The organism is Faecalicatena orotica, assembly GCF_003149245.1.
In the GTDB taxonomy this organism is placed as follows: Bacteria; Bacillota; Clostridia; order Lachnospirales; family Lachnospiraceae; genus Faecalicatena_A; species Faecalicatena_A orotica.
The window spans coordinates 1-115,343 of record NZ_QGDL01000012.1; the positions used below are offsets into that span (position 1 = coordinate 1).

The 115,343-nt window shown below is 45.2% G+C and carries 92 protein-coding genes, 1 tRNA gene and 1 other annotated feature (1 of these 94 running past the window's edge); of the genes, 21 read left to right on the plus strand and 72 right to left on the minus strand.

Annotated elements, in window-relative coordinates:
- Positions 1 to 529 precede the first annotated feature (529 nt).
- Entirely contained in the window at positions 530 to 1,288 is a 759-nt protein-coding gene (locus A8806_RS18230) for an IclR family transcriptional regulator (RefSeq protein ID WP_109732597.1), read from the plus strand.
- Positions 1,289 to 1,321: 33 nt separating this feature from the next.
- On the opposite strand, the gene A8806_RS18235 is transcribed toward A8806_RS18230, so the two are convergent.
- From A8806_RS18235 to A8806_RS18295, 13 genes are all read right to left on the minus strand, one after another.
- Positions 1,322 to 3,418 (minus strand): RICIN domain-containing protein, encoded by a 2,097-nt coding sequence (locus tag A8806_RS18235; RefSeq protein WP_109732598.1) that lies wholly within the window; start codon positions 3,416 to 3,418, stop codon positions 1,322 to 1,324.
- A gap of 54 nt (positions 3,419 to 3,472) precedes the next feature.
- A complete protein-coding gene (locus A8806_RS18240) occupies positions 3,473 to 4,441 on the minus strand; it encodes a glycoside hydrolase family 43 protein (protein WP_109732599.1) in 969 nt (322 codons plus the stop codon).
- Between the two features lie 46 nt (positions 4,442 to 4,487).
- Positions 4,488 to 5,480, minus strand: a complete 993-nt coding sequence (locus tag A8806_RS18245) for a LacI family DNA-binding transcriptional regulator (protein ID WP_109732600.1) — start codon at positions 5,478 to 5,480, stop codon at positions 4,488 to 4,490.
- A gap of 121 nt (positions 5,481 to 5,601) precedes the next feature.
- Positions 5,602 to 7,110 carry an arabinosylfuranosidase ArfA gene (gene arfA, locus A8806_RS18250; protein WP_109732601.1) on the minus strand — a complete coding sequence of 503 codons (1,509 nt, stop codon included), beginning with the start codon at positions 7,108 to 7,110 and terminating at the stop codon, positions 5,602 to 5,604.
- A 10-nt stretch (positions 7,111 to 7,120) separates the two neighbouring features.
- Positions 7,121 to 7,966, minus strand: coding sequence for a carbohydrate ABC transporter permease (locus A8806_RS18255; RefSeq protein WP_109732602.1), 846 nt, complete (start codon positions 7,964 to 7,966; stop codon positions 7,121 to 7,123).
- A 1-nt stretch (position 7,967) separates the two neighbouring features.
- Positions 7,968 to 8,852 carry a carbohydrate ABC transporter permease gene (locus A8806_RS18260; protein ID WP_109732603.1) on the minus strand — a complete coding sequence of 295 codons (885 nt, stop codon included), beginning with the start codon at positions 8,850 to 8,852 and terminating at the stop codon, positions 7,968 to 7,970.
- Positions 8,853 to 8,942: 90 nt separating this feature from the next.
- Complete coding sequence (locus A8806_RS18265) at positions 8,943 to 10,265, minus strand: extracellular solute-binding protein (protein WP_109732604.1); 1,323 nt, start codon at positions 10,263 to 10,265, stop codon at positions 8,943 to 8,945.
- Between the two features lie 420 nt (positions 10,266 to 10,685).
- Positions 10,686 to 11,945, minus strand: coding sequence for a hypothetical protein (locus A8806_RS18270; protein ID WP_109732605.1), 1,260 nt, complete (start codon positions 11,943 to 11,945; stop codon positions 10,686 to 10,688).
- Between the two features lie 195 nt (positions 11,946 to 12,140).
- A complete protein-coding gene (locus A8806_RS18275; RefSeq protein ID WP_109732606.1) occupies positions 12,141 to 13,304 on the minus strand; it encodes an NAD(P)-dependent malic enzyme in 1,164 nt (387 codons plus the stop codon).
- 24 nt (positions 13,305 to 13,328) lie between these two features.
- Positions 13,329 to 14,777: an aspartate ammonia-lyase gene (locus tag A8806_RS18280; protein ID WP_109732607.1), complete on the minus strand. Its 1,449-nt coding sequence runs from the start codon at positions 14,775 to 14,777 to the stop codon at positions 13,329 to 13,331.
- A gap of 111 nt (positions 14,778 to 14,888) precedes the next feature.
- Positions 14,889 to 16,223, minus strand: a complete 1,335-nt coding sequence (locus tag A8806_RS18285) for an MATE family efflux transporter (RefSeq protein WP_109732608.1) — start codon at positions 16,221 to 16,223, stop codon at positions 14,889 to 14,891.
- 144 nt (positions 16,224 to 16,367) lie between these two features.
- A complete protein-coding gene (locus tag A8806_RS18290; RefSeq protein ID WP_109732609.1) occupies positions 16,368 to 18,188 on the minus strand; it encodes a CocE/NonD family hydrolase in 1,821 nt (606 codons plus the stop codon).
- Between the two features lie 192 nt (positions 18,189 to 18,380).
- Positions 18,381 to 19,769, minus strand: coding sequence for an APC family permease (locus tag A8806_RS18295; RefSeq protein WP_109732610.1), 1,389 nt, complete (start codon positions 19,767 to 19,769; stop codon positions 18,381 to 18,383).
- A 168-nt stretch (positions 19,770 to 19,937) separates the two neighbouring features.
- Between A8806_RS18295 and A8806_RS18300 the strand changes: the two genes are divergently transcribed.
- The gene (locus A8806_RS18300; RefSeq protein WP_109732611.1) at positions 19,938 to 20,663 is read left to right on the plus strand and encodes a Crp/Fnr family transcriptional regulator; all 726 of its coding nucleotides are present in this window, start codon (positions 19,938 to 19,940) and stop codon (positions 20,661 to 20,663) included.
- Between the two features lie 150 nt (positions 20,664 to 20,813).
- Positions 20,814 to 22,658, plus strand: a complete 1,845-nt coding sequence (locus A8806_RS18305; protein ID WP_109732612.1) for a CocE/NonD family hydrolase — start codon at positions 20,814 to 20,816, stop codon at positions 22,656 to 22,658.
- A gap of 88 nt (positions 22,659 to 22,746) precedes the next feature.
- Here A8806_RS18305 and A8806_RS18310 read toward each other — a convergent pair whose 3' ends face one another.
- The 3 genes from A8806_RS18310 to A8806_RS18320 form a co-directional block, all read right to left on the minus strand.
- On the minus strand, positions 22,747 to 24,861 hold the full coding sequence (locus A8806_RS18310; RefSeq protein ID WP_109732753.1) for a glutamine synthetase III family protein: 2,115 nt from the start codon (positions 24,859 to 24,861) through the stop codon (positions 22,747 to 22,749).
- 134 nt (positions 24,862 to 24,995) lie between these two features.
- Entirely contained in the window at positions 24,996 to 25,862 is an 867-nt protein-coding gene (gene fba, locus A8806_RS18315; RefSeq protein WP_109732613.1) for a class II fructose-1,6-bisphosphate aldolase, read from the minus strand.
- Between the two features lie 260 nt (positions 25,863 to 26,122).
- Positions 26,123 to 28,171 (minus strand): oxidoreductase, encoded by a 2,049-nt coding sequence (locus A8806_RS18320; RefSeq protein WP_109732614.1) that lies wholly within the window; start codon positions 28,169 to 28,171, stop codon positions 26,123 to 26,125.
- A gap of 284 nt (positions 28,172 to 28,455) precedes the next feature.
- Between A8806_RS18320 and A8806_RS18325 the strand changes: the two genes are divergently transcribed.
- Complete coding sequence (locus tag A8806_RS18325) at positions 28,456 to 29,040, plus strand: TetR/AcrR family transcriptional regulator (protein WP_181368776.1); 585 nt, start codon at positions 28,456 to 28,458, stop codon at positions 29,038 to 29,040.
- Positions 29,041 to 29,426: 386 nt separating this feature from the next.
- Here A8806_RS18325 and A8806_RS18330 read toward each other — a convergent pair whose 3' ends face one another.
- From A8806_RS18330 to murB, 7 genes are all read right to left on the minus strand, one after another.
- Entirely contained in the window at positions 29,427 to 29,633 is a 207-nt protein-coding gene (locus tag A8806_RS18330; protein WP_109732616.1) for a helix-turn-helix domain-containing protein, read from the minus strand.
- Between the two features lie 264 nt (positions 29,634 to 29,897).
- A tRNA-Glu gene (locus tag A8806_RS18335) sits at positions 29,898 to 29,969 on the minus strand.
- A 178-nt stretch (positions 29,970 to 30,147) separates the two neighbouring features.
- Positions 30,148 to 31,104, minus strand: a complete 957-nt coding sequence (locus A8806_RS18340) for a diacylglycerol/lipid kinase family protein (protein ID WP_109732617.1) — start codon at positions 31,102 to 31,104, stop codon at positions 30,148 to 30,150.
- 118 nt (positions 31,105 to 31,222) lie between these two features.
- Positions 31,223 to 31,483 (minus strand): HPr family phosphocarrier protein, encoded by a 261-nt coding sequence (locus tag A8806_RS18345; RefSeq protein WP_109732618.1) that lies wholly within the window; start codon positions 31,481 to 31,483, stop codon positions 31,223 to 31,225.
- On the minus strand, positions 31,476 to 32,438 hold the full coding sequence (gene whiA / locus A8806_RS18350; protein WP_109732619.1) for a DNA-binding protein WhiA: 963 nt from the start codon (positions 32,436 to 32,438) through the stop codon (positions 31,476 to 31,478). Before whiA ends, A8806_RS18345 begins: the two co-directional genes overlap by 8 nt.
- A 14-nt stretch (positions 32,439 to 32,452) precedes the next feature.
- Positions 32,453 to 33,331 (minus strand): RNase adapter RapZ, encoded by an 879-nt coding sequence (rapZ, locus tag A8806_RS18355; RefSeq protein WP_109732620.1) that lies wholly within the window; start codon positions 33,329 to 33,331, stop codon positions 32,453 to 32,455.
- Position 33,332: 1 nt separating this feature from the next.
- Positions 33,333 to 34,238, minus strand: coding sequence for a UDP-N-acetylmuramate dehydrogenase (gene murB / locus A8806_RS18360; RefSeq protein ID WP_109732621.1), 906 nt, complete (start codon positions 34,236 to 34,238; stop codon positions 33,333 to 33,335).
- Positions 34,239 to 34,498: 260 nt separating this feature from the next.
- Here murB and A8806_RS18365 point away from each other — a divergent pair, with 260 nt between their 5' ends.
- From A8806_RS18365 to A8806_RS18375, 3 genes are all read left to right on the plus strand, one after another.
- Positions 34,499 to 35,824 carry an HlyC/CorC family transporter gene (locus tag A8806_RS18365; protein WP_109732622.1) on the plus strand — a complete coding sequence of 442 codons (1,326 nt, stop codon included), beginning with the start codon at positions 34,499 to 34,501 and terminating at the stop codon, positions 35,822 to 35,824.
- Between the two features lie 138 nt (positions 35,825 to 35,962).
- A complete protein-coding gene (locus A8806_RS18370; RefSeq protein WP_109732623.1) occupies positions 35,963 to 36,727 on the plus strand; it encodes an N-acetylmuramoyl-L-alanine amidase in 765 nt (254 codons plus the stop codon).
- Between the two features lie 191 nt (positions 36,728 to 36,918).
- Positions 36,919 to 39,501 (plus strand): PEP/pyruvate-binding domain-containing protein, encoded by a 2,583-nt coding sequence (locus A8806_RS18375; protein ID WP_109732624.1) that lies wholly within the window; start codon positions 36,919 to 36,921, stop codon positions 39,499 to 39,501.
- A gap of 136 nt (positions 39,502 to 39,637) precedes the next feature.
- Here A8806_RS18375 and glmM read toward each other — a convergent pair whose 3' ends face one another.
- Together glmM and A8806_RS18385 are read right to left on the minus strand one after the other, a co-directional pair.
- Positions 39,638 to 40,984 carry a phosphoglucosamine mutase gene (glmM, locus tag A8806_RS18380; RefSeq protein WP_109732625.1) on the minus strand — a complete coding sequence of 449 codons (1,347 nt, stop codon included), beginning with the start codon at positions 40,982 to 40,984 and terminating at the stop codon, positions 39,638 to 39,640.
- Between the two features lie 185 nt (positions 40,985 to 41,169).
- Entirely contained in the window at positions 41,170 to 42,570 is a 1,401-nt protein-coding gene (locus A8806_RS18385) for an NAD(P)/FAD-dependent oxidoreductase (RefSeq protein ID WP_109732626.1), read from the minus strand.
- Between the two features lie 216 nt (positions 42,571 to 42,786).
- Between A8806_RS18385 and A8806_RS18390 the strand changes: the two genes are divergently transcribed.
- On the plus strand, positions 42,787 to 43,581 hold the full coding sequence (locus A8806_RS18390; RefSeq protein ID WP_109732627.1) for an HAD family hydrolase: 795 nt from the start codon (positions 42,787 to 42,789) through the stop codon (positions 43,579 to 43,581).
- Positions 43,582 to 43,661: 80 nt separating this feature from the next.
- Here A8806_RS18390 and A8806_RS18395 read toward each other — a convergent pair whose 3' ends face one another.
- The gene (locus A8806_RS18395; protein ID WP_109732628.1) at positions 43,662 to 43,880 is read right to left on the minus strand and encodes a CopG family transcriptional regulator; all 219 of its coding nucleotides are present in this window, start codon (positions 43,878 to 43,880) and stop codon (positions 43,662 to 43,664) included.
- A gap of 203 nt (positions 43,881 to 44,083) precedes the next feature.
- On the opposite strand from A8806_RS18395, the gene A8806_RS18400 reads away from it, so the two are divergent.
- A complete protein-coding gene (locus A8806_RS18400; RefSeq protein WP_109732629.1) occupies positions 44,084 to 44,470 on the plus strand; it encodes a hypothetical protein in 387 nt (128 codons plus the stop codon).
- Between the two features lie 89 nt (positions 44,471 to 44,559).
- Here A8806_RS18400 and A8806_RS18405 read toward each other — a convergent pair whose 3' ends face one another.
- The 34 genes from A8806_RS18405 to A8806_RS18570 form a co-directional block, all read right to left on the minus strand.
- On the minus strand, positions 44,560 to 45,435 hold the full coding sequence (locus A8806_RS18405) for an SMP-30/gluconolactonase/LRE family protein (protein ID WP_109732630.1): 876 nt from the start codon (positions 45,433 to 45,435) through the stop codon (positions 44,560 to 44,562).
- A gap of 12 nt (positions 45,436 to 45,447) precedes the next feature.
- Positions 45,448 to 46,491, minus strand: a complete 1,044-nt coding sequence (locus A8806_RS18410; protein WP_109732631.1) for an aldose epimerase family protein — start codon at positions 46,489 to 46,491, stop codon at positions 45,448 to 45,450.
- A gap of 25 nt (positions 46,492 to 46,516) precedes the next feature.
- Positions 46,517 to 47,479, minus strand: coding sequence for an ABC transporter permease (locus A8806_RS18415; protein WP_109732632.1), 963 nt, complete (start codon positions 47,477 to 47,479; stop codon positions 46,517 to 46,519).
- A 33-nt stretch (positions 47,480 to 47,512) separates the two neighbouring features.
- Positions 47,513 to 48,994, minus strand: a complete 1,482-nt coding sequence (locus A8806_RS18420) for a sugar ABC transporter ATP-binding protein (protein ID WP_109732633.1) — start codon at positions 48,992 to 48,994, stop codon at positions 47,513 to 47,515.
- Between the two features lie 198 nt (positions 48,995 to 49,192).
- Positions 49,193 to 50,212: a sugar ABC transporter substrate-binding protein gene (locus A8806_RS18425; RefSeq protein ID WP_181368777.1), complete on the minus strand. Its 1,020-nt coding sequence runs from the start codon at positions 50,210 to 50,212 to the stop codon at positions 49,193 to 49,195.
- 124 nt (positions 50,213 to 50,336) lie between these two features.
- Entirely contained in the window at positions 50,337 to 51,179 is an 843-nt protein-coding gene (locus A8806_RS18430) for a 3-hydroxyacyl-CoA dehydrogenase family protein (protein WP_109732635.1), read from the minus strand.
- 60 nt (positions 51,180 to 51,239) lie between these two features.
- Positions 51,240 to 51,638: a VOC family protein gene (locus tag A8806_RS18435; RefSeq protein WP_109732636.1), complete on the minus strand. Its 399-nt coding sequence runs from the start codon at positions 51,636 to 51,638 to the stop codon at positions 51,240 to 51,242.
- The gene (locus tag A8806_RS18440; protein WP_109732637.1) at positions 51,635 to 53,215 is read right to left on the minus strand and encodes an acyl CoA:acetate/3-ketoacid CoA transferase; all 1,581 of its coding nucleotides are present in this window, start codon (positions 53,213 to 53,215) and stop codon (positions 51,635 to 51,637) included. The genes A8806_RS18435 and A8806_RS18440 overlap by 4 nt, the downstream gene beginning before the upstream one ends.
- Positions 53,212 to 54,717: a class I adenylate-forming enzyme family protein gene (locus A8806_RS18445; RefSeq protein WP_109732638.1), complete on the minus strand. Its 1,506-nt coding sequence runs from the start codon at positions 54,715 to 54,717 to the stop codon at positions 53,212 to 53,214. Before A8806_RS18445 ends, A8806_RS18440 begins: the two co-directional genes overlap by 4 nt.
- Before the next feature lie 59 nt (positions 54,718 to 54,776).
- On the minus strand, positions 54,777 to 55,964 hold the full coding sequence (locus A8806_RS18450; RefSeq protein ID WP_109732639.1) for a thiolase family protein: 1,188 nt from the start codon (positions 55,962 to 55,964) through the stop codon (positions 54,777 to 54,779).
- A 44-nt stretch (positions 55,965 to 56,008) separates the two neighbouring features.
- Positions 56,009 to 56,776, minus strand: coding sequence for an SDR family NAD(P)-dependent oxidoreductase (locus A8806_RS18455; RefSeq protein ID WP_109732640.1), 768 nt, complete (start codon positions 56,774 to 56,776; stop codon positions 56,009 to 56,011).
- Positions 56,777 to 57,090: 314 nt separating this feature from the next.
- Positions 57,091 to 58,092 carry a LacI family DNA-binding transcriptional regulator gene (locus tag A8806_RS18460; protein ID WP_109732641.1) on the minus strand — a complete coding sequence of 334 codons (1,002 nt, stop codon included), beginning with the start codon at positions 58,090 to 58,092 and terminating at the stop codon, positions 57,091 to 57,093.
- Between the two features lie 168 nt (positions 58,093 to 58,260).
- On the minus strand, positions 58,261 to 59,208 hold the full coding sequence (locus A8806_RS18465; protein ID WP_242996178.1) for a hypothetical protein: 948 nt from the start codon (positions 59,206 to 59,208) through the stop codon (positions 58,261 to 58,263).
- Between the two features lie 422 nt (positions 59,209 to 59,630).
- On the minus strand, positions 59,631 to 60,392 hold the full coding sequence (locus A8806_RS18470) for a DeoR/GlpR family DNA-binding transcription regulator (RefSeq protein WP_109732642.1): 762 nt from the start codon (positions 60,390 to 60,392) through the stop codon (positions 59,631 to 59,633).
- A gap of 197 nt (positions 60,393 to 60,589) precedes the next feature.
- Positions 60,590 to 61,666: an S-methyl-5-thioribose-1-phosphate isomerase gene (mtnA, locus tag A8806_RS18475; protein ID WP_109732643.1), complete on the minus strand. Its 1,077-nt coding sequence runs from the start codon at positions 61,664 to 61,666 to the stop codon at positions 60,590 to 60,592.
- A gap of 30 nt (positions 61,667 to 61,696) precedes the next feature.
- Complete coding sequence (rpiB, locus tag A8806_RS18480; protein ID WP_109732644.1) at positions 61,697 to 62,143, minus strand: ribose 5-phosphate isomerase B; 447 nt, start codon at positions 62,141 to 62,143, stop codon at positions 61,697 to 61,699.
- Positions 62,144 to 62,186: 43 nt separating this feature from the next.
- Positions 62,187 to 63,362, minus strand: a complete 1,176-nt coding sequence (locus tag A8806_RS18485; RefSeq protein ID WP_109732645.1) for an iron-containing alcohol dehydrogenase — start codon at positions 63,360 to 63,362, stop codon at positions 62,187 to 62,189.
- Between the two features lie 117 nt (positions 63,363 to 63,479).
- Positions 63,480 to 63,941 carry a helix-turn-helix domain-containing protein gene (locus tag A8806_RS18490; RefSeq protein WP_109732646.1) on the minus strand — a complete coding sequence of 154 codons (462 nt, stop codon included), beginning with the start codon at positions 63,939 to 63,941 and terminating at the stop codon, positions 63,480 to 63,482.
- A 314-nt stretch (positions 63,942 to 64,255) separates the two neighbouring features.
- Complete coding sequence (locus A8806_RS18495; RefSeq protein ID WP_109732647.1) at positions 64,256 to 65,275, minus strand: ABC transporter permease subunit; 1,020 nt, start codon at positions 65,273 to 65,275, stop codon at positions 64,256 to 64,258.
- Positions 65,275 to 66,342, minus strand: a complete 1,068-nt coding sequence (locus A8806_RS18500) for an ABC transporter permease (RefSeq protein ID WP_109732648.1) — start codon at positions 66,340 to 66,342, stop codon at positions 65,275 to 65,277. Before A8806_RS18500 ends, A8806_RS18495 begins: the two co-directional genes overlap by 1 nt.
- Position 66,343: 1 nt before the next feature.
- A complete protein-coding gene (locus A8806_RS18505; RefSeq protein ID WP_109732649.1) occupies positions 66,344 to 67,861 on the minus strand; it encodes a sugar ABC transporter ATP-binding protein in 1,518 nt (505 codons plus the stop codon).
- 155 nt (positions 67,862 to 68,016) lie between these two features.
- Entirely contained in the window at positions 68,017 to 69,081 is a 1,065-nt protein-coding gene (locus A8806_RS18510; protein ID WP_109732650.1) for an ABC transporter substrate-binding protein, read from the minus strand.
- Between the two features lie 154 nt (positions 69,082 to 69,235).
- On the minus strand, positions 69,236 to 70,732 hold the full coding sequence (locus tag A8806_RS18515; RefSeq protein ID WP_109732651.1) for a sensor histidine kinase: 1,497 nt from the start codon (positions 70,730 to 70,732) through the stop codon (positions 69,236 to 69,238).
- Complete coding sequence (locus tag A8806_RS18520; protein ID WP_109732652.1) at positions 70,729 to 72,354, minus strand: response regulator; 1,626 nt, start codon at positions 72,352 to 72,354, stop codon at positions 70,729 to 70,731. The genes A8806_RS18515 and A8806_RS18520 overlap by 4 nt, the downstream gene beginning before the upstream one ends.
- A 250-nt stretch (positions 72,355 to 72,604) precedes the next feature.
- Positions 72,605 to 74,506: a putative bifunctional diguanylate cyclase/phosphodiesterase gene (locus A8806_RS18525; protein ID WP_109732653.1), complete on the minus strand. Its 1,902-nt coding sequence runs from the start codon at positions 74,504 to 74,506 to the stop codon at positions 72,605 to 72,607.
- 267 nt (positions 74,507 to 74,773) lie between these two features.
- Positions 74,774 to 75,967, minus strand: a complete 1,194-nt coding sequence (tuf, locus tag A8806_RS18530; protein ID WP_109732654.1) for an elongation factor Tu — start codon at positions 75,965 to 75,967, stop codon at positions 74,774 to 74,776.
- 132 nt (positions 75,968 to 76,099) lie between these two features.
- A complete protein-coding gene (gene fusA, locus A8806_RS18535) occupies positions 76,100 to 78,217 on the minus strand; it encodes an elongation factor G (RefSeq protein WP_109732655.1) in 2,118 nt (705 codons plus the stop codon).
- A gap of 16 nt (positions 78,218 to 78,233) precedes the next feature.
- Positions 78,234 to 78,704: a 30S ribosomal protein S7 gene (gene rpsG / locus A8806_RS18540; protein ID WP_207657870.1), complete on the minus strand. Its 471-nt coding sequence runs from the start codon at positions 78,702 to 78,704 to the stop codon at positions 78,234 to 78,236.
- A 237-nt stretch (positions 78,705 to 78,941) separates the two neighbouring features.
- Complete coding sequence (rpsL, locus tag A8806_RS18545) at positions 78,942 to 79,364, minus strand: 30S ribosomal protein S12 (RefSeq protein ID WP_109732657.1); 423 nt, start codon at positions 79,362 to 79,364, stop codon at positions 78,942 to 78,944.
- Between the two features lie 200 nt (positions 79,365 to 79,564).
- Positions 79,565 to 80,128, minus strand: coding sequence for an HD domain-containing protein (locus A8806_RS18550; protein WP_109732658.1), 564 nt, complete (start codon positions 80,126 to 80,128; stop codon positions 79,565 to 79,567).
- 87 nt (positions 80,129 to 80,215) lie between these two features.
- The gene (gene proS, locus A8806_RS18555; protein WP_109732659.1) at positions 80,216 to 81,658 is read right to left on the minus strand and encodes a proline--tRNA ligase; all 1,443 of its coding nucleotides are present in this window, start codon (positions 81,656 to 81,658) and stop codon (positions 80,216 to 80,218) included.
- Positions 81,659 to 81,762: 104 nt separating this feature from the next.
- Positions 81,763 to 81,970, minus strand: a binding site (T-box leader).
- Positions 81,971 to 82,018: 48 nt separating this feature from the next.
- Positions 82,019 to 83,155 (minus strand): toxic anion resistance protein, encoded by a 1,137-nt coding sequence (locus A8806_RS18560; protein ID WP_109732660.1) that lies wholly within the window; start codon positions 83,153 to 83,155, stop codon positions 82,019 to 82,021.
- Positions 83,156 to 83,185: 30 nt separating this feature from the next.
- Positions 83,186 to 84,592 (minus strand): 5-bromo-4-chloroindolyl phosphate hydrolysis family protein, encoded by a 1,407-nt coding sequence (locus tag A8806_RS18565; RefSeq protein WP_109732661.1) that lies wholly within the window; start codon positions 84,590 to 84,592, stop codon positions 83,186 to 83,188.
- A gap of 145 nt (positions 84,593 to 84,737) precedes the next feature.
- Positions 84,738 to 85,721, minus strand: a complete 984-nt coding sequence (locus A8806_RS18570) for a calcium/sodium antiporter (protein ID WP_181368778.1) — start codon at positions 85,719 to 85,721, stop codon at positions 84,738 to 84,740.
- Between the two features lie 87 nt (positions 85,722 to 85,808).
- Here A8806_RS18570 and A8806_RS18575 point away from each other — a divergent pair, with 87 nt between their 5' ends.
- Positions 85,809 to 86,489: an RluA family pseudouridine synthase gene (locus A8806_RS18575; protein ID WP_109732662.1), complete on the plus strand. Its 681-nt coding sequence runs from the start codon at positions 85,809 to 85,811 to the stop codon at positions 86,487 to 86,489.
- 99 nt (positions 86,490 to 86,588) lie between these two features.
- Here A8806_RS18575 and spoVG read toward each other — a convergent pair whose 3' ends face one another.
- The 3 genes from spoVG to A8806_RS18590 all read right to left on the minus strand — a co-directional run bounded on the left by spoVG (position 86,589) and on the right by A8806_RS18590 (position 89,335).
- Positions 86,589 to 86,876 (minus strand): septation regulator SpoVG, encoded by a 288-nt coding sequence (gene spoVG, locus A8806_RS18580; protein WP_109732663.1) that lies wholly within the window; start codon positions 86,874 to 86,876, stop codon positions 86,589 to 86,591.
- A gap of 69 nt (positions 86,877 to 86,945) precedes the next feature.
- On the minus strand, positions 86,946 to 88,064 hold the full coding sequence (gene glgD / locus A8806_RS18585; RefSeq protein ID WP_109732664.1) for a glucose-1-phosphate adenylyltransferase subunit GlgD: 1,119 nt from the start codon (positions 88,062 to 88,064) through the stop codon (positions 86,946 to 86,948).
- Positions 88,061 to 89,335 (minus strand): glucose-1-phosphate adenylyltransferase, encoded by a 1,275-nt coding sequence (locus A8806_RS18590; protein WP_109732665.1) that lies wholly within the window; start codon positions 89,333 to 89,335, stop codon positions 88,061 to 88,063. The genes glgD and A8806_RS18590 overlap by 4 nt, the downstream gene beginning before the upstream one ends.
- 213 nt (positions 89,336 to 89,548) lie before the next feature.
- Between A8806_RS18590 and murC the strand changes: the two genes are divergently transcribed.
- The 4 genes from murC to A8806_RS18610 all read left to right on the plus strand — a co-directional run bounded on the left by murC (position 89,549) and on the right by A8806_RS18610 (position 94,486).
- Entirely contained in the window at positions 89,549 to 90,925 is a 1,377-nt protein-coding gene (gene murC, locus A8806_RS18595) for a UDP-N-acetylmuramate--L-alanine ligase (RefSeq protein ID WP_109732666.1), read from the plus strand.
- Positions 90,926 to 91,073: 148 nt separating this feature from the next.
- A complete protein-coding gene (locus A8806_RS18600) occupies positions 91,074 to 92,255 on the plus strand; it encodes a DnaD domain protein (RefSeq protein ID WP_109732667.1) in 1,182 nt (393 codons plus the stop codon).
- A 48-nt stretch (positions 92,256 to 92,303) separates the two neighbouring features.
- Positions 92,304 to 93,329, plus strand: a complete 1,026-nt coding sequence (locus A8806_RS18605; protein WP_109732668.1) for an ATP-binding protein — start codon at positions 92,304 to 92,306, stop codon at positions 93,327 to 93,329.
- Positions 93,302 to 94,486 (plus strand): ribose-phosphate pyrophosphokinase, encoded by a 1,185-nt coding sequence (locus A8806_RS18610; protein WP_109732669.1) that lies wholly within the window; start codon positions 93,302 to 93,304, stop codon positions 94,484 to 94,486. The genes A8806_RS18605 and A8806_RS18610 overlap by 28 nt, the downstream gene beginning before the upstream one ends.
- Positions 94,487 to 94,644: 158 nt before the next feature.
- Here the strand turns inward: A8806_RS18610 and A8806_RS18615 are convergent, their stop codons facing one another.
- A complete protein-coding gene (locus A8806_RS18615) occupies positions 94,645 to 96,627 on the minus strand; it encodes a sodium-translocating pyrophosphatase (RefSeq protein WP_109732670.1) in 1,983 nt (660 codons plus the stop codon).
- A 381-nt stretch (positions 96,628 to 97,008) separates the two neighbouring features.
- The gene (locus tag A8806_RS18620) at positions 97,009 to 98,097 is read right to left on the minus strand and encodes a M24 family metallopeptidase (protein ID WP_109732671.1); all 1,089 of its coding nucleotides are present in this window, start codon (positions 98,095 to 98,097) and stop codon (positions 97,009 to 97,011) included.
- Positions 98,098 to 98,388: 291 nt separating this feature from the next.
- Here A8806_RS18620 and A8806_RS18625 point away from each other — a divergent pair, with 291 nt between their 5' ends.
- The 3 genes from A8806_RS18625 to A8806_RS18635 all read left to right on the plus strand — a co-directional run bounded on the left by A8806_RS18625 (position 98,389) and on the right by A8806_RS18635 (position 103,023).
- Positions 98,389 to 99,771 carry a sensor histidine kinase gene (locus A8806_RS18625; RefSeq protein ID WP_181368779.1) on the plus strand — a complete coding sequence of 461 codons (1,383 nt, stop codon included), beginning with the start codon at positions 98,389 to 98,391 and terminating at the stop codon, positions 99,769 to 99,771.
- Positions 99,772 to 99,788: 17 nt separating this feature from the next.
- Positions 99,789 to 100,463: a response regulator transcription factor gene (locus A8806_RS18630; RefSeq protein WP_278321128.1), complete on the plus strand. Its 675-nt coding sequence runs from the start codon at positions 99,789 to 99,791 to the stop codon at positions 100,461 to 100,463.
- A gap of 157 nt (positions 100,464 to 100,620) precedes the next feature.
- Positions 100,621 to 103,023 carry an InlB B-repeat-containing protein gene (locus A8806_RS18635; RefSeq protein WP_181368780.1) on the plus strand — a complete coding sequence of 801 codons (2,403 nt, stop codon included), beginning with the start codon at positions 100,621 to 100,623 and terminating at the stop codon, positions 103,021 to 103,023.
- A gap of 187 nt (positions 103,024 to 103,210) precedes the next feature.
- On the opposite strand, the gene A8806_RS18640 is transcribed toward A8806_RS18635, so the two are convergent.
- Genes A8806_RS18640 through A8806_RS18655 form a run of 4 tightly spaced genes read right to left on the minus strand, consistent with a single transcriptional unit; the run spans position 103,211 to position 107,433 of the window.
- Positions 103,211 to 103,963 (minus strand): ABC transporter ATP-binding protein, encoded by a 753-nt coding sequence (locus A8806_RS18640; protein WP_109732675.1) that lies wholly within the window; start codon positions 103,961 to 103,963, stop codon positions 103,211 to 103,213.
- A complete protein-coding gene (locus A8806_RS18645; protein ID WP_109732676.1) occupies positions 103,950 to 105,932 on the minus strand; it encodes an FtsX-like permease family protein in 1,983 nt (660 codons plus the stop codon). The genes A8806_RS18640 and A8806_RS18645 overlap by 14 nt, the downstream gene beginning before the upstream one ends.
- A 43-nt stretch (positions 105,933 to 105,975) precedes the next feature.
- The gene (locus A8806_RS18650) at positions 105,976 to 106,713 is read right to left on the minus strand and encodes an ATP-binding protein (protein WP_109732677.1); all 738 of its coding nucleotides are present in this window, start codon (positions 106,711 to 106,713) and stop codon (positions 105,976 to 105,978) included.
- A 3-nt stretch (positions 106,714 to 106,716) separates the two neighbouring features.
- Positions 106,717 to 107,433: a LytR/AlgR family response regulator transcription factor gene (locus tag A8806_RS18655; protein WP_181368781.1), complete on the minus strand. Its 717-nt coding sequence runs from the start codon at positions 107,431 to 107,433 to the stop codon at positions 106,717 to 106,719.
- Between the two features lie 558 nt (positions 107,434 to 107,991).
- On the opposite strand from A8806_RS18655, the gene A8806_RS18665 reads away from it, so the two are divergent.
- The 3 genes from A8806_RS18665 to A8806_RS26285 all read left to right on the plus strand — a co-directional run bounded on the left by A8806_RS18665 (position 107,992) and on the right by A8806_RS26285 (position 110,044).
- Entirely contained in the window at positions 107,992 to 109,065 is a 1,074-nt protein-coding gene (locus A8806_RS18665) for a sensor histidine kinase (RefSeq protein ID WP_109732680.1), read from the plus strand.
- Positions 109,055 to 109,786: a response regulator gene (locus tag A8806_RS18670; protein WP_109732681.1), complete on the plus strand. Its 732-nt coding sequence runs from the start codon at positions 109,055 to 109,057 to the stop codon at positions 109,784 to 109,786. The genes A8806_RS18665 and A8806_RS18670 overlap by 11 nt, the downstream gene beginning before the upstream one ends.
- A 105-nt stretch (positions 109,787 to 109,891) precedes the next feature.
- Positions 109,892 to 110,044, plus strand: a complete 153-nt coding sequence (locus tag A8806_RS26285; RefSeq protein WP_181368782.1) for a hypothetical protein — start codon at positions 109,892 to 109,894, stop codon at positions 110,042 to 110,044.
- Between the two features lie 157 nt (positions 110,045 to 110,201).
- Here the strand turns inward: A8806_RS26285 and A8806_RS18675 are convergent, their stop codons facing one another.
- Together A8806_RS18675 and A8806_RS18680 are read right to left on the minus strand one after the other, a co-directional pair.
- Positions 110,202 to 112,112, minus strand: coding sequence for a sensor domain-containing diguanylate cyclase (locus tag A8806_RS18675; protein ID WP_181368783.1), 1,911 nt, complete (start codon positions 112,110 to 112,112; stop codon positions 110,202 to 110,204).
- Positions 112,113 to 112,137: 25 nt separating this feature from the next.
- On the minus strand, positions 112,138 to 113,544 hold the full coding sequence (locus A8806_RS18680) for an EAL domain-containing protein (protein ID WP_109732683.1): 1,407 nt from the start codon (positions 113,542 to 113,544) through the stop codon (positions 112,138 to 112,140).
- Between the two features lie 160 nt (positions 113,545 to 113,704).
- Here A8806_RS18680 and A8806_RS18685 point away from each other — a divergent pair, with 160 nt between their 5' ends.
- The gene (locus A8806_RS18685; RefSeq protein WP_109732684.1) at positions 113,705 to 115,156 is read left to right on the plus strand and encodes a GntR family transcriptional regulator; all 1,452 of its coding nucleotides are present in this window, start codon (positions 113,705 to 113,707) and stop codon (positions 115,154 to 115,156) included.
- A gap of 48 nt (positions 115,157 to 115,204) precedes the next feature.
- On the opposite strand, the gene A8806_RS18690 is transcribed toward A8806_RS18685, so the two are convergent.
- A protein-coding gene (locus A8806_RS18690) for a tryptophan synthase subunit alpha (RefSeq protein WP_109732685.1) crosses the window boundary here: on the minus strand, positions 115,205 to 115,343 show its 3' end. It continues 575 nt past the right edge of the window; 139 of the gene's 714 nt are visible here — the last part of the coding sequence; its start codon lies off the right edge, out of view; it ends in the stop codon at positions 115,205 to 115,207.

The following is a 115,343-nucleotide window of genomic DNA, read 5'->3' on the forward strand; positions in this document are numbered from 1 at the left end:
AGAGGGGAAATCCAGTTTTCTGTTTCTGGTGAAGTCAGTTTCAGGGTGTTTTGAAAAGTTCTCGGGATGGAGCGCCATTCCTGAAATAATTTCTAAGAGATTGTTTTTAACCTGTTTTGCAAATGACATATGAGACCTCCTTGTAGTCAGACAAAAGATATAGTTCTGATTACAGGGGCCGCTCTTGTTGCTGTCACACCAGCAACGAGAGCGGCCGCACATTTTGGGCTCTGTGTCAACCTTTAGAGGTGATTTTTTTAAAATTTAGGTTAGACCCTTATTCAGGATTTAACCTCGTAACTTAACTAACTGACATTGGTTCACCCCCTACGAGCGTGCACAGTAACGGCATCTGCCCATTAAAAGTCGCCTACGGCGAGGGGTGCTATGCGCCAGTGGCGCATGTTCAGCACGGACCGCAGCGGAGCGTAGACCAGATGCACCGAAACCATAACTTTATCGGCTCCGATGCCGTGCAGCTAGGTGCACGGCACGGTGTGAACAGTAACGAAAGAAGGCATTGATTATAATGGAAAATAAAAACCCAATTCAGGTGGCCGACCGTCTTTTTCAGACTCTGGAGGTTCTGGCTGAGTCAGGCCCCACCGGTCTGATGGAACTATCTTCAAAACTGTCTCTGAACAAAAGCACCGTACACCGTATTCTCAACTCTCTGATTTATATGGGATATGTGAAACAGAATCCGGAGACTACTAAATATAGTCTCACGTTTAAGATTTGGGAACTGGCAAACCAGTTACTGACCCAAAATGACATTGTAGATATTGCAAGACCACATCTGAAAGAACTTGTCTCCAAATGCGGCGAGACAGTCCATCTCGTTCAGGTGGATGGCCGAAAAGCTGTATATATTGACAAAGTCGAGTCTTATACTAACTCGGTACGGCTGGTATCGAAAGTCGGAAAGAGTATTCCACTCTACTGCTCCGGTGTTGGAAAAGCATTACTGGCGGAAATGGACCTGGATGACGCCCGGGAAATCTGGGATAACAGTGACATTCAGGAATTGACGCCGCATACCATCACCGATTTCAGTGAGATGCAAAAGCACCTAAAACAGGTTCATACACAAGGATATGCCATCGACGATGAGGAAAATGAATTAGGCGTTCGGTGTATCGCCGCCTGCATCAAGGATTATAAAGGGAAACCTAAATACGCATTTAGTATTTCCGCACCGGTCAACCGTATGTCAGATGAACGGATTGCAGAACTTGCCAGAGATGTCTTGGATACACAAAAAAAATTAGAAGCAGAGTGGAATTAGAATCTACTCTGCTTCTAATTTAAATTTGTTCTGTTAATGGATACCTTCTTTTATCAGTGTCCATTCCTGACATCCATATTCCGTTGCACCCCATTGCCCTACTGATGCACCGTCTTCCGCAGAATTACTAAATACTTCAAGATATTTACCACTGTTTTTATTCACAATATGGCAATATCCACCTTCTGTCTCTTCCAGTAACCATATCTGTGAATCACTCTCGGCATAATCGTTTTGAATCGCTTTTGCCCCATCAGCTGCACTCTGCCCTTCAATATCCAGATAAAGGCCGCTGTTCATGTTTTTGATTCTATAACCACCATTTCCTGCTTCTTCAAAATTCCATTTCTGGCACCAATGATCTGTTATTCCCCATTGACCTGCTTCTGCACCCTCATTTGTTAATGCACTTTTAATTTCCAGATACTTGCCACTGTTTTTATTAATAACAGAAAAATCATCCGAAGTTTCACTGACCTGTATGCAGTCCAATTCCGCAAAACCTACATTTTTTGCAAATTTAACGGAATTTGTACCAGAATTTAAATAGCAGGTAAAACTACTCCACAGATAGCGGTCCCAATTAACTGTAACAGGATAATTTACTGTCCCTATCTCGGTTCCATTAACAGAAACCGTATGAGAGGCCTCTGTTCCCTCACCATTGGAATATCTGACTAAGATATTATAATTCCCTGCATTTTCAACTTTTATGTTTTGGAAATCAACCGCACTGTCTGATTCATTAATATATTGTACTTCTTGTCCATTAGATGCATCGATGGCATTGCCCGCCTGGGCATTTGTGATCACTGCCTTTTCCGCTTCGTAAATGCAGCCTTTCAAGGGAAGAGTGCCAACCCGTACATCGTTCAGATTATAGCTTACTCCATCAATTATCTTCGAGTTATTGAAGTTCTCTACGTTAGTGGCCTGATAGAGGGTCGTATTATCCGGGCTTACATCAAAACTCTGACTAAATCCTGAAAAATAACCTCCTGCCAAATCATTATAATCATAGGTCACTGCCATTGGAAGACGTTCCCATGCTCCCTGTCCCAAATTATAGTTTACATAAAAATTCTGTCCGCCACTGATATTGTCACTGCTATCCGTTCCCCACTTTGCAGATATTACAACCATCCCATTCGGCCCCCCTGCATCAATCCATTTTACATAGGGAGAAGAACCGATTCCTCTGCCATCTGCCAAAGCAACCCGGGTTCCAGGACTTCCTGCGTCCCACGTCACACCATCATCCGAAAATTTGCAGTAAACGACTGCATTATTCTTACTCAGGCTTGGTCTGTTAACCATTTCATATGTAGCCATGTATCTTCCATTTGGCAGTTCTGTCACCGTTATCATCCCCGGCCTGTCACTTGTATTATTAATAGCTGTTACATTCGTAAGTCCGCTCCAATTCACACCATCTGATGAAGTTTTAAGCGATACCGCCTGCAAAACACCATCAGATTTCTGTCTTTCATCAGAATAATAGCATACCAATTCTCCTGATGCACTCATTCCCAAAAATGGCTCCCATACAGTTGTTGTAGAAGATGTGGTACTTGGATCATATATGCAAGGTCCCCCATTATCCACTTCGCTTAGAAACGACCACGTATATCCCCCGTCTATACTCTTATACAATACAATTCTTGACTGAGTATAAGGATCATCGTCAAAAATATTTCCGGCCAACAGGATTGTCCCCGCCGGCATGTCCCCCACCTGAGTCGGCAATTCATACAGACACGGCTGGGAAGTCCTTAAAAGACCATATTCCTTATCATATACATTACTAATCAACTGCCAGTTGTCTCCGTTGTCCGTACTTTTATAAATAGGATAAACCTGTTTTGAAACACTTGTCCCGTCTTCCATCGCAATAGTTACATTTTTCAGTTGATCATATGTACACAATAAAGTTCCGTTAGCATTACCACTATTTTTTAAGCAGATAATTCTGGAATATGTAGCCCCTCCCGGATCGAATGTCGCATCTTTGTCTGAAACATAAACAACAGTACCATTATCCGTCGTTTGCGCCGACGCAGGAACAGAAAAACAAAATACCAATGTAAATACCGCTACTAGTGCAGTCAGTTTCTTATGCCATTTTCTCATCCTTCTTACCTCCTCTTTTATCAACTAAGCATTGCTTTTTCTAATTTATAAAAGCTAAAAATTATTTTCAAAAGAAAATACGGGACATCCCTCTTCATCCCACATGATTTTCATGCGATATACATGTCTGTTAGGATCATATAACGGGTCTCCGGTAATCTCGTCGTATTGCCGGGCATGGTAAATCATAATATCCGCTGCCCCATCTTCTGACTTTGTAAACGAATTATGGCCAGGCCCCAGAATTCCTTTCTTCCAATCGGTTCTTAAGACGGGAATCCTTTCCTTTTTCCACACACGCGGATTCAGGAGTTCTTCATCATCCGGAATACTCAGCATTCCCATACAATAACATGCACCCGTTGCGCTCGCCGAATAAGTCAGATATAACATCCCGGCATGGCGCAACAGTGCCGGACCTTCATTCACCCAGAAATCAACCCGCTCCCAATCATAATCAGGAGAGCTTAAAAGCACTTGGGGTGTAGAAAGCCTAACCGGACTTTCCATTTCTGCTATATATAGATTCGATATCTTCTTCCCGACACTAACCTTTTCTGCCCATACACAATACCATATCCCCCGATTCTCGAATACAGTCATGTCAAGCGAAAAATCTCTGAAGGAAAAATCGTCAGACGCCTGCATCTGCCCCAGTTCCTTCCAAGGGTCCTTCAGCGGGTCTTTGCCTGAGCATTCAAGGACATACGGACGTATCGCCCATATATCATCTTTATCACCTGCTGCATAATAAATAAACCACTTACCTTCAATATAGTGGATTTCCGGTGCCCATATATGCATGCTCATAATCCCCTGCTCATGCTTCTTCCATATGGTAACTTCATCCGCATCCTTCAGACCATCAAGCGTACTACTTTGACGGAGCACGATCCGGTCATATTCCGGTACAGATCCGGTAAACAGATAGGTTCCATCTTTATGTTTATAGACATAAGGATCTGCCCGCTGAATAATAAATGGTTCATTATAATTCGTTTTTATAAAATTGTCTCTATTCACTATTATTTCCTCACATTACTACTATCTGCCCCATACCACCTGTCTGTCACAGAGTTTCTCTGTCTAATATCTTATAGTTCAGATAAATGGCTTTCGGTGAATATTCCTCCGAATCTATCTGGGCAAGCAGTTCTGAGACTGCCGTTGCTGCAACCCCCTCAAGATTTGTTGATACTGTTGTCAACTTAGGTGTAATAAATTCCAGAATACTAATGTTATCGAATCCCATTAACCCAAAATCTTTCGGTATGGTCATTCCATTCTGCTGCCCCCAGCGCATCACATTCAGGGCATAGCTGTCGCCAGAGCATAGAAAAGCCGTCTTTTTTTCTGTTCCTTTATCAATCAGACATTTCACATCCTGCAGATAGTCAGTCTTACCAATCACCGAGGATTCAATCTCCGGATATTTGGCCATTGATGCCTGAAACCCTAAAAGACGCTGTTCGTGAACATATATATTTTCTTTTTCTTTCACAGCCAGCGGGGGGCAGATAAATATAATTTTTTGATATCCCTTAGATACGATCAAATCTACTGACTCCATAGCAGCTGCCATCTCATTAACCTGTACTGTTGTGATTGCGTCCGACACTTGGTTCCCTATACAGACAATCGGAATATGGAGCGAAAGCAGGAACTTTTCAAACTCTTTCCCTTTATTAATCGGGCTGATTAGTATCCCTTCCATCTGACGGTCAGCAAGCCCCTGAATAAGTTTCTGTTCCCAATCCAGACTTTCATCACAGACCACAATATTCGTAAAATACCCTCTCTTGTCCGCTTCCTTATTAATAATATTTAAAGATTGGACAAAATACATATTCTCAATATTTATCGTTACTACGCCCAGAGACATAGTTCTGCCATGATTCAGGCTTCTTGCCAGCAGATTCGGACGGTAATTATATTCCTTGGCAACAGACAGAATCCTTTCCCTTGTCTCCTTGCCAACACTCCCCCGGTCATTTAAAGCCCTCAGCACAGTTGTTCTCGACACACCGCATTTTTCAGCTATCTGATTTACAGTGATTGCCATCTTCCACTACCTCCGTTCATTCGTTAAGCCCCTGCATTTCTAAGCCGGGACGCATCATACCCTGCATAAAATCAGCTTAAGTATAACACCAAAACATAACTGCCGCAACGAAGACAACCCGTTATATTTCTATACGAATCATGTTAAAAGACAGCGGTTCGATTTCTGCAATACAGCTGCCTGATATAACATGTGCCCCTTCTCTTGAGCAGGGCTGAACAGCCGTATGGTCATATTGATTTGTCATCTTTTTGTCATCTGCCGTCATGCTTACAAATTCTGTGACCCTCTTTGGCTCAAAATTCTGCAGCATCACTTCCACTTTCATTGGTTCGTCTTCACTCTTGTTAACTACGAAAATAACAATTTCATTTTTTTCATCGTTCCAGACAACAACCTCATCAAGATACGGAACTTGATCAAAGTCTTCACACTGGTATGTAGGTCCTAATGAGGTGCTTCTTAAAACAATCCCCCTCGCATAATTTGCAAAATAGTAGAATGGATAATAGATTGTCTGAAGCCAGAGTCCACCGTCTTTTTCAGTCATAATGCATGCACTGACATTTGTAAGAAGGGACTGGCATGCAATCTTTATCACATCAGCGTTTCTCAGCATAACCATCTGCATTCCCGCAAAAAGCAGGGCATCCTCAAGAGTGTAAATCTGTTCGCTGATTGCAGGCGCAACCTTCCAGGGTCCTTTCGACACTTCCATATTTACAGAATCACCCGGAAGCGCCCAGACGCCCCACTCATCAACGCTGAATTTCATCTCCTTACAGGAACGTTTTTTCTTCTTTATCACCTGAGCAGCGGAACGGATGGTCTTAATATATTCCTCCATATCGAGTGTCTGGGCCAGAAACGCTTTTGTGCCTTTTTCCTGCCCGCCATAATATTGGTGCAGGGCCAAATAGTCAATCACGTCATATGTATGCTCGAGAACTTCCATATCCCATATTGGATATGTTTCCATATTCGAAAGCGAACTGCCACATGCAATCAACTCTATATTGGGATCCACCAATTTCATAGTCTTCCCTGTTTCTGCTGCCAGACGCCCATATTCACCGGCTGTCTTATGCCCGATCTGCCACTCCCCATCCATTTCATTGCCAAGGCACCACATTTTCACACCATATGGTTCTGCAATGCCATGAGCCTTCCTCATTTCACTATACTTCGTCCCTCCCGGGAAATTACAGTATTCAATATATTGAACAGCTTCCTCTATCCCTCGGGTTCCCAGATTCACGGTGAAAATCGGCTCAATATTAGCTTTCCGTGCCCAGCGGATAAATTCATCCGTCCCGAATTCATTCGTTTCTACAGCCTTCCATGCAAGCTCAAGCTTTCTCGGCCGGTCCTCCTTCGGTCCAACACCATCTTCCCAATGGTAAGCAGAAACAAAGTTTCCGCCCGGATAGCGTACTGCCGTCACCCCCATTTTCTTTACTTTTTCAATCACATCACTGCGAAAACCTTCTTCATCGGAGTTTAAGTTATCCGGTTCGTACACTCCTGTATAAATAACTCTCCCCATATGCTCCAGAAAAGAACCATACAGCCTTGGATCAATGCTGCCTATTATAAAATTTTTATCGCAAATTATTTTAGCCTCTAACATATGATTCTCCTTACCCCTTTAATCCGGCACTTGCCATACCTTCCACGAAGTATTTCTGCCCTGCCATATACAGAATGAACATCGGAAGAAGTGAAATCAGCGCACCTGCAAATGCGGCGCCATACTCGATGGTATTCTGCCCAATAAATAATGCCAGTCCGTTTGCAAGTGTACGCATCTCTGTCCTGCTCGTCACTATCATCGGCCACAGCAAATCATTCCACGAACCATTGATACTTAAAATAACCAGAGTGATCGCTGCCGGTTTTACCTGCGGCATCATGATTCTCCAGAATATTCCCATTTCGGAAAGCCCGTCAATTCTGGCAGCCTCGGCCAGTTCCTTTGGTATGCCTGAAAAGGCGGCGCGCATCATGAAAATCGAACCTGCAACTGCAACTCTTGGTATTATCAGCCCCCAGTAAGAATCGTACATACCCATCTTGAACACAACGAGGAATAGCGGGACCATAATAACCTGAAATGGTACCATCATTGTCGCCAGAGTCATTAGGAACAGCCCTGTCTTTCCTTTGAAATCATAAAAGGCGTAGGCATACCCGGCCATACTGTTTACAACAACAGCCAGCAATGTGGTTCCCCCTGCATAAATAATTGAGTTAAGCATATAACGAAGAATATTAATTCGGTCCTGTACATCAACAAAATTTTCCAGAGTCAATGATTTCGGTATAAAAGTAGGCGGCCAGGATATAATCTCCTTTTCCGGCTTAAACGCGCTTAATGTCATCCATATAACCGGCACCAGAACCAGCAATGCCAGAATGACCAAAACGATAAAGATCGGAATACTGATTGTTATATTTTTGATTTTAATCGCTTTTTTCTTTTTCATACTAATCCTCCTGATTCATTTTGCGATACATTATTACAGTAACAACCATGATTATCGCAAATAAAATCACCGACATTGCAGACGCATACCCCATACTCGAACGGGATGAAAATGCTCTGGAATAAATGTAAGTAACCGTGGATTCTGTTGTATAATTCGGTCCACCATTTGTCGTAATATAGATGATGTCAAATATCTGTAATGCCCCTGCAAACCGTGTCATTAAAATGTACCAGAAGGTCGGTCTGATGGAAGGTGCGGTGATATGCCAGAACTGCCGTATCTTCCCAGCCCCGTCCATTTCAGCCGCTTCATATAAGGACGCTGATACCTGCTGGATCGCCGTCACATAAATAATTGCAGAAATACCAAAACTCCTCCATATGGATATAAATGAAACGACGAATATTGTCAGTCCCGGTGTATTCAGGAAATTAATCTTCCCCAGCCCCATTGATTGTAACGCCGCTGTAACAAAACCAATATTGGAGTGAAGAATCATCTTCCACATAATACCGATTGCTGTCGCAGAACATATGACGGGCAGAAAATAAACCGCTCTGAAAAATTTATTCTTTATATTATTCTTTGTAATCAGCGCTGCAACTACCAATGCTCCCAGAACCTGCAGCGGCACCTCCAGCCCCGTAAAAATAGCAGTCACTTTTAAGCTGTTTATAAACCGGCTATCCCGAAATGCTTCGACAAAGTTTTCCATACCGATGAAACGTGCCGAGTCCATCGTGATGGACACATCAAACAGACTTAGTCCAAAAGCTATAATTAGCGGCACCACACTAAACAGGATTAACAAAATGACCGATGGGGCCAAAAAGAGATACGCACTTCTGGAAGGCTTATTCCAGTATTTCATCATTTTCTTCATTTAACTTCTCCTACCCGCCTGTCTCAAATTCCAAAGAAAAGGCGGCTGCACGGAACCGCCTCTCCACTTGCCAAAAGTCCCTGAAATCAGTTATTTATTATATTCCCCAACAATCTTATCTGCAGTTGTCTGGGCTTTTTCAAGTGCATCATTCACCGACATGTTTCCAAACGCTACGGAGTTAATCATCTCAGGGATGACATCATTCAGAATATCATTGATTCCCGGAAAACTTGAATCAACAATAAAGTCCGTCGGTGCATCTGGATTTGCAGAAGACATCACACTAAGTTTTTCACTTTGTTTATATTCATCTTTCTCCTGAACGGAATATGTATAAGCAGGAAAACCATTTGCCACTGACCACTCTAAAGCCGGACTTGATCCCTCTTCATTTTCTGAATTCCACCATTCAATGAATTTATATGCAGCTTCTTTCTCCTCATCGCTTGCTGTCGTTGTTACAGAAAATCCGAGTACTTCTACAGAGTTCATATCCCCTGCATCTCCCTGAGGTATCAGACCGATTCCGTAATTAACACCTGCTGTATCAAGTCCTGCCGTGACCCAGGGCCCCCCGACAGTCATACCAATCTGCCCTGCACTTACCATAGAATCCGTATCCGCTTCCAGAGGGTTATCCCCGTTTTCTGTTAAAGTCTTATACATCGTAAGGAAGTCAGCATATCCCTTATTTCCTGCAAAGTTTGCCTTCCAGCTGCCATTATCATCCGTTACTGACAACCCGCCCAGACGCTGCATCATATGTGCAATCTGGTAAGGATAATCATAGGAAATACCCGATCCATAAACATTCTTGCTCTCATCCGTAATCTTTTCAGCATATGTCTGCCATTCTTCCCATGTTGTCGGAGGAGCCTCCGGATCAAGTCCTGCCGCCTCGAATAAATCTTTATTCCAGTACATGTAATAACCTACAACCTGAAATGGTACAAAATATAATTTATCTCCCTCGGAGCAATAATCTAAATAAGATTGTATGAAATCATCCTTATCTAAATCAGTTTTGTCAAATACATCACTGATATCCTGCATATAGTCCCCATATGTAAATCGATAGGCACTTGAACTTAAAATCATGGTAGGACCTGTGCCTGCTGCAAATGCAGTGGAAAGCTGACTGTCAAAATCTGAAGAAATATCCATCTCAACAGTAATTCCATCTTCATTCTCTTTATTATATCGGTTCACCAACTCAACCAGCATATCTCCGTCTGAACCTGTAAAGCTGTTCCAGAATGAAATTGTGGTTCCTTTTGATTGATTTTTTGCATCCGTTTTTTCTGATTTAGAGTTTCCTCCTGAACCACTTCCGCAAGCTGCTGTTGAAACAATCATCATTGTCGAAATACCAAGTGCAGCCATTCTTTTCCACTTGCTCATTTTATTCATAATCCTGTCTCCCTTTCTTGAACATTCAGCAAACACACTTACCGGTTTATCGTATATCTGCTTTTTGGTTTAAATGTACACGTGTAACTAATTTTTATAAATAAAGAATATTCCCTTTGTGCATAAATGTCAATATAATTTTCCAAAACTAGCATATTGCATTAATATTGCACATATATTTTGTTGAATATCACAATTATATTTTAATATTATCTGATTTTATAATATTAATATAGTATTTATTAGAATGTTCACGAGTACTCTATTATTCCAATCATATTATTTGTTTAACCTATCATCCACAGCCTATTTTCCAAACAAAAAAAGCACTGAAAATGTCATCTCTTTTTACATTCTCAGTGCTTTTCACTTTTATAAATTTAATTAATCATTAACATCCTCGTGTACATGATCTTCCCACTACACGAATATTACCATAATACTGACAATCAGTACCGACACCGCATTTGAAATCAGCATCGTTCCAATCCCAAGAAGGGGACCAACCTGACTCTTTATGTATCCTTTTTCTGCTTCGCTTTCTCCGGCTGCTGCCGCATTATTTGTCAGCATATCATTCACAGGGAACCCCATCATACAGTTCATTGTCAGCACAATACCACGTTCTGCCCGGAATCCGCAGACCTTCGCCCCGACGATCCCGCACAGTACAAGCACAATCGTAGAGATGACAAACACAATCAGCAACGGTGGAATAAACGCTACCAGTCCCTGCCACGGGCAATTGGCAATTGTATTGGCCATCAGTCCCATCAAGCCTAATAACAGAAGCCCATATGCATCCGCTTTAAACAGAGGCGCTTTATCCATAAAGCCAAGACTGCCGAGGATTAACCCAAACAGCAGTGCCGTAATATTCGGATTAATATTCAGACCAGCCAGAACCGTCCCGTGAAGCAGATTGTTGATGACTGTCACTATCATAATAATCCCCAGAAAATACGCCGTGTTTTTATATTTTGCAGGAATTCTCTCACAGAACGGAACCTTCCCAGCCTGACCAGCCGCAGGACTCTTACCATTTCCGGGGCAGCCCGGCCCGATCATCGGCGGAATATTGCCTGCCCCCTCAGGAGCGCCCTGATTTCCACCTTGTGAATTCCTTGCTCTGAATTCCTGAGAAAGTGCCTTTCCTTCTCTCTTCAGCGCCCACGTTACAACCGGAACACTGAACAATCCCTGAAACATGAACACAAGCCAGGGAAACACAGAGATTGCCGGATTCTTGTCCAGTACCCATCTCGAAGCGATCGCACAGGAAGCGCCGCCGCCGATTACTGAGCCTGGAGCCAGAAATGCAAGTCCCTTCCCAAGTATTGGAGTAAGCCCGAATCCAACAATTACAACAAGAACCAGAGAGGCTATAATGCAAAGAAGTGATTCCTTTTTCTTCGCCTTCAGCATCTTCAGATTAATCATTGTACCGGAATGAATAACCAGCACATTAAACGCAATCGTACCTACTGCAATCATATTGGCAGAAAGCAGCATATCCTTCGGAAGAACCCCTGTCCCGAATCCAATTGCAAATATGACACCATAAATCAGCGGCATCGGAATCATCGATTTTAATTTTGCCGCTATCGCCAATGAAACAAATGCAATAGCAAGAAATACCAGAAAACTCCTGTCAAACGCCCACGTATACTCAGTCCCCATAAAAAATCACCGTCCTTACTTATGCCTCTTAGGCTTGGTCTTTTCAAGCCTTATGTGGCAAAGTACATCCTGTTGGCTTTGGCTCAGTCTTTTTGAGCCTTAGCAACATGGATGCTCCCCTTCGCCTCTTAAGCTTAGTTCTTTCAAGCCTTGTTATCTTGCTATAAGTATAAAGGAACGGTGATTTTTTTACTGTCAGAAAACTGACATATGTGTACATTTTGCTACTTCTTCCGCAACTTTTGCGGCCACACGCGGATCGAACGGGGACGGGATAATGTATTCCGGTTTTAGTTCTTCATCGGTGACAAGTGAGGCTATTGCACGGGCTGCGGCCAGCTTCATGTCATAATTGATATCCCGCGCGCCCGCATCCAACGCCCCGCGGAACAAACCGGGGAATGCAAGCACGTTATTGATCTGGTTTGGATAATCGGAACGCCCGGTTCCCATGACTTTTACCCCTGCCTCGACAGCATCCTCATAGGTGATTTCCGGGGTCGGATTCGCCATCGCGAAGACAACCGGGTCCGGTGCCATCGTACGCACCATTTCTTTAGTCAGGATGTTCCCTGCTGAAACGCCTACAAATACATCCGCACCCACGATTGCATCCTTCAAAGTCCCGGTAATCCCTTCCGGATTTGTCAGTCTGGCCAGTTCCAGTTTATGCCCCACTGCAAACGGGCATCCTTCTGCCAGAATTCCTTCCAGATCACAGATTGTCATGTGCTTCACCCCGGCATGCAGCATCATTTTTGCAATCGCGGTTCCTGCGCTCCCCGGCCCGTTCAGCACAACCTTGACATCTTCTATTTTCTTCCCCACAACTTTCAGGGCATTCATAAGTGCCGCCGTCGTCACTATCGCCGTTCCGTGCTGGTCATCATGGAATACAGGGATATCCAGTTCCTGTTCCAGCCTCTGTTCGATCTCAAAGCATTTCGGAGAACAGATATCCTCCAGATTAATGCCGCCAAAACACGGCGCTATCCGCTTCACAGTTTCAATGATTTCCTCCGTATCCTTTGTGTCTAAACAGATCGGAAATGCATCTACCCCGCCAAATTCCTTGAATAGAATTGCCTTTCCTTCCATGACCGGCATTGCAGCCTTCGGCCCGATATCACCCAGGCCCAGAACTGCAGTACCGTCCGTTACAACTGCAACCAGATTACCTTTGGCTGTATAGGAATATGCTTTTTTCTCGTCCTTATGAATCTCCATACACGGGCTGGCTACTCCCGGTGTGTATGCCGTACTCAGATCTTCCCTTGTCTTCAGCGGCACTTTACTGCACACTTCAATCTTTCCACGATATTTTTCATGCATCTTCATTGCTTCTTTTCCATAATCCATAACAGGCACCTCTTTCTTCCTTTCTTACTCCATATTCTTAAGCAGAAGTTCTTTTCCTGAAATTCCGGGTTCCGTCATATTCTTTACATCCAGTATCTCGTTTAACTCCTCCTCATTCAGAAGCCCTTCCTCCAGAATCAGCTTTCTGACAGACTCCCCTGTCTTCACTGCCGTCTTTGCCAGTGACGCCGCCTTCGCGTATCCAACATGCGGGCAGAGTGCGGTAACGATTCCGACACTGTTATCCACCAGTTCTTTACACCGCTCCCTATTTGCCGTAATTCCACTGACACAGTTATCAACAAATGTCTCAACCGCATAGGCCAGAGTATCGATGGACTGGAACAGACAGTAGAATACAATCGGCTCAAATGCATTGAGTTCCAGTTGTCCGGCTTCAGCCGCCATCGTGATTGTCACATCATTTCCTATGATGTTAAACGCTACCTGGTTGACTACTTCCGGAATCACCGGATTTACTTTTCCGGGCATGATGGATGATCCGTTCTGTTTCGCAGGAAGGTTGATTTCACCGAATCCGCATCTCGGTCCGGATGACATCAGCCGGAAATCATTCGCAATCTTTGAAAGTGTCACTGCGCAGGCCTTTACGGCACCGGAAACTGCCACAAACGGATCCAGGTTCTGTGTTGCATCGATCAGGTCATAAGCCTGCACGAGATCCATATCACTGATCCGTGCCAGATTTGGAACAATCCTTCTTAAATATGCTTCGTCTGCATTGATTCCGGTTCCGATTGCCGTCCCGCCCATATTCAGCGTCCTCATCTCTTCCTGCGCCTTTTCCATACGGTTGATATCCCGCTGGATCGCAACCGAATAAGCCTTAAATTCCTGACCAAGACGGATCGGCACCGCATCCTGCATCTGGGTTCTTCCCATTTTGATAATCGTGTCGAATTCTTCCCCTTTATCACAAAGTGCCTTATGTAACCGCTCCAGTTCTTTCTTCGCATTTTTCAGAAGTTTCAGGGAAGTCATTTTCCCGGCAGTCGGAATAACATCATTGGTAGACTGTCCGCAGTTTACATGGTCATTCGGATGTACAATGGAATAGTCGCCCTTCTGCCCGCCCAGTAATTCAATGGCACGGTTTGCAATCACCTCATTGGCATTCATATTAATCGAGGTCCCTGCCCCTCCCTGTATCGGGTCTACGATAAACTCATCATGAAGTCTGCCCTCCATGATTTCATCGCAGGCTTTCACGATTGCCTCAGCAATATGTTTATCGAGCAGCCCAATCTCACAGTTTGTAATCGCCGCTGCTTTCTTGATCTGCGCCAGACTGTTGATTACCTCCGGATGCATGGACAGCCCCGTAATTCGGAAGTTTTCCGCAGCCCTCAGGGACTGCACTCCATAGTACACGCCTTCCGGAATATCCTTGCTCCCGATCGAATCCTTTTCCGTTCTGCATTCCATTCCATCTATTTTTTTCTTCATCACCATAACAAATGACCTCCCAGATTGAATCGCCTGTTTCTTTTTACAGACATATTATAAATCCGGGAGGTTATATAATCAAAGACATATATTCGTATAGTATCCATAACCATTTATTTATACTTCTTTTTTCCATTTCCCGCCCAGATACCTTGCAAGGCACAGAATCAGACCCGTGCTCCAGGAAACCGGAAGCCCCCACCAGACAGAAGCCATCCCGAGATTCGTATACTTCAGCATAAGATAGGAAGATGCGACTCTTACAACAAGTGCAATAACCGTCGCCGTCATAGAATATAATGCATCCCCCGCGCCGCGCAGTGCACCGCTCAGATTGTTATAAAATGCATTGATCAGGTAGAACAGCGCAATCGCCCCAAGGTACCCCACACCGAATTCAATTACAACCGGGTTTACATCCCCCTTAAGGAATATGCCAATTAACTGGTATCTGAAAATGAAAATCAGAATTCCAATGCCTCCGCAGACCACCAGAGCCAGTCCGAATCCCGCATGAACGCCCTGTCTGGCCCGTTTTTCATTCCCGGCGCCTATGTTCTGGGCCACATATGTAGACAGAGCAGATCCCAGATCAAACATCGGCATCATGGCAAGCGACTCTACCTTTCCTGCCGCCGCATAACCGGCCATTGCCGCCGTTCCGAAAAGGTTGACCATCCCCTGCACACACATCACGCTGACAGAAACCGATACCTGCTGAAACATAGCTGGCAGACCCAGTCCCATAATCCTCCTGAGCATTTCACCGTCAAACACGCGCTCCTCCTTAGACATCCGCAGTATTTCAGCCTTCTTCCTAATATACAGAACACACAGAAGCGCCGATATCCCCTGAGACATGATAGTCGCAACTGCCACACCGGCAACTCCCATATGAAACACTATTACAAACAGCAGGTCCAGGATGATGTTTAATATAGATGCAATCATCAAAAAATAAAGCGGAGTCCTTGAGTCTCCAATTGATCGGAAAATTGCCGTGCATACGTTATAGGCAAACGTCAGTACAAGTCCCCCGAATACAATCCGCAGATACAGAGTACTTCCCTGCATAATTGCATCAGGAGTGCCTATCAGACGAAGCAGGGGAACTGCCAGAGCCTGGCTCACCCCTGTCAGGACCACGGCAAGCACACCCATCCCGACAATCATCGTATAAAGAGCCTTATGAAAATCCCCGATCTGTCTGGCACCGAATAACTGTGACAAAAGCACTGAAGCACCGATGGTAAGCCCGATCATAACCGCATTCAAAATAAAAGTAACAGGAAAAGACCCGCCCACGGCTGCCAGAGCGTCCGCCCCTACAAAACGGCCGACCACGACCGAATCCACAATATTGTAAAACTGCTGAAAAACATCCCCCAACAGCATCGGCAGTGCAAATCCTCCGATAATACGGGCCGGTTTTCCAACCGTCATATCCTTCATATAAAAACCTCCCTAATTCTCCCGGAAAAGAAAAAAGCAGGAAAAATACCGGCCTGCGCCTTTATTTTTCTTGCTTTTTCTTATGGGTAATCTTTGCAGACATGGGCTTTCCCCCGTACAAAGACCATTCCCTATCATTAATCATTAATCTTCTACTTCGATTTCATCCCAGTTTTCAAACGGCTGTACCCACTGTTCCGGATCGGTATACGGAATGATAGGCAGGAGCAGATATGACGGATGGTTATTGTCTCTGTATATCTTATAAGCAGTCGTAGTATTCGTAGGAATTACATTCATGTTGCCGACTTTTCCTGTCCAGCTTTCTGTATGGCACTCATTCGGGCACTGGCTTGTGATTTCCAGTTCAATCCAATGTCCTGCCGGAATAACCATAGCAGTCGGGCTCATCTCGATTACATACTCACGAACCTCTCCCGGTGTAACAGGAATAGATACGCTGTTGTCATGTACCGGTGATCCGATCGTTGATTTTTCTTCATTCAGCGGATGAGAAGCTCTCAGCGCGCCATAACGCAGCAGCGGCATTCTTGTACCATCTGGCAGTACATCAAACAGGCTGCAGACAAAGTTTGCATCCTCTGCATCAATGGAAGCCCAGAGATGTAACTCGATTGGTCCGGTAATCTCCTTAGCCTGTGCAAATCTGGATGATTTGTACACAATCTTGTTCACTTCTGTAGAAATTGAAGGCGGCAGATGTGTAAATCCATCCGGTGGAAGATCCTTATCCGGTTCTTTGTCCCAACGCAGGCGGTTGAAGGAACGTAAGTAAAGTTTCTGCCATTCCGTTCTTGCCAGCGGCCATTCGTTTTCATAGCGTGTGCCCGAGTTGATTACACAGAACTTATACGGAGGTTCATCCATGATTCCTGTGTCAACTCCCTTGAGCCAGTGATCATACCATCTTAAGCATTCTTCGTTCAATGCACGGTATGGAAGTTCCAGTCCGTCATATCCTTCAAGGACGCCAAGGCGCTTCGGAGCCTGGAGACGGTCGTCATTCATAGCAGCGAAGATCGGGGAACTCCATCTTCCAAGTGGTGACCATGCACAGTGCAGGTATACCGGTGTCTTTACCTTGTCATACATCTGGTTAGCTGAACGCTGCTGCCAGTATTCGTCATCCAGCGGATGAAGCAGGTAATCCAGATAGAACGTATGATAAGTCGGCGGCCATGTTGTCAGAATCTTTGTAAAGTATGAGTTTACCGCGATGTCAGGATCCTGCAGGCGCTCTTTCATCATTTCTTTTACTTTTTCTTCACCATACATCTTTACAGACCACGGCATCGGATTATTGGATGGGCACAGTTCCCAGTAAATGCTCATATAGGTAGACGGTACACCGCCGTAATATCCATGCTGATAGTAATCATCAACAAATGAGCAAGGCATAATACATTTCAGGTGAGGAGGCTGCTGTGCTGCTGCAAGGATCTGGCAGATTCCGAAGTAAGAATATCCAACCATACCTACATTACTGTCGCACCATTCCTGCTCTGCTGCCCATTCAATCATATCATAGATATCCAGGTGCTCCTGCGGATTATAAACGCCGTAGAATACGCCCTCGCTCTTGCCGATCCCTCTCGGGTCCGGAATGATAAATGCGTAGCCCCTCTGTACAAAATACTCAATATCGCCTGCTTCCAGACTGTGGTCAAATAAAAGGGATTCCGGCGGAATCGCTCCTCTCTTGATGCCCTGCATTTCTTTGCTGTAAGCAGACCAGCTTACCAGTGACGGGACCGGACCTGCTCCCTTCGGAAGATAAACATCTACGCAGAGGCGTACACCGTCTCTTAATGTCATCCAAACATCCTCATGCAGTTCCACTTCGTACTTAGGTCTTGACAATTTGTCCAAATTCTTTACATAGCGTTTGTCCCAGTAATTTGGCAGTACATCAATTCCAAGAACCTCTGTTATTCTTTTCTTCATAGTTTATCGTACCTCCTTTTCATGTACTAATCATAACAAAAAATGGTGTGTACAGTTGTCATGTACACACCATTTTTTAAATTTTTAGTGTCATCTCACGAGACAATCATGACACATTTTTCCGATTTTTCTGAATTCCCACTCATGATCACCTTACGGGCATTCCTTCCCGATATTATATGATCCAGAAAATTATTTTGCTGCTTTGCTGTCCAGATTAGCTTTTGCTGACTTCTCCATCTCGAACCAAGGCTCATAAGGTTCTTTCATCTTGTTGAAGATATCGTATCCCTTCTTATCCAGAACATATTTACGTCTGATAATTGTGTAAACAATTGCACAGCCATAGAATACGAGCATCGTTATCCAGTTCTTAGGCTTCATCTCAGCAATTACATAGCTTCCGAGAACTACACACATTACACCGGCAACCGTTGTAAGGATACAGTTCAGGACATGTGGTGTCTTGATATAAGCGTTCTTGTATGCATTCGGGAATTTTCTCGGCAGCATAAAGATACTCAGGAATGTAATTGGAAGCAGTAACAGTCCCGGAATTGTTGTAATCTTTACAACATCATCCAGATTGAATCCTGATAAGATTGCCACGATAGCGATCACAGAGTTAACCCAAAGGGAAACTGCCGGTGCGCCGTGTTTGTTGGACTCACAGATCTTACTCGGGAACAGTCCGTCTCTGGCTGCCGCGAAGTTGATTCTGGAGAACATCATCATTGCAGAGTTAATACTTGTTACAACAGCAAGGAGTGCACCTCCTGCCACGAAAAACATCAGCATTGCCGGTCCCATAAACTTTCCAGCAACTGTTGCAAGGTTGTCAATCTCATAGAAGTTCGGCATAACGCCTACTGTTACATATGCTACTGCTGCATAAACGATAGCTGTTACAAGTGTGCTGACAAGGTATGCGATCGGAACATTCTTGCCGGGATCCTCGATCTCTTCTGCTGAGTAGTACAGTACGTTTGCACCGATAAGACTTCCGTGCATAATTCCCATTGCTGCCCAGAGTGCTCCGAGCTGGAATGTTGTGGAAATAACTTCACTGAAGGATACCACTGTTGCTCCCCATCCGCCGAAAATATAGATGCCCAGTGCTACCAGAAGGACACCAACACAGATATTCTGTACTGTGGATGAGAACTTGATTCCAAAGCAGGAAATAATGGTAAAGATTACTACGCAGACCGCTGCTGCGATTCTGTCCGGGCATGCTGGAACCAGCATACAAAAGTATGTAGAAAACGTCAAAGCCATCGTAGCAATCTTCATGACACCTACTACCAACTCATTAAACGCATCCCATGCTCCCATAATCGGATGTACCAGCCTGGTCAGGTACATGTAGGAACCTCCGTTGGCAGGTAATGCTGATACGAGTAACATCTCAGGGATACTGCGTAAGAATACGAACAGCGCCGCACAGATGAAACCAATAACAATTCCATTACCGCCGATTATCTTGATAGCGATTGGTGTTGTAGCAAAAACACTGGCACCTATAATACTCCCGACACCCATCAAGATACAAGACAACAAACCCATTTTCTGTTTTTTCATCTACTTACCTCTTTTCTTTCTGTTATTTTTAGTTTACTATACCCAATTTCTGAATCCAAAAGTGTCAGGTATGTGACATTTAACCGATTTTGAGTTATTTCTTTTCTTTTTTTGTGCAATATGTTAAAATCTCATTAACACATAGTAAAAGAAAGGACTGTTGCTAAAATGGACAAAACTACCAGACTCCAAGACCTAAGCAAAGAAGAACAGGCTATTTTCCAGGCATTAAAGGCTACCGAACTATTAGAAAAGCTGCCTGTAAAGCAACTCATTGAACTTTCAACGCACTGCCGTCTTCTCCACAAGAAAAAAGGTGCAACAATATACAGAAAAGATGAGTCATCTAATCACTTATACATTATCAAATCCGGCTACATAATGGAATCCGTATTTTACGGAACCAGTGCTGACATTATCGTAAAAGTCAGGAGCGACGGTGAATATTTCGGGGAGATGGGCATGCTCACCAACGAACCTTACCCGAATACAGCCCTCACTCTGGAGGACTGCCAGCTTATCTCAATCCCCAAGAACTACTTTCTGGAGACTGTCTGGAGCAATACCTGTGTCTGCAAGGTTATCATTTTTGAGCTCATAGACCGTCTGCTGAACTCGGCACAGCACATGGTGAATGCCATGTATCTGGATGCCCCGGGCCGTTTAGCCTCCACAATCGTTAACCTGACAACCAACAGCAAGCAAAAGAGCATGAACATCCGGATCACGCAGAGCGCCCTCGCATTTTCTTCCGGCATGGCCCGCCAGACCGCAGCAAAGATACTGAGCGACTGGCGCAAGGAAGGAATCATCTCCACCGAGAGGGGCAAGCTTTCTGTTCTCGATTTTAACAAACTCCTTGACATCATCCTTAACAGTGAGATAGGAGATTAGTCAAAAAACTGTACTTATCTGCCGCTTCAGCAAATTTGAGGGGGCAGATTTTCCTTTTGTCAGAAATTTCACCTTGTGTCACTTTATAGACAGACAGAACTTTTTTTATTGATTATACTTAGCCTATCAAAAACGTAGGAGGTACGATTTATGAACCAAGAAGAATTTTGCGAAGTAACAGGTTTGGAGAAGGTACCGGTTTATTGGGACAGACGATATACAAAAAACCTCGACAAACTTTCAAAACCTATTTACACAGTTAAACTTGAAGAAGACGTGGAAGTTATTTTAAGAGACGGTACCAAGACTTATGTCGATGTTTACCATCCGGCAGAATTAGAGTCAGCTCCTTCCCTGATAGCTTATTCAGCTTACGGTAAGAAAATGCAGAGAATGCGCCACGGAGCACTTCCGGGAGCTTCCAACTATTTTGACCACAGCCTCGAAGCCGGAGACATTGACTTCTTCGTAGAAAGAGGGTATACGTTTATCATTCCTGACGGGCGCGGAATCGGAAGAAGTGAGGGCGAATACCTCGGAGTTTACAATCCTCAGGAGCAGGAAGATGTTTATGATTATGTAGAGTGGGCAGGAATCGACTGTCCGTGGAGCACAGAAAAAGTTGCACTGCTCGGATATTCTTATTTCGGAATCATCCAGTCACTTGTTGCCGCCCTCCAGCCGCCCCACCTTGTATGTATTATGCCTCTGAGCTATACAGACGACTATTACCAGCATGGATATTACGGTGGTGTTGCAGATACATACATGAACATGTACTGGGAACTCTGCCCGTCCAATAACCCGACCACATGGACAAGCAAAATGATGTCCGAGGACGAGATGAAAGACCTGATCGAAGAAGTACAGAAAGACCCGGATATCGGTATGAACACCTATTTCAACAAGATGTTCAATGTATGGCCGCCGAAATACCATACTTTCTATCTTGATTACCTGCTTCATCCACAGGAGGATGATTTCTGGCGTCCACGTTCCATGAAATACAAATACGACCAGATCAAAGTACCTGTATACTTCAAGTGCGGATGGGCTCCTCAGGGCCGCTGGTCAGCACCTGTGTTTAACGCAATGAATTCAAAGGAACTGAACGTTTACAAACGCTGTGGTGTTATGGAAGGCTACAACGGAATGGAACTCCCATACCGCTTCATGAACGAAGAAATGCTTCGCTGGTATGATTACTGGATGAAGGGTGTCGACACAGGTATCGTTGACGAGCCACCGATGAAGCTGAACATCTTAGGCGCTGGTTATCGTTATGAGAATGAATACCCGCTGGAAAGAACACATTGGAAGAAACTATACCTCCATACATTTGGCAACCTCCGCTGGGAGCCTGTTGTAGAAGGTAATCTGGCACCTGACAGCTTCACACACCGTCCTCCGTTCATTACAACAGAGGTTGAAAAGCTGACATACCGCACAGACCGCTTCAGCCGTCCGACCGAGTTCACAGGACCGATTGAACTGCACCTGTGGGCTTCTATCGACAGCGATAATGCAAACTTTATCACAAAAGTATGGCAGATTACAGCCGGCGGAACAAGAATGCCTGTTTCCCGTACAGGATCTTTAAAGGCCTGCTATCCTCTTGACGAAGAAAAGAGCGAAATCGGACGTCCGGTACACGATTATACAAAGAAAGTACCTGTTGTTCCGGGAGAAATCAAAGAATACGTCATTGAGATTAACCCAATCGGTATGGTATTTGCACCTGGCACCGCTATCGAACTTGAGATCAAAGCGATGGATAACTTCGAGCCTCAGAGCGGGGCTTGGCAGGCAAAGATGGACCACCTTGGACCGATCCCGAGCGTTAAGACAATCAACTATAAGATTTACAGAGATAAGGATCATCCTTCATACATCCTTATGCCTTATATTCCTTCAACACCACCGGAACTGTGGCTTCAGCCTATATGTGATGACGATATCGTTATCGGCGGAAGCGGAAAAGGCAACACACATTAATCCCTTACCTCATAATTCCTTCTTTCAAACGAAAATGCCCCCTGACTGCCATCAGGGGGTATTTTCATTTATAAAATATTATCTTTTATTAAACTTCAAAAATAAGGTCACCGTATGAAGGCATTGGCCATACGTCTTTATCCACAATCATTTCCAGTTTGTCTACTGGAGCACGTAAGCTCTCCATAGCCGGAACTACATCGGTATAATAGTAATTTGCCTGAACAGCGCCTTCTTCTTTGGCTGCCGCTTCTTCCGTCACCTGAATCAGGACATTCAGTGCATTCCTGGTCTCTACCAGAAGGGCAGAAACTTCTGCAAGCAGTTCTGACTGGACAGATGCATCGGCGCCTGCTGTTTTAACTGAGATAACTGTATCCGCCAGAGTCTTTGTATAGCCCATGATTGCAGGGATAATCTGCTTGCTCGTCATGTCGATCATGGTACGTGCCTCAATATTGATTGCTTTTGCATAAGACTCATACTGAATCTCTGCACGTGACTCCAGCTCAGCCTTTGTAAATACATTAAATCTTTCAAACAGATTAACGGCTTTTTCTGTCGTCATAGCAGGGATGGCTTCCACCATTGAGCGGATATTCGGAAGGCCTCTTCTTGCCGCTTCCTCAACCCACGCCTCTGAGTATCCGTCGCCGTTGAATACGATTCTCTGGTTTTCTATCGCATATTCCTTGATCAGGTCGTGTACCGCCTTATCAAAATCATCCGCTTTTTCCAGAATATTACATACATCTGCAAATGCTTCCGCAACAATCGTATTCAGTACAACATTCGGAGCCGCAACAGAATCACGGGAACCAACCATACGGAATTCGAATTTATTACCGGTAAATGCAAATGGTGAAGTTCTGTTTCTGTCTGTTGCATCTTTTGCCAGGTCAGGGAGTGTCTTAACACCAGTCTCAAGCGTTCCGCCCTTCAGGCTGTGTGTAGCCTCTCCTGTGCTGATTAACTGTTCCAGCACATCCTCGAGCTGTTCTCCTAAGAATACAGAAATAATCGCCGGCGGTGCTTCATTTGCCCCCAGCCTGTGGTCATTACCGGGATCTGCAGCAGACTCACGGAGCAGGTCCGCATGCTTGTTCACGGCCTTCAGGATACAAGTCAGAACGAGCAGGAACTGTGTATTCTCATGAGGTGTTTTGCCCGGCTCGAGCATGTTAATCCCATCGTCTGTTGTCAGTGACCAGTTGTTGTGCTTACCGGAACCATTCACACCTGCGAACGGTTTCTCGTGGAGAAGACACTTCATCCCATGCTGGCTTGCAACCCTTTTTAATGTCTGCATAATCAACTGATTGTGGTCGACCGCGATATTCGCCTCAGCATAGATCGGTGCCAGCTCATGCTGTGCCGGTGCCACCTCATTATGCTGCGTCTTAGAGGAAACCCCGACTTTCCACAGCTCTTCATTGACATCTTTCATGAAAGATGCGATTCTCTGGCGGATCGTTCCGAAGTAGTGGTCATCCAGCTCCTGCCCCTTTGGAGGCATTGCACCAAATAATGTACGCCCTGTATAGATCAGGTCTTTTCTTTGTTTAAACTTTTCCGCATCCACTAAAAAGTATTCCTGTTCCGGTCCTACAGACGGAGTAACCTTTTTAGAGGTTGTATTTCCAAACAGACGCAGAAGTCTCAATGACTGCGCCCCTACCGCCTCCATAGATCTCAAAAGCGGCGTCTTCTGATCAAGTGCTTCCCCCTTATATGAGCAAAAAGCTGTCGGTATACAGAGTGTGGCTCCGGCTGCGTCTTTTCTGACAAACGCCGGTGATGTACAGTCCCATGCAGTATAGCCTCTGGCCTCGAATGTAGCACGAAGACCTCCTGACGGGAATGAGGATGCATCAGGCTCCCCCTTGATCAGCTCTTTACCTGAAAAGCTCATCAGCACCTTACCGCTCGGAAGCGGGGCTGAAATGAAAGAGTCATGCTTTTCTGCTGTTACACCTGTCAGAGGCTGGAACCAGTGCGTATAATGTGTCGCGCCTTTTTCAATCGCCCACTCCTTCATCTCATGGGCTATGACATCAGCCGTCTCTAAATCCAGTTCCTTACCTTCCTCAATTGTTTTCTTCAGGTTTTTGTAGATCTTTTTCGGCAAACGTTCCTGCATCACAGTTTCATTAAACACGTTTTCCCCAAAAATATCTGCAACATTAACAAGTTCAGTATTCATACTTCCTTCCTTTCTTTTGCCTTTCATAAGACAAAAAAAGGCACTCCAAGCTGACTTGGAACGCCTTTGTTCGTTTCTACGTTTGTCAGTATACCTCAATCGTCTAAAAAAGGCAAGCAAAATTTAAAATTAATTTATTCAGCTTTTCCTACTGATCCGAATAATTCCATCTTTTCCTTAACTGTTGCAATGATTGCATCAGCGCCCGGTTTCAGTAATTTACGCGGGTCAAAGCCTTTTCCTTCCAGATCTTTTCCAGCTTCAATATATTTACGTGTAGCAGCTGCAAATGATAACTGGCATTCAGTATTAACATTGATCTTAGCAACGCCTAAATCAATTGCCTTTTTGATCATATCTTCCGGAATACCTGTACCACCGTGAAGTACTAAAGGCATGTCTCCTGTAAGCTTCTGGATTGCATCCAGAGTCTCGAAGCTTAAGCCTTCCCAGTTCTCAGGATATTTTCCGTGGATATTGCCGATTCCTGCTGCGAGGAAATCAATCCCGAGGTCTGCGATCATCTTGCACTCTGCAGGATCAGCACACTCGCCTTTGCCGATTACGCCGTCTTCCTCACCGCCGATTGATCCAACTTCTGCCTCCAGTGACATTCCGTGCTCTTTTACGATACCTACAAGCTCTTTTGTCTTGGCAACATTCTCTTCGATCGGATAGTGGGAACCGTCAAACATGATAGAAGAAAAGCCTGCTTCCACACACTTTAAGCATCCTTCATAGCTGCCGTGGTCCAGATGAAGCGCTACAGGAACAGTGATGTTCATCTCTTCCATCATACCGTTCACCATACCTACAACAGTCTTATATCCTGTCATATACTTTCCTGCACCTTCAGATACACCTAAGATGACCGGAGAGTTTAATTCCTGAGCAGCTGTTAAAACCGCTTTTGTCCACTCCAGGTTGTTGATGTTAAACTGTCCCACTGCATAATGGCCAGCCTTTGCCTTCTGAAGCATTTCCTTTGCTGATACTAACATATTCTCTTCCTCCACTTCTAACCCGGCGGATATACACCGCCCGGCATGTTTGTTATAAAATCTTATATCTGTACTGTACAGCTACAAAATCTTTTTCTTATTATAGCTTATTAACGTAAAAAAGACAATCCGCAATTGTTACAATTAATCTGGCATAATACGGCAGGAAATGAAAAACTATTCATATTTCCCACGTTTAAAAGGGTCTGTACAGCAAACACGTACAGACCCTTTCCCTGATTTCCTGTTCTTTTTTACGATTACAGATTCATGGCAGTCTCATAAGCCGCCCAGATCGCATCCATCACATTTGTAGGCTGCTGAGCGTCACCGATCAGGTGCACATGCTCCCCTTTGATCTTCTCATAGAGGGACTGGTTCGGGATATATCCGACTGATACAACAATATGGTCTGCCGGGATCTCATGTTTTACCTTCAGTCCCTGAGGTCCTACCGCAAACATGCGTTTCGCCCTGTTGGCCGCATTCGGGTAGTTCTTCTCTGTTTCGATAACCGTTGCAATACCATCCTGATAGCTCTCGACAACCGCATTTTTAATCACTTTTACTTTATAATAATCTAGAATCTCCATCAGCATATTATAGTTAGCCGCTGACAGACCGAACGCGTTCAGGATTGTCTCCGCCATCTCCACGATTGTGACTTTTTTACCTTCTCTTCCAAGCAGGTAGGCAATCTCACATCCTGTCAGGCCCCCGCCGACAATGATTACATTGTCGCCTTTGATATCTGTATTCCTCAGAGTATCAATCGCATATGTCACATTCTCTGCATCGAATCCGGGGGTATCCAGCCTTCGTTCCGCTGCACCTGTCGCCACAAAGATTTCATCATATCCTGCCGTCATTTTTTCTGTAACTTCTGCATTCATATGTACGTTGACCGGCAGGTCCGTCATTTGCTTCTTATACCATTTCAGCAGGTTCTTGTCGTCATCTTTAAAATCAGGCGTTGCAGCCGCAACGAATACTCCGCCGAGTTCCCCTGTCTTTTCATAGAGGTCCACGTCATGGCCGCGCAGTGCACAGACTCTTGCTGCTTCCATACCGCCTAAGCCTCCGCCGATGACAAGGACTTTTTTCCTGACATCCGCAGTTTTTAATTCATAACTCTTCTCACGTCCGCAGGCAGGGTTCACTGCACAGCTGATATCCTTCCCCTGGAAAATCCGTCCCAGACAGCCCTGATGGCAGGATATACACGGACGGACATCATCCAGCCTACCCTCATAGAACTTATGTCCGAGCTCTGCATCGGCAAGCAGCGGGCGTCCCATTCCGAGAATATCCATTTTCCCTTCTGCAATTGCCTCCTCGGCAAGATCCGGGTCATCAAAACGGCCCGCACAGACCACAGGAATATTCACGGCCTTCTTAACCTCTGCGACATCCTTTAAATTGCATGCTTTAGGCATATATACCGGGGGATGCGGCCAGAACCAGGAATCATAGCTTCCATTGTCACAGTTCAGCATATCATATCCGAATTCTTCAAGCTTCTTCGCAACAGTGATCCCCTCTTCCAGATCCCTGCCCTTTTCCTCGAATTCCTCCCACGGAAGTGCACCGCGGTTAAAGTCTTTTACATAGCTTCTTACGCTGTAGCGGATAGAAACCGGAAAGTCTTTTCCACACTTCTCTTTGATCGCCTCTACGATCTCCCTCGGGAATCTCAGGCGGTTCTCAAGGCATCCGCCATATTCATCGGTACGCTTATTGTAGAACCCGATTGCAAACTGATCCAGCAGATAACCTTCATGGACGGCATGAATCTCAACACCGTCGCCCCCGGCCTGCTTTACAAGGTAAGATGCCTCTGCAAAGTTTTCTACATATTTATGGATTTCTTCCTTCGTAATCCCGCGGTTCTTCACTGTCGGGTCCCATACATTCTGAATCGGGGCCGGTGCGGGAAGTATCTTCCAGTCAGTCTCACTCTCCAGATGCGCCGCGCGTCCTGTCATCGCAGTCAGCTGGACAAACATCTTAGAACCATATTTATGGACTCCGTCCATCAGATACTTCATCTCTTCTACATATTCATCCGGGAAACATACAGGCGTACGCACCGGAATCGGGATAATCGGGACTACCCCTGAAATAATCAGCCCCGTTCCGCCCTTTGCACGCTCGATGTAATAATCCGCCCCATCTTTCGTATAGGCCGCGGTCTTCTGATTCATAAGGCGCGGTGAGAAAACTCCCATCGGCATCATGGCGATACGGTTCGGCAGTTCAACACCTCCTACCTTAATCGTGGAAAATAAATGTTCATACTTTGTAGACATAGGCATCTCCTTCCATCCTCTTGGATTGCTCCGTTTTACGAGCAATTTTTGATCCGTTTATTGTTCTGTTAAAATAATAACACTTCTCCCCTATAAAATCCATTGACACAGAATACAATTCGGCGAATTTTATTTTGTGAAATATGTCCAATTCTGATTTGCTGTATTGTCAAAAACAGAATCTGCATGTTATCCTAGTGTATATAAAGCAGGTCCGCCCGTTACCGCCCCCTTGCGGGGCGTTCACAGTAACGTCCGCTTTGCCGTATATAAGGGGGAATATTATGAAACCACAGACAAACCGTCAGAAACAGGCTCTGGCAACCAAACAGAAAATCTTTTCCTGCGCCTTGTCTTTATTCGCACAGAAGTCATACGAGAGTATAACAGTTCAGGATATCTGTAATGAGGCAGAGGTATCTGTAGGTGCTTTCTATCATCATTTTCAGAGCAAGGATAACATTCTGGATGAGGGTTACCGGCTCTTTGACCAGCAGTCTGAAGAAGCCTGGAACCAGGGACACCCCGATGAACCGCTTGAAGCAATCCGGTTCCTCATAATGGAGCAGGCCCATTCAATGGAAAATATGGGTGCGATGGCAGCGCTCCAATACTTCAAGCATCAGCTTTCCAGCAATGAAAAGTATATCCTGAACCCTGACCGCTTTTTCTATCAGACCATCCTGCATGCCGTTGAAGCAGAAACAGAGACAGGAACCCTTCACGGTGATTCTACTGCGATTACAGAGGATATCCTTGGAGTTTCAAGGGGACTGATTTATGACTGGTGCCTTCATGAAGGGAGCTATACACTTTCCGAACGGTCACAGAGGATTCTGGATATGATAATTAGTTATTATAAAGAATAAATAATAACTACTACAGAGCGACACCTTGACAATAACATATTTACCCAGGGAACCGTTGGGGCGTTATGTCAGCCGCCGGACGAATGAAAGGAGGCTGGTGCTGATGGTTACATATGATGAACTATTCACATTTGTGATTATGCTTTGCGCTGTTATTACTCTTGTTGTAATGCTTACAAAACGCAAAAAATAGCGCCCCTGCTCTGGTAAAGTAAGGCGCTATCTTTATAACACTTATTTTCCGGCGGTCAGGTGTACGCTGACCAACGGTTCTCTTGTTAAGTATATTATAGCAAAGTATACAAAATTGTCAACAATAAACGAACTGCCTAAGCGTTTCTCACATTGTCCGGGCAGGTGTAATCAAACCTTGATGACACTATATATTAATTTTTATTTTTCGTTCGTCCGAGTAAGTAATCAACAGATACGTGATAATAATCTGCTAATTTTGCAAAGACTTCTACCGGAACATTTATTTTCCCTAATTCATACTTTGAATAAGTAGTTTGCGTTATATTGAGGTATTCTGCTAATTCAATCTGAGTTTTATCACTGTCTTCCCGCAAATTGCGGATATTTTCATAAACCATGAGAGTCCCCCCTTATCTTTTTATTATAAGAAAGTCTCATTGCGACTATTGAAAAATAGTCTTACCATGACTATAATGAAAGTGGACAAATTTAATCAAGTCTTTCGGGTTAGAACAAGAAGATTACTGTTTAGAGAGATTTTAAGACGTATAAAAGATTATCAGAATAGGGATGTTAGAGATACTTTCTCCTCTTCCCCTTGATATATAAGGATTCAGACAAAAAAATTATCCATAGAATATTCTATGGATAATTTTTCGTAGTGACTCCAAGGGGAATCGAACCCCTGATTCCAGCGTGAGAGGCTAGCGTCTTAACCGCTTGACCATGGAGCCATGTTTTATTTCGCTCTCACAAGCGAATTTTATTATACTATACCTTTTTTAATAATGCAAGTACTTTTTTCAACTTTTTTTCACAACTTTTTTTGATAACATTTTACGAAGGCTGCAGATTACACCCACACGGCTCTCACCACAGCCTTTTTTGTATTATAACTTCTGTGAAATCATATTACTCTTCTCCCTGAAACTCCTGGATTGCAGCTTCAATCCTGCCTTTTACGGACAATCTTTCAATTGCCTTTGGAGCTACCATAATCTTAAGCCCCTGCTTTCTGTTTTTTATCACGACTTCATCATGCTCTCCTCCGAATTCACCATCCAGCGTCCACGGGATTTCTTCCACGGATTCAAACTTGATGCTGCCTGTACGGAAGGAATACATATGTGCAGAGTCAATCTGCTTAATCACCAGAGATCCGATGATTTCGTTGAGCTCGATCGGATTCTTCGGTGTCTTAATCAGTGTCACCTCGAATTCTCCGTCATCGAATACGACATTTTTCCCGATGATTCCTTTGAAGCCTCCTACCGATCTTGAATTGGTCACCATTCCGAATACAAAATCATCCTCAAGTGTCTCCCCGTCATGGGTCACTTTTATATGATAAGATGGGATGTTGAAAATACGTTTGGTTCCTTCCAGCACATAAGCCAGATGTCCCAGTACGTTTTTCATACTCTGCTTTGTCTCGTAGGATACGTCTGTAAACAGGCCAAAAGCTGCAATATAGACAAAGAAATCGTCGTTGAAGATTCCGACATCACACGGAAAAGGGACTCCATTTGCCGCTGTGTCAGCCGCTTCCAGCATGTCTTTAGAGATATGGAGGCTGTTGGCAAAGTCATTCGTCGTTCCTGCTGGTATGTAGCCGATTGGAACCTGTTTCTCCCTTTGGGCCATTCCTGTCACAACTTCATCCAGAGTCCCGTCCCCGCCGCTGCATACGACAATATCATAATCATCCGTATAGGAAATCGTCTTGCTCAGAGCATCGTGATACCGCTGTGTGGGATAAACCGTCACTTCATAGCCGCCCTTTACGAAAATATCCAGCACCTCTGACAGCTTTGGCTTCAGCAGGCCGGTCCCTGCGTTCGGATTATAAATAAAAAGCATTTTCTTCATAGCTTACTTCCTCCGTCTAATATCACTTAAACTTCATTTTCATGTACTCATTATAAAAGAGGCTGTACAAAAGCACAACCTCTTTCTTGTTCTTTATTATATTATAAACCTGGCCGGATTATTTCGAATCTTCTGAAAAAAAAGATTTAATTCCTTCTGCAGCCTTCACTTCATCTTCGCCCTCTGTTACTACTGTGAAAGTCTCACCTTCCTTGAGTGTCAGACTCATCATTCCCATAATACTTTTTGCATTTATCTGTTTTTCGTCAATATGGATATATACTTTGCTTGCATACTGGCTTGCCTCCTGTACCAACAAAGCAATAGGTCTACCGTCAAGACCCTGTTCCTGCTTAACAACAACCGGTGTTTCAATCATAATAATCCTCCTTGTTTTGCCTAACCTTTTCTGCCATCTCACCTAACTTGCGAAGCCTGTGGTTCACTCCAGACTTACCGACCGGCGGTGATAAGAGTTCTCCTAACTCTTTCAGTGTCGCATCAGGATGAGAAAGGCGGACAAGCGCTATTTCTTCCAATCCTTCCGACAATTTTTCAAAACCTATTGTATCTCTCAGATATGTAATATCTTCTACCTGCTTAACTGCTGCAGATACGGTTTTGTTAATGTTGGCAGTTTCACAATTTACTTTACGATTTACGGTGTTGCGCATTTCTTTTAAGATACGGACATTCTCCAGTTCCATTAATGAAATGTGCGCCTCCATAATATTCAGGATATCCACTATCTGGGAACCTTCTTTTAGGTATACAACATAGGACCTCTTCCTCTGGACAATCTTGGCATCCATCGAAAATCCGCAAATCAGTTCTTGTATCTGGCGTGCCATTACCGGTGACGCACAGACAATTTCGAAATGATATGACTTGTTGGGGTCACTCATTGAACCTGCCGCTAAAAATACCCCTCTGATAAAAGAACGCCGGCAGCAGGTCTGCTGGACTACAAGCGGATTCACTATATGAACCTCTTCAAATCCTGCCTGATGTTCGTCTATCAGCTTCGTTGCCTGAAGGATACGAAGGGCGTCATTATGCCGTCTGACTACGACAGCATAGGAAACACTTTGCTTCGGAATATTCCTGCGGATAGAGATATCAGCTTCTATATTAAATGTTTTTTCGATTAATGTAAAGCACTTTCTTGCAACAGCAAGATTTTCCGAATGAATTTTTACACTGTAGCGGCCGCAGCTATTGATGACAATCGACCCGCACATGCTGATCAACGCGGCTAATTCAGCGATCTGGCAGTGCCTTGCAGTACTCCACTGTTTCGATAGTTCTTCCCTTACATTCCCTGAAAATGACATAATGCTCTCCTGTATTATTTTGCCTTTGTGATTGCATCTTTCCCGATATCCCGGTGTTCAATACGCACTCCATAACTGTCCTTCGGTTCCAGAAACTGGTGCAGGGCATTCGCAAGCGTGACTGACCGGTGCTTCCCACCAGTGCATCCGACAGCGATGACCAGCTGGTTCTTCCCCTCCAGTATATAATTGGGAATGAGGAAATCCATCATGTCTGTAAGCTTTGCAAGGAATTCCCTCGCTTTGTCATTATCCATGACATAATCCCTGACTTCCGGATCATTTCCCGTCTTCGGCTTTAAATCTTCTATATAGTAGGGATTCGGGAGAAAACGGACGTCAAATACAAGATCTGCATCCTGAGGTATTCCATATTTAAATCCAAACGACATAACTGTAATGTACAGGTTCTTGAAATCCTTCCCCTCTACGAAGATTTTCTCAAGCTCCAGCCTCAGCTCCCTTGTCAGCATCTTACTTGTATCAAGTATATACGTGGCCTGCATTTTTAAGAACGCAATCTTCTCTCTCTCTTTTGCAATCCCGCGGTCAATATGACCTTCCCCTCCCAGGGGATGCTGGCGCCTCGTTTCTTTATATCTCTTCACGAGAACGTCATCTCCGGCATCCAGAAAGAGAATCTCATAGTGTATCCCCATCTTGTCAATCAGAGCTAAGTTCTCTTCCAGTCCTCTAAATGCCTGACCGCCCCGGATGTCAATTCCCAGAGCGACATTTTCGATCTCCGTATCCGGGGTTGAAAGCATCTCTGCAAACTTCGGCATAAGCAAAATGGGCAGGTTATCCACGCAGAAATATCCCATATCCTCCAGCATCTTCAAGGCAGTTGATTTTCCAGCCCCCGACATCCCCGTAACTACTACAAATCTCATCTTAGAATTCTCCTATCCTCTTCACTTCCGGTTCCAGCCTGACTCCCGCGTTTGCTTCCACCTTGTCTGCAACCTGTTCCATCAGAGAAACAATCTCGGCCGCAGTCGCACCGCCTTTGTTGATCACAAAGCCACAGTGTTTTTCCGAAACCTGTGCATTTCCTACCTGAAATCCCCTTAAGCCTGCATCCTCAATCAGCTTCCCTGCAAAAAAGCCCTCGGGACGCTTGAATGTACTGCCCGCACTAGGGTATTCCAGTGGCTGTTTCGTTACACGCTTGTTTTTCAATTCTTCCATATATGAACGGATTTCCTCTGCCTCTCCTTTTTCAAGACGGATTACGGCCTCCAGAACTACATAGTTTTCCCGGGCAATAATACTGGTCCTGTAACCCAGTTCCAGTTCTTCCAGTGACAGGGTCTTAATCTCCCCATCCTGAGTCAGGACCACTGCACGTTCAATCACCTGTTTCATCTCGCCGCCATAGGCACCCGCATTCATCATTATGGCTCCCCCGAGTGTCCCCGGGATACCGGATGCGAATTCCAGGCCTTTCAGGCTGTGTTCCAACGCCTCTGCCGCAACCTTCGAAAGCAGCGCACCCGCCTGTGCATAAATCAGATTTCCCTCTGTCCGTATCTGATTCAGATTCTTATAGATCTGGATCACCACCCCCCTGTATCCTTTGTCTCCCACCAGAAGGTTACTTCCATTTCCTAAGATATAATAAGGAACCCCCTCCTGTCTGCAGATTGCTATCGTGTCCCTTATCTCCCCTGTACTGCGGGGAACCACAAAATAATCCGAAGGGCCCCCGACACGGAATGTAGTATGCCTGCTCATAGGCTCATCTTTCAGAACCTGTTCTGCTCCAAGTAAGTCACATAACTTTTCATATAAAACCATAAATGTTCTCCAATTCTCTAATTTCCTAAACTTTGTATTGCAGCTATGCCGCGCTTCTTTACCCAAATCATACAACAAACCTTACCGTATTTCAACCTGTGACCTAAGAAAAGAGTTTCACCTGACATTCCATTTTTCGCCCCGGCCAGCCATGATAAAGCGCCTAATGCTTGCAAAATCTTCCTAAATGATGTATATTAATTTCGTGTACATGCTTTTGGCAACAGAGCAATTAAAGAAATAAAGGAGTGAACAGATAATTGGACTCGAGTGATGCCATACAATTTGTTATATTAATCGTATTATTACTACTGTCTGCATTTTTTTCATCAGCGGAGACAGCGCTGACTACCGTAAGCAAGATACGAATGCGTTCTCTTGCGGAGGACGGCAACAAGCGTGCAAAGGTTGTTTTAGATGTTACGGAGAATCATTCCCGTAAGATGCTGAGCGCCATCCTGATCGGCAACAACATTGTCAATATTTCCGCGTCTTCACTGGCCGCTACGCTGGCATACAGCTTCGGCGGATATATGGTGAGTATCGCAACTGCAGCACTTACAGTTGCAATCCTTGTATTTGGAGAGATTACCCCGAAGAGTATAGCGACGCTGCATTCAGATAAGCTTTCTCTATCTTATATACGCGTGATACGGCCATTTATGACCATTATGACGCCTTTTATATTTATTATTAATCTATTCTCCCGTGGTATCCTGTTTTTATTCCGCATTGACCCCAATGCAAAGAATAACGCAATGACGGAGGATGAGCTCCGGACGATTGTGGATGTAAGCCACGAGGACGGTATCATCGAATCGGAAGAAAAAGAAATGATCTACAACGTGTTCGACTTAGGCGATGCACGCGCAAAGGATGTCATGGTGCCCCGTGTGCATGTGACATTCGCAGATGTGAACAGCACTTATAAAGAGCTGATCGACATTTTCAAGGAGGACAAGTTTACGCGTCTTCCTGTTTACGAAGATACAACAGATAATGTCATCGGTACCATTAACATGAAGGACCTGCTTCTGTTCGATAATAAGGAGCATTTCTGTGTACGTGACATTCTCAGGGAAGCCTATTTTACCTATGAATATAAGAACATTTCCGAGCTCCTTGTGGAGATGAGGGATGCTTCCTTCAATATTGCAATCGTTCTGGACGAGTACGGTGAGACAGCCGGCCTGATCACACTGGAAGATATTCTGGAAGAGATCGTGGGCGAGATTCACGACGAATATGACGAGAACGAGGAAGAATTTGTAAAGCAGTTAAATGAATATGAATATATTATTGAAGGCTCCATGAGCCTGGACGATGTAAACGACCGTCTTGACTTAGAACTGGAGTCTGAGGATTATGATTCCCTCGGCGGATTTATTATCGAACATCTTGACCGTCTTCCTGAAGTTGGTGACGAAGTTACAAGTGAACATGGTATACGGCTCGTTGTAGAAACGCTGGATAAGAACCGTGTTGAAAGTGTACACGTCTATCTGCCTGAGAAGACAGAATCCGATGATGAAGAATTCGATGGTGAAAATATGGAATCAGAACCAGGAGTTTCCACAGAAGCTTAAAAAATATAACAGTTCTCCCTGCATTTCCTTAATGGAATGCAGGGATTTTTTTATTTTCCAAAACATTCCGGTGGCGGGGTAACTTCTTTTGGATTCCATCATATTATAAAATAGAACAATGTGAAAGGAATTATACTTATGCCTTATTCAATCATGTTAGATGCCGGCCACGGGGGGCGTGATCCCGGTGCTGTATACAACGGGCGTCAGGAAAAGGATGATACGCTCCGCCTTGTACTGGCTATAGGGGAAATTCTTCAGAATAATGGAATCGACGTGCAGTACACCCGGACAACGGACGTATACCAGTCTCCATATGAAAAAGCAATGGAGGCCAATAATGCCGGTGTCGACTTTTTTATTTCCATACACCGCAATTCCTTCCCCACGGATAATGTCGTATCCGGGGTAGAGTCGCTTGTATATGACAAATCGGGAATTAAACTCGAAATGGCAGAAAACATCAATGAGCAGCTGGAATCTGTTGGTTTTGTAAATCTCGGCGTAAAAGCCCGTCCTAATCTGGTCGTACTCCGGCGCACCCGTATGCCAGCCGTGCTGGTAGAAGTCGGTTTTATCAATTCCAATACCGATAACCAGCTTTTTGATGACAATTTTAATGACATCGCCCAGGCTATCGCGGACGGAATCCTCGACACCCTGGAGATGGATCATGAGCTCGACCCGCCCGGATACAGAGTACAGGTCGGTGCCTTCCGCAACCCTACTTACGCCAACAGACTGCTGAACGAACTATTGGAACAGGACTTCCCTGCTTCGATTATAGATTCAGACGGATTCTTCCGGGTGCAGGTTGGTAATTATGATACACTCGATGACGCAACCAAAATGGAACAGCGGCTGAAACGGGCGGGGTATCCGACTGTGATTGTCAGCAGGTAAGAAGGTTTGGCGTCATGGACAGAATTAAAAATCCGGAGTTCAATATCAATTTCGAACTCCGGATTTTTTTATTCCTTAAATTCGCAACGGCATTTTGTTTTTTTCTCTTTTTGTGGTAAACTGGTTATAATTATGATTGTTCTTCTGATATACCTTTATGAATCCTGTATATCAGGGAATGGAGGAAAGCTATGGAAAGTATGGAGCAGATAAGTACAGGCCTTAAGGGTGCTGATGAAGTCATTGATACCCTCCGCCCCGGAGATAATATCATCTGGCAGGTGGATTCTTTTGAAGCCTACTCATTTGTGGTGGAGCGTTTTGTGCAGCAGGCCGCTGCTGATCACAGACGTCTTGTTTATATTCATTTCGGCTGCCACGCGCCGCTGATAGATAAGGAAGCACTCCTTGAAAAGGGTGCTGATTTTGAAATGTTTACATTGGATGCCGGTATGGGATTTGAATCTTTTACAAGCAGTGTCTACCAGATTATCACTGCCGAAGGGAAGAACGCATTCTATGTATTCGATTGTCTGAGCGAATTGCAGGAATTCTGGTGCTCCGACCTCATGACGGGAAATTTCTTTCAGGTTACATGCCCTTACTTATTTGAGCGGGATGCTGTCACATATTTTGCACTTTACAGGAATGCCCATACGCAGGACACGATTGCCCGTATCCGGGAGGTCACACAGCTTCTTTTAAACTTATACTATATTGACAGCCGCTACTATCTGCATCCACTGAAGGTATGGAAACGTTATTCTCCTGTTATGTTTCTCCCTCATCTTCTGACAGAGGGCGGTTCGGAATGTATCACGGACAGTGCAAGCTCCGCGGAACTATTTTCCAGACTCCAGATCCATACTAAGAAGCTTGATTACTGGGATTTAAGTTTCGAGGAAGCGAAGCCATACTTAAGCGCATCTCTTGCTGAGCAGGCTTATGTAAAAGAAAACCTGCAGAATCTCCTGATCGGCAAGCGGTCACGCATAGCAGCACTGAGCAGGGAATTCTTTACGCTGGAAGATTTGATCCAGATCGGGGGCCGGGAGATCGGGACAGGTTATATCGGCGGAAAATCTGTCGGCATGCTTCTGGCCCGCAAGATACTGGAAACGAAGAATCCAGATTTCTATAAGGAACATATGGAACGGCATGATTCCTATTATATAGGTTCTGACGTCTTTTATACTTATATCGTCCAGAATGGCGGCTGGAGGCTCCGCATGCAGCAAAAAACCGGTGAAGGATACTTTACTGCGGCAGCAGAGCTTCGGGAAATCCTGCTGAGCGGGCATTTCCCAACTACCATTAAAGAGCAGATCATGGTAATGCTGGAGTATTTCGGGCAGTCTCCTATTATCGTGCGGTCCAGTTCTCTTTTGGAAGATAATTTCGGGAATGCGTTTGCAGGAAAGTATGACAGCTTTTTCTGTCCGAACCAGGGAACCCCGGAGGAAAGGTACGATGCTTTTCTGGATGCCGTACGAAAGGTTTACGCCAGCACAATGAGCCGTGAAGCGCTGGAGTATCGTCAAAACCGAGGTCTGGCAGATAAGGATGAGCAGATGGCATTGCTCGTGCAGAGAGTTTCCGGTGATTACCACGGAAAGTATTTTTTCCCGCACTGTGCAGGTGTCGGAAATTCTTCCAACCTCTTTGTCTGGGATAAGAACACAGATCCGTCCAAGGGAATGCTGCGCCTTGTGTTCGGAATGGGAACACGGGCCGTGGACAGGGTCAATTCCGACTATCCGCGCATCGTTGCGCTGGACAAGCCGGAACGCCCGCCCCTGCTGGCCTACGGGGATGAAAGAAAGTTCTCACAGCATTATGTGGATGTAATTAATCTGGAGGAAAATGAATTTCAGACTATTCCGATTGAGTCGGTCAGGGGGCTTCCGTTAAAGACGAATGTCAGGCTCTTTATGGAACCAGATTTTGAGCTTGCAAGACATTTTAGAGAAACGGGGCACCGGAACCGGAATGTCCCGGATATCGTCAGTTTTACACGGCTGCTGAGGCATACAGATTTTCCGAAAGCACTGGAAAATATTCTGGCAATTTTGTCTCACACCTATGATTACCCAGTGGACATTGAGTTTACCTGTAACTTCAATAAAGAGGAACACTACCGCATCAATCTTCTTCAATGCCGCCCGCTCCAGACGAAGGGGCTGGGCAGGAAGATTGACTTTCCTGAGAACGTAGACCGGGAACAGGCTTACTTTTCTTCAAAAGGAAACTTTATGGGCGGAAATGTCCGGCTTCCGGTGCATTATTTCATCTTTGTAAGGATCAAGCCATACCTAAAGCTGACCGAGCCACAGAAGTACGCTATAGCGAACCAGATCGGAACACTGAATCATATATTAAAGGACAGACATGCCGTGCTCATCGGCCCTGGCCGCTGGGGTACAACAACGCCTGCCCTAGGAGTTCCTGTCCGGTTTACAGATCTCTGTAACATGAACGCCATTTGTGAGGTTTCCTATGAAAAACTCGGGCTCATGCCAGACCTCTCCTACGGAAGCCATTTCTTCCAGGATATCGTAGAGTCCAATATCTTCTATATTGCTTTGTTCCAGAATGAACGGGATGTATACTTTAATGAAGAGAAAATATTGAGACAGCCTAACCATCTGGAGACGCTGCTTGCCGGCAGTTCAGAAGAAGAGCTCTATCCTGATGTCATACACGTAACAGATATGAGGGATGAAAATATTGAAATCTATTCCGACATTGTAACACAGAGGCTGATATGCACCTGATTTAGAAGAGGCTTAAAAAAGAGACTGTATCACGCCATCAAAGGCGCAGATACAGTCTCCTCTTTATATGTTACTGTTCACAGGCACGCCTGTAAACAGTAACCTTTATATAGCTTTCCCAGACTTTGCCGTCCTCCTATTTGATAACAAGATTCTCAGCTTTCATCACGTCAATCACCTGATCTACATATTTTTCACAAATTTCATCGGTTGAAGCCTCTACCATGACACGGATCACAGGCTCTGTACCGCTTTCTCTTACAAGGATCCGGCCGTCAGTTCCAAGTGCCGCCGTCACATCCTCTACTGCTTTCTGTACAGCCGGATTCTCCCATGCTGTCTTTTTGTCTGTTACGCGGACATTTTTCAAAAGCTGCGGGTAAATCTTTACTTCTTCGCATAATTTTGCCAGTGACTGTTTTTTCTCCATGATAACTTCCATGATCATGAGAGATGTCAGGATGCCGTCACCGGTCCTTGCATGTTTGCTGAATATGATGTGCCCGGACTGCTCGCCGCCCAGCACATAGCCGTTCTGAAGCATATTTTCATATACATACTTGTCGCCCACGGCTGTCTGTTCGTAATTCATGCCTATCTTGTCGCAGGCTTTGTATAATCCTAAATTAGACATGATTGTCGTTACGATTGTATTTCCCGCAAGACGCCCCTGCTCCATCAGGTACTTTCCGCATACATAAAGGATCAGGTCACCATCTACGATATGTCCATTGCCGTCTACTGCAATACATCTGTCGGCATCGCCGTCGAATGCGAATCCTACATCCAGTTTTTTATCCTTTACATACTGCTGAAGTACTTCGATATGTGTCGATCCGCAGTTTGTGTTGATGTTTGTTCCATCAGGCTCGTTATTGATGACATAGGTCTTCGCTCCCAGCGCATCATATACACTCTTTGCGATCGTGAAAGCACTTCCGTTCGAACAGTCAAGGCCAATTCTCATGTCTTTGAAAGAACGTGTAGCAAGTGAGATCAGATGACCAATATAGCGGTTTCTTCCTGCTGCATAGTCGATTGTGCGTCCGATGTCTTCCTTCGTTGCAAGCGGGAGTTCTTCAATCTCACCGTCAATATACGCCTCGATCTTCTCTTCTACCTCTGCCTCCATCTTATGTCCCTGACCGTTGATGACCTTGATGCCGTTATCATAGAATGGATTATGGCTCGCTGATATCATGATGCCGCAGTCAAAGTCTTCTGTCCGGACAACATAGGAAACACTCGGTGTTGTCGTCACATGAAGCAGGTATGCATCTGCTCCTGATGCCGTCAGCCCAGAAGCCAGTGCATATTCGAACATGTAGCTGCTTCTTCTTGTGTCCTTTCCGATTACGATTCTTGCCTTATGTTCACGTCCAAAATACCATCCCAGGTAACGGCCGACTTTAAAGGCATGCTCGACAGTCAGAACTACATTTGCTTCTCCTCTAAATCCATCTGTTCCAAAATATTTACCCATATGTCTTCATCCTCTTATCATCTAGTTTCTGGTTGCCATGCTGCTTAGGGCATACTTTCTATACCCCGGGATGCAACATTCATTAACATTATATTCTGATATGGCTCAAGTTACAACATTTTTTTATGGGCAGTCGCGTTACTGTTTACAGACTTGCCTGTGAACAGTATTCAGGAGGCGGTATACTAACTCTCCATTTTATTTATGATGGCACGCGCTACACACAGTCCATTCGCTGATGCCTGCTGCAGTCCTCTCGTGATGGATGCGCCATCCCCCATCGCACGCAGTCCTTTCACATTCGTCTCGAAGTTCTTATCAACCAGTACTTTATTAGAATAAAATTTAACCTCTACACCATATAAAAGTGTCTCGTCGCTGGCAATCCCCGGCGTTACCTTATCCAGCGCCTTGATCATTTCGTCAATGGCAACCATAATCCGGTGCGGGAATACCAGTGACAAGTCACCCGGTACCGCATCCTTCAGCGTCGGGGTAATATTGTTACGGAGCAGGCGCTCTTCCGTGGTCCTGCGGCCTCTTCGGAAATCCCCATAGCGCTGGAGCAGAATCCTCCCGCCGCACAGCATATTACCCAGCTGGGCTATATGTTTACCGTACTCAATCGGGGATTTAAACGGCTCCGTAAAGTTCTTGGATACAAGAAGGGCGAAATTCGTATTGTTCGTCTTCATATCCTTTGATTTATACGCGTGCCCGTTTACAACCGCAAGGCCGTTTTCATAATATTCCGTCGCAACTTCTCCGGACGGATTTGTGCAGAATACACGGACTTTATCATCAAATGTAGGCGTATAATACACCAGCTTTGCCTCGTAGAGCTTTTCATTGAGCTCTTTCATGATCTCGTCACGGACTTCCACTCGGACTCCGACATCAACCGTTCCGTTTCTGGTTTCGATATCATGCCCCTTGCAGATATGTGAAAACCATTCCGAACCCTCCCGGCCTACCCCGGAGACAATCTCCGGTGCATAATAGCTCTCACCTTTATCAGTCGTGACTCCTTTTGCGGCTCCGTCTTCTATAATAATATCTTCTACCATTGTCTTAAACAGAATCTCCACGCCCGCATCCAGCAGATGATGCTGAAGCCGGGTATAAATCTTGTACCCTTCTTCTGTTCCCAGATGCCGGATCGGACATTCAATCAGCTTTAAATTAGCACGGATTGCCTTGGATCGTATGTCAGTGATCGCCTGCTGGTCTTCAATACCATACACTTTCTTATCGGCTCCAAACTGTAGATAGATGCTGTCTGCCTCATTGATTAATTCTGTCGCCTTTTCATAGCCTAGAATCTCAGGGAGCGTTCCCCCGACATCCGGTGACAGTGAAAGCTTACCGTCTGAAAATGCCCCGGCACCCGCGAAACCTGTTGTAATCGAACATGGCTGGCAGCCGACACATACCTTTGTCTTTCGTTTCGGACACCGCCGGTCTTCAATGCAGCGTCCCTTCTCAACCATTAAAATCTTCATATCCGGCTTCTGGCGTTTCAACTCATATGCGCAGAATATACCAGACGGGCCGGCACCAATAATAATAACATCATACTGTTTCATCTTATCCCTCGGCTTTCCTACAAATACAGAATTGCAAAGGGGTCAGACCCCTGCGCAATTTCCGCACAATTCCTACAATATCAATACTAGCACACATTTTTTCACAGAACAAGGCTATACAATCCGCCTGATTTAAGGTAATATATAAGAAGTGCAACTAACTGTTCACAGTCCTGAACAGTTACACTTAATATATAACAGGCTATGGAGGGCTTTATGATTAAATTAGTAGCAAGTGATCTCGACGGCACTCTTCTGCAGGGCGGAGCCCAGAAACTTACACCACGTGCCATTGAACTGATCCATCAGCTAATAGAAACAGGCGTACGATTTGTATCTGCCAGCGGAAGACAATATGACAACCAGCGCAGGGTGTTCGAACAGATTAAGGACGAAATATCCTATATTGCCGAGAACGGCTCCATCTGTGTTCATCAGGGCAAAGTAATTGCCCGTGCCACGATTGATGACGGCCTGTGTGCCAGAATCATCGAGGAGATCAAGCGTGAGAAGCATTTTGAGATTGTGGTATCCAGAGAGGACTCCTGCTTTATCGAAAACAATGATCCGGCTTTTGTAGACCACATTGTTAATATTATGAAAAATACGACCCAGATTGTAGATGATGTTGCGGCAGTAGAGGGACCTATTTTAAAAATTGCAATCTGTAATATGAAGGACGGCCCCCACATTATCGATAAATATCTGAAGCATCTGCAGGATATGTTCGGCAGCGAAATCAAGGTCGTTACATCCGGCAACATCTGGATCGATTTTATTGCCCCCGGGGCTAATAAAGGGACTGCACTGCAGACACTACTTGATCAGCTTCATATCAGCCCGGAGGAATGTATGGCTTTCGGCGACCAGTACAATGATGTAGAGATGCTCCAGCTTGTAGGAACCAGTTATGCCATGTCCAATGCCGCACCCGGCATCTCCTATTACTCAACTTATGTCACCGATTCTGTGGAAGACGTACTTGAAGACCTGATTGGAGAAATCAATTAACCCAAAAGAAGCCGGGCGCTAATGTTGAATCATCCATTAGCGCCCAGCCTCTTTTTTCAGTGTTCTGACACCTTTTTCTGTCAATTGTCTTCCTCGTCAATGATTTCAATATTCTCCATTGCATAAGCCAGTGCCATACACATAAGTTCATTTCTGGAACGATTTGTTTTCTCTGCCCATAAATCATACTTTTGCTGTAGCCCCTTATCTATTCGCAACGTCATGTTCACGGTCTTTTCTTCTTTATATATCGGTTTTCTCGCAACTCTGAACTTCACCGGCTGCTTCTTCTCTTCCATAGACCCACCTCCAACTGTCTGGTAACTGTCTACATTATATTATGCAACAGACCCTAATAATATATTGCAAATTTGCAATGTATCATGTATTATTAGTTATATTGCAACATATGGAATATATTAACCAGGTAGGAGAAAAATGAGTAAAGAAACTTAATTTCCAGCATTTGCGAAATATAAAACAACTCATCAGGAGAGACACCATGTATGATGATAATTTTACCACAGACCCGGAAGAATTCCAAAAGATAAAAGAATTACAAATAGAAAAAGAAAAGATACTGTTTTTGGCCTTATGCTCGGAATCCGATTCGAAACTGATACTGAATGAAGAGAAGATGACAGTGAGGGACTTTGAAAGGATCACATATCTCCTGCAGCAGCTTGGCCTTCACAATTACTGCGTTGCGTTTGGAATCCGGCATTCTGACCTGCTGAAAGAACTCGGTAAACAGATTGAATATGACGTCCTGAATGATACCGCTGATGCCGATACAGAAATGTTTTTAAGAAAGCACTGGGATGATGCATTCCTTTCCCAGCTCCCGAAAGGAAAGATCCGGACATATCTGAAAAAGTTATTCGAATAATAAGACAATAAGACCTGCCGTTATTTATCCGGCAGGTCCCTTTGTTCCTTTAACCTTTTTATTTTAGTGTACCACCTGTAATGTTTCCGTCACCCCTGGTAACGATACGATGGTGTTCCTGTTATATCCAGTTTGATTTTGAACAGGCCGCCGGCATGAGGATACTGTTCCTCATCCGTATCCATTTTTGCTGTAGTGATGTAAAGTTCATTCATATCGGGGCCTCCAAATGTGCATGCTGTCACATTCTTCGCCGGAACTTCTATCTTGCACAGCAGTTCGCCGGTCTTTGGGTTCCACCTGCTTACACATCCGCCTCCCCACAGTGCGATCCAGAGCATGCCGTCGTCATCTACAGTCATGCCGTCGGGCAGCCCCATCTCCTTTGGTACCTCCACTGCTATTCTGCCATTTGAAATACTACCCTTTTCAAGATCAAAATCAAATTCCTGTACCGTATAAGTCTGGGAATCAATAAAATACATTTTCTTACTGTCCTTCGTCCAGCCAAGCCCGTTTCCCTGTATTACATCTGACAGCTTTTGTTCCGCCTTTCCATCCGTATCCAGACAATACAGACCACAGTCCGGTATTGCCTCTCCATATCCGGTATCCAGATTTTTACTCATGGTACCTGCCCAAAACCGCCCCTTTGCATCACATTTACCATCGTTGAACCGATGATCCGGATATTCCGCCTCAGGATCAGCAATCTTTTCCAATCCGCCTCCCGGAAAATCAACGAAATAATAGCCATGCTGCATTGCTGCGGCAAGTCCGCCTTTCTCCCTTACTACTGCTGCCCCCAGATTCTGGTCAAAGCTCACGTGATGTTCGATTTTCCCATCAAATGAATAAATACGGTTTCCCAGCAAATCCACAAAATAAATCGTTTTTGTAGGCTCATCCCAGCATGGGCCTTCTCCGATCAGACATTTCGCATTTAGTACTAATTCTACATTCATTCTGACACCTCTCTATCTTTCTGCCGAAAAATGATAACAAATATTTCTTTCCATCTGCTCTCCTGCTTTCAGTCCGATTTCACCAAAATGTGCATAACCGCTGGCGAAGGGAAGCCGCTGCGCTTCCAGACATACAGATTCGTGCCGGTTATATACCCTGTCCTCCAGTCCCGGTTCATCTTTCAGAAAATTGCCTGTATAAAGGTGGATTGCAGGGTAATCTGTGAAGACCTCCAGGCATCTCCCTGACTTTTTGTCTTTTAGAACCGCGGCTCTGGTAAATCCACGTTCCGCTTTTAGGAATGTTACATCATATCCTCCATTGTTGGTGAGCATTGGTATCTCTGAATGAATATCCAGCCCAAGCTCTTTTTCCTGAGTAAAATCAAAGGGCGTTCCCCCCACACGCAATATCTGTCCGGTTGGTATCAGTTCTGCGTCACTTTCCAGATAAAAACCTCCGTTTATCTGAAGTCTCTGGTCATATATCTTACCGGAAGCATGTCCTCCCAGATTAAAGTACGTATGGTTTGTAAGATTGATAATCGTGTCTTCCGTACTTTCGGCATGATGCCGGATATGCAGCCTCCCTTCCCCGTCCAGCCGGTAACTCACCGTTACCGTCACACTGCCCGGGTATCCTTCTTCTTTGTCCGGACTTGTATAAGTAAATTCTACTGCATTATTCCTTATTTTTCCATTCCATATTTTCTTATCAAACCCAGAAAATCCGCCATGAGCGTGGTTTTTTCCTTCATTCAGTGACAACTGGTACTCCTTGCAGCCTACCGTAATTCTGCCCTGTTTTATACGATTTGCCACTCTTCCTACCGTAGCCCCGAAAAATGCTTTGTTGTCCATGAATGTTTCCGGGGAAGGACTGGACAAGGCAATGTCATCGACTCTTCCGTCACGGTCAGGTGTAAGTATCCGGTAAACAGCCGCCCCATAATTTGTCAGAGTAACCTGAATTCCTGTTTGGTTTTTCAGAGTATAAAACTGAACCCGTGATCCCATACTTTCTATTTGAATGTTTGCATTTCCCGATTCCCGCATAGTTTCCTCCTGTTTGGCATCTTCGTTACTCTACCTGTTTCGCCTTCTTATTTTGCATATAACGGTCAAATGCCACTGCCAGCAGAAGTGCGATACCTTTTACTACCTGTTGTGTATAATCCTGTATATTCAGCATGACCATACCATTGGAAAGCACTCCCATGAAAAGGACTCCGATAATAACAAACGGCATGCTTCCTTCTCCTCCTGAGATGCTGACACCACCTAATACGACTGCCGTAATAACATCCATCTCATATCCGTCCCCTGCCTTTGGCTGGCCACTGTTTACTCTGGCCAGAAGTACGATGCCTGCCAGTCCCGCCAGTGTGGCAGACGCCATATAGACCAGATATTTAATCTTCTTAACATTGATTCCTGAGAGCCTCGTAGCCTCCTCATTTCCTCCTACACCGTAGATATATACCCCATATCTCGTCTTATCCATAAACAAAATACCAATCACAAAAATTACCGCCATAATGATAACCGGTACCGGAATCCCTGCTACAGAACCTTTTCCAAGGAAGAGAATATCCTTAGGAAATCCAAAGACCGGAAGGCCGCCTGTCAGAAGGTAGGCCGTGCCCCTTAATGCAGTCATCATCCCCAGCGTGGTGATTAGAGGAGGAATACTCAATGCATTTATACAGAAACCATTGATTCCGCCCAATGCGCAGCTCACAATCAATACAAGCAGTACGGCTGCCGCCCACGGAAGACCTTTATTCATCAAAAGTGCCGTTGATACACAGGCTACCCCCGCCACGGATCCTACCGACAGATCGATGCCGCCCGTAATCAGGACCATCGTCATGCCTACCGACATAATCCCGACAACTGCAACCTGCCTTAAAATATTGATAATATTACTTACAGCAAGGAATTGCTTACTCGTCACAGAAAAGAACACAATCAGGACTATCAGGACTACGACAATTCCATATTTTCCAAGAAAACTTACCAGATTTACTTTTTTCTTCTGCATATTCTAACCTCCGTTTTTATTCCCCGTTCAGCTCTACAGCCCTGATGCGATTGCAAGCATTCTCTCCTGGTCAAACTCTTCTTTGCTCAATTCGCCTTTTATACAGCCTTCATGCATGACAATAACCCGGTCTGCCATTCCGAACAGTTCCGGCATTTCAGACGAGATCATAATGATGCTTTTCCCCTGTGCAGTCAGCTGGTTCATGAGATGGTATATCTCCTGCTTTGCCCCGACGTCGATTCCTCTTGTCGGCTCATCAAATATCAGGACGTCACAGTCCGTTGCCATCCATTTTGCCAATACTACCTTCTGTTGGTTTCCTCCTGACAGAAATTTGCTAATTTGGCCAAGTGAGGGTGTTTTTATCCGCAGATCATCTTTCAGATCTGAACATTTTTTATGTATGTCCTTCTTATCCAGAAAAATTCTTTTTGTTTCCTGTTTCAAGATGGAATAGACGATATTATCCTTCACACTCATCCCGAGCACAAGCCCCTGATCCTTTCTGTCCTCTGGCAGCAGGCCAATTCCTGCTTTGATTGCATCCTTTGGGGAATGAATCTTTACCACTTCCCCATTTTTCATGATAGTCCCTGACAGTAGTTCATCCGCACCGAATAACGCCCGTGCGGTTTCTGTCCGGCCTGCACCAACCAGACCGCCAAAACCAAGGATCTCCCCCTTTTTCAGGCTGAACGATATATGGTGTATCTTATCCGTACACAAATCTTTTGCTTCCATAATAATGTCGTCTGAAGCTCCAGCACCACCCGCATACATTTCATTCAGTTCCCGTCCTACCATGTCTGCAATTAATTCATGTCTTGTGACATCCCTGATTTCCTTTGTACAAATATATTTTCCATCCCTCATGATTGTGACACGGTCACAGATTTCGAACAGTTCCTCCAGCCGGTGTGAAATATAAATAATTGTGATACCTTTTTCCTTCAGCCGCTTTACGATCTGAAACATTGCGTCTATTTCACGGGTTGTCAGAGGAGCAGAGGGTTCATCCATAATCAGTATGTTCGTATCCTCAGATATTGCTTTTATGATCTCTACAATCTGCATATAAGCAACTCCCAGATCTTTAACTTTTGTTTTCGGGTTGATTTCTACCCCCATTTCTCTGGCAAGTTCCGTTGTTTTCTTTTCCATCCCCGCCATATCCAGAAATATTCCCTTTTTCAACTCCTGCCCTAAAAATACGTTCTGTGCCGCAGAAATGTATGGTACCAGGTTAAATTCCTGATAAATCGCAGTTATCCCCAGTTCTTTTGCCTGCTTAGGCTCAAATTTTTCATAGGTTTTTCCGTTATATTCTATCGTACCTTCTGTAGGTTCATATGCCCCTGTCAATATCTTGATCAATGTCGATTTCCCGGCTCCATTTTCACCTAAAAGTGCATGAACCTCACCTTTCTTCAGCTCAAATGACACATGGTCCAGAGCAACCACGCCCGGGAACTTTTTTCCAATATTATTCAGCTTCAGTATCGTCTCGCCCATATCTGTTCCTCCTGATTTCCGGGACCGTCTGAAAAAAGCTGAAAAGGCTTTCTGCTCTATCGAATATCTTTTCAAATTTTTATTCGAACAGAAAGCCTCTCATCACCGCTTTATTCCTGAATTACTCACACTTTGTCCTGGTATATGCGTACCTTTTTAATTACTGCCTCATCCTCAGCCATTTATACTTTGCTTTTCTTATTCATTTTCCAAATCTTTATATGCTTCCTGCCAGTGTGGCTGAAGTGTCAGCAATGTCTCCGTCCCTTTCTCTCCATTCACAACCATGTCATACATTCTCTGTGCACATTCCTGTGCAGACTGGTATGGCTGGATGTCTGTAGTCTGGCGGATCGCACATTTCGGGTCTTTCATTGCTTCGATTGCTTCATCTGTATAATCCCCTCCGCCAATATAGAAATCGTCGGTGTTAAGTCCCAGATTCTGTACTGCCTGCCATGCACCGAGGGCATGCTGGTCGTTGACACATGCGATTACTTTGATATCCGGATTGGCCTGAAGTGCTGTTTCAGCTACATTCATTGCTTCTTCCATCGTTTCTGCTTTCTGCCGGTATACGATTTCGGCATTCGGACACTTTTCTTTGATTGTATCTTCCATACCGTCACCGCGGAGTTTTACCTGTTCCACATGATCCAGTGTGATCAGGCAGACTTTCACTTTTGCCTCATCCTTTAAATAAGTATTGATCCATTTTGCTGCCTGCTCTCCGTTGTTAACGCCGTAAGCATAATCATCAAGTATATTATTCGCGTCTGCATTGGAAACGCCTTGTGCAATTCCCATTACCTTACCGCCGGCTTCATGCACCTGATCCACCGCATCTTCAAGGCTGACCGCATCGACCGGGCATACAAGGATTGCCTGTGCACCTGCTGAAACATAATTTTCAAATTGTGAGAACTGCTGGGCTGAATCATAATCAGATCCATTCACAATTGTCTTAACCCCAAGTTCTTTACACTTATCTTCAAAACCCTGCTGAACCTGTACGAAATATGGATTATCCAGTGTAGGCACTGCAAGTGCAAATGTCAGATCATCCGTATTGCCTTCCTTTGTATCTTCTGTCTTTGTTTCCTCTTTTTTTGTCTCTCCTTTATCTTCTTCCGTACCGGATGAACATGCTGTGAAAGATAATACAAGTGCTCCTGCCAGCAAACATGGCAATACCTTCTTCATCATACTATTTTTCATACCTCTTTCCCCTTTCTTGAAATCCCTGCATCCAGATTTTCTGGCCTGTATTGTTTTAATACCATAGTGTTTTTCCTGCATCGGCTGCACCGAGGCAACTGCATATACCTGAAATTGTGAGTTTCTAATAGTTATAAAATCCTGTTTTGCTCTTTCTTCCCAGAAGCCCCGCGTTCACCATTTTCTTAAGCAGCGGACACGGACGGTACTTCGGTTCCCCCAGGTCAGTATACATCTGGGTCATTACTGCCAGCACAGTATCCAGTCCGGCAAAATCTGCCAGTTCCAGCGGCCCCATCGGAAGATTTCCGCCTAACTTCATAGCCGTGTCAATGTCCTTTGGTTCATTGCCTTCCATAACGAGGAACATCGCCTCGTTCCACATAGGGACAAGAAGCCGGTTCACAAGAAATGCGGAGGAATCAGGCGCCTTCACAGGTGTTTTCCCGAAAGCCTCTGCTGTTTCCATCGCTGTCTTCTCTGTCTCTTCGCTTGTCAACAGTCCCGGTATCACTTCAATCAGTTTCATGACCGGAGGCGGAACAAAGAAGTGCATGCCCACTACCTGTTCGGGTCTCTGCGTAGCGCCGGCAAGCAGTGTAATAGAAATCGTCGATGTATTTGAGGCAAGTATCGTTTCCGGCCTGCACAGTTCATCAAGTTTCTGGAAAATTTCTTTTTTAATCTCTACATCCTCGGTCACCGCTTCGATCACCAGATCGGCATCTGCGCCTTCTTCTATTGAAGCCGCCCTCAGCAGGGCCATTGCCTTCTCCTTCTCATTTTCCTCCATGCGTCCTTTTTCAATTTTACGCTGTAAAAAATGTTCGATCTTAGCAGCCCCAGCTTTTGCATACTCCGGTGATATGTCCGCCAGAACCGTCTCAAAACCATGTTCAATGCAGACCTGTGCTATGCCGCTGCCCATGATGCCTGCTCCAACCACCATTACTTTTTTTACATCCATTCTTCTTCCCCTTTCATTCATATTCTGTAACTGGTCACGGTCCGTAACAGTTATCCTGCCTTATATTCTCTGGACAAACTCTACCAAAACGCCCAGTCCATATCTTGGTCTTAAAAAATTGACGAGAATCCCTCCTGCGCCCTTCACAGGCACTTTTTCCAGCATCTCCATCCCTTTTCCTTCGAATTCTGCCCTTGCCGCTTCCACATCATCCACCTCTAAAGCAATGTGATGGATTCCGCCTTTTCCCCTGTTATATTCCTTTAAAACACCTTCTGTCGGTATAATCAGTTCTATAGGACTTTCCTGTTCCGTGTATTTCGTAAACAGACAATCTGCATGGTATTCTTCCACGTATTCCATATAATCTGTCTCCAGTCCAAACTGTTCCAGAAACAAATCAGCCCTTTCCTTAGAATTCATAATAATCCCGACATGGTGCAGTCTGAGTGGTTTCAAGCTCCCACCATCCTTTCTTTGATCCCGACCGGCTGTTCCTGATAAACCGCCTTATCCGTAAATTTCAGATTCGTACTGATCAGCGGAATGAATTCCATCTGGTCAAGCACATCTGTCTGCAGGTCTATTCCTTCTGCGATTTCGATTAACATCGGACCGTCTTCGGTCAGCCGGAAAACGGCACGTTCTGTCACATAATACATATTCTGTCCATTCCTGGCTGCAAGCTTCCCATTGTAAGAAATCTGTTGTACATTATTCACCAGTTTTTTGATCTCCCCTTCTTTCCTGATTCTGATTCCCTCTGAATCATAACTGACATCCAAACCTTTTCCCGTAAATGTTGAACAGAATACAACCGTTTTGGCCAGCGTCGTAATGTCGATGAATCCACCGGCTCCGGGTGCCTTGTTTCCCATTCTTGTCGCGTTTACATTGCCGTTTTTATCCATCTCCCCGGCACCCATGAAAGTAAAATCGATACCTGCACCATTGTAGAATTCAAACTGCCTGTCATGAGGGATCAGAGCCTGCGGATTTCTGGATATGCCAAAATCAATGCCGCCCGCCGGTACGCCTCCGTAGATTCCAGACTCCACTGTGATTGTAATATCATCCAGAAGATCTTCCTCCTCCAGTATTCCACCGATCACGTCGTTCGGTATCCCGGTTCCTACATTGATAATACTGTCTTTACTAAGAAGCATGACGGCCCTTCTACCGATGATTTTCCTTACACTTAAGGGTACCGGCTCAGATGCAGACTCTGAAACTTTTGCCTGCCCGCTGTAGGAAGGGTCATAATACCAGGATGAGGTCTGCCGGTGGTTTTCATAAACATCATCACATACCACAATCCCATCCACAAATACTCCGGGCACCACCACCCTTTTGGGATCCATTGATCCTGCCTTCAGGATCCGCTTTACCTGACAGATCACTTTACCTCCGAAACGCTTCGCAGCCATTACAGCCGGCAATACTTCCAGTACCATAGCCTCTTCTTCTGTGGAAATATTTCCATTTTCATCCGCATAAGTCCCGCGGATCAGTAAGGTATCAATTGGAATTTCCTTATATCTCAGATACTCTTCCCCGTCTATTTCGATCACTTCCACAATATCTTCGAGAGGCTTTGTTCTTTCATTCATCTTTCCACCCTCAATTCGCGGATCAATAAATGTTCCAAGACCTATCTTGCTGATCTTGCCCGGTTCCCGAAGTGCCATGCTGTGGTACATATTTGCCATCTGTCCCTGCGGCAGGCAATAGGCTTCCACCTTGTTTCCGGCGATAAGGTCCATCATCTGTGGACCGAGCCCCCAGTGTCCCCCGATCACCCGTTTCAGAAGATTTTCATGTGCAAGATGTACAAACCCGCCTCTCCGGTCAGCCTGTCCGCAGCTGTGTAGATAGGTAAGCTCTCTCGGCTCCCCAGTCTCTAAGAATTGTCTCTCTATTTCCTTCAATATTGTTTCACACGATGAAACCAGCGACATCCCGATCGTGCACAGCGTGGAACCATTCCTGATCCATCCGACAGCCTCGCCGGCCGTAATCACTTTGGGCTTTTTCATCCTTTATCCCTCATTTCTTCCAGCATTTTTCTAATTTCCGTTTTCCTTACTTTGCCATTCTGTGTTACAGGCAGACTGTCCCATATCTCGAACATACAGGGCATTTTAAATGTAGCTGTCCTCTCCTTCATCCAGCACTTCAACGCCTCTTTATCCACCTTTTCTCCCCGGCCCGGCACGACGACTGCTGCCGGAAGTTCTCCATACTCCTCATCTCTGACTCCCACCACGGAAGCTGCGATGATTCCCGGATATTCCAGAAGTGTGCTTTCTATTTCCGAAGGAAATATCTTCTCCCCGCCCCGGTTAATCAAGTCCTTCATCCTGTCCAGCACAAATATCCTGCCTTCTTCGTCCATATAACCGGTGTCACCGCTTGGCATCTTGTCTTCTTTCAGAGATTCACAATTCCATCTCCCCTTTGCCACAACAGGTCCGTAAAATACAATCTCCCCCTTCTCATATGGTTTCAAAGACCGCCCGTTTTTCCCCTGTACTTCTATGTAAACATTCTTCACTGCCTTTAACGGTTCCCGGTGCCCGCGTGATAATGCCCCTGACCCGGCCGTCTCCGTCATTCCGTAAGCAAGGCGGAAGGATGCATTAGGCGCCAGTTTTACAAATTCCCTGACTCGTTCTTCCTTGATCGGAGCGCCTCCGCATACTGTAACTTTTAAAGATGAGAGACTCACTTTACCGCTGCCGGCATGAATAATCTGATGGTATACCGTCGGAACCGAATGAAAATGTGTTGCTTTCCACTTCACTATATTTTTCAAGACATCCTTGACATCATAGAACGCGGACATTACAATAGTGCCTCCCAGATAAATAAAGTATGTCGTAACACAGCTCAGTCCCAGAATATGGAACAGTGAAACAGACAATACTGTAACCGCACTGCTGTCAAGCCCCTGAATTTCCTGATATCCATATGCAGTCTCCAGTATATTCCGGTGGGTAATCATGACCCCTTTCGGTGGACCAGACGTCCCTGATGTATGCATAATAACAGCTGGGTAGTCCAGATTCTGCACACAGGAAGTCTTTTTTTCTTCTATCTCACCCCAGTCATAATTTTCCGTAATAACATGGCAGATGCCCAGCTTCTCCGCAGTCCCTGTTACCTTGTCTTTCCATCTCTCATCACAAAACACTGCTTTGACATCCATCTCTGAAAGAAGTTTTGCTATTTCTTCTGCCTTAAATTTTGTATTAATCATGACCACGATACATCCGAGTTTTACTGCCCCGTAGAAGCAGGATACCATACGGATACTGTTTACCATGACAAATCCGACCTGATCTCCGGTGCTGAGTTTCAATCCAGCTATTTTTGACGCATAATTGTCTGCTTCCTTAAGTAGCTGAGCGTATGTAACCGATCTCTCATCATCTGCAATAGCAATTTTGTCCGGATATCTGACTGCAGAATCGACTAATGTCCCATATATGTTTAAAAAAGGTTTATGGTATTGTTTTATATGATCCGTATAATCCATAGGAGATATCCTTTCCGTTACTGTTCACACGATCTGTTTCTCCTCTTAATCGGATGTGCTTAATCGTTGCCACATAGTTCAAATAACACTGCCAGCCCCTGGCCTCCCCCGATACACAGTGTAGCAATGCCGTACTTTACCTGTCTCCTGATCATTTCATTCATTAATTTAATAGTAATGATACATCCGGTCGCTCCGATAGGGTGTCCCATTGAGATCCCGCTTCCGTTTACATTCACCTTATCTTCATCCAGTCCGAGTTCCCTGATGCAGGCCAGAGACTGTGAAGCAAAGGCTTCATTTAATTCAATAAGGCCGATATCTTCTCTTGTCAGGCCTGTCTGTGCAAATAATTTCTTCATTGCCGGAACCGGTCCGATTCCCATGAGTGCGGGATCGACTCCTGCACATGCCGCTGCCTTGATTCTGACAAGAGGTTTTAATCCAAGCTCCTTCGCCTTTCTTTCTTCCATCAAAACGACTGCTGCCGCTGCGTCATTGATGCCAGATGCATTTCCCGCAGTGACAGTTCCATCCTTTTTAAAACATGGGCGGAGCTTCGCAAGACTTTCCAGTGAAACCGTATCTCTGATATATTCGTCCTGTTCAAAGACCTTTTCTTCCTTTTTGCTAACCTTTACTGTAACCGGTATGATCTCATCCTTAAACTTCCCGGCGTCTCTTGCCGCTGCCGCCCTCATCTGGCTTTTGTATGCATAGGCATCCTGATCTTCTCTGGAAATCTTATATCTTTCCGCCACATTTTCAGCAGTGATCCCCATATGGTCTCTTGTAAGCGGATCTGAGAGTATAGTAATAAGACCATCCTCCAGCTCCCCATGCCCCATCCGGTATCCGAACCGTCCGTTCCTTACATAATAAGGAAGCGTGGACATACTCTCCGTTCCGCCGGCTGCTGCAATTTCACAAAATCCTGTTTCGATTTCCTGTGCCGCGGTCAGAATCGCCTGAAGTCCTGACGAGCAGAGTCTGTTCACACTTAACGCCGTAGCCTCATACGGAATACCTGCCTTAATTGCACTGATTCTGGATATAAATGCATTTTCCGCAATCTGCCCCACTGATCCATACACAACTTCATCAATCTGTTCCGGTTTTAAACCCGCCCTCTCAACCGCACTTTTTATGGCGATTCCGCCAAGGTCACTGGCACTCATATTTTTCAGTGAGCCCCCGAAACTTCCGATTCCTGTTCTTGCTCCTGAAACAATTACAATATCTTTCACTTGTCTCCTCCAATCCTGTACCCGCTAGGCACATCCGGTATTATTTAAAACATAAACCCACCTGTTACAAATATCTCCGTTCCCGTTACCTGTGAAGATCCGTCTCCCAACAGGAATAACGCACTATCTGTATAATCCTCCGGGGTCTGGAGCCGGCCCATTGGAAAGTAATTACTCCCCACTTCATTCAGCCAGTCCTCACCGACACCCTGTTCCTTTCTAAGGGCCAGTTCCCCTGGTGTTGCAACCCAGCCGATTGTAATCCAGTTGCACCGGATAAGGTCCTTTGCATAATTCTTTGCAATGTGTTTATAAAGTGTATACATTGCCCCCTTGGAACAGGCATAGGCCGTTCTGTCGATCTCTCCCCCATATGCGTGCATGGATCCCATATTGATGATGGAACCTCCCCCATTCTCCTGCATAACCTTTACCGCATATTTAGTGACAAAAAACGCACTCTTAAAATTGATAGACATAATAGAATCAAACTGTTCCTCGGTTGTCTCTGTGATCGGGGCCATTGATAATACTGTTCCTGCATAATTAACCAGACCATCCAGCTTCCCGTACTTTCTAACCGTCTCCTCGACCAGTTCCCTGCAACAGTCCACACTTGTCAGATCCCCCTTCACAAACATACCGTCGCCCGGGGTATTCTGCTTCACTTCTTCAACAAATGTACGGCCGCCTTCTGCATCCCGGCCTCCGATCACAACCTTTGCCCCTTCTGCCGCAGCTGCCAGTGCAATCGTTCTTCCGATTCCTTTTGTTCCCCCCGTAACAATGATTACTTTATCTTTCAGTCTCATGTGTGCCTCCTTTGATCTTTATCAACTCTCTGTACCTACTTAAAGCTTATTCCCTTACCAATACTTTCGCAATTCGTAAATTACCTAAACTTCCTATTTCTTTTTTGTAACAAAACAATAACCAGAATATCGTTTATGAAATTTTTATTCATTCGTTTTGTTGTTAAATTTTTGTCAATATCATTCTTTCTATCTACGTATATATAAGAAAAGGGAGCCGGATCAACAGAAAGAAATTTGATTTGGTTCATCAAATTTCTTTCTGTTGATCCGGCTCCCTTTTCTTATAAACTCTGGGCCGCCATCACCTTGTCCTATATCTTCCTGACACTGTCTCGTATTGTCATCTTAGGTTTAAAGGATATTGTTCTGGACTCTATATTTTCTCCGGCTATTCTGGAGAGCAGCATTTCTGACGCAACTTTCCCCATACGGCTTGCCTCTACTCCCACTGTTGTCAAATGTATTTTTGCCTTTTCCGCTATCGGTGTGTCATCATAACATACGATGCTGACTTCCTCAGGGACCTGTATTCCATACTCTTCCAGTGCCTCCAGAAGTCCGACGGCCATCAGGTCATTCCCACAGAATACTGCCGTAAAGTCCCATCCTTTCTCGGCAAGCTGTCTGCCAAACTGATATCCACTTTCCCTTTTAAGGTCCCCATAAAACAGGCTGTGCTTAGATATGACACAATGGGCATCCCGCATGGCATCCTCATAGCCCCTCATCCTCTCAAAAGTAACAGATGAATACAGACTCCCGGTCAGATGAGCTATCTTTCTATGTCCCATCTCAATCAGGTAGTTTGTTGCCATATATCCCCCCTGATAATTATCACTGCAAACCGTATCCAGATCTACAAACCGCACCGACCTGTTCAGGAACACGACCGGACACTTATTCTGCATAAGCATCTGCTTCAGGATAGAGTCACCTTTCACGTTAATGAACATGATCCCTGCATAGCTTTCCTGATAAGCCATCTGGACATATTCATTTTCGGCCTTTTCTTCATTATCACTGTATCCGATTACGGAAATGTAGCCTTCCTCTGCCACCCGCCTCTGTATTCCACGTATCATCTCCATATAAAACCAGTTATCCAGGTCTCCGACTATAATCATGATCGTCCGCTGGTTAATTCCGGCCATTCTCAATTCCATAACATTCGTACGGTAATTCTGCTCCATCAAAAGCCGTTCAACGGCTTCCCTTGTCTCGGCCTTTACATTCCCTTTATTCGTAATCACACGGGAAATCGTTGAACAGGAATATCCGCTCATTTCTGACAGTTGTTTTATCGTAATCCCCACTTTACTTTTCCTCCTTTGCCAGAAAACTCATTCTTACAAATGATACAGCGTTCAAATTTTCTGCATTTTTTTGGATAATACTAAATTGTTAAATATTCTCCAATTGTTACATACTAATTTTAGTACAATTGACTTTTTATTTCAATAAGATAAATAATATTGAAATTTTTAATCATTATTATTTTGCCGTTTAACTTCCTTCTGCAGGTCTTTCACTTCCTCTTCCGTTAAAATAGTCACGACTGCTTTAACATGTTCCAAGGGAATACCATTAGACAGCATCCTTTTTACAATCCCAATTTCATTTTCTCTCGTTGCTTTTTCAACTGCCTCTTTCGTTGCTTTAGCCGCCTTCTCAGAAACCTCTGCAGCCACTTTTCTCCCATACTCGATCTTTTCTTCTTCGAATAACTTTGATACTTTTGTCATCATTATCCATTCCCTCATTTCCTTAGAATCTTCGTTATCTATCACCTTATCTGCAAATACCAGTATACCGGAAAGTATAAATACCTGCTCCTGCGCGTCCTCAACCTGCTTCGCCATATCAAAACAGCGCCGGATGCATGCTTCTTTCTTTTCCCTCCCCCTGTACGTCAATGGAAGTATAATAAACTGCATCTGTTCCTCTGCTGTTAAAGACTCCCCGCGGTTAAGCTTTTCTCTGATTCCGTCTTCTATTTTCACGGAATCCAGTTCCGTCAGAAATGCCTCCTCCAGCTGGAACTGCAGACAGCCAATATCCAGATTTGACCTTGTCTGTCCCGGAGCTATATCCGCCGTATAAATCACGATCATCCGGATTTTGCGCATGATATTGTCTTCTGTCATACTCCTTTTTAATGTACGGATAATGTAGTTGAGATACTTTATCTTATCCGCATCTGCATATGAACTCTCATAATCGACCAGCGCGAGTGAGCCATCCTCCAGTAAAAACAGGTTGTCCAGCCGTAGTTCGTTTGCCTCTATCACAGGCAGATTTGTGGGCAGTACCTCTACAATCCGGGGGACCTTCACCCCGTAGGCAGCAAATGACTTATCTGAAAAATGTTCAGCCAGATACTTTGCCACAATGTCTTTGTTCTGATACGCAACATGATTTTCTTCTGACATAAATGTCCTCCTTCTTTCCGGGGATATGCCAAACGTCACGTAAGTTGTACTCTCCTAGCTTCTATTATATACACAGGCCCATGTTGTTTCAATCTAGTATTACCATACAAAAAGTCTGAAATTGTATATGATAACATAAAGCAGAGTACATTGCCTGGACACTGATCATATCCACCTTATTTAGTTTTTAGTTCATCAAAACTGGTAATTTCCGGCTGAATCGCCAAGGAAATCAGATTTATCTTCTGCCAGATGCAGAAAATAAGATTCAGACCTTAGAATATTATGAATAAAATGGTCTGAGATTTTGATGTGAAGTTAGTATAGCACTGCATAACGCTTTATACAAGATAAATTTTCCACGATTTTGGCTCCTGCATCAAATTGAAGCAGGAGCCCTGAGCCGTTGTATTTTCCGGCAATTATGCAATTATAAGCGGTATCTGCTCTCTTTCAGCGCGTTCGGAATATTCCTCATCTACCTCTTCATCTGTGATGATTTGGTAAATATCTCTCAGCGGGCAGATAACTGACAGATATCCACCGCCGAATTTACTGCTGTCTGCCAGCACAATTACCTTATCTGAAGCTTTCATAATCGCCTGCTTCACCTGAACCTGTGGAGATGCTGTTGATGTAATCCCCACATCAAAATTAATGCCGTGCACGCCAATAAAAGCCTTGTCCACATGGAATCTGGAAATATCTGCGACTGCCTCGTCCCCCATAGTAGCCGCAAGGTGTCCCCCTACCGGGCCGCCAACCATGTAAAGTTCAACATGATCCAATCCTGCAAGCTCATTGCCTACAAGCAGTGAATTTGTCACAACTGCAATTCTTTTCTCAGCATGCTGCTTAATATGAAGTGCCAGATAAAAACCGGTAGACGTATCATCAATAATAATTGTGTCCCGGTCATCTACACACTCGTACGCACGTGCAGCAATGGCTTTTTTCTTGTCTGTATTCCTGTAGATGCTTTCTGCGGAATATTTTTTCTGCGGGGTTTCTTCTATCTTTAGTGCACCTCCGTGAGTACGAATCAGAAGTCCTGCACGTTCCATACATTTGATGTCATTCCTGATTGTCACTTCAGAACACCCCAGCTCTGCACTCAATTCATTTACACGGACCTTTCCTTTTTCTTCAAGTTCCTGTAAGATTTTTCTTCTGCGTTCCTCCATACCGATCTCCCTGTGTATTTTCAGAAAAGCTTCCTGAACCAAACACCACAATTATAGGAATGATATATGATTCCTATGTTCATATTTTAGCACACTTTCTCCCCTACAAGATACATATTTTTCCAATTTTTTCCAAATTTTTAATATTGTCAAAAAAATACACAATCTAGTTTATATCACCGATTGTGTATTTCATTCTACTTATTAAGTTTTTCCCTGAATATCTCCCGAAACGCCTCTTCGTAAGGAGCCTTTGCCATGCCGTATTCTGTAATGATACCTGAGATCAATCCGTGATCCGTTACGTCAAAACAGGGGTTGTAAACTTTGACTCCTGCCGGTGCCATCCTTTTTTCGTACCACATTTCTGTGACTTCGTCATCCGAACGTTCCTCTATCGGTATTTTATCTCCTGTCGGAAGGGACATGTCTATCGTTGATGTCGGCGCGCAGACATACAGAGGAATCCCATAATACTTTGCCACAGCCGCCACTACGGATGTGCCGATTTTATTTGCTGTATCTCCGTTTGCCGCAACCCTGTCACATCCCACAAAGACTGCATCCACCAGCCCCTTTTTCATAACCGCACCGGACATGTTATCACAGATCAGCGTTACATCCATACCCGCGGCCTGCAGTTCAAATGCGGTCAGCCTTGCCCCCTGAAGCAGTGGACGCGTCTCATCCACATAGATGCGGAATCCATACCCCCGCTCCTGTCCGAGGTACATCGGTGCTGTGGCCGTTCCGTATTTTACCGCAGCGAGCTGTCCCGCGTTACAATGTGTAAGCAGGCCGGCTCCCGGCTTAACGAGTTCTAGTGCATATTCGCCGATCCTGCGGCAGACCTGAATATCTTCTGAGCGGATATTAACCGCCTCCCGGTGCAGGAGTTCTTTCACTTCCCCGACGCCGCACTGCATGTGCCCGGTAACCACCGCCTCCATCCGGTCAAGGGCCCAGAAGAGGTTCACGGCAGTCGGTCTGGACGATGCCAGATAATCCTTTGCCTTTTTAAACTTCTTTGAAAAAACCTCCATACTGTCAGTCTGAAGGTCTTTTACCGCAAGATACACACCAATTGCTGCTGCCACACCAATCGCCGGCGCCCCTCTGACCTTGAGCAGATAGATTGCCTCCCAGATATCTTCTATATCTGTAAGGAACTTAAGCTCGATCCTCGTCGGAAGCTGGGTCTGGTCGATAATCACCAGGGCGCCGTTTTCCTCATCCAGAGCAACTGTATCACAATCAAGAATTGTTTTCTTCATAATTCAATTCCTCTTTTATGTAAAAGCTTCCTATTCGTTCTTTTCCTCAATAGCACTGATCATGTCTACTCTCCGCTGGTGGCGGCCTCCTTCAAACTCTGTATCAAGCCATGTCTCCACGATCATCTTCGCAAGCTCCCCGCCGACTACCCTTGCACCAAAAGCCAGAATATTGCAGTTATTATGCTGTCTTGCCATGCGCGCGGTAAAAGGTTCACTGCAGACTGCCGCACGGATTCCCTTTACCTTGTTTGCGGCCAGTGAAATGCCAAGTCCTGTTCCGCAGATCAGAATCCCCTGATCCACTTCCCCGCTTACAACAGCACGTGCAACTTTCTCGCCATATACAGGATAATCACAGCTCTCTGCTGAATTAGTCCCGAAGTCAACCACTTCGTGCCCCTTATTCTCAAGAAACTCTATGATCTCTGCTTTCAGTTCCAGTGCTGAATGATCGTTTCCAATTCCTATTTTCATTTTCCTTTTTCCTCCATCTTGTTGTTATCGTTCTGCTTATTCATTATAATGCCAGACGGTAAATGTTTTCCACATCTTCCTGATGCAATTTCACAAAATTTCCAACCGTCCCGCCCCTGTTGTCTCCATGACAACATTTTTCTGCCATCGCAGGGATATCTTCTTCCTTTGCTCCAAGTTCTGCAAAGGATACAGGCATCCCAATCGAGCGGAGGAATGATTTAAATGCATCGATTCCCGCAAGTGCCGTATTGACCGGATTTTCAAAATCCATCTGGCATCCCCACAGACGGACAGCAATCTGGGCGAACCTCATCGGATTGTGCTCCACCGTATATTTCATCCAGGCCGGGAATACCACTGCAAGCCCCGCTCCATGTGCACAATCATAAACTGCGCTTAATTCATGCTCTATATCATGACTGGACCAGTCCTGTTCTCTTCCTACTCCGCAGATATTATTATGGGCCGTCATTCCTGCCCACATAATGTTTGCACGCGCCTCATAATTATTGGGATCTGCAAGAACCCTTGGAACTTCTTTTACCATTGTAAGCAGTACTGCTTCACAGAATCTGTCTGTAATCTCTACATCAGCAGTATTTGTAAAATAACGTTCAAAAACATGGGCCATAATGTCTGTCGCCCCGCAGGCTGTCTGATAAGCCGGAAGAGTCTGTGTGAGCTCCGGATTCAGGATAGAGAACGCCGGGCGTATCCCTTCCCCTGATGCCCCTCTTTTAAACATCCCTTCTTCTTTCGTAATGACAGAATCCGGTGACCCTTCGCTGCCTGCTGCCGCAATCGTCAGGATTGTCCCTACCGGAAGTGCACGCTCTATCGCCTTCCCCTGATAAAAGTCCCAGAAATCTCCGTCGTAAATAGCCCCTGCCGCAATCGCCTTGGAAGAATCAATCGTACTTCCGCCGCCGACAGCCAGGACAAAATCAACGCCTTCATTCCGGCAAAGTTCAATTCCCTCATACACAAGGCCGCTTCTGGGATTCGGCTTAACACCTCCGAGCTCCACATACTCGATTCCTTCCTGTTCTAATGAAGCTTTCACTCTGTCAAGCAGTCCGGAGCGCTTGACACTTCCGCCGCCGTAGTGGATCAAAACCTTGCTTCCGCAAAACCGTTTCACATAATGTCCTGCCTCATTTTCTTTTCCTTTTCCGAACACAAAATAGGTTGGACTGTAAAAAGTAAAATCCTGCATAATCTTTTCTCCTTATCATGATACATCCTGCTTTTTTCCACATAAATTTTATCATATATTAAAGATATCCACAATCAAAAGACGGATTTACACAAAGATTTCCACAATCACTAAGTTCTATTTCCGTACATACTTTTTCAAAGCCTTTACACACAGCCATAACAGATATCCGATCCCCCAAAGGAAGGTAATATAGAGCACATACAGAAGTCCCACTCCCGGGGAATCCAAAAAAGATAAACTTGTGATAATTAAAATACAGACAACAAAATAGACAATAACCGCCGGGCGCCTGTACCATTTCACGTTTTTCGTCCCTCCTCTTTTTTCGTCCTCCTGATAAGAATCATCCACCACACACGCAGTTTCTTCCGGTTCCGAAATTTCGGCCTTCAAAAGATAATCCAGCGAAACCCGGAAAATCCGTCCCAGCTCAACTACATTCTCTGTATCCGGCACAGATTCATTCAATTCCCACTTAGAAACAGCCTGCCTTGAGACCCCAAGCCTTGAAGCCAGATCCTCCTGAGACATCTTTTGTTCCTTCCTGCACCTCTGAATCTTCTCACCAATCGTCATATCAAGCTCCTCCATTTCAAGTATTCATAATATGTCAGCATCTTTTCAGCCCCTCAAAATTTATCTTTATCCTGCCTTTACTATACCATCTGCCAGAGAATCCCACCACCATTTCTAATTTACACACCCGCAACCGCCAGTTGCAGCGTCACTGTAATCACGCTTTTTGGTACTTTCAGTAATACTTGAACTAAAAAGAGACAGAAAACAAAGACAAAAGAGATGTCTTTTATTTTCTGCCTCTTTTTCCCACTGTACTGCATCTGCGACGCAATCCGCCATCCAAATCATCAGACTGCCGGGGAACGGCTTCACTACTTCTTTTTCTTCATTCCCGCAAAAATGGACTGTAACACGATGAAGAAGCACAGCAATGCGGACAGTGTGATTCTTACCCACCAGCTGGACAACGTCCCCTGTGTGGTTATCAGACTCGAGATGGTTCCCTTGATCAGAACTCCGAACAATGTTCCAAATGGCGCCCCCACACCGCCGCTCAGCAGTGTACCACCGATTACCGCGGATGAAATCGCATCCATTTCCAGCCCTTTTGCCTGCTCTACGAATCCGGAACAGCTGTTCAGGCAGAAGAGGAACCCGCCAAGTCCTGCCAGAAACCCATCCAGAAGGTAAGCTTTCAGCTTTGTCTTCCTGACATTCAGCCCCATCATCATAGCACTCTGGGAATTTCCCCCGATTGCATAGACCGAGCGCCCAAATTTCGTATACTTCATGACGATGATGATAATAACGAGTACAACAAGTGCAATCACGACCGTCGGGTATATATAGGCCGGGAGGAAATTTCCTCTCTTGCTGTAGGAACCGATTGGAAGGTAAATCTTATAGTTAGCCCATTTCAAAAATGTTTCATTCTTAATAGATATCATTTCCGTGCTGATCATGGATGTCATTCCTCTTCCGAAGAACATCCCGGCCAGTGTCACGATAAACGGCTGGATGTCCAGATATGCTACAAGGAACCCCTGCACAAGGCCAAACGCGAGGCCAATTCCAAGCGCCATAGCTACCGCGGCATACGCATTGGCGCCGTGGTTCTCCATCTGGTTTGCGATTACCATGCAGACGAGCGCTGTCACCGAACCAACCGAGATGTCGATTCCTGCAGTGATCATGACGATCGTCTGCCCCATAGCGATGACAAGAAGTCCCGCATTTGATATGAACAGGTTCAGGAACATCTGGGGTTTTGCAAATCCTTTGTCGCTAAAGGCTGCCATGCCTGCCACATACATAAAGATGAACAGAAGGATGGTAATTATAAGCAGATAACTGCTGCCGTTTAATTTTTTCTTATTTTTAAACCGATTCATTACTGATTTCCTCCTTCCGCCGCCAGCCTTTTCAAACTCCGTTTCGCTTTCATTCCTGCTACCGCCTTCTTAAATACAGGGCTCTGCAGCGTCACGATAATGACTACAACGATTGCCTTATATACCGGAAGCTGGTCAGCTGATACATTCATGGCATATAAAGTTGTCGTCAGCGCCTGAATGGTGTATGCACCGATGACAGAACCCATCAGGCTGAATTTACCTCCGCCGAGTACGTTGCCGCCGAGTGCGACCGCAAGGATCGCGTCCATTTCCAGATTCAGACCGATATTATTCGCATCGGCTGAATAGATACGGCTGGATGCCACAAGGCCTGCAATACCCGCCAGAAAGCCGCAAATGGCATATGTCAGGAACTTGATCATGGTAGAATTAAGCCCTACCAGTCTGGAAGCGGTCGCGTTGATACCGACACTTTCAATGTAAAGGCCGAGCGCTGTCTTTTTCAGGATAAAATGTACAATCAGAATAACAATGACTGCCGCAAATATCGGGGTCGGGATCGGACACTTTCCGATGTAGCCGCCCAACAGCTTGTAACTATCTACACGGACATATGTAATCTGTCCTTTTGTAATTAACTGCGCGATTCCGCGCCCTGCCGTAAATAAGATCAAGGTGGCAACCATTGGCTGGATGTTCAGCTTTGCCACAAGGAAACCGTTGAACGCACCGCAGAGAACGGCACCGGCCAGAGCCGCAATAACCGCCAGTATGAAGGGGTTCTGGAATGCATTTGTGGAAACGTCCCCGCCAGACAGTATCTGGCAGCAGATAGCCGCTGCCACGGCCATCACGGCTCCCACACTGATGTCCTGCCCGCCGGATGCCGCCGTTACGAGGGTCATTCCGACTGCAAGTACAACCAGCTCAGATGCACGGTTTACCACGTCAATGATATAGCCATATAGTACACCATTGTTCAGCGATATCTTAAAAAATCCCGGCGTCGTAATGACGTTGATCAGCAGCACCGCAAGCAGACAAACGATTGGCATAAACAAACGCATGCCTGTTAATTTTTTTAGATTGAAATTCTTATTCATCTTACTCTTCACCTCCGGCAATCGCTTTCATAATGCCATCCTGGGACAGTTCACTGCCTTCTAACTCCCCTACCTTTTTCCCGTCGCGCAGGATTGCCATTCTGGAACAGGTACGCAGCATTTCTTCTATTTCAGAAGAAATAAAGGTCACCGCCATTCCCTGGTCGGCAAGGTCCAGAACCAGTTTCTGTATCTCCGTCTTTGTTCCGATGTCGATTCCCCTCGTCGGTTCATCCAGAATCAGATATTCGGGATTCGTCAGCAGCCATCTCCCGATGATCACTTTCTGCTGGTTCCCCCCTGACAGGCTCTTGATCGGTGTCTCCCGGCTGGCTGTCTTAATCTGCAGCATATCAATGTACTTGTCTGCCGCTTCTTCCATTTCCTTCCGGCTCATAGGCCTGAACATCCCCCTCTTCGCCTGCAGGGCTATAATGATGTTTTCACGCACGGACAAATCTGCCAGAATACCGTCCCTTTTCCTGTCCTCAGGCAGATAAGCCATCCCCTTTTTCATTGCGTCGATCGGGGCATTGATTTTTGCCGGTTTCCCGTCTACTTCCAGAACACCGCTGTCCGGCTTATCTGCTCCGTATATCGCCCGGACCAGCTCGGAACGTCCGGATCCAAGCAGGCCGGATAGGCCAATCACTTCCCCTTTACGGATTGTCAGGTTAAACGGCCGGATCGTTCCCTTTTTCCCAATGCCTTTTGCCTGAATAACCGTATCCGCCCTGCTGTAGTCCTTTTCACCATGCAGGCTCTTTATATCCGCAAGGTCGTCAAAATCTTTTCCCATCATCTTTGCCACGAGCATCACACGCGGCAGGTCTTTCACTGCATATTCTCCGACCAGTTCCCCGTTTCGCAGCACTGTGATCCTGTCACATACCGCGTAAACCTGTTCCAGGAAATGAGTAACAAATATGATTCCGACGCCTTCGTCTTTAAGCTTCTTCATCAGGGTAAACAGCTTTTCTACTTCATCATCATCCAGTGACGATGTCGGTTCATCCAATATCAGCACTTTACACTGCATATCAACCGCTCTTGCTATCGCAATCATCTGCTGGTTTGCAATGGAACATTCCTCTAAATTCTGTCCCGCTGATACTTCTATATCCAAATCCTTTAATATCTGAGTGGATTTTTTATTCATTGTCTTCCAGTCTATCATACCTGCTTTCTTCGGTTCTCTGCCGATAAACAGATTCTCTGCGACACTTAAGTTCGGACAGAGGTTCACTTCCTGATAAACGGTACTAATCCCCCGGTCCTGGGCATCCTGGGGGGAACGATTGATTACTGCGCCGTCGATTCCTTCTAACCGGATTTCACCGGATTCAAATTCATGCACACCGGTCAGCACCTTGATCAGTGTAGATTTCCCGGCCCCGTTTTCTCCCATTAATGCATGGATTTCTCCCTTCCTCAGTGTGAAATCTACATGCTGTAATGCTTTCACACCCGGAAATGTTTTTGAGACATCTCTCATCGTCAATACAATATTATCTTCCATTTTGGGGTTCACCTGCTTTCCTTCGCCGATTTTGGGCATAAAAAGGGCGTGGCAGCATATCAGGTAACATGCCTTAAGTCTTCCGCCACGCCTGTCTGTTCAATTCCTGCTTCTAAATATCTGCCGCTTCCGGCAATCTGGTCTTTATTTTCTTCTTAGTATGCACGCTGTGAGATAACATCTTCCGTTACTTCTGTTACAGCATAGTCTTTTCCGTCAACTGTTACAGATGCAACATCAGCGCCATGTGCAAAGATTTCTTCATCAACATAGGCCAGTTTATCAGGCGTCTCCCCTGCTTCCAGTTTCTTAATGATTTCTTCTACGCGGGGTCCGTGGAGCGGGTTACACTCTGTGTCAAGGATAATCTTTCCACTTAATGTATCTGTCAGTCCTGCATTTGTTGAATCGAATGACATTACAAGGATATCCCCGTCAGGACCTACTGTCTTGCCTGCTGCTTCGATCGCATCGATTGCACCGAATGCCTCGTTGTCGTTCTCGCAGTATACTACATTGATGTTGTCATACTGTTTTAACATAGACTCCATAACTTCCTGTCCTTTTGCCTGTGTAAATTCGCCTGACTGTGATGCAAGCAGGTTCCATCCATACTCCTTTGCCGCGTCTTCCAGACCTTTTGTACGGCCGATCTGGGCAGATGCACCGATTGTTCCCTGGATGTCCACGATATTAACTTCCTTCATTCCTTTTGCTTCTGCGTATGCATTCAGCCATGCACATGCTTTCTTTCCTTCCAGTTCGAAGTCTGATCCGACCCATGCGGTAAACAGGTCATCATCTGAAACGTCTACCATACGGTCAACAATGATAACCGGTATATCTGCGTCTTTTGCTTCCTGTAAAACGGTATCCCATCCGGTCTCTGTAACAGGTGCCAGCACTATGTAGTCAACTTCCTGCTGGATAAAGTTACGGATTGCAGTAATCTGATTCTCCTGTTTCTGCTGTGCATCATCAAAAATCAGGTCATATCCGTTATCCTTACTGAATGTACTCTTCATAGATTCAGAGTTTGCCGTACGCCAGTCAGATTCCGCACCAACCTGTGAGAAACCGATCGTGATTACATCGCTGCCGCCCTCATTTCCCCCGTTGTCTGTACCTGCATCGGCGCTCTGGTCTTTTCCGCCGCATCCTGCAAGTAATGCCGCCGACATCGCAACACACATAAATGCTGATAACAATTTTTTCTTCATTCTACAAATCCTCCTTAAATTTCTGATTGCTTTTGTATCAATCATCTTGGCTATATCTTACAGATTTTTCCGGAAATAAGAAACAGACTATCCTTTTACATTTTTATAATATTTTAAGATATCTTCATCCCATTTTTATAGAAGTATGGATTATTTACGATAAAGGGGCGATATTTTTTGCCCGGATAATTACAGTGGCCTCTGTGCCGGCATTTTCCTCACTCTCAAAAAACACCCCATATTCTTCACCATAATAATACTGCAGGCGCTGATTCACGTTCGCCAGTCCAAAACCACTCTCATCCACCTCACCGTTGATGCCATACATGCTTCTGCGCAGTTTATCAAGCGCCTGCTCACTCATGCCGATTCCATTATCAGATACCTTCAGGTAAATCCTCTCCCCTTCTTTCCATCCGGTGATCCTGATCGTGCCCTTCCCCCTTTTATTCTTGATTCCGTGGTAAAGGGCATTCTCCACGAGGGGCTGCAGGGTCAGCTTTGGTATCATGTAAGGGTATATTTCTTCTGCAATATCAATCTCATAATCCATGATATCCTGATATCTGTACTGCTGGATCTCCAGATAGCTCTCTACATGGGATTTTTCTTCTTTTACCGTAATATAATCCTTCCCTTTGCTTAACGTTGTGCGGAAAAATTCCGACAGGGAGTTCACCATAGAAACAACATCATCCGTTTTCTTTTCCTCTGCCAGCCATATAATCGCATCCAGCGTATTATAGAGGAAATGCGGGTTAATCTGTGCCTGCATGAGGCGGGACTCTGTGATGCGCAGGTTCTTTTCCTGTTTCTTGATATTGTCCACCAACACGCCGATCTCTGCCGTCATATCATTAAAACTGTCTGTCAGAACTGAAATCTCATCCACCGTTTCAATCTTTGTCTTGGCAGTAAAGTCCCCTTTGGCAACCTTCCTCGTCTGCGAGCACAGTTTTTTAATCGGACGTGTTACACTCCGTACCGCCAGTATGGACAAACCGATCGCGATCACTGCGGTGATGCACAGGGCAATAATGGTCATTTCAACGGCATTTCTTGTCTTTAACCGAAGTTCATCCTTCGCCTGGTCAAAATTCTTCGTTTCGTTGTATACATACTCCTGCAGAGCTCCCTGTATCACAGTCGTAAGACCGCTTCTCCCGCGGATATTTTCATCCAGATAATCCATCTTTTCATCATAGGAGACATTATCCGTAATCATACGCTCCAGTTCTGTCACACATTTATTCAGAGATTTCAGGCTGTTATTCACTTGAATGATCTTCTTCCTGTTAATAGACGCGGTTGCCATATCTGACAGCTCATCACAGACATCCGATAATTCTTCTATATATTTATATGGGTCTACTGTCACAACACCGTTGATCGTCGTCTTACCATCCCCTAATTCCTCCGTTGTCTTACTGCCGATCACTGCCAGATACATGCTGTAATCCATGCGTTCTTTGAATTCCTTCGAATAAAAGTTGGCATACATGACGCTCTCCGTGATCGCGCTGTAAGCATCGGCAGACCTGATTAATGTTACAGCCAGATAGACCACAACCAGAAGCATTGGAAGGAATACAGAGCATGGGATCAGGGCTATCCGCTTATTTAGCGTTAATGATTTGCCGTGTTTTTTCATTCCTGGCCCTTCTTTCCCCGCTGTCTGTAGTCTTTCGGAGTACAGTTCTGCGTCTTCTTAAATATGTAGCTGAAATAGTGGGGATCTTTATACCCCACCTCATAACCGATCTCAGAAGTCTTAAGCGGGGAGCACATCAGCAGCTCTTTTGCCTTATCCATCCTCACCATCGTAAGGTATTCCACGAATGTCCTGCCGGCTTCGCGCCCGAATACCGAGCTGAAATAGCTTGGACTCATATTTACAGCAGCCGCCGCAGTATTCAGGGATACATCCTCAGACATATAATTGGAGGCAATATACTCCTTTGCCTTCTCTATCACATCGGAATAGCGGCTCCCACTCACTGTATCCCTTCTGTCAATTGTATTTTTCAGGAGCTGTCTGACATATTTGTTCACGCTTTCTTCTCCTGTCATCGTCTGTAAGGCTGTTTCCAGCTCTTTCGCCTCTTCTTCGCGCTCCTCCTTGGGGATTCCAAGCCTGTCACAGAAAGAACTGGCTACAATGTACATATCCATTGTAATATACTGGCGCATCAGGGATGACTGCATATTTTCTTTCGGCATCTCGTCAAAATAGGCTGTAAGGAAACTCTCAATCTCCTCTGCCGTCCCTTTTGAGAGAAACTTCTCCATTAGTGTCCTGTTCCTCTCCATTAAGTCAAGGCTCTGTACATTGATGGTTCCCTTCTCATGTATAAGCCTGATATCATTTGCAGTCAGGATCTGCCGGGACTCATTGACAAAGCGTGTAGAAAACACAATCCCTGCCTGATCGTAAGAGTTTCCGAGCTCCCGGATCCGCTGAACGCTCTGTCCGATCCCCCCGTAATATTCGACGCCGGGATACTTCTCCATGACCTCTGAAAAATATCCTTTGAGGCGGTTCATCTTCTCCTGCTCCTCTTCCACCGTCCCTGCCGTTACAAGAAATGCCCAGCCTTCCACGCCCCTGCGGAAATAAAAAGTCCCCGGCACGGTATCCGGTGCACTTTCAATGTCACGAAAAGCTTCCATTGCCTGTTCGGGTGTATCATAATCATTGATTTTTACAGACACTTTAAACAATAACACATTATACACCTGTGCACTCAAGTCCATTCCCAATGCCTTTGCCTCGTTTACCGCCTGGCTCACAGAAAGGTTCCCTGCAATCAATCCGTCAAACAGTCTCATTTTCTCATTCTCGATAAATTCCTGATTATCCTTATTGAACTGTTCTTTCATCTGCTGCTCTTCGCGCTCCTGCTCAACCTGCCTCGCAATATGGCCGAGGGCCCCCAAAAGCTTTGCCGATGATATTGGCTTCAGAAGATAGTCAGCAACCCCTATGTGAATCGCTTCCTTCGCATAGTCGAATTCATTATACCCGCTCAGGATCAGGATCTTAATATCTGGAAGTGCCTCTCTGACCATTTTACTAAGCTCAAGGCCGTCCATAAAGGGCATGCGGATATCTGTGATCAGTATGTCCGGCTTTTCCTTCAGGATCATTGGGTAAGCCAGTTCTCCGTCACTCGCCTCTCCTGCAAATTCATAACCTTCTCTATGCCAGTCAATACTGTTTTTAATTCCGTTTCTTATTACAATCTCATCTTCTACAAGAAATACTTTTATCATCTTATGACCTCCTGTCACCAATATTTTACCGCTATTCCCAAAAGACAACAATCATATATTTCTTTCATATGGTATGTTTTCTTACGATATATTTGTATTATTTTTGGATAAGGTGGGATATTTTTCGAATTAAGTTGGATATTTTATGATCCCCAAAATACACAGCGCCCTAATAAAAATCCACCAGATGCCATCTTACAGCTCTGGTGGATTCTTATCTTCATATTAAGTTCATCTGACACCTATTCTTTCAACACAGGCATGTCTCTAGTCTTTCCTGCACAGGAATATCCTCTTTCCGGTTCTCCAGCGTATATAGCAGCTCTTCGTATTCCGCTTCAGGCATTGGCCTGTAGAACACATATCCCTGAATCATATCACAATTAACGCTCCTTAAAAATTCTACCTGCTCCATTGTCTCAATGCCTTCCGCTACAGTCACAACACCGAACTGGCGGACCAGTTTTATGATTTCCTCGACAAGCAGCCTGTCCTTTTCTTTTGTGGTAATATTCGGGAAAAACATGGCATCAATCTTCAGGACATCTATATTCAGATTTTGTATTGTACTGAGGGAAGAATATCCTTTTCCAAAATCATCTATAGAACAGGAAAATCCTGCCTTGTGCAGATCCTCGACGATTCCGCTCAGTACGTCCCAGTTATCAAACAGGATGGTCTCTGTGAACTCAATTTCCAGCAGCCCTTCAGGTATCCTGTATTTGTCACGGATTTCTGCGTAAGCCTTAACAAAATCACTGTTATAAAACTGAAGACGGGAAACATTTACAGACACAGGCAGTGCCTCTCTCCCCGTATCCAGCAGATGCCTGAGCCATCTGCATACTTCTTCAAATACATATCTGTCAAGAAGCGGTATCGTATAATTCTTCTCAAAAACAGGGATGAAATCTGCAGGAGAAATGATTGTACCGTCCGGCTTCTGCCATCGGACAAGTGCCTCTGAGCAGACTACTCTGTTGGTGGAAAGCTCAACCTTAGGCTGGTAGTATACTTTGAACTCCTTCTGTTCAAGTGCTGTATCCATACTGCTCTCAATAGATTTCTCCTGATAGAGCTTTCGCCTGATACTCTCGTTATAGAAACGGTATTTGTCAAACTTCCCTGTCTTTACCGTTTTTCTTGCAAAATTGGCCCGGTCCATCAGGCCTTCAATCTTCAAGTCCTCTATAACGTCTTCGACACAGCATAACCCGCAGCACACAGAGAGTGCATGTTTCTCGGTTGATTGACGCATATACTCTGTAACCCTTGTATCAACTTCTTTTTGTCTCTCCAGTAATTCTTTCTTTGAGTCATAGTATCTCAGAATCACAAAATTATCCGCATTCACACGGCAGAAAACTTCATCACTCCTCATATCTTTCTGTATAATATTCGCGTACTCCTTCAGTATCCGGTCTCCCCACGCATATCCAAACAAATCATTAATATACTTGAAATCTGCAAAGTCAACATAAAATACCGCATATTTTTTATCGTGGTTTTTGTCCAGCAGCTTTTGGGCAACTTCTTTAAACCTTCCAACGGTATATGCATTCGTAAGAATATCTCTTCCGGCCTTATCTTCCAATGTCTTATTCGCACTTTCGAGATTCAGTATCTTTCTTATATTAGACCAGAACAAGAACAGCCAGATCACAATAATACATGCAATAAGGGCAATCGTCATTCCCAGCAGATTCCTTATTTGATCAGATGAAAATGCTTCTGCCGCAAATACGGTATCATTAGCCAGTTTAAAATACGATTCACTATCCCTTAGCAATTTCTCCTTTTCAGAATGATCTGCCCGATATGTATAAATATCTTCTTTTAGTTCCTCCCAACGGTCTTCCAACTGACCCAGACATTCCTGATATTCTTCATCATCCGGAAGGATTAAATCATACTTTCCCTCTCCATCCCTTAAATTCTCCTGAATATCATCCAGATACGTTATCAGTTCGTCACTTGGTTCATTGTTCAGTTCGAGCTTCACCAGACGCTGTGTTGCTCCCCGTACAATACCAACATAGTTTATCAATCGCCCGTAAGACTGGGTACTGTATACAGAATGAAAAACAGAGCAGACTAAAAGTGCCATTCCAAGGAAAAAACCAAGGAGGGCATACTGCCATTTCTTTTTCATGTTGATTTCCCGATGGCTTTCTGACATTCATTCAGCAATTGTCTGAAAGACCATTCCTTTCTTTATTCCGAACATAATTTTCTGAAAATAGTATACCATGTTTCAAAGGAAAATACTACTATAAGTAGCTCTAAAGCAATTATTTGCATAACATAAAAATCACGTTCTGGTAAAGAGCATATATTTAGCTGGTACATTAAAAAACCGCAATTCCTGATTACTCAAGAATTGCGGTTTTAATTATACTGATTGATTGTAAATCAACGATTATTCGATGATCTTAGCAACCTTTCCTGATCCAACTGTACGTCCACCTTCACGGATAGCGAATCCAAGACCCTCTTCCATAGCTACTGGGTGAATCAGTTCGATTGTCATTTCTACGTTATCTCCAGGCATGCACATTTCAACTCCGTCCGGCAGATCGCAAACACCTGTTACGTCTGTTGTTCTGAAGTAGAACTGAGGTCTGTAGTTGTTGAAGAATGGTGTATGGCGTCCACCTTCATCTTTTGTCAGAACGTATACCTGAGCTGTAAATTTCTTGTGGCATTTAACTGTACCTGGTTTGATCAGAACCTGTCCTCTTTCGATTTCAGTTCTCTGAACACCACGAAGCAGAGCTCCGATGTTGTCACCAGCCTGAGCTTCGTCAAGCAGTTTACGGAACATTTCGATTCCTGTTACAACAGTCTTCTTAACGTCTTCATGGATACCAATGATTTCAACTTCATCAGATACGTGAAGTGTTCCACGCTCTACTCTACCTGTAGCAACTGTACCACGTCCTGTGATAGAGAATACGTCCTCTACAGGCATCAGGAATGGCTTATCTGTATCACGCTGTGGGTCTGGAATCCAGCTGTCAACAGCGTCCATAAGTTCCATGATCTTGTCTCCCCACTCTGATGAAGGATCTTCCAGAGCTTTCAGAGCTGATCCCTGGATAACCGGAGTATCATCTCCCGGGAATTCATACTCGCTTAAGAGTTCACGAATTTCCATTTCTACTAATTCAAGCAGCTCTTCATCGTCTACCATGTCACATTTGTTCATGAATACTACGATGTAAGGTACACCAACCTGACGTGACAGAAGGATGTGCTCTTTTGTCTGAGCCATAACTCCGTCAGTAGCAGCTACAACAAGGATAGCTCCGTCCATCTGAGCAGCACCTGTGATCATGTTCTTTACATAGTCAGCATGTCCTGGGCAGTCAACGTGTGCATAATGACGTTTCTCTGTCTCGTACTCAACGTGAGCTGTAGAGATTGTGATACCACGCTCTCTCTCTTCTGGAGCTTTATCAATGTTTTCGAAATCTACTGCTGCGTTTCCGGCAACTCTTTCAGAAAGTGTTTTTGTGATAGCAGCTGTTAATGTTGTTTTACCATGGTCAACGTGTCCGATGGTACCAATATTAGCATGTGGTTTGTTTCTTTCAAATTTAGCTTTTGCCATTTTGAATAATCCTCCTTAATATATAGCCTGATTACAGGCATTTTATTGGTTTACGCTTTTACTCGGCTAATTCTGATTATATTTCATAATCACAGCTTTTTCAAGCCTTTTTATGAGATTTAACCATTTTATTTATGCCTCTTTATTAGACAATACTTTTTCCTGTACAGACTTCGGTACCGGCTCATAGCTCTCGAAGAACATTGAGTAGTTACCACGTCCCTGTGTCTTGGAACGTAAGTCTGTTGAATAACCGAACATCTCTGACAACGGAACGTACGCACGTACGATCTTACCGCCGCCTAAGTCATCCATACCTTCGATACGTCCACGGCGTGAATTGATATCTCCAATAACGTCTCCCATATATTCTTCAGGCATTGTTACCTCAACCTTCATAATAGGCTCAAGAAGCACTGGTGAAGATTTCTTCATAGCGTCCTTGAATGCCAGAGATCCTGCAATATGGAATGCCATTTCACTGGAATCGACTTCATGGTATGATCCGTCATATACTGTAGCATGAACACCAACAACCGGGAATCCACCCAGAACACCGGCTTTCATTGCCTCTTCGATACCTTCACCTACTGCCGGAATGTATTCCTTCGGAATAGCACCGCCGACTACAGCTGTATCAAATTTGTATACTTCCTCACCATTCACATCCATTGGTTCGAATTTAACTTTACAGTGTCCGTACTGTCCACGTCCACCGGACTGTTTAGCGTACTTGCTGTCTACATCAACAGGTTTTGTGAAGGACTCTTTGTAAGCAACCTGAGGTGCACCTACATTAGCCTCTACCTTGAATTCACGTAAAAGTCTGTCTACGATGATTTCCAGATGGAGCTCACCCATACCTGCGATGATTGTCTGTCCTGTTTCTTTATCTGTGTGTGCACGGAACGTAGGATCTTCTTCTGCAAGTTTTGCAAGAGATTCACCTAATTTACCCTGGGAAGCCTTAGTCTTAGGCTCGATAGCGAGCTCAATAACAGGCTCTGGGAATTCCATGGACTCCAGAATAACCGGATGCTGTTCATCACAGATTGTATCACCTGTTGTTGTGAACTTAAATCCGATTGCTGCCGCGATATCTCCGGCATATACTTTATCCAGCTCTGCCCTCTTGTTGGCATGCATCTGAAGGATACGCCCAACACGTTCTTTTTTGCCTTTTGTTGCATTCAGCACGTAAGAACCTGAGTTGATAGAACCTGAATATACTCTGAAGTAAGCAAGCTTACCTACAAACGGGTCTGTCATGATCTTAAATGCAAGAGCGGAAAATGGCTCTGCATCGGATGAATGTCTTACGACATTGTTTCCTTCATCATCCACACCTTCGATCGGAGGGATATCTGTCGGAGCAGGCATATATTCGATAACTGCATCCAATAATTTCTGAACACCTTTGTTTCTGTATGCAGTACCGCAGCATACCGGTACAGCTGTACACTCGCATGTTCCTTTTCTCAAAGCAGCTTTGAGTGCTTCTACAGATGGTTCTTCACCTTCCAGGTATTCCATCATCAGATCGTCATCTAATTCACAGATCTTTTCAACTAATTCGGTATGATAAAGCTCTGCATCGTCTTTCATTTCTTCCGGAATATCTGTAATAGAAATGTCTTCGCCCTTTTCATCATTATAGATGTAAGCCTGCATCTCCATCAGGTCGATGATTCCTTTGAATTCATCTTCTTTACCGATCGGCAGCTGAAGACAAATTGCATTCTTACCAAGTCTTGTCTTGATCTGTTCTACAGCATTGTAGAAATCAGCACCCAGGATGTCCATCTTGTTGATGAACGCCATTCTTGGTACATTGTATGTGTCTGCCTGACGCCATACGTTTTCTGACTGCGGCTCAACTCCACCTTTAGCACAGAATACACCTACAGCACCATCCAGTACACGAAGTGAACGTTCAACCTCTACAGTAAAGTCAACGTGTCCTGGTGTATCGATGATGTTTATACGATGTTCCAGAGCACCCGGCTTTGGCTGAGTCTTCTCTTCCAAAGTCCAGTGACATGTTGTAGCGGCTGAAGTGATTGTGATACCTCTTTCCTGTTCCTGCTCCATCCAGTCCATCGTAGCAGTACCTTCATGAGTATCACCAATCTTATAGTTTACACCAGTATAATAGAGGATACGCTCTGTCAATGTTGTCTTACCAGCATCAATATGAGCCATAATACCAATATTTCTGGTTCTCTCTAATGGATATTCTCTTTCAGCCAAGATTTTTTCCTCCTAATTAAAAGCGGTAGTGAGCAAATGCTTTATTTGCTTCTGCCATCTTGTGCATATCTTCTTTCTTCTTCACTGATGCACCAGTGTTATTAGCTGCATCCATGATTTCATTAGCAAGTCTTTCTTCCATTGTTTTCTCGCCTCTTTTACGAGAATACATTGTCAGCCAGCGAAGTGCAAGCGCCTGTCTTCTGTCTGCCCTTACTTCGATAGGTACCTGATAAGTTGCTCCACCGATACGTCTTGCCTTAACCTCGAGTACAGGCATGATGTTGTTCATGCATTCCTCAAATACCTCGATAGCTGGCTTATCAGCCTTTGCTTCAACTCTTTCGAATGCTCCGTATACAATCTTCTGTGCTACACCTTTCTTACCATCTAACATGATGTTATTGATAAGTTTGGTAACAACTTTATTGTTGTATATTGGATCCGCTAATACATCTCTTTTTTGAGTATGTCCTTTACGTGGCACGGTCCTTCCCTCCTTAATCATTATTTCCGGTCTTCTCCGGGATTAATTCATCGGTACTCACATGTGTCTTTCTATGGAAATCGCGCTTCATGTGCTCGTGGCCGCGAGACTTTTAATATCTTAAATCCGCAACCTGTACTTATTGAACCGTGGAGATCCAACAAGGTACGATAATCATAGTTCTGTTTGTGATACGATATTTAACTGTTTAGTTACAAATTGCTAAGTTTTCAAGTCCTATTTTTTAGCGTCTTTAGGTCTCTTAGCGCCGTATTTAGAACGAGCCTGTCTTCTCTTAGCAACACCTGCTGTATCAAGTGTACCTCTGACGATATGGTATCTTGTACCTGGCAGGTCCTTAACTCTTCCTCCGCGGATCAGAACAACGCTATGCTCCTGAAGGTTGTGTCCTTCTCCCGGGATATAGCTTGTTACTTCGATTCCGTTAGAGAGACGAACTCTGGCGATCTTTCTCAGAGCTGAGTTAGGCTTCTTAGGTGTAGCTGTCTTAACAGCTGTACATACACCTCTCTTCTGTGGTGCAGATACATTCGTAGCACGTTTCTGCAGAGAGTTGTATCCTTTCTGAAGTGCCGGTGCTGTTGATTTCTTTTCAGAAGTCTGACGTCCTTTTCTAACTAACTGGTTAAATGTTGGCATTCTTTTTCACCTCCTATGATTCTTTCGTTTCCTCCCGCTTATACGGTGAGGGGTTGCAGATAATCGTAATTATCTTGATTTGCACACAAAAAACTATACGCCTTTGTGCACGCTAAATTAGTTTATTACGTTTTTTCAGGAAAGTCAAGGGCTTTACTCCGATTTTCGTGAAGTTTTTTAAACTTTGCCTATATTGCCCCCTAAAGACCTAAAACATCCGCGATACTGCACATTTCTTCCAATGAAATATCAATAAATTCATCCAGAGAAAGCCCGGTAAATTCAATTGCTTCCATATAATCCCTGTTCGCCCCCGATGCAAAACGGAGCTCATTGAATCTTTTGTTTACTGATTTGTGCTTTACACTAGTTATCTTCTTGTCTGGATAGATCTGGGCAATCGCTTTCAAAAAGCCGCTCATAGGATCGGCCGCCAGCACCGCATACTGAAGATTTGTATGTGCTTTCACGCCAGAAGCAGGATTGTGCGCACATATAGCATCGAACAATTCCTGATCATTTATTCCTTCTTTTTTCAATATTTCTACGGACGTCGGTCCGTGCACCTCCGGATGTTCCTGCCATTCACACTGTTCCTCGTCCAGATCATGCAGAAGTCCGACAATCCCCCAGCGCTCCTCCTGCTCAGGGGCAAGTCTCTTTGCCAGCCCGCGCATAATTGCTTCCACAGCATAAGAATGCTGAAGATATCTTTCACCCTTCATATATTTCGTAAGAATCTTATATGCTTCTTCTCTGTCCATTATCGCCGCCTCCATGTCAACTTTATCGTTTCTTTTTTGTTCAAAGGGGTCAGACCCCTTTGCAAAAGTGCCTGACCCCGTATATTTTTAGTATGATTTTCCCCAGTATACCATGTGCTTAGCCGGTTTCCCACAGCAGATGCACACATCTGACAGGTGTTCTTCCTCATCCGGGATACATCTTGAGGATGCCCCGCCTGTCAGTGCTTTGATATCATCCTCGCAGGATTCCTCCCCGCACCACATCGCTTTGATAAATCCGCGGTTATCCTGGAACTTTTCTACCATCTCGTCCATTGTCACTGCAGAATCGATATGGGAATCAAGGAAAGTTTTTGCCTTCTCAAACAGGTCTTTCTGGATTGTCTCCAGAATTTCCGCAAGCTTTGTTGTGATTTCATCTATCGGCACTACAATCTTTTCTCTTGTGTCACGGCGTACTACTACAACCTGGTTGTTCTCAATATCTTTTGGTCCGATCTCGATTCTGGTTGGAATTCCGAGCATCTCCTGCTCACTAAACTTCCATCCCGGACTCTTCTCGGAATCGTCTATCTTTGCACGGTATCCGGCAGCCTTTAATGCTTGAAGCAGTTCGTTTGCTTTGTCCAGCACGCCCTCTTTGTGCTGTGCAATCGGGATCACCCTTGTCTGTACCGGTGCGATTCTCGGAGGAAGTACAAGGCCGCTGTCATCACCATGTACCATGATGATCGCCCCGATGATTCTTGTCGACAACCCCCATGAAGTCTCATAAACACTGTGCAGTTCATTGTTCTTATCTGCATATTTAATATTAAAAGCATCCGGGAATGCATTACCGAAGAAATGGCTGGTTGCTGACTGCAGTGCTTTCCCGTCATGCATCAGCGCTTCTACTGTATAGGTATCCTGCGCACCTGCGAACTTCTCACTCTCTGTCTTGCGTCCACATATAAGCGGAATCGCCAGATCATCCTGAATGAAGTCTCTGTATACATCACGCATGGTCAGGGTTCTCTGCTCTGCCTCTTCATAGGTCGCATGGATTGTATGTCCTTCCTGCCATAAAAACTCTCTGGAACGCAGGAAAGGTCTTGTTGTCTTCTCCCAGCGAAGCACAGAACACCACTGGTTCCATACCTTCGGCAGGTCCCTGTATGACTGTACCGTCTTGCTCCACAGATCGCAGAATAATGTCTCAGAGGTAGGACGGATACAGAATCTCTCCTGAAGCCTCTCGAGCCCGCCATGTGTTACCCACGCTACTTCCGGTGCAAATCCTTCAATATGATCTGCTTCTTTCTGAAGAAGATTCTCAGGAATCAGGACCGGCAGATATACATTCTCTACCCCGGTATCTTTAAAACGTTTGTCCAGATCTGCCTGAATATTTTCCCAGATTGCATATCCGTTGGGCAGGTAGTTCAGGCATCCTTTTACTCCTGAATAGTCACACAGCTCTGCTTCTCGCACCACATCGGTATACCACTGTGCGAAATCTTCATCCCTCGATGTGATTGATTCGACTAATTTCTTTTCCTTTGCCATAATGTGTCTCCTTTTCCATGATCCGAAGCCCCTGCTCCGTTACTTTATGCCTGCGGGAAGAATCCATGTACAGCGAAAAACCGCCGAAACTTCCTTCCCTGCAAAAAAGGGACCGAAAGTCTCGGCGGTACCACCCTAATTAACTGCATCCCCTGACGCAGCTCACTCATATACCGTTAACGCCGGTTCTACGCCGCAGTTTCCCACGGCAGCTCCCGGGCCGGTTCTATGCGTTCCATACAGGAGATTCCACCATACACTCCCTCTCTGTTATACTTCTGCGCATATACTTTTCCCGTTCATCGCTAATTATACATGTGATTTTACTTGATAAAAAATAAATTGTCAAGACTGGTTAATTTATCCCTGTACCTGTAGTAACTTCTGTTTCAGTTCACCCTCGAGACGCTGCATTTCTCTTTCCGCTTCCTGTCTCTTCTGGCGGCCTTCCTGCTGAATGTGCATAACTTCATCTAATGTAGAAATCAGCGACTCATTGGTAATCTTCAGTGTCTCGATATCCACGATACCTCTCTCCGACTCTTTCGCAGTCTCAATTGTGGCCATTTTCAGTTTCTCTGCATTCTTTCTGAGCAGTTCATTAGTCATGTCGGTCACTTCACGCTGCGCTGCCGCTGCCTGCGCAGAATGTTCAACTCCAAGCGCAAGCACCATCTGGCTCTTCCAGAGCGGGATGGTATTCACAATCGTAGACTGGATCTTCTCTACCATCAGCGTATCGTTCCCCTGCACAAGCCGGATCTGTGGGGCCGTCTGGATCGAAATCGTGCGTGTCAGTTCCAGATCGTGTATCTTCTTTTCAAACCGGTTGCACATAGAATCCAGATCTTTTGCCGCCTGTGCATCCTCCGGCAGCCCTGAAGACTGTGCCTTATTAAGCAGTTCCGGAAGCGTGGTAGAACGGATTTCATTCAGTTTCTTCTTTCCAGCCAGTACATACATGGAAAGTTCCTTGAAATATGTCAGGTTGACCGCATACATCTTATCCAGAATCGCGATGTCCTTCATCAGCTGTACCTGATGGTTTTCAAGAACCTTGCAGATCTGGTTGATGTTGACCTCTGCCTTGGCATACTTCGCTTTCATCGCTGAAATCTTATTGGCCGGCTTCTTAAAGATACCAAGGAATCCCTTCTCCTCTTCTTCATCGAAATCTTTCAGCTGCCTTACCACACCGGACAGCAGGTCACCGATCTCCCCTAAGTCTTTCGTCTTTACATTTTCTAGGGCATTTTCCGAGAAATCAGCCATCTTTTTCTGTGTTCCTGCCCCATACTGCAGAATCACAGCCGAGTTCGTCAGATCGATCTGGCTGGCAAAAGCATCCACAGCACGCTTTTCCTCCTCTGACAGGAGACTGTCATCAAGTGCGGGCTCCTCCTTCTCAGGAACCGGGGCCGGGGCCTGTTTCTCCTCCTGAAAAGGTTCCAGCGTTAATGTAGGGGTTGTCGCAAATCCTTCAAATTCATTACCCATATTTTCTCCTCCGTTGAGCAAGTATGCTGTTTAAAAATCATCTTTTGTCAGTCCTTCCTGTGCAAGCATCGTATTCAGCACAGAAATATCGGCCGCCACATCCCAGGCTGTATCCTGAAACAGGCTGTCAAGCAGCTTTTCAAAAGCTACATTTAATGTATCCAGTGTCTTTTCTATTTCGTTCTTGGATGAAAGGATATTCTCACCCTGTACCGGCATTGCATCCAGTTCTTCATAGGCTTCGAGAAGTTTTACAGTCGTTGGAAGATAATATTCCATAAGCCGTCTGATATCCGTTATGTTCTCCGGGTTCTGCTCAACCCTGTCAAAGATCCTGTCTACCAGCACCTCCATGCGTGAAATCTTAGCAGATATCTCTTCTCCCGGAATAGCATCATTACTTTTATGAATCTTCTTAATATATTCATCACCGGTACGGATAATCTCCTGCACCTGCGGGTCCAGATTCTTATGTTCCTGAGCCTGCTTTTCTCTGTTCAGCTTCTCTTCCAGTTTCTGCTTTTCCATGCGCTGCATCAGTTCATTATACTGTGTAAATGCATCATTACTCACAATGAGGCATGTCTTCTGGCTGTCCAGATGCCCCTGTCTGAACCAGCCTTTACGGATCATCTTCTGTATATCTTTCACAACATATTTATTAGATTTCCTCAGACGGCCGGCCAGTTCCTTTATCTCACAGTACTCTTTATCGCCAAGCGTGCTTAAGTAGAGCCTGTACCGCTTTACTCTGCCTAACAAGGCTGTACCGATTCCGGCCAGAATTCCTCCGCCAAACATCATAATACCGGTAATGACCGAAAATGCCAGAATTCCCGTGGGCACTACCTCTGTCGTAACAATTATGCCGATTATTAAAAACGCCAGAATCAGAAACATCGCAACCCCCAGCGTATATCCCGTCACCGTCATCGCAATACCGCCGGCCTTCGCCCCCGATGTCTTCACAAAGAGCCCCGGATGCTTCTGCAGTGCAGCCAGTCCCTCTTCGGCGCTGTTCCTTCTGCTCTGCCGCACTTCCTGACGCTGGTACCGCTGGTTCTGATAACTCCGTCCCTGATAACCATATCCGTTAAAACCAGCATTCGGCCCCGGACCTGTATTGCCTTCCTTATAAACATTTTCTCCCCGAAACGCACCGCTGCCCCCGAACGGAGACGGTCCCGCCTGCCTGTTATACCGGTAAGCATCCCTGTTCACACGTCTGTTGTTCCTATAGGACTGTTTCTGAAAACTCTGGGCAGTCTTATCCACAGCATCCCCTACATTATGCAAACCTTTCCCCAGATTATTCATCGCGCTGTTAACCGTATTCGTAATCGTCTGGTTCAAACGGTCAAAATTCTGTGCATCGATCGCCTCCTGCACAGTTCTGCTTATATCTTCACCAAATTTCTCCCAATCTTGATTCGCCATATCTTCACCTATGCCTCACTTTACAGGATTTCTGTAAAATATATTCCATATCGCTTTCATCTTAATAGGCGCCAGTGCCGGCTGCCGGCACCACCTTATTCAAGTATAATAGAATTGCTCTGAAAAATCAATGCGCCTGAGCAAATCACCTCACCAGAATATATGTGAAAAATCCTGCATAGAACAGAAGGAACATCAGGCCCTCCAGTTTGGAGAGTCCCTTTCTGCTCACAGCACATATATAAACAAGGATGCTTGCCACAATTAGTATGATTGTATCCTGCACGGCGAGAGCATTGATCGTGATCGGAGTAATTGATGCCGACATCCCCAGAATCAGGAGTATATTAAATATATTTGATCCCACAACATTGCCGAGTGCAAGATCATTTTCCCCCTTCTTCGCCGCTACCATCGAGGTTACCAGCTCCGGAAGGGATGTTCCTAATGCAACAATAGACAAGCCGATAAATGTCTGGCTGAGACCGAAACTTGCTGCAATCTCTGACGCACTGTCTACCACAAAATCTCCTCCGATAATGATTCCGGCAATTCCAACCACAATGTAAACCGCACTACGCACCGGTGTCAGAGATTCATACTCTTCCTCAGGTTCCCCTGAGGCAGCAATCTTCCTGCGTGAATGCAGTGCATCAATCACCGCTGCTATAACAAACCCGACAAATAAAACAAGCAGAATCACCCCGGATGTTCTTGACAGTATATATTCCTTATTCTCTCCGCCTGACATAATGCCCTGAAAATCGAATCCTGTCATCATCAGCAGAAGAATCGCCGTTATCACAATGGAAAATGGAAACTCGCGCTTCAAGATAGACCACTTCACCTGAATCGGCCGCACAAGTGCACTCGCCCCGAGAACCACCAGAAGGTTAAATATATTGGAGCCAATCACGTTGCTCACTGCCAGTTCATTCTTCCCCATCAGCGCGGCTGTCACGCTGACAGATGCCTCCGGCATGCTTGTCCCAAAGGCAACCACCGTAAGTCCGATTACAATAGAAGGAACCTTAAGAAGTTTTGCCACGCTAGAGCTTCCATCCACAAAAAAATCTGCTCCTTTGATAAGCAGGAAAAAACCTATAATCAATAATAAATATGTTATCATACTTGACCTCGCTTTTTATTTATACGATAATCAGTGTAGTCAGATTTTTCAGAAAAGTCAAGGATATCAAACCAAAGGAGCGAACTTATGACACCCGAGATTATATTTGAAGATCAGGATTTGATCGTCTGTATCAAGCCGGCCGGCACTGCCACCCAAAGCAGCATGATGCAGGCACCTGATATGGTGAGTATATTAAAAAACTATATTTATAAAAATTCCCCGGGTAAGCAGCAGCCGTATCTCGCGGTCATACACCGGCTGGACCAGCCGGTAGAGGGGCTGCTTGTATTTGCCAAGACACCCGCTGCCGCAAAAAACCTCAGCCGGCAGTTGACACAATCCGGTTTCGGAAAGCATTACCGGGCGATACTTACCGGAACACCCGTATCCCCTGAAGGTGATCTCACTAATTACCTTGTTAAGGATGCCAGAACGAATTCTTCCCGCGTGTGCACAGCCGACACCCCTGGTGCAAAAAAGGCATTGCTGCATTACAAAATACTGGAGTCAAAACCTCCGTACTCGCTGGCCGAAATCACTCTGGAAACAGGACGCCACCACCAGATCCGGGTGCAGATGTCCCATCTTGGCTGCCCCATTGCCGGTGACCGGAAATATGGCGTCACTCCCGCGAAAGATCCCAGAGAAGACGGCAGTCCGCGGAGTTATGATACTCTCCAGTTGTATGCCTGCCGTCTTACATTCCGTCATCCGCGTACCGGAAAAGAACTGGATTTCAGGCTGGACAAACTTCGCCGCCTATAGATAGAATGAATCTAGTTTCACAGGGTGCACTTTCTATAAAGCAAAAAAACAGGCCGCCGCAAACTCTATGAGCCGCTGCAGCCTGTTTATTCATTCTTCTTACATTTCCCCAAGCACTACTTCAGGTTCTTCTTCAACCGCCTCAGTATACTTCTCTAAGATGATCTTCTGGATCCGCTCTCTTGTGCCAGAGTTGATCGGGTGCGCGATGTCACGGTATTCACCGTCAAGAGCTTTCTTGCTCGGCATTGCGATAAACAGTCCTTTCTCGCCCTCGATTACCTTAATGTCATGAACTACAAATTCATCATCAATCGTAATCGAAACAACCGCTTTCAACTTACCTTCCTTTGCTACTTTGCGCACACGCACATCTGTGATTTGCATAATGTTCAAGTCTCCTTTCTCCGCCTGCATCGGTCCATTATCGAGCATCAGGCTCAATAAGTATAACCTTTATAATGCATACCGCTCGTTTTTCTCAACTACCACTTTCACACCATTCTCACCAACATGTCTCGTGTTTGCCCTTATCGTATCCCGACTCTCAACAACACAATTCTCGATGTAAGTATTGTCCCCAAGATATACGTCGTTCAGGATAATGGAATTCTTGATTACGCAGTTATTACCTACAAATACCTTTTTAAATATAACGGAATTCTCAACCGTTCCATTAATAATACTTCCACTTCCAACAAGGCTGTTCTTAACAACCGCCCCCGGATTGTACTTCGCCGGCGGAAGGTCACTCACCTTGGAGTTGACCGGCGGAAGTTCTTTGAAGAAGTAATTACGAACTTCAGGTCTCAGGAAATCCATATTCGTCTGGTAATATGCGTCCACTGTTGAGATGTTACTCCAGTAGCTGTTTATCTTATAACCGTATATTTTCTTCAGATTCTTATAGCGAATCAGAATATCGGTTACAAAATCATGTCTTTCCTCTTCTGCACAGTGCTCGATGAGGTCAATAAGCTGTCTTCTTCTAATCACATAAATACCCGTGGAAATCGTCTGTGAATGAGCCACCATCGGCTTTTCTTCAAACTCTTCAATTCTTGCGGATTCATTCATGCGGACGGTGCCAAAGCGAGTGGCATCCTCACCAGGAGCCAATTCCTTGCATACAACTGTGATGTCTGCCTTCTTGGCGATATGGTACTCAAGCACCTTATTATAATCCAGCTTGTACACTGCATCCCCCGATGTAATGATGACATATGGCTCGTGGCATCTCTTGAGGAAATCCAGGTTCTGATAGATTGCATCAGCAGTTCCCCGGTACCAGTATCCATTCTCCGCCGTAATCGTCGGAGTGAATACATATAATCCGCCCTGTTTTCTTCCGAAATCCCACCACTTGGATGAGTTCAGATGTTCATTCAAAGATCTTGCATTGTACTGTGTGAGAACGGCAACTTTCTGTATATGGGAATTTGCCATGTTACTCAGCGCAAAATCAATTGCCCTGTAGCTTCCAGCCACCGGCATCGCTGCCACTGCGCGTCTGGAAGTCAGTTCCTGCATCTTTCTGTTATTTCCGCCTGCTAAGATAATACCTACTGCTCTCATATACGATCACCTGCCTTTATTAATGTCTCACCACTTGCAAGCACTCCATCGCTGTAATCTTCTATGGATGTAACACCACTAATGGCGGTATTCTTCCCAATCTGCACTCCTGAAGGTATTTTTGAATTCTCCCCAATGGTCGCAAGTCCGCCGCTGTAAACACCCGGCTTCTCTTTATTCGGGACTTCACTTCCAATACCGATCACGACATCATTTCCAATCACGGTTCCTTCAGCGATGATTGCTTTCTCAATCACACAATTGTCACCGACTGTTACGTCTCTCATGAGAATTGAATCTTTGATCACACTGCCCTTACCAACGGTCACACCGCCTCCAAGCACAGAATTATGAACTTCTCCGTAGATCTCCGAACCGTTGCTGATGATACACCTGTCAACTACAGACTGTTCTGATATATACTGTGGTGGAAGATTGGCGCTGTTGGTATATATCTTCCAAAACTCTTCATATAAATTAAATTCCGGAATAATATCAATCAGTTCCATGTTCGCTTCCCAATATGAGCTGAGAGTTCCGACATCCTTCCAGTAGCCATTATACTCGTAAGCAAACATCCTCTTGTCATTCTCATGGCAGTATGGGATGATGTGCTTACCAAAATCACAGTTCGGCTGCTCTGAAAGCCTGATCAGTGCATCTTTCAGAACCGGCCAGCTGAATATGTAGATTCCCATAGACGCCAGATTGCTGCTCGGCTTCTCAGGCTTCTCCTCAAACTCCCTGATGCGGCTCTCCTCATCTGTAACGACAATACCAAAACGGCTTGCTTCTTCCATCGGAACCGGCATTGCTGCAATTGTAACGTCAGCCTTGTTCGCTTTATGGAAATCAAGCATTACCTCATAATCCATCTTGTAAATGTGGTCCCCTGAAAGGATCAGGACATAATCAGGATTGTATGTCTCCATGTAATCCAGATTCTGATAAATCGCATTTGCAGTACCTGTATACCACTCACTGCTTGTACTCTTCTCGTAAGGCGGAAGAATTGTCACCCCTCCGACATTACGGTCCAGATCCCACGGAATTCCAATTCCGATATGGGTATTCAACCTTAAAGGCTGGTACTGTGTCAATACACCTACAGTATCTACGCCTGAATTAATACAGTTACTCAATGGAAAATCAATAATACGGTACTTACCGCCAAATGCTACGGCCGGCTTGGCCACTTTTGCAGTAAGAACTCCCAGTCGACTGCCTTGTCCACCTGCCAGCAGCATAGCAATCATTTCCTTCTTAATCATGTCGTCACCTCATTTCTAGTTAGTTGTACCCATTATAGCACACTTTTCTCTTCCGCGCACAATTTTTACAATTTTTTAGCGGAACTCAATGCCTTTTTGTTAATCCTGCACAAAAAGAACATCTTTAAATTTTCCCCATATATAGTATAATATAAAAAGTAGTTATTGTTTATGACTAATTTATAGAATTTTTATTTAGGAAGGAATGCGTTTATGTATAAAATTGATTTCAATAAGCCGATTCATATCCATTTTATAGGGATTGGCGGCATCAGCATGAGTGGTCTTGCAGAGATTCTCATGAAGGAGAATTTTACAGTATCTGGATCAGATTCCAGAAAGTCACCACTAACTGAGCAGCTTGAGAAGAAGGGCGCCCAGATTTTTTACGGACAGAAGGCAGAGAATATCATCGAAGGTATCGACTGCGTTGTATATACCGCCGCTATTAACCGCGACAATGCCGAGCTGATAGAAGCTGTTGCGAAGAAAATACCGATGCTTACCCGTGCTGAACTTTTAGGGCAGCTGATGAAGAATTATAAGAATGCCATCGCCGTATCCGGCACCCACGGAAAGACTACAACAACTTCTATGATCTCTCATATTCTTCTTGAAGGGGATATGGACCCGACTATTTCCGTCGGCGGAATCCTTCAGGCAATCGGCGGCAACATCCGCGTAGGCAGCTCCGAGACTTTTATCACAGAAGCCTGTGAATATACGAACAGTTTTCTGGATTTTTACCCTAAAATCAGTATCATTCTTAATATAGAGGAAGACCATCTGGATTTCTTCAAGGACCTTGAGGATATCCGCCATTCCTTCCACCAGTTTGCATCACTGCTGCCTGAAGACGGCACCCTGATCATCAACGCGGATATCCAGAACTATCAGGAAATCTGCGACGGGCTCGGCTGTAATATCATCACCTATGGAAGTTCACCGGATGCAGACTACAGCGCAGCCAATATCGGCTATGATGATAAAGGAAGGGTATCCTTCGATCTTGTAAGGAAAGGAGTCCTGTCCGAACACATCGTCCTCTCCGTCACCGGTGACCACAATGTCTCCAATGCGCTGGCCTCCATCGCCGCTGCCGAACTGCTCAGGCTTTCTATGGATACGATTCTTAAGGGGCTGCTCTCCTTCTCAGGAACGGACCGCCGCTTTGAATATAAGGGCACTTTAAACGGTGTAACAATCGTGGATGACTATGCGCACCACCCGACAGAGATCACCGCCACCTTAAAGGCGGCGCACCACTATCCGCACAAGAAGCTCTGGTGTGTATTCCAACCGCACACTTACACGAGGACAAAAGCATTCTTTCATGAATTTGCCGAAGCGCTTTCCCATGCAGACCATGTCGTCCTCGCGGATATTTATGCAGCAAGGGAAACAGATACACTCGGTATCTCTTCCAGCCATCTGGCAGAAGAATTGAAGGCACTCGGGACAGATGCATACTACTTTCCAAGCTTCGGGGAGATTGAAAACTTCCTAAAAGCGAACTGTGTTTCAGGTGACTTGTTGATAACTATGGGAGCCGGAGACGTTGTAAATATAGGGGAAGATCTTTTAAAATAGAACTTATCCACACTTTCCCCACATAGTTATCTACAAAAAACCTTGTTTTTCCCACGAAAAAGTGCTTTTTACTGCCGCAATTAGGTGCTATAATACCTGTACGCATTGAGAGAGTTAAGTACGAAAACCAAAGGGTAGGGGAAATAAGATGAAGACATTGACTTTGAAAAATAAATTTCAGACAAACGCAACCTTAGTTACAAACGATTTTATAGACAATTACATGATCAACGCAAACGGTGAGTTTGTCAAAGTATATTTATTTCTGCTGAGGCATCTGGATGATCCGTGTTCCAATCTCACGATATCCATGATTGCCGACTGCCTGAACAACACGGAGAACGATATATTAAGAGCTTTCAGATACTGGGAATCTGAAGGACTTTTAACTGTTGATAAAGACGGTGAAGGAAGAATTACCGGGCTTGAACTGGAGCAGACGCCTTCCATTACATCCAGGAAAGTGACTGCCCCAAAGGTTCCGGCTGTCAATGAGAAGCCTGTCTTAAGAGAGGTCAAGCCTCTGGCTTCCGCCGCATCTGCTCTTGCAGCTGTCCCGGAACCAGTTATGGCCTTTGAACCGGCTGCCGTATCTGATCCTGTCCCTGTTTTTGAGACAGTCGCCGTGCCGGAACCAGTTTCCGCACCTAAGGCAGTCCAGAAGTCAAAGGCGATTCCGCTGACTTCATTTAAAGCCCAGAAGGAACTGAAGTCCCTGCTCTTTATCGCAGAACAGTATCTAGGCAAGACACTGTCCCGGACCGATGTGGATGCCATTACATATTTTTATGAGACGCTCGGCATGTCTGCTGATTTGATCGAATACCTGATCGAATCCTGTGTCGAGAACGGACATAAAAGTATCCACTACATTCAGAAGGTAGCCCTTTCCTGGTCTGACAGCGGTGTTACCACGATAGACCAGGCACGCCGGCAGTCTGCCAATTACAGCAAAAGCAGCTATACCGTGCTGAATGCATTTGGAATCAAGAACAGGGGGCCGGCTGCTGCAGAGCTTACTTTTATCAGGAAGTGGACCGAAGAACTCGGTTTCTCCCTTGATATCATTCAGGAAGCCTGCAACCGCACAATCGCCGCTACTCACCAGCCCAGCTTTGAGTATGCCGATACCATCCTCTGTAAATGGTACGAAAGCCAGGTACGCCATCTAAAAGATATTGCCGTTTTAGACGCCGCTTATCAGAAAGAAAAAGCCGCCAGAACAACTGTCCAGAATAGGCAGAAGCCAGTCTCAAAGAACATGAACAATTTCGAAAGACGCTCCTATGACATGGATTCTCTGGAGGAACAACTATTAAACAGTAATTAAAGTAGCTGTTCACAATTCTGGGCAGTTACTATTAGAAGGAGTATAATTGTGGGACTCAAACCATCACAATACCAGGCTATCATGCGTGATTATGAACAGCGCCAGCTGAAGAACCATGATATTCTGACCAGACATTATGAAGAAGTCTATAAACAGCTGCCGGAATTTAAATCTTTAGATGATTCCATCTCCATACTTTCCGTCCAATACGGGCGCAAGCTGCTGAACGGAGATGATAAGGCGGTGGACTCATTAAAGGAAGAACTCGCCATCTTGAGGAGCAGTAAGAAAGAGCTTCTCCGGTCAGGTGGATTTCCGGATGATTATCTGGATCCGGTTTATGACTGCAAAGACTGTAAAGATACCGGATATATCGATAATAAAAAGTGTCACTGTTTTAAAAAGGCTGTCATAGGTATTCTCTACGAACAGTCTAATCTGAACCAGATACTGGAGCAGGAAAACTTCAATACATTTTCACTGGATTATTATTCTGATAATTATATAGACAAAAAGACAGGGCGTTCTTCCAGACAGACTATGCAGGATGCCCTGAAAGTGTGTCATGATTTCGTAGATAATTTCGGGGCGGGAACCTCGAATCTGTTCCTGTATGGAGACGTAGGAGTCGGCAAGACATTCCTCTCCAACTGCATTGCAAAGGAATTAATGGACCGGGAATTTTCCGTCCTCTACTTCTCCGCATCGAAATTTTTTTCAATTTTAGCTAAAAATACATTTGACAAAAACAATATTGATGCGCAAAATATGTATGAATACATCTTTGACTGTGATTTACTGATTATAGACGATCTCGGAACAGAATTTACGAATACGTTTGTAGCTTCGCAGTTTTTTACCTGTATTAATGAACGGCTCTTAAGCCGCAAATCCACTATCATATCAACCAATCTGTCATTAGACACGCTGGCCGATTTATATACGGAGCGTTCCTTCTCAAGGATTACAAGTAATTACACAATGCTCAAGCTGATTGGTGATGATATCAGAATCAAAAAGAAATTAAAAATCAGGGAGGACCACTCATGTTACACCGAACAGAAAGAAATTTAGAGAATATTCCAGTAGGCGCATTAGGCCTGATTCCAGTTACAGGATGCGAAGAGCTTGGCGATAAAGTCAACGACTATCTTGTAAAATGGAGAAAAGAAAGCGCTATTGTGCATAAAGACGACGTTGCCTTTTCCGGATACGAAAAAGACACCTATATCATTGATACGAAAGTGCCGAGATTCGGTTCGGGCGAAGCTAAAGGTATTATCGCTGAATCAGTGCGGGGAAAAGATCTCTATCTCATGGTCGATGTTTGCAACTACAGTGTCACATATTCCCTGACAGGCAATATTAATCACATGTCACCAGATGACCATTTCCAGAACTTAAAGCGTATCATCGCAGCAATCGGTGGGAAGGGCCGCCGCATCAATGTCATCATGCCGTTCTTATACGAAAGCCGCCAGCATAAGCGCAATGGCAGGGAGTCCCTCGACTGTGCACTGGCCCTTCAGGAACTTGTCCGCATGGGCGTTGACAATATCCTTACATTTGACGCGCACGACCCGAGAGTCCAGAACGCCATCCCCCTGAATGGATTCGAGACTGTCCCGTCTTCTTACCAGTTCATCAAAGGTCTGCTCCGTAAAGAGAAGGATCTTCAGATTGACAGTGAACACATGATGATCATCAGCCCTGACGAAGGCGGCACAAACCGTGCCATTTACCTCGCCAACGTGCTCGGCCTCGACATGGGAATGTTCTACAAACGCCGCGATTATACAAGGATTGTAAACGGACGCAATCCCATTGTGGCACATGAATTCCTCGGAAGTTCTGTCGAAGGAAAAGACGTCATCATTATCGATGATATGATTTCCTCCGGGGACAGCATCATCGAGGTTGCAACCGAGTTAAAACGCAGAAAAGCAAACCGTATCTTTGCTGCCGCTACGTTTGGTCTGTTTACGAACGGTATGGAGAAGTTTGACAGGGCTTACGAAGAAGGGCTTCTGACCGGAATCCTGACAACAAACCTGATCTACCAGACACCGGAATTGTTGTCCAAGCCTTATTATATCAACTGCGATATGAGCAAGTATATCGCGCTCCTTATTGATACACTGAACCATGACGGTTCGATCAGTACTTTGCTGAACCCGAACGAAAGAATACAGCATGTGCTTAAGAAATATCACAATGGGGAAGAAATATAAACGTTACTGTCCAGACCGTGCCATGTACCCTGCTTTAGTATCTTTGCAGGAATGCACTGTCATGACATAATCTAAGAGCGGCATCAGGTATGAAATATTCGCCTGGTGCCGCTCTTTTCATTTTTTATCTTAGAAAATACTGCCGCTGGCATGCTTTTTTAGAGCAGACCCCCTATAGAAAGGAACAACGGTGCAAACACCAGTGACACGATTGTCATGAGTTTGATCAGAATATTGATGGATGGTCCTGACGTATCTTTGAAAGGATCTCCGACTGTATCGCCGACAACCGCCGCCTTATGGGCCTCGCTTCCTTTTCCGCCGTGGTGGCCGACTTCGATGTATTTCTTTGCGTTATCCCATGCACCGCCTGAATTGGACATGAAAATCGCCATGAGGACACCCGTTACCAGTGCACCCGCCAGCATTCCGCCGAGTGACTGTGGTCCGAGGACAACCCCTACAACCAGTGGTGCCGCTACTGCCATCGCCCCCGGCAGAAGCATCTCCCGCAGTGCCGCTGTCGTGGAGATACCAACACAGGATGTGTAATCCGGCCTTTCCGTCCCCTTCATAATGCCCGGTTTTTCCCGGAACTGACGTCTTACTTCCTCTATCATCTTATAAGCCGCCTTGGACACAGATTCCATTGTAAACGCAGAGAACAAAAATGTCAGCATTCCCCCGATAAACATTCCAATAATGACACGGTAATCCAGAATATCAATCGTATCCAGCTTTACAGCATTTGCATAGGACACAAACAGTGCAAGCGCAGTCAGAGCCGCGGAACCTATGGCAAATCCTTTTCCCATTGCTGCTGTCGTATTTCCAACAGAATCAAGTTTATCCGTGATCTCACGGACAGACTCATCCAGCCCTGACATCTCCGCAATACCTCCGGCATTGTCCGCAATCGGGCCATATGCGTCAACCGCAACCGTGATTCCTGTCGTAGAAAGCATTCCGACTGCCGCCAGGGCAATTCCATACAGGCCGCATGCCTGATAAGCGACAAAGATACCGACGCAGATCAGGAGCAGCGGAACCGCTGTGGACTGCATACCTACTGCTATACCACTTATGATCGTAGTTGCCGCCCCGGTCTCAGACTGTTCACCGATTCTTTTTACAAATTTATAATCTGCAGAAGTATAAACTTCTGTAATAACTCCGATTAACACACCGACAACAAGGCCTGCAATTACAGCAACAGCCCCGCTGAAGCTTTCAAATAAAAGTCTGCTGAATATAAGAGATGCTATCACTACAAGCGCAGCCGATACATAACTCCCTGTCTTCAGCGCCTTGTGCGGACTGGAATTTTCATTTCCCCTGACGAAGAAAGTCGCAATGATGGATGCCAGAAGCCCACATGCAGCAATCACAAGCGGGAAGAGCGCTCCGGAAGCTTCATAGTACACAACGCCCAGAGTCAGGGCTGATACGAGTGAACCCACATATGACTCGAAAAGGTCCGCCCCCATCCCTGCAACATCGCCCACGTTGTCCCCTACATTATCTGCGATAACCGCCGGGTTACGCGGGTCATCCTCAGGTATTCCGGCCTCTACTTTACCGACCAGATCGGCTCCCACATCGGCAGCCTTCGTATAGATTCCCCCGCCTACACGGGCAAACAACGCTATAGAAGACGCCCCAAGGCTGAAGCCGGATAAAATATCCACATTGCCTGTCAGTATGTACACCATGCTGACTCCCAGTGCACCGAGTCCTGCAACACACATTCCCATAACAGCGCCTCCGGAAAATGCAATAGACAGTGCTTTATTCATTCCACTCTCTTTTGCTGCATTAGCGGTCCTGACATTAGCCTTTGTCGCCACATTCATTCCGAAATATCCTGCTAGTGTAGAGAACAATGCCCCTGCAACAAAGCAGACTGCTGTAACCCAGCTTCCGATCCCGACACCAATCAGTATAAACAGGACAGCTACAAATACAACCAGAATCTTATACTCCGCTGTCAGGAACGCGCGGGCGCCTTCGCTGATTGCACCGGCGATCTCTTTCATTTTGTCGTTTCCGGCATCCTGTCTTCCCACCTTCACAGCCAGATAAACGGCAAAAAGAAGAGTCAGGATTCCTACCGCCGGAACCAGATACATTAACTTTTCCATTTCAATCCTCCTAGTCTATAATCCCTATCCATTGGCACCCGGTTCCTCCCTCACACTGAATCCCCCTTTCCTGCCGGCTGCCGCTGTAAAAGAGCTTAGTCTGAAGACCAAGCCCTTTCTCTTAATATTAATGATACTGGTTTATTTCATTTTTTGCAAGAAAAAGCGGCCAATCCTGCAAAAAATTATGAATCTTACTAATTTTCACAGTTGACCGCTATATCATTTTATTAACTTTTGTAGCACTTTAACCAATTTTTTAATAATTTTCGTCTTTTCAAAAAATACATGCAATGCATTATTTTCTGTTCAAAACGTCATTTCCTGATTCTCAGGATACCCTCAGGTTCTCGTAAAAGCACCTGTCAGTATTTCCCCTGATTAGTCCTCGAAAGGAACGATGATCAGATCTTTTGTATAATCATTCAGAACTTCGCATCCATCTTCTGTGATGATTACAAGGTCTTCAATACGAACACCAATTCCTTCGTCCGGAAGGTAGATTCCCGGCTCTACAGAGAAACACTGTCCCGGTTTGATGATGTCTTCATTTACAGAAGAAACATCGCCGAACTCATGGTCTTCCAGTCCGATTGAATGTCCTGTTCTGTGTGTGAAGTAAGGTCCAAAACCTTTTTCTGTTATGTAGTCACGGCATGCAGCATCAACATCGCACATTCTGTTGCCAGGCTTAGCAGCTGCGATACCTCTCATGTTAGCTTCTACTACGATATCATAGATCTCTTTTGCCCTGTCAGATACTTCGCCAAGGAATACTGTTCTTGTCATATCTGATGCATATGCATTCTTAAATCCGCCGATATCAAGGATTACACAGTCTCCGCGTTTTCCTTTTGAATCATCTGTTACATGGTGAGGGTCAGCTGCGCCCTTTGCATAAGCTGTAATCGGGTCGAAAGAAACATCTTCGCATCCAACTTCTTTGTAGATCTCGCGAACCTTTTCATTCAGCTGTCTCTCTGTCAGTCCTTTTCCTACCCACGGAATCAGCTTGTCCATTACGATATCATTCAGTCTTGAAGACTCACGCATTAACTCCTGCTCTTTTTCGTCCTTGATCATTCTAATGTAGTCAACAATCATAGAACCGTTCATGAACTTGCTTCCAGCTCCCAATTCCTGTAATCTGAGCAGGAATCTTGCCGGCCAGATCTTATCGATTCCGATTGGTTTATCTTTTTCTACGAACTGTGACAGAATCTCAACACCATCCTGCACGTCATTGTACCATACAATCTCAACCCCAAGATCTTTTTCCTGTGGGAACAGCTCGTTGATCATCATCTTATGATTGCCGTTCACATTCAGGTACAGTGCCAATAATCTTTCCCCCGGAACAATCATCTTTCCTGTCAGCCAGAAAATAGTAAGCGGATCCGCAATAATCATCTGCGGCATATCCTTTTCCTTCATTGCGTCCAGTATTCTGTTTAACTTACCTGTGTCCATTGTAAACTCCTCCTTTTACTTGCATATTATATGCAACTTTAATAAACATACCGTTATAATTGTATAGCTAATTGTGCGGTATGTCAATGAGGTTTCGGGGGGAATATTATGAAATTTAAGGGAGGATGGGGACGCGATCTGGAAAAACTCGGGGCTACAAAAGAGCGGGATGATATCTTTAGCTGTCATACCGCGTCCATATAAAAGGAAAAGAAAAAAGTGTGTTGTTTTTGAACGGCTCGCAGTCTATAATGAAGGAAAAGAAAATGCACAATGGAGGGATGGGACGGTATGAGTGAGGGAAGCGTAGGAATGTGGCAGGAATGGCTCTGGTGTGTGCTGCAATTTGTTGGCCCGATGTTTCTGCGCTACTATCCATTTCGTAAAAAACTGAGAATCCCCCTGTGGGCGCTGGCGGCCATCGTCGCCTCCGTCTGGGGCGGAATTGCGCTGAGTCTGGTCTTATTCGGCTATTCGCCGGACTACTCTATGAACCTCTATTGCAGCATTGCCATCCTGATTTTTTTTCCTCTTTCCTGCATAATCATCAAAGACCGGTTTGTCAAGCATTTCTTTGTGTACCTGATGTCTTACAACCTGATGACCGTGAGCATTGGCATTTCCCAGTTCCTGATGGAGCGGCTGGGAGGCGGATTGATGACGGCAAATCTTGCCACACTGCTTTTTTATCCCTTAACCTATCCCCTGATCTTCCATTTTCTGCACAAAGAGCTGGAGCCCGTGATGGATGTGGACGACACGAAGGTCTGGAAGATCGCCTGGGTGCCGATGCTGCTGTTCTACCTGTTGATTGCCGTGGCCACGCCGGGGATGCTGAATGCCCGGCAGGTAAGCTATGTGCTGACACGCACGCTGTTAGGGATCTGCTGCGCCGCATTCTGCGTCATTCTGGTGATCTGCCTGAGGCATGCCAGAGAGCAGGCGGTCAGGGAGGAGGCCTTGATTCGTGTGCAGAGCCTGGCGGACATGAAGGAGGAGTTCCTTCACAACCTTTCCCACGAGCTCCAGATGCCCATTACGGTGGTGTCGGGCTTTGCACAGCTGACCGGCCGTATGATGGACGATGCCGAGATCGACCGCGCTGCGGTACGGGACAACATGCGACGGGTGGACAGCGAAGCCGGGAGGATGGAGCGGCTGGTGGTGCAGCTGCTGGATGCCGCTGCCATCGAGAGCGGCAGCTTTACTCTGAACCGGCGGGAGATGGATTTGGTGGAGCTGATAGAAACCGTGGCCCACGTTCATTTTCCGCTGATGGACAATCATGGAAATCAGGTAACGATTGACGCACCTCCCGCTCTGCCCGCGATATATGGTGACCGGGAGCGGCTGCTGCAAGTGCTGCTGAACCTGGTTTCCAACTCTGTGAAGCACACCGTGAGCGGGATCGTCACTCTGTCGGCACGTTCGGAGGAGGACGGGATCGCAGTGGCGGTGCAGGACACCGGCGAAGGAATTGCGCCCGAGCTCCTTTCCAATCTGTTTCAGCGGTATCCGAGAAACCGGGCGGCCGGCGGAAACGGTTTGGGGCTTTATATTTGCGGACAGATCGTCTGCGCCCATGGCGGTAAAATCTTAGTGGAAAGCAGGGTTGGGGAAGGAACCAAAGTGTGCTTTACGATTCCGGCTCTGGAGGAAGAGGTGGCAGAATGAAGGGGAAAGTAGTGCTGATGGTGGAAGACAACGAGCACGTGCAGGAGCTCAACCGTCTGGTGTTGGAACGGGAGGGCTGTATGGTGCTGACAGCACCAAGTCTTGACGCTGCGCGGCAGATATTGGCGGGGCATCCGGTCATCGATATCGTTGTTCTGGATATTCTGCTGCCGGACGGCAGTGGGCTGGATTTTATCCCGGAATTGAAGAAGTCCACTGCTGCGCCGGTGCTGATGCTGACCAGCAGGCGGGGATATGGGGATATGGTGCAGGGCCTGACCGGAGGGGCGGATGATTACATGACTAAACCCTACCGGGTTGAGGAATTGCTGGCGCGGCTGGTCGCTCTGCTGCACAGGCGGGAGGCGGCACATGGAAACATCCGGCTGACCCGCGGCCCGCTGGTCTTGGATACGGTGGCTCAAAGAGCTTTTCTCCATGGAGAGGATATTCTATTGCAGCCCCGTGAGTATGCGGTGCTGCTCTATTTGATCCGGCACGAGGGGGAAGGCGTTCCCGCGGAGCAGCTTTTTGAGGCAGTCTGGAAGCTGCCCGCGCTGGGAAACACGAATGCGGCGAAGACTGCGGTGTCCCGTCTGCGCAGGAAGCTCTCGGGGAGCGGCTATACCATCTCATCGGGCCGGGGGACAGGGTACTGCTTCGAGCGGGAGAATAGGAATTGCAATAGGTAACGAATTGGTAACCTTCTGTACTTATCATGGAAACGGTCAGGAAAATATAGTATTATTCGCTTAGATCCATTAAACTGCGTAATATGCGCCGCCGGCAAATCCGGCATACGTATTGACGCTGAGCGCGGTTCGAATAGTGAAAGCGGGAGGAATGAATATGATAAGAGACAGAAAACGTAGCCGATGGCTGGTTCTAACCTTAACTCTGTGCCTGGTGATCAGTGCATTCACGGTCACGGCATTTGCAGAGGAAACGGTGGACACAACACCGCTTGGCAGCGGAGGGAATTCGGTGACAGTCGGAACCTGGGATGAACTAAAAAGTGAAGTGGAAGAGGTGGACGGAGCAGCGGAAATACGTGTGGACAGCGAGCTCACTGCTGATAGTGTGATCACTGTTGGAAGAACAGTAGCCATATGCTCAGAGGGAGGCCCTTTTACCATCACCCGCGGTGACGGCTTCAAAGGAAATTTCTTTGCGGTTAAAACCTCAAAGGTTGACCTGTCGTTGTCCAATATCGTGTTGGACGGCAATGGAGGTACGGTAAGCGAATGCAGCCAGCTGGTTCTGGTGAACAATGGAGCCAATCTGACATTGAAGGCGGGAGCCGTACTGCAAAATAACAATGCCAGCTCGGCCGGCGGCGGGGTGTACGTATATGCGTCCTCCATCACGATGGAGGACGGCAGCAGCGTCACCGGGAACACCTCCCTGAATGGCAGCGGCGGGGTGGCAGTGACCACCGGAAGCCGCTTCACGATGAACGGCGGCAGCATTACCTGGAATACTATGAACGGAAATTCGATGAGCTACGGCGGCGGAGTTGCTGTAAGCAACGTGAGTTCGTTTACGATGTCGGGAGGAACGATCTCGAATAACACCTCCAAGACCAGCGGCGGCGGGGTGTATGTAAACAACAGCCGCTTTACGATGGTGGCAGGCATGATCACGGACAACCAAGCGACGAACACCGACGGCTGGGGCGGCGGAGTGTTTGTGACCCATTCTGCTGTCTTCACTATGGAAGGCGGCAGTATTACCGGCAACGTATCCAGCGCTGGCGGAGGCGGGGTGGCGGTCACTGCCTTAGCGACAAACTTCACAGGTGAATTTGATATGCAGGGCGGCACTGTCGTCGGCAATACACTCAGCGACCCGGCTAAGAAGGGCACTGAGGTTTATGCGGATACGGATATCAATCTCTCTGGGGAGGTCCAGATCGGCGCCGGTAAGAAGGGAGCCTTTCTTGACGGCGGACTTTTCCGGGTAGGCCCGGATGGATTGAAGGGAGACAGCTGGGTCTTTATCGAGGAGATGGATGGCGCGGCTGAGAATAGTTTTGTCGCCACCAAGGCCGGTACAGCCTCCGAAGCAGAGGCGGCTTACTTCACTTATCTGTCCGGCGCCTTTGTCGTGGTACCGAACGTGGAGGGCTATGTGCTGAAAGCGAAAGAAGCCCCTTCCCTTACCGGTCCGGATGCCATGTCTCTGGAATATGGCTATGCGGCTTCAGTCTCGGAAGAGTTCACTGTCACCGGAGTTCCGGCACCTGTGGTCAAAAAGACATCCGGCAGTGACTCCATCACCTGGGACGATGGAGCGAAAAAATTGAATATAGCCGCCGGACTGGACGCAGGAACCTATCCGGTCACTCTAGTGGCAAGCAACGGAGTAGAACCGGATGCGTCCCATATCTTTACACTGACGGTGAAGGGAAAAGCGCCCGCGATCACCGGTCCGGATGCTATGTCTCTGAAGTATGGCTACGCGGCTTCAGTCTCGGAAGAGTTCACTGTCACCGGAGCTCCGGCACCTGTGGTCAAAAAGACATCCGGCAGTGACTCCATCACCTGGGACGATGGAGCGAAAAAACTGAATATAGCGGCCGGACTGGAAGCAGGAATCTATCCGGTCACTCTAACGGCAAGCAACGGAGTAGAACCGGATGCGTCCCATATCTTTACACTGACGGTCAGCGCTCCTGTACTTCCAGATACCTATAGCCTAAGCTTCGATGCAGACGGCGGCAGTCCGGTTCCCGCAGTGCAGACTCTGGAAAGCGGCGCGGCACCCGCAGCAGTGGCTGACCCGGTAAAAAATGGGTATACCTTCTTGGGCTGGTATGACGATGCGGATAAAAAGGTGGATCTGTCTGCCTTCCGGATGCCGGAAAAAAATGTACTGCTGAAAGCAAAATGGGAGATGGCTGATGTCCCGAAGGCGGATTATAAACTGACTGTAGAAAATGGAACGGGCGGCGGCAGGTACGAGGCCGGCCGAAAGGTAACCATTCAGGCAACCGTGCCGAAGGGAAAGGTATTTGTGAGATGGGAGATCAAATCCGGAACAGGCGCGCTGGAGAAGGCGGACAGCAGACAGACAGTCTTCACCATGAGTGAAAGTGATGCAGTGGTCAGGGCGGTGTTCCGGAATTCCACCACACCGCAGACGGGAGATCATACAAACGTAACAGTTTGGCTGGCGCTGCTGTTTGCGGCCCTTGCAGGCTGCATTGTACTGCTGGTCTTCTGGAAGCACCGCTGTGGAAAACGTCATTGACGATCCGGCAGTTTTCGGAATACCCGGTTAGCTTGACCAGACAGAAAAAAGAAGCTGTAAAAAAACTCCCCAAACAGAAAGAACGCTGAGGTCGTAAGACTTCAGCGTTTTTTTGGTATAATTAATTATGCAACTAACTAATCTTACCAATAATAATATTTCTTCTCTGCGCGATATCAAAAAATTCTTAAAGCTCCCCCATACGGTTAATTATTTCTTTGTAGAATTTTTCTCTGTTTTCTCCTGCGCACACGGTATCCAGTATGATTCCGTCTTTCAGGAAGATTATTTTTTTGCAGTGGCTTGCCAGCTGGGGGTCGTGGGTTACCATGACGATTGTTTTCTGGAAGTCTCTGTTGATTGTTTCGAGAGCGTTTATGACTATGCTGCCAGATTTGGAATCCAGATTGCCTGTGGGCTCGTCGGCCAGGATGAGATCGGGGTCATTTACGAGGGCACGGCAGATTGCGGTTCTTTGTTTTTCTCCGCCCGACAGTTCATAAGGGTTCTTTTTCATAAGATGCTCTATTCCGAATTTTGCAGCGTATGCCCTTGCCGCTTTTTTCATTTTTTCGGGCTTTTCTTTCCCGAGTATCATGGGAAGCATGATGTTTTCTTCTACAGACAGGCTGTCCATCAGGTAAAAATCCTGAAAAATGAAGCCGAGTTCTTTTTGTCTGATTTCTGCCAGTTCATCCCCGAAGAGTTCTTCTGTATCTTTTCCTTTAAAGTATACTTTTCCAGACGTCGGCTTATCGATCAGTCCAAGGACCTTTAGCAGCGTCGTTTTTCCACAGCCTGATTTTCCCATGATGCCGACAAAGTCGTGTTCCTCCACCCCGAAATTTAGATTTTTCAATACTTTTACGTCCTCGTCTGAATTTTTCAGCATCGACTTTCGATAGTTGCGGACCAGATCTTTTACTTCAATAGCGTTCATGCTTTGTTTCCTCCTCCATTTTCCTTACAAGATAATGCGACAGCAGTAAAGCGCCAGTCACGATAACTATAATATATATGGCAAATACAAATGCCCATGTCTTCCAGTATGTATAGTCGCCGTATTTGGCAGGTTCGAAGATCCAGCCGTAGCATCCGAGGTATACAAGCCCCATCCCCCCGCCGAAAAGCAGAGGTATCTTTATACTGCTGTAGATTTCCTTTTTTACCGTCTTCCTTCTGCGTCCCCGTTTCATCCCCATACAATAGAAGAACGCATCCTGCCGCCTGTAGAATTCCATTGTGGAAAATCCTTTCAGCCCAATCAGGAACAGACAGCTGATTATAAGGGCAAGTATGATAATGATACGGCTTGCAAAGTTAAAAGTATTCTGCATTTTCAGACCTTCCAGAAAGTGATCCGTGACCGTCAGGTTATCCACCTCAATTGTGTACACATCATTCTTTATTCCTTCCCTATTTTCATATTCCATTAAGTCTTCCGCTGCACTTTCCCGCACCGCTTCCGGAATATGCATCAGCACGAGGAGGTTCTGCTCATCCCTGGCCTGCCTGATCTGTTTCCACTCTTTTTCAAAATAATCATCCGAAAATACAAGCACATTGGAATGCCAGCCATCCATACTATATTTTCCAACTGCCGGCTGCACAACCAGTTCTTTTATATTCGTCTTACGATACTCTTCTTTATTGTACTGGTCCCCGCTCATGGCATAAGTCCCGAACTCTTCATGATACCTTCCGATATGGATAATGTCTGTCATCGAAAGGATACCTTTCTTTGATTCCCTGTCCAGATATTTTATATATTGATCCGCATATAAGATCTCATCACCTTTCAGTGATATCTCATGGCCAGTAATCGCTTCATACGTGCTCTCAGAGATTCCGATCTGCTGCACCGTATTTCTACCAGTAACCATAAACATCGGATACTGTTCGGCTTTGACATTGTATTTTTCTTCAAAATCTTTGATGTACCCCCCGTCTTTTTCCGCCGCACACCAGACGGCATCATATGGGTACCCCTGTGCGTCCGGTGTCAGCGGGAGAGACTCAGCAATCTGCCCCGCGAGATAGCCGATCGCCATAAAATGAATGAGCGCTAGACCATACATGATCAGATAATTTGAGCTGTACTGGTGGTACAGCTGGCTTAAATGCAGCAGATTCCGAAAATAAAAGCGCTGACGCTTTTTCAGAAATTCCAGAAACAGTCCTACCCCGAAATACAAGAGGAAGAAGATTGAAATGGCCCAAATGATAATCGCACGATAGGGCCCCACACCATTGTCTTTCTTGTAGACATATATTCCTGCAATACAAAGAATAATGCCGACAGCTGTAAGAATGAGCCATTTCCCTTTCGGGCGGATTTCCTCTTTCTGCTTATCCTCGGCAAGATCCGATACATTTTTTTCCCCAATCATAACCATAATAGAAAAAAGTGCTGCCGCCATAATCACAAGACTTAAAAGCACTGTATTCCGATATATTGCAAATGGTACATTCATATGTATATGGTAGGTACTGTCTATTTTCCCCAGTACCTTCTGGCATCCATACAGAAGGCCGTTCCCGAAAACCAGCCCAACTACAAGTGACATAAAGACCCCCGCCCCGGATTCCGTCAGAAGCATCAGAAAAACCATTTTTCTTTTCATTCCGAGAGTCAGGAACATCCCATAATCCCGCACCCTCACCTTCATATAATATTTCATGGAAAAAACCATAATAAAAATACTAATTACAATGATAATGGCCGCCGCAATTTTAAATTCACTGTCCACGATATACCGGATTACGCTGTCGAAAATCCCTCTGGAAAGCGAATCCTTCAAAGACAGAAACGTAAAAAGCATGGCAATTGCCATCAGTTCACCGGCGAAAAACAGCACGTAGTTTTTTAAATTGTACTTAAAATTCTTGATAATAATTTTAAAAAGCATTTCTCTCCTCCCCGTTCAGAAACAACACCCAAAAACATTCTGCCTATAAATACAAAAGCACTTCCGCGGCAAACCGCCCTCTTCCGCTGTCCAGTTTTAATGTACCGTTATTTTTATCCACCATCCTCTGTACACTGTACAGGCCAATGCCGTGCTTCTCCCTGTCCTTCTTGGTGCTTAAAAATCTTCCATTCTTCTTTACCACCGGTTCCTTGCAGCTGTTCTCAATCCTGATATACAGAATGCTTTCATCCGCCCGCAGAAAAATATTCATCCATTTTTCCTGAGTTTTCACCGCCCCCTGAACTGCATTCTCCAGAAGATTCCCAAGAATTGCAGTGAGGTCAAAGGCTTTTACCGAAATCTCCCTGGGCACTTCTACTTTCCATATAATCTCAATTCCATTTTCCTTTGCCTGCTTAATCACGTAATTCAGAATACTGTCTATTTCTTTTTTTCCAGTGAAAACATACTCCTTCGTCTGCTCCAGATATCCTTCAATCTCCTCAATATAGCGGAGTACAGGCATATCCTGACTGTCTCTTGCAAGACCTCCCAACACAATCAGGTGATGGCGGATATCATGCCGGAACACCCTCATCTGGCTCTGTGCATCCGCCATAATCTGAAGCTGGTTATCATATGCCTCTATCTGTTTTTCCAGACTCTTCTCCCTGCGGCTTTTTCTGCTCCATCGTATGTATATAACCAGTACTGCCGAACAAGAAATTAGAAAAAACACCAGAAACACTGCCAAAATGATTACAAATCTGCCGCCCATCTGCTACAGCTTCCTCCATAACTGCATCATCCGGTCCCGCACCTCTTTCCTGTGAGGCCGGCTGATGCTCAGTTCATCTCCATTGGTCATAACAATAGATTCATAGTTATACTGCCTGATATACCTTATATTTACCACGAAGGATTTGTGTATCATTAAAAACCCTCTGCTTAACTGCTTCAAAACCTGGTCCAGCTTCCCATAAAACATCGGATACTTCTCCTCCCCCACTGACTGCAGCTTCACCTGACGCCCCTCACTGGAAAAATACAAAATCTCCTCATAAGGAACCCGGTAAAAATTCTGTCCTGACTGGTATTCAAAAACCTCACGCCCGATACTTGAGAGTTCAAGAAAAACCTTCATCACCTTTTCTACACTCTCATATCCGGCCGGCTTCACCAGAAAGTCCAGCGGACGCATCTGAAAAAGTTCAAGGGCATAGTATGTCTTAGAAGAAATATACACAATCTGCGTCTTCTGGTCCTGACAAACACTCCTGATATGCCGGCCAATCTCAACCCCATTCAGGTCAGGCAGCTCTATATCCAGAAACACCATATCAAACATTACCTCCCCCAGCCTGCCCACAAAATCCATCCCCAGATAAAAGCGCTCCACAGCTATGTCCACATCCGCCGATTCCCCGAACCGCACCAGATACGTTTCAATCTCTTCACATGTAATCACTTCATCATCGCATACAGCTATACGATACATGTCCATCCCCCATCCCTGACCGATAAATGTTATATTTTGATTATACCATACAAGTCAGGCGTCCTCAGAATACACTTTTTACAAAAACATAGCCCTTTTATTACAAATAGAAGTAATAGTTGACGAGCTTTAGCCTCGGAAACGAATGGGGACACTTGCCTTGGGACGGGGATCTTTCCTGCCGTCCTGATGAACCAGCTAATGTGAAGGGGAGTCCGGCGGCCTGCGGAGCAGGGGAACTGGTTCAAGTCCGTTAAGTAAGCTGTAGAAGATGTTGGAGAAAACGGAAGAGGAAGGGAGGGCAGAATTTGTTTCCGTAACAAATTCTGTTGCCTCCTGAGGCGCAAAAACATCAGTTTTTGCACCGAATGCGGCATGTCCCACCCTTCCCCTTCCGTTTTCTCCTACAGCTTCTAAGCGAAACGCCCGGACTTGAACCAGCCCCCCCTGCCCCGCAGGCCGCCGGACTCCCCTTCGCATTAGCGCCCCCTTTCTTTTTCAGTGGATTTTTTCTTTTTTTGTGTTATGCTTATTGTATTAAGTTTGAGGTGAATACTATTGAAGAAATTATTTTTTAGAAATCTGGGAGTCACTCTGCTGTGCCTGATTATAGCTACCGCTCTTTCTTTTTTATTTTTCCATTTCGGGCGCGGGAACTCTGCTAATATTGCCCTGATCTACATACTCGCCCTGATTCTGACTGCCTTGAATACGCAGGGGTATCTCTTCGGTATTTTTGCATCGCTGTTCTGTGTTGCGGCGGTTAATGTGTTTTTTACTTATCCGTTTTTCAAAATGGATTTTTCGCTGGACGGATATCCGGTTACTTTTGTGGGTATGCTTGCAATCAGCCTGATTACGAGTACTACTACGACACGCATGAAGAAGCAGAAGGCGATTCTGGAAGAACGGGATAAGAAGCTGGCGGAGGCGGATAAGGAACGGATCCGGGCGAATCTGCTCAGGGCTATTTCCCATGATCTGCGCACGCCCCTTACAAGTATCATTGGATCATCTGCATCTTTTATGGAGGATTATGAAGAGCTGACAGAGGAAGACCGGCTCGAGCTGGTGTCCAATATTAACGAGGATGCGCACTGGCTTTTGAATATGGTTGAAAACCTGCTGACTGTCACGAGGATACAGAATGATTCCGGCAAGGTCAGGAAGTCGCTGGAAGTCGTTGAAGAAGTAGTCGGGGAGGCTATCAACCGTGTCAGGAAGCGCCATCCGGATCTGGTGGTTAACGTCGACATGCCGGAAGACTTTTTAATGATACCAATGGATGCCACTTTGATCGAACAGGTCATGATCAATCTGCTTGAGAATGCTTTTCTTCATTCGGGGAGCGATGCCCCTGTTAACCTGGTAATTGAGAATCAGGAGGATCAGGTTGCTTTCCATATACGGGATTACGGGATCGGGCTGGATGAAGCCCAGATTCCTTATATTTTTGAAGGGAAATACCATAGCGATAATACAGACAGCTACCGGGGAATCGGGATAGGCCTTTCTATCTGCAAAACGATCATAACCGCGCATGACGGCACCATCTGCGCCTCCAATCATGAAAAAGGGGCCGAATTTACATTTATTTTACCAAAGGAAAAGGAGACAGAAGATGACGCATAAATTTACCGTGTTGATAATAGAAGATGAAAAAAATATTCTGGCTTTCGTTGGCAAAGTTTTGAAGAAGCATGAATACAGAGTTCTCTGTGCTGACAACGGCTCGGAAGGCCTGAACCTGATCCATTCCCAATGCCCGGATGTTATTCTGCTTGATCTCGGGCTCCCGGATATGGACGGCATTTCGATCATCCGTGAAGTACGCACATGGACAAGTACCCCTATCATTGTTATATCCGCACGCTCCGCAGAAAAGGAGAAGGTCTCTGCACTTGACCTGGGCGCTGATGATTATATTACCAAACCATTCGGCACATCAGAACTGCTCGCCAGAATCCGTGCCTCGCTGCGCCACAGCAACCGCCTGATCACAGACAGTACGCTTTATATACGCCCCTACCAGAGCGGGGGATTGTGTCTGGACTTTTCCAAACGGCTGCTGACAATAGACGGCAGAGAGATTCACCTCACACCGATTGAATACAAGATTGTCGCATTTCTCGCCCAGAATTCGGGAAAGGTCATGACTTATGCCTCCATTCTTTCAAATGTCTGGGGTCCTTATGCTGATGATGACAACAAAATCCTGAGGGTGAATATGGCTAATATACGCAGAAAACTGGAATCCGATCCCGCACAGCCCCAGTATATTTTCACAGAGGTCGGAGTCGGTTACCGCATGAAGGAAGATGAATTTGATACAGGCGATCCTGCACAAGGCTGATGTTAAGAAGGCGCTAAGGTTCCTGCAAAAACCTTTCCTGTCTGATGTTTATGTTCTAAAATGAGTTCATAGCAATTAAGGGAACCAATAAAGGAGCGTACACACATGGACACAGGAAATATTGTAATGATTTTACTTATGGTTATCGGCGGTTCAGCCGGTATACTTTCTACCTTATATCTGGCCGTTAGTTTTCCGGCCGTCATCCTCTGGAAGATATACCGTAAAATCCGTTATGGTTATGCCTTAACTGACTAAAACTGCCTCACTATTTCTCATATTCCCGAAGAGAGCCGGAAACGCAATTGTTCCCGGCTCTCTTTATATATCCATTCCGACTACAACCAACCCGATTTACAGCACAGACAAAATTATTACCCCTATAATGGTTCCTAGGATTATTCTTGTATAACTTCTAACGGACCAACGGCCCGTTCCGCGTCTTTTTATTCTGATACATTCTCTCATCGGCAAGCTCCAGCAAAGAGTGGTAATTATCCCCCTCTTCCGGATATAAAGCGTACCCCATAGAAAAATGGACGGTAATCTCTACATGATCATCCAATGCTACAGTATACCCGTCCTGGTCGGCAGTTATATCTTTAATAATACTGTCAATCTCGCCTTTGTCAGGACAGTCATATATGCACAATACGAATTCATCTCCTCCCAGACGAGCAGCAACCGCATTGCCGTGATGATATGTTTCAATCACCCCGGCTATTTTTTTCAGGTACAGGTCACCGCCTCTGTGCCCGTAAAGATCATTTGTTTCTTTCAGCTTGTCAGCATCTATCATGATCAATGCACTATAGTTCAGCGGCTTTCCATTCATGAAAATTTCATCCATTTTTGCATAGAATGCCCGCCTGTTAAACAATCCGGTCAGCGACTCGATATCCCGTTCCTGCTCGATATGCCGCTTTTCCCGTACTTCCTGTGTTACATCAATCAAAATAGCCAGATTACTTTCTTCGTATGTAAACTCCTCAAACCTGACATACCGTTCTACAGTTCCCGGCAGTCTATAGATATTATCTGACTGGTGTAATGCATTTTTCTTAAGCTGTTGTTCTTTTTGGGGAATCAGTTCCGGGTGCCCCAATATATAGTTATACTCTTCGTCTGTCAGCATCAGTATATCCCTGACCCGGCTGGTTGCCACAACACGTTTAGAACCCGGGATATATTCATAGAGACCAATCGGAATCCTTGACAGTTCTAACGCGATAGACATCTTTTTAGTGGAACTTAATACACTCTTTAGCATTGCATTAATATGGGTACTGAGTTCGGCCAGCTCAGGAACCGTATCTTCACTGAACAGGATATCAGTACCGCCCTGTTCGATTTCATATAATTTTTTATTAATAGCGATGATCCCTTTTACAATTTTCCGGTCTAAATAAATATAAATAAAAATGATTGCAAGTACAGACAAGAATACAATATCAGTAGCTAAGAGCCAAGTGTCTGTCAGCACCTGCTTATACAGTGACGATTCCAGATAGGTTCTTGCCAGAATCAGGGAATCCGAATCCTTGATGGCGCAGTAATTTTTCCTGCCATCAATGGTCGGGTGGGCAACGGTTAATTTATCCGAATGGCCGTCCAGCTCCAGCCCCAGTTCTTCCGCATTCTTTCCTATGTATTCGGGGGCAGTACAGCTGACAATTTCATAACTGTCAGGATCAATTGCATACAATACCGTTGCGCTGTCGGTCGGAATCAGGGAAAAGACCGAGGAAAAGGTTCTGCCCTCCATTGCCTTCAAAACTCTTTGTGGCTCCAGCCCAATCTGTACGATTCCGCTGCCATCCTCCATCCACACCGCCGCATACTGCATCAGCTTTTGTTCTGCCGTGTTCGGGGTTATATCCTGACACAATTCAAGTGAGTGGTCTTCCAGCATCGGGAGAAAAAACTTCATCTGCTCTCCTGAGTTAAAGTTGTAATGGTAATATTCCGGATGTGTGCCGGCATATATTTCACCTTCTGTATTAAAAAAATGGATCTCATCAACCTGTAATAATTCTGCTACCCCTATCGCTTCCTCCCGGCTGTTAATCACTTCGGGATAATGCTGCGCCACATAAGCAGCCATCCGCGCCCGTATCAGACAGTCATCCGCGAAATCAGATTTGATCTGTGCCAGATCCTGCTCATTCTTCTTTATCATATTCTCAATCTGCCAGAATAAATCTGCAGATTTCTCTTCTACATTGCTGTGGATAAGCTGGATCCGAAGCACATAATTTATAAGCAAAGTAAACAGCATAACGATAGAAATAACGATAATCAATGCTTTTGTTATACTTTTTTTCAATCTGCAATTCCTCCTCATAAAACCATTATATAGAGGTTTTCCCAAAATTAACAGACCAGTTTTCAAAAACATCGATAGAAAGTGGTTTTGAATAGATATACCCCTGAACCATACCGCATTTTATCTCTCGCAGACAGGTGAGTTGTTCCTTTGTCTCAATCCCTTCTGCTACAACAGAAATATTTAATGAATCGGCAAGCCTGACAAGACTGGATATAATTTTCCATGATTTCTCATTCATTGTATCGGCAAAAAACTGTCTGTCCAACTTAATTGTATCTACATCAAACTCGTTTAGTAGTGCAAGGGAGGAGTATCCAAAACCAAAATCATCCAAAGAACATAGAAAACCATGTTTATGCATGTCCTGTATTACTTTCTTTACCAGAATAATCTGCTGTGTATCAAAAAACACCGATTCGAGCATCTCAAATTCAATGATTCCATCTGGAATCTGGTATTTTTCCTTTATTGCCACAAATTCTTCCAGAAAATCAGGATTCTTCATGTGGAGTCTTGACAGATTTACAGAGATAGGAATGACCTGTTTCTTCTCTTTGAACCACCGTTGTACTAACTTACATACCTCCTCAAACATATAAATATCTAATGTACATATTTTACCATTTGACTCAAACAGGGGAATAAAATCTGAAGGATAAATCATACCACGTTCCGGATGAATCCACCTGACCAGTGCCTCTGCCCCGCCCAGCATCTGATTCTCCAGACGGATCTTGGGCTGAAGGTAAATCTGGAAATCATGGTTTTGGATCGATTCCTCGAATAACCCGTTTAATTCAGCCTCCCGGTTCATTTTGATGACTAATTGATTATTGAAAAAGGCACAGATTTCCTCCCCTGTCTGGTGTTCACAGGCTGCAATTGCCCTTCCGACTATAATTTTGATGTCCAGTTCCGGCTCCTCAACAATGTATACCCCCTGTGCCAGATTGATTATATAATGAACATTTTCCCTCCCGTTAAAAGAAGCAATATCATTGACGATTTCCTCCAGCCTTGAATGCACCTGTTCCTTCCTATTCTCATGCAGGCACAGGAAAAAATGATCTGTTTCACTTCTGGCCACAATTTCATCTTCCTGCAGATGACGTTCAATCACAGTATAAATATATTTGAGCGTTTCATTACCCGCTTCCGTCCCAAAGTTCTCGTTAATGTGCTTAAAGCCCCGGATATTAATAAACACAATAGAATAAGTGCAAGGAGCACTGTGTTTCAATAGCTGCCTGCATTTTAATTGGAATGCATTGATATTATTTCCCTCTGTTAAGGGATCTGTAAAGGCCATCTTTAACAATGCCTTTCGGTTTTTCCTGCTGATATAAACGATGCAGCCCAGTATGAGAAGAAATGCGATGCCGATTCCGGCAATGACAGTATTTAAAAGATATAGATTATTTAGTCCCATTTTGATCCACCCTGCCTAAATTGTGATTTTATTTTATCACGGCAGATTATAAAATCCAACACAAAATCTGTGCACGTATACATATAGCTGACTATCATTGATTTTTCCCTGTTTATATTTTACAATAATAAAAATATACCGTAACAGGGAGTACTTTAGCATGAAAATGAAACAAACTTTATTCGAGCGCGTCTACAACGACCTTCATGAGCAAATCGTAACGCAGCGTCTGCCCTACGGAACCCACCTCCCCTCTATGAGGATTCTGTGTGACTCTTACCATGTCGGAATCCGCACGGTCAAAGATGTGATGGCCCGTCTGAAAATGGAGGGATATATCCGTACAGAAGAACGGAAACCCGCTGTCGTCATTTATAACGAATTAAATACAAATAAAAATGCGGCCGTCCAGTCCATATTGGAATATAAAACATGTATATTAGATGTCGCCGACACCATGTTCCTGATCATGCCTTCCCTCCTTTCGTTCTCAGCCCGTGCATGCAGCGATTATGATCTGGGAAAATGGAAGACCGTATATAAAAATCTGGACAGGAAAAGGCCTGCTGCCAAAACAAAAACCTTTTTATCATTTTTGTACGATCTGCTAAAGTGTTCAAACAATCTTTTACTGGGAGATTTATATACGAGTCTTGAGCTATATGCGAAAATACCGCTCTTACAAAATTTTAATGAATTAAAAGTCCTCTCGATGTCCCATCCCGAATTTGACGGCGTGAAACGGCCTATGGAAGCGCTTCTTAACCGGGATGTCCCGGAAATTGAGAAATGCCTTGAAGTAATGTATGAAGCTGTCAGGCATGGAATCCGGCAGCAGCTCGGACGCCTGTCCCGGGAGTTCCCTGATATCACGGAAAGGGATTCCACTGATTTTACATTTGACGTGCGGTATGAAAGAAATGCTTTCTATATCCAGATTGTGCGTGACCTGATTGATAAAATCGGTGCCGGCATGTACCCCGCAGGATCTTATCTACCACCTGAAGCAGTGCTGGCTAAGAATTACCAAGTCTGTGTTTCCACAGTACGCAGGGCACTGGCTATGTTAAACGAGATCGGTTTTGCCAAAACATTTAACGCTAAAGGCACCATGATTGTCTGGCAGGAAGATGAATCAATTATACAGTGTATGAAAAACAAGACTTTAAAGTTGGAAACCATGCTGTATCTGAGTGGTTTACAGCTTATGGCAATTCTTATCAAACCCGCTTCGGCTCTGGCATTTCCACATATTACGAAAGCCGATACAGACAATCTGCTTTGCCGGATGGATCACCCGGATTTTATCCTTTTTGAAGGCATGATTCAATGCATTATTGACAACCAGACACTGCCGCCGTTAAAAATTATATTGGAAAGTATCGGTGAGCTGATTATCGGAGGATATTATTACTCCATGTTTTATGACGGACCTTCAAGCGATGAAGCCTTTACCCTGACAGCCAAAGCCGCGTTTAGGAGTCTCTGTGATGGGAACGTGCATGAATTTTCTTCTAACCTGTCACAATGCTATTGCCATATTTTGACCTATGTACGTGATTATATGGTAAAGTGCGGACTTTCGGAAGCACAGAAAATCATAACACCTTAAATTTATACGGGACACCGCGATTCTCTCGAATCACGATGCCCCGTATTTTTAGCATTGAGCCTTATATCTGCGGATCATATCTTTCATAGCCGGTACGTCTTCATGCAGCTTTAAAATTGTACTGCCTACAAAAGCAGCATCGCCGCCCGCGTCTTTTACCATTTTTACATCCTCCGGAGCATGCACA

What these genes read in the sequence shown, in the direction of transcription:
- A8806_RS18625 (WP_181368779.1), top strand. Translation starts at nt 98,389, where the DNA reads ATGAGTGAGGGAAGCGTAGGAATGTGGCAGGAATGGCTCTGGTGTGTG.
- A8806_RS26285 (WP_181368782.1), top strand. Translation starts at nt 109,892, where the DNA reads ATGGACACAGGAAATATTGTAATGATTTTACTTATGGTTATCGGCGGT.
- A8806_RS18505 (WP_109732649.1), bottom strand. Translation starts at nt 67,861, where the DNA reads ATGGAAGATAATATTGTATTGACGATGAGAGATGTCTCAAAAACATTT.
- A8806_RS18375 (WP_109732624.1), top strand. Translation starts at nt 36,919, where the DNA reads ATGGAAAGTATGGAGCAGATAAGTACAGGCCTTAAGGGTGCTGATGAA.
- A8806_RS18465 (WP_242996178.1), bottom strand. Translation starts at nt 59,208, where the DNA reads ATGTCAGAAGAAAATCATGTTGCGTATCAGAACAAAGACATTGTGGCA.
- A8806_RS18395 (WP_109732628.1), bottom strand. Translation starts at nt 43,880, where the DNA reads ATGGAAGAGAAGAAGCAGCCGGTGAAGTTCAGAGTTGCGAGAAAACCG.
- A8806_RS18300 (WP_109732611.1), top strand. Translation starts at nt 19,938, where the DNA reads ATGGACAAAACTACCAGACTCCAAGACCTAAGCAAAGAAGAACAGGCT.
- A8806_RS18630 (WP_278321128.1), top strand. Translation starts at nt 99,789, where the DNA reads ATGGTGGAAGACAACGAGCACGTGCAGGAGCTCAACCGTCTGGTGTTG.
- A8806_RS18635 (WP_181368780.1), top strand. Translation starts at nt 100,621, where the DNA reads ATGATAAGAGACAGAAAACGTAGCCGATGGCTGGTTCTAACCTTAACT.
- murC (WP_109732666.1), top strand. Translation starts at nt 89,549, where the DNA reads ATGTATAAAATTGATTTCAATAAGCCGATTCATATCCATTTTATAGGG.
- glmM (WP_109732625.1), bottom strand. Translation starts at nt 40,984, where the DNA reads ATGGGTAAATATTTTGGAACAGATGGATTTAGAGGAGAAGCAAATGTA.
- A8806_RS18420 (WP_109732633.1), bottom strand. Translation starts at nt 48,994, where the DNA reads ATGGGCGAGACGATACTGAAGCTGAATAATATTGGAAAAAAGTTCCCG.
- tuf (WP_109732654.1), bottom strand. Translation starts at nt 75,967, where the DNA reads ATGGCAAAAGCTAAATTTGAAAGAAACAAACCACATGCTAATATTGGT.
- A8806_RS18470 (WP_109732642.1), bottom strand. Translation starts at nt 60,392, where the DNA reads ATGGAGGAACGCAGAAGAAAAATCTTACAGGAACTTGAAGAAAAAGGA.
- fba (WP_109732613.1), bottom strand. Translation starts at nt 25,862, where the DNA reads ATGTTAGTATCAGCAAAGGAAATGCTTCAGAAGGCAAAGGCTGGCCAT.
- A8806_RS18670 (WP_109732681.1), top strand. Translation starts at nt 109,055, where the DNA reads ATGACGCATAAATTTACCGTGTTGATAATAGAAGATGAAAAAAATATT.
- spoVG (WP_109732663.1), bottom strand. Translation starts at nt 86,876, where the DNA reads ATGCAAATCACAGATGTGCGTGTGCGCAAAGTAGCAAAGGAAGGTAAG.
- A8806_RS18325 (WP_181368776.1), top strand. Translation starts at nt 28,456, where the DNA reads ATGAAACCACAGACAAACCGTCAGAAACAGGCTCTGGCAACCAAACAG.
- A8806_RS18500 (WP_109732648.1), bottom strand. Translation starts at nt 66,342, where the DNA reads ATGAATAAGAATTTCAATCTAAAAAAATTAACAGGCATGCGTTTGTTT.
- A8806_RS18400 (WP_109732629.1), top strand. Translation starts at nt 44,084, where the DNA reads ATGTATGATGATAATTTTACCACAGACCCGGAAGAATTCCAAAAGATA.
- rpiB (WP_109732644.1), bottom strand. Translation starts at nt 62,143, where the DNA reads ATGAAAATAGGAATTGGAAACGATCATTCAGCACTGGAACTGAAAGCA.
- A8806_RS18270 (WP_109732605.1), bottom strand. Translation starts at nt 11,945, where the DNA reads ATGGGGACTGAGTATACGTGGGCGTTTGACAGGAGTTTTCTGGTATTT.
- A8806_RS18575 (WP_109732662.1), top strand. Translation starts at nt 85,809, where the DNA reads ATGACACCCGAGATTATATTTGAAGATCAGGATTTGATCGTCTGTATC.
- A8806_RS18345 (WP_109732618.1), bottom strand. Translation starts at nt 31,483, where the DNA reads ATGATTGAAACACCGGTTGTTGTTAAGCAGGAACAGGGTCTTGACGGT.
- A8806_RS18655 (WP_181368781.1), bottom strand. Translation starts at nt 107,433, where the DNA reads ATGTATCGTATAGCTGTATGCGATGATGAAGTGATTACATGTGAAGAG.
- A8806_RS18440 (WP_109732637.1), bottom strand. Translation starts at nt 53,215, where the DNA reads ATGAAAAAGCCCAAAGTGATTACGGCCGGCGAGGCTGTCGGATGGATC.
- A8806_RS18265 (WP_109732604.1), bottom strand. Translation starts at nt 10,265, where the DNA reads ATGAATAAAATGAGCAAGTGGAAAAGAATGGCTGCACTTGGTATTTCG.
- A8806_RS18305 (WP_109732612.1), top strand. Translation starts at nt 20,814, where the DNA reads ATGAACCAAGAAGAATTTTGCGAAGTAACAGGTTTGGAGAAGGTACCG.
- proS (WP_109732659.1), bottom strand. Translation starts at nt 81,658, where the DNA reads ATGGCAAAGGAAAAGAAATTAGTCGAATCAATCACATCGAGGGATGAA.
- A8806_RS18445 (WP_109732638.1), bottom strand. Translation starts at nt 54,717, where the DNA reads ATGGATTATACGGATCATATAAAACAATACCATAAACCTTTTTTAAAC.
- A8806_RS18610 (WP_109732669.1), top strand. Translation starts at nt 93,302, where the DNA reads ATGTTACACCGAACAGAAAGAAATTTAGAGAATATTCCAGTAGGCGCA.
- A8806_RS18285 (WP_109732608.1), bottom strand. Translation starts at nt 16,223, where the DNA reads ATGAAGGATATGACGGTTGGAAAACCGGCCCGTATTATCGGAGGATTT.
- arfA (WP_109732601.1), bottom strand. Translation starts at nt 7,110, where the DNA reads ATGTTAGAGGCTAAAATAATTTGCGATAAAAATTTTATAATAGGCAGC.
- A8806_RS18685 (WP_109732684.1), top strand. Translation starts at nt 113,705, where the DNA reads ATGAAAATGAAACAAACTTTATTCGAGCGCGTCTACAACGACCTTCAT.
- A8806_RS18230 (WP_109732597.1), top strand. Translation starts at nt 530, where the DNA reads ATGGAAAATAAAAACCCAATTCAGGTGGCCGACCGTCTTTTTCAGACT.
- A8806_RS18260 (WP_109732603.1), bottom strand. Translation starts at nt 8,852, where the DNA reads ATGAAGAAAATGATGAAATACTGGAATAAGCCTTCCAGAAGTGCGTAT.
- A8806_RS18485 (WP_109732645.1), bottom strand. Translation starts at nt 63,362, where the DNA reads ATGCAGGATTTTACTTTTTACAGTCCAACCTATTTTGTGTTCGGAAAA.
- A8806_RS18680 (WP_109732683.1), bottom strand. Translation starts at nt 113,544, where the DNA reads ATGGGACTAAATAATCTATATCTTTTAAATACTGTCATTGCCGGAATC.
- A8806_RS18645 (WP_109732676.1), bottom strand. Translation starts at nt 105,932, where the DNA reads ATGCTTTTTAAAATTATTATCAAGAATTTTAAGTACAATTTAAAAAAC.
- A8806_RS18650 (WP_109732677.1), bottom strand. Translation starts at nt 106,713, where the DNA reads ATGGGCGGCAGATTTGTAATCATTTTGGCAGTGTTTCTGGTGTTTTTT.
- A8806_RS18525 (WP_109732653.1), bottom strand. Translation starts at nt 74,506, where the DNA reads ATGAAAAAGAAATGGCAGTATGCCCTCCTTGGTTTTTTCCTTGGAATG.
- A8806_RS18560 (WP_109732660.1), bottom strand. Translation starts at nt 83,155, where the DNA reads ATGGGTAATGAATTTGAAGGATTTGCGACAACCCCTACATTAACGCTG.
- A8806_RS18515 (WP_109732651.1), bottom strand. Translation starts at nt 70,732, where the DNA reads ATGAAAAAACACGGCAAATCATTAACGCTAAATAAGCGGATAGCCCTG.
- whiA (WP_109732619.1), bottom strand. Translation starts at nt 32,438, where the DNA reads ATGTCATTTTCAGGGAATGTAAGGGAAGAACTATCGAAACAGTGGAGT.
- A8806_RS18520 (WP_109732652.1), bottom strand. Translation starts at nt 72,354, where the DNA reads ATGATAAAAGTATTTCTTGTAGAAGATGAGATTGTAATAAGAAACGGA.
- A8806_RS18490 (WP_109732646.1), bottom strand. Translation starts at nt 63,941, where the DNA reads ATGACGATTGGTGAGAAGATTCAGAGGTGCAGGAAGGAACAAAAGATG.
- A8806_RS18290 (WP_109732609.1), bottom strand. Translation starts at nt 18,188, where the DNA reads ATGAAGAAAAGAATAACAGAGGTTCTTGGAATTGATGTACTGCCAAAT.
- A8806_RS18405 (WP_109732630.1), bottom strand. Translation starts at nt 45,435, where the DNA reads ATGAATGTAGAATTAGTACTAAATGCGAAATGTCTGATCGGAGAAGGC.
- A8806_RS18320 (WP_109732614.1), bottom strand. Translation starts at nt 28,171, where the DNA reads ATGTCTACAAAGTATGAACATTTATTTTCCACGATTAAGGTAGGAGGT.
- rapZ (WP_109732620.1), bottom strand. Translation starts at nt 33,331, where the DNA reads ATGAGATTTGTAGTAGTTACGGGGATGTCGGGGGCTGGAAAATCAACT.
- A8806_RS18255 (WP_109732602.1), bottom strand. Translation starts at nt 7,966, where the DNA reads ATGAAAAAGAAAAAAGCGATTAAAATCAAAAATATAACAATCAGTATT.
- A8806_RS18245 (WP_109732600.1), bottom strand. Translation starts at nt 5,480, where the DNA reads ATGGCAATCACTGTAAATCAGATAGCTGAAAAATGCGGTGTGTCGAGA.
- A8806_RS18385 (WP_109732626.1), bottom strand. Translation starts at nt 42,570, where the DNA reads ATGAAACAGTATGATGTTATTATTATTGGTGCCGGCCCGTCTGGTATA.
- murB (WP_109732621.1), bottom strand. Translation starts at nt 34,238, where the DNA reads ATGGTTTTATATGAAAAGTTATGTGACTTACTTGGAGCAGAACAGGTT.
- A8806_RS18425 (WP_181368777.1), bottom strand. Translation starts at nt 50,212, where the DNA reads ATGAAAAATAGTATGATGAAGAAGGTATTGCCATGTTTGCTGGCAGGA.
- glgD (WP_109732664.1), bottom strand. Translation starts at nt 88,064, where the DNA reads ATGAGAGCAGTAGGTATTATCTTAGCAGGCGGAAATAACAGAAAGATG.
- A8806_RS18510 (WP_109732650.1), bottom strand. Translation starts at nt 69,081, where the DNA reads ATGAAGAAAAAATTGTTATCAGCATTTATGTGTGTTGCGATGTCGGCG.
- A8806_RS18615 (WP_109732670.1), bottom strand. Translation starts at nt 96,627, where the DNA reads ATGGAAAAGTTAATGTATCTGGTTCCGGCGGTAGGAATCCTGACTCTT.
- A8806_RS18390 (WP_109732627.1), top strand. Translation starts at nt 42,787, where the DNA reads ATGATTAAATTAGTAGCAAGTGATCTCGACGGCACTCTTCTGCAGGGC.
- A8806_RS18495 (WP_109732647.1), bottom strand. Translation starts at nt 65,275, where the DNA reads ATGAATCGGTTTAAAAATAAGAAAAAATTAAACGGCAGCAGTTATCTG.
- A8806_RS18295 (WP_109732610.1), bottom strand. Translation starts at nt 19,769, where the DNA reads ATGAAAAAACAGAAAATGGGTTTGTTGTCTTGTATCTTGATGGGTGTC.
- A8806_RS18590 (WP_109732665.1), bottom strand. Translation starts at nt 89,335, where the DNA reads ATGATTAAGAAGGAAATGATTGCTATGCTGCTGGCAGGTGGACAAGGC.
- A8806_RS18370 (WP_109732623.1), top strand. Translation starts at nt 35,963, where the DNA reads ATGCCTTATTCAATCATGTTAGATGCCGGCCACGGGGGGCGTGATCCC.
- A8806_RS18640 (WP_109732675.1), bottom strand. Translation starts at nt 103,963, where the DNA reads ATGAACGCTATTGAAGTAAAAGATCTGGTCCGCAACTATCGAAAGTCG.
- A8806_RS18340 (WP_109732617.1), bottom strand. Translation starts at nt 31,104, where the DNA reads ATGAAGAAAATGCTTTTTATTTATAATCCGAACGCAGGGACCGGCCTG.
- A8806_RS18455 (WP_109732640.1), bottom strand. Translation starts at nt 56,776, where the DNA reads ATGAGACTGAAAGATAAAGTAATCATTGTTACGGGGGGAACAAAAGGA.
- A8806_RS18310 (WP_109732753.1), bottom strand. Translation starts at nt 24,861, where the DNA reads ATGAATACTGAACTTGTTAATGTTGCAGATATTTTTGGGGAAAACGTG.
- A8806_RS18600 (WP_109732667.1), top strand. Translation starts at nt 91,074, where the DNA reads ATGAAGACATTGACTTTGAAAAATAAATTTCAGACAAACGCAACCTTA.
- A8806_RS18275 (WP_109732606.1), bottom strand. Translation starts at nt 13,304, where the DNA reads ATGGATTATGGAAAAGAAGCAATGAAGATGCATGAAAAATATCGTGGA.
- mtnA (WP_109732643.1), bottom strand. Translation starts at nt 61,666, where the DNA reads ATGAAGAAAACAATTCTTGATTGTGATACAGTTGCTCTGGATGAGGAA.
- A8806_RS18235 (WP_109732598.1), bottom strand. Translation starts at nt 3,418, where the DNA reads ATGAGAAAATGGCATAAGAAACTGACTGCACTAGTAGCGGTATTTACA.
- A8806_RS18280 (WP_109732607.1), bottom strand. Translation starts at nt 14,777, where the DNA reads ATGGTGATGAAGAAAAAAATAGATGGAATGGAATGCAGAACGGAAAAG.
- A8806_RS18430 (WP_109732635.1), bottom strand. Translation starts at nt 51,179, where the DNA reads ATGGATGTAAAAAAAGTAATGGTGGTTGGAGCAGGCATCATGGGCAGC.
- A8806_RS18565 (WP_109732661.1), bottom strand. Translation starts at nt 84,592, where the DNA reads ATGGCGAATCAAGATTGGGAGAAATTTGGTGAAGATATAAGCAGAACT.
- A8806_RS18330 (WP_109732616.1), bottom strand. Translation starts at nt 29,633, where the DNA reads ATGGTTTATGAAAATATCCGCAATTTGCGGGAAGACAGTGATAAAACT.
- A8806_RS18415 (WP_109732632.1), bottom strand. Translation starts at nt 47,479, where the DNA reads ATGCAGAAGAAAAAAGTAAATCTGGTAAGTTTTCTTGGAAAATATGGA.
- A8806_RS18550 (WP_109732658.1), bottom strand. Translation starts at nt 80,128, where the DNA reads ATGGACAGAGAAGAAGCATATAAGATTCTTACGAAATATATGAAGGGT.
- A8806_RS18410 (WP_109732631.1), bottom strand. Translation starts at nt 46,491, where the DNA reads ATGCGGGAATCGGGAAATGCAAACATTCAAATAGAAAGTATGGGATCA.
- rpsL (WP_109732657.1), bottom strand. Translation starts at nt 79,364, where the DNA reads ATGCCAACATTTAACCAGTTAGTTAGAAAAGGACGTCAGACTTCTGAA.
- A8806_RS18570 (WP_181368778.1), bottom strand. Translation starts at nt 85,721, where the DNA reads ATGATAACATATTTATTATTGATTATAGGTTTTTTCCTGCTTATCAAA.
- A8806_RS18620 (WP_109732671.1), bottom strand. Translation starts at nt 98,097, where the DNA reads ATGGACACAGGTAAGTTAAACAGAATACTGGACGCAATGAAGGAAAAG.